Annotated in this window: 110 protein-coding genes, 1 tRNA gene and 1 pseudogene; 31 read left to right on the forward strand and 81 right to left on the reverse strand. The window is 47.4% G+C overall.

Translation table 11 applies throughout. From position 1 onward, the window contains the following. The first annotated feature begins 126 nt into the window (after positions 1–126). Positions 127–507 carry a single-stranded DNA-binding protein gene (locus tag C5O23_RS04045; protein WP_005680031.1) on the forward strand — a complete coding sequence of 127 codons (381 nt, stop codon included), beginning with the start codon at positions 127–129 and terminating at the stop codon, positions 505–507. A 432-nt stretch (positions 508–939) separates the two neighbouring features. Here C5O23_RS04045 and C5O23_RS04050 read toward each other — a convergent pair whose 3' ends face one another. After that, positions 940–1,551, reverse strand: a complete 612-nt coding sequence (locus C5O23_RS04050) for a recombinase family protein (protein ID WP_107031688.1) — start codon at positions 1,549–1,551, stop codon at positions 940–942. Between the two features lie 239 nt (positions 1,552–1,790). Here C5O23_RS04050 and C5O23_RS04060 point away from each other — a divergent pair, with 239 nt between their 5' ends. The 11 genes from C5O23_RS04060 (at position 1,791) to C5O23_RS04120 (ending at position 10,790) form a co-directional block, all read left to right on the forward strand. Further along, positions 1,791–2,840 (forward strand): hypothetical protein, encoded by a 1,050-nt coding sequence (locus tag C5O23_RS04060; protein WP_107031690.1) that lies wholly within the window; start codon positions 1,791–1,793, stop codon positions 2,838–2,840. Positions 2,841–2,867: 27 nt separating this feature from the next. Beyond that, a complete protein-coding gene (locus tag C5O23_RS04065; protein ID WP_174955324.1) occupies positions 2,868–3,314 on the forward strand; it encodes a hypothetical protein in 447 nt (148 codons plus the stop codon). After that, positions 3,311–3,712 carry a hypothetical protein gene (locus C5O23_RS04070; protein WP_107031692.1) on the forward strand — a complete coding sequence of 134 codons (402 nt, stop codon included), beginning with the start codon at positions 3,311–3,313 and terminating at the stop codon, positions 3,710–3,712. Before C5O23_RS04065 ends, C5O23_RS04070 begins: the two co-directional genes overlap by 4 nt. Further along, on the forward strand, positions 3,703–4,293 hold the full coding sequence (locus C5O23_RS04075) for a hypothetical protein (protein ID WP_107031693.1): 591 nt from the start codon (positions 3,703–3,705) through the stop codon (positions 4,291–4,293). The genes C5O23_RS04070 and C5O23_RS04075 overlap by 10 nt, the downstream gene beginning before the upstream one ends. Continuing rightward, a complete protein-coding gene (locus tag C5O23_RS04080; protein WP_107031775.1) occupies positions 4,283–5,128 on the forward strand; it encodes a MarR family transcriptional regulator in 846 nt (281 codons plus the stop codon). The genes C5O23_RS04075 and C5O23_RS04080 overlap by 11 nt, the downstream gene beginning before the upstream one ends. Positions 5,129–5,346: 218 nt before the next feature. Continuing rightward, entirely contained in the window at positions 5,347–6,804 is a 1,458-nt protein-coding gene (gene mobV, locus C5O23_RS04090; RefSeq protein WP_107031695.1) for a MobV family relaxase, read from the forward strand. 54 nt (positions 6,805–6,858) lie between these two features. Then, positions 6,859–8,259, forward strand: a complete 1,401-nt coding sequence (locus C5O23_RS04095; protein WP_107031696.1) for an OmpA family protein — start codon at positions 6,859–6,861, stop codon at positions 8,257–8,259. Between the two features lie 506 nt (positions 8,260–8,765). Then, positions 8,766–9,248 carry a hypothetical protein gene (locus tag C5O23_RS04100; protein WP_107031776.1) on the forward strand — a complete coding sequence of 161 codons (483 nt, stop codon included), beginning with the start codon at positions 8,766–8,768 and terminating at the stop codon, positions 9,246–9,248. A 425-nt stretch (positions 9,249–9,673) separates the two neighbouring features. Continuing rightward, positions 9,674–10,150, forward strand: a complete 477-nt coding sequence (locus tag C5O23_RS04110; RefSeq protein WP_107031697.1) for a hypothetical protein — start codon at positions 9,674–9,676, stop codon at positions 10,148–10,150. Next, positions 10,147–10,401 (forward strand): hypothetical protein, encoded by a 255-nt coding sequence (locus C5O23_RS04115; protein ID WP_107031698.1) that lies wholly within the window; start codon positions 10,147–10,149, stop codon positions 10,399–10,401. The genes C5O23_RS04110 and C5O23_RS04115 overlap by 4 nt, the downstream gene beginning before the upstream one ends. Before the next feature lie 14 nt (positions 10,402–10,415). Next, positions 10,416–10,790, forward strand: coding sequence for a hypothetical protein (locus C5O23_RS04120; protein ID WP_107031699.1), 375 nt, complete (start codon positions 10,416–10,418; stop codon positions 10,788–10,790). Positions 10,791–10,932: 142 nt separating this feature from the next. Here the strand turns inward: C5O23_RS04120 and C5O23_RS04125 are convergent, their stop codons facing one another. Beyond that, positions 10,933–12,219, reverse strand: a complete 1,287-nt coding sequence (locus C5O23_RS04125) for an MATE family efflux transporter (protein WP_107031700.1) — start codon at positions 12,217–12,219, stop codon at positions 10,933–10,935. Between the two features lie 386 nt (positions 12,220–12,605). Between C5O23_RS04125 and C5O23_RS14280 the strand changes: the two genes are divergently transcribed. Continuing rightward, positions 12,606–12,905 (forward strand): hypothetical protein, encoded by a 300-nt coding sequence (locus C5O23_RS14280; RefSeq protein WP_161553550.1) that lies wholly within the window; start codon positions 12,606–12,608, stop codon positions 12,903–12,905. A gap of 301 nt (positions 12,906–13,206) precedes the next feature. On the opposite strand, the gene C5O23_RS04135 is transcribed toward C5O23_RS14280, so the two are convergent. The 5 genes from C5O23_RS04135 to C5O23_RS04155 form a co-directional block, all read right to left on the reverse strand. Beyond that, positions 13,207–13,869, reverse strand: a complete 663-nt coding sequence (locus C5O23_RS04135) for a fluoroquinolone export ABC transporter permease subunit (protein WP_107031701.1) — start codon at positions 13,867–13,869, stop codon at positions 13,207–13,209. Continuing rightward, the gene (locus C5O23_RS04140; protein WP_107031702.1) at positions 13,866–14,714 is read right to left on the reverse strand and encodes an ABC transporter ATP-binding protein; all 849 of its coding nucleotides are present in this window, start codon (positions 14,712–14,714) and stop codon (positions 13,866–13,868) included. Before C5O23_RS04140 ends, C5O23_RS04135 begins: the two co-directional genes overlap by 4 nt. A 123-nt stretch (positions 14,715–14,837) precedes the next feature. Then, a complete protein-coding gene (locus tag C5O23_RS04145) occupies positions 14,838–15,428 on the reverse strand; it encodes a TetR/AcrR family transcriptional regulator (RefSeq protein ID WP_107031703.1) in 591 nt (196 codons plus the stop codon). Between the two features lie 132 nt (positions 15,429–15,560). Beyond that, on the reverse strand, positions 15,561–15,923 hold the full coding sequence (locus tag C5O23_RS04150) for a VOC family protein (RefSeq protein ID WP_107031704.1): 363 nt from the start codon (positions 15,921–15,923) through the stop codon (positions 15,561–15,563). Positions 15,924–16,076: 153 nt separating this feature from the next. Beyond that, positions 16,077–16,850, reverse strand: coding sequence for a class I SAM-dependent methyltransferase (locus tag C5O23_RS04155; protein ID WP_107031777.1), 774 nt, complete (start codon positions 16,848–16,850; stop codon positions 16,077–16,079). A gap of 242 nt (positions 16,851–17,092) precedes the next feature. Between C5O23_RS04155 and C5O23_RS04160 the strand changes: the two are divergent. Further along, positions 17,093–17,308: pseudogene (locus C5O23_RS04160) on the forward strand (hypothetical protein); the annotation flags it as partial. Positions 17,309–17,360: 52 nt separating this feature from the next. Here C5O23_RS04160 and C5O23_RS04165 read toward each other — a convergent pair. The 15 genes from C5O23_RS04165 to C5O23_RS04235 all read right to left on the reverse strand — a co-directional run bounded on the left by C5O23_RS04165 (position 17,361) and on the right by C5O23_RS04235 (position 33,294). Further along, on the reverse strand, positions 17,361–19,049 hold the full coding sequence (locus C5O23_RS04165) for a zincin-like metallopeptidase domain-containing protein (RefSeq protein WP_107031705.1): 1,689 nt from the start codon (positions 19,047–19,049) through the stop codon (positions 17,361–17,363). Between the two features lie 5 nt (positions 19,050–19,054). Further along, entirely contained in the window at positions 19,055–19,663 is a 609-nt protein-coding gene (locus tag C5O23_RS04170; RefSeq protein WP_107031706.1) for a hypothetical protein, read from the reverse strand. A 272-nt stretch (positions 19,664–19,935) separates the two neighbouring features. Continuing rightward, positions 19,936–21,492, reverse strand: a complete 1,557-nt coding sequence (locus C5O23_RS04175) for a glucosaminidase domain-containing protein (RefSeq protein WP_107031707.1) — start codon at positions 21,490–21,492, stop codon at positions 19,936–19,938. Positions 21,493–21,504: 12 nt separating this feature from the next. Continuing rightward, positions 21,505–23,766 (reverse strand): MutS N-terminal domain-containing protein, encoded by a 2,262-nt coding sequence (locus C5O23_RS04180; RefSeq protein ID WP_107031708.1) that lies wholly within the window; start codon positions 23,764–23,766, stop codon positions 21,505–21,507. A gap of 27 nt (positions 23,767–23,793) precedes the next feature. Next, the gene (locus C5O23_RS04185; RefSeq protein WP_107031709.1) at positions 23,794–25,593 is read right to left on the reverse strand and encodes a hypothetical protein; all 1,800 of its coding nucleotides are present in this window, start codon (positions 25,591–25,593) and stop codon (positions 23,794–23,796) included. A gap of 8 nt (positions 25,594–25,601) precedes the next feature. Further along, the gene (locus tag C5O23_RS04190; RefSeq protein WP_107031710.1) at positions 25,602–25,883 is read right to left on the reverse strand and encodes a hypothetical protein; all 282 of its coding nucleotides are present in this window, start codon (positions 25,881–25,883) and stop codon (positions 25,602–25,604) included. Positions 25,884–25,906: 23 nt separating this feature from the next. Then, positions 25,907–26,737 carry a M23 family metallopeptidase gene (locus tag C5O23_RS04195; RefSeq protein ID WP_107031711.1) on the reverse strand — a complete coding sequence of 277 codons (831 nt, stop codon included), beginning with the start codon at positions 26,735–26,737 and terminating at the stop codon, positions 25,907–25,909. A 25-nt stretch (positions 26,738–26,762) separates the two neighbouring features. Then, positions 26,763–27,428 carry a hypothetical protein gene (locus C5O23_RS04200; RefSeq protein ID WP_107031712.1) on the reverse strand — a complete coding sequence of 222 codons (666 nt, stop codon included), beginning with the start codon at positions 27,426–27,428 and terminating at the stop codon, positions 26,763–26,765. Positions 27,429–27,442: 14 nt separating this feature from the next. After that, the gene (locus C5O23_RS04205) at positions 27,443–28,126 is read right to left on the reverse strand and encodes a hypothetical protein (protein ID WP_107031713.1); all 684 of its coding nucleotides are present in this window, start codon (positions 28,124–28,126) and stop codon (positions 27,443–27,445) included. Between the two features lie 14 nt (positions 28,127–28,140). Further along, on the reverse strand, positions 28,141–28,830 hold the full coding sequence (locus C5O23_RS04210; RefSeq protein ID WP_107031714.1) for a hypothetical protein: 690 nt from the start codon (positions 28,828–28,830) through the stop codon (positions 28,141–28,143). Then, the gene (locus tag C5O23_RS04215) at positions 28,811–29,308 is read right to left on the reverse strand and encodes a PH domain-containing protein (RefSeq protein ID WP_107031715.1); all 498 of its coding nucleotides are present in this window, start codon (positions 29,306–29,308) and stop codon (positions 28,811–28,813) included. The genes C5O23_RS04210 and C5O23_RS04215 overlap by 20 nt, the downstream gene beginning before the upstream one ends. After that, on the reverse strand, positions 29,305–30,693 hold the full coding sequence (locus C5O23_RS04220) for a toprim domain-containing protein (RefSeq protein WP_107031716.1): 1,389 nt from the start codon (positions 30,691–30,693) through the stop codon (positions 29,305–29,307). The genes C5O23_RS04215 and C5O23_RS04220 overlap by 4 nt, the downstream gene beginning before the upstream one ends. A gap of 3 nt (positions 30,694–30,696) precedes the next feature. Next, positions 30,697–32,274: a hypothetical protein gene (locus tag C5O23_RS04225; protein ID WP_107031717.1), complete on the reverse strand. Its 1,578-nt coding sequence runs from the start codon at positions 32,272–32,274 to the stop codon at positions 30,697–30,699. Positions 32,275–32,290: 16 nt separating this feature from the next. Beyond that, positions 32,291–32,515, reverse strand: a complete 225-nt coding sequence (locus C5O23_RS04230) for a hypothetical protein (RefSeq protein ID WP_107031718.1) — start codon at positions 32,513–32,515, stop codon at positions 32,291–32,293. Between the two features lie 20 nt (positions 32,516–32,535). Continuing rightward, positions 32,536–33,294, reverse strand: a complete 759-nt coding sequence (locus C5O23_RS04235; RefSeq protein WP_107031719.1) for a DUF4099 domain-containing protein — start codon at positions 33,292–33,294, stop codon at positions 32,536–32,538. A gap of 220 nt (positions 33,295–33,514) precedes the next feature. Between C5O23_RS04235 and C5O23_RS04240 the strand changes: the two genes are divergently transcribed. After that, the gene (locus C5O23_RS04240) at positions 33,515–34,168 is read left to right on the forward strand and encodes a M23 family metallopeptidase (RefSeq protein ID WP_107031720.1); all 654 of its coding nucleotides are present in this window, start codon (positions 33,515–33,517) and stop codon (positions 34,166–34,168) included. Between the two features lie 5 nt (positions 34,169–34,173). Here C5O23_RS04240 and C5O23_RS04245 read toward each other — a convergent pair whose 3' ends face one another. Further along, a complete protein-coding gene (locus C5O23_RS04245; protein ID WP_107031721.1) occupies positions 34,174–35,448 on the reverse strand; it encodes an ATP-binding protein in 1,275 nt (424 codons plus the stop codon). A gap of 284 nt (positions 35,449–35,732) precedes the next feature. Between C5O23_RS04245 and C5O23_RS04250 the strand changes: the two genes are divergently transcribed. The 10 genes from C5O23_RS04250 (at position 35,733) to C5O23_RS04305 (ending at position 42,854) form a co-directional block, all read left to right on the forward strand. Beyond that, a complete protein-coding gene (locus C5O23_RS04250) occupies positions 35,733–35,957 on the forward strand; it encodes a DUF7688 family protein (protein WP_004320520.1) in 225 nt (74 codons plus the stop codon). 47 nt (positions 35,958–36,004) lie between these two features. Continuing rightward, positions 36,005–36,637, forward strand: a complete 633-nt coding sequence (locus C5O23_RS04255) for a hypothetical protein (protein WP_107031722.1) — start codon at positions 36,005–36,007, stop codon at positions 36,635–36,637. 608 nt (positions 36,638–37,245) lie between these two features. Further along, entirely contained in the window at positions 37,246–37,578 is a 333-nt protein-coding gene (locus C5O23_RS04265; RefSeq protein ID WP_107031778.1) for a hypothetical protein, read from the forward strand. Positions 37,579–37,626: 48 nt separating this feature from the next. Further along, positions 37,627–37,989 (forward strand): hypothetical protein, encoded by a 363-nt coding sequence (locus tag C5O23_RS04270; protein WP_004320510.1) that lies wholly within the window; start codon positions 37,627–37,629, stop codon positions 37,987–37,989. 277 nt (positions 37,990–38,266) lie between these two features. Continuing rightward, on the forward strand, positions 38,267–39,022 hold the full coding sequence (locus C5O23_RS04275) for a ParA family protein (protein ID WP_004320508.1): 756 nt from the start codon (positions 38,267–38,269) through the stop codon (positions 39,020–39,022). Positions 39,023–39,029: 7 nt separating this feature from the next. Next, positions 39,030–39,284, forward strand: a complete 255-nt coding sequence (locus C5O23_RS04280; protein WP_107031723.1) for a plasmid partition protein ParG — start codon at positions 39,030–39,032, stop codon at positions 39,282–39,284. A gap of 417 nt (positions 39,285–39,701) precedes the next feature. Continuing rightward, complete coding sequence (locus C5O23_RS04285) at positions 39,702–41,441, forward strand: ParB/RepB/Spo0J family partition protein (RefSeq protein ID WP_162496190.1); 1,740 nt, start codon at positions 39,702–39,704, stop codon at positions 41,439–41,441. A gap of 443 nt (positions 41,442–41,884) precedes the next feature. Beyond that, positions 41,885–42,160, forward strand: a complete 276-nt coding sequence (locus C5O23_RS04295) for a hypothetical protein (RefSeq protein ID WP_005944231.1) — start codon at positions 41,885–41,887, stop codon at positions 42,158–42,160. A 7-nt stretch (positions 42,161–42,167) separates the two neighbouring features. Further along, positions 42,168–42,440, forward strand: coding sequence for a hypothetical protein (locus tag C5O23_RS04300; RefSeq protein WP_107031725.1), 273 nt, complete (start codon positions 42,168–42,170; stop codon positions 42,438–42,440). 33 nt (positions 42,441–42,473) lie between these two features. Further along, the gene (locus C5O23_RS04305; protein WP_004320499.1) at positions 42,474–42,854 is read left to right on the forward strand and encodes a hypothetical protein; all 381 of its coding nucleotides are present in this window, start codon (positions 42,474–42,476) and stop codon (positions 42,852–42,854) included. A 102-nt stretch (positions 42,855–42,956) separates the two neighbouring features. Here C5O23_RS04305 and C5O23_RS14440 read toward each other — a convergent pair whose 3' ends face one another. Then, positions 42,957–43,322, reverse strand: coding sequence for a Fic family protein (locus tag C5O23_RS14440; protein WP_240597656.1), 366 nt, complete (start codon positions 43,320–43,322; stop codon positions 42,957–42,959). Between the two features lie 190 nt (positions 43,323–43,512). Here C5O23_RS14440 and C5O23_RS04320 point away from each other — a divergent pair, with 190 nt between their 5' ends. After that, complete coding sequence (locus C5O23_RS04320) at positions 43,513–44,727, forward strand: PDDEXK nuclease domain-containing protein (RefSeq protein ID WP_107031779.1); 1,215 nt, start codon at positions 43,513–43,515, stop codon at positions 44,725–44,727. Positions 44,728–44,834: 107 nt separating this feature from the next. Here C5O23_RS04320 and C5O23_RS04325 read toward each other — a convergent pair whose 3' ends face one another. The 49 genes from C5O23_RS04325 to C5O23_RS04565 all read right to left on the reverse strand — a co-directional run bounded on the left by C5O23_RS04325 (position 44,835) and on the right by C5O23_RS04565 (position 84,386). After that, positions 44,835–47,021: a type IV secretory system conjugative DNA transfer family protein gene (locus C5O23_RS04325; RefSeq protein WP_107031726.1), complete on the reverse strand. Its 2,187-nt coding sequence runs from the start codon at positions 47,019–47,021 to the stop codon at positions 44,835–44,837. Between the two features lie 28 nt (positions 47,022–47,049). Continuing rightward, positions 47,050–47,706, reverse strand: a complete 657-nt coding sequence (locus C5O23_RS04330) for an Lcl C-terminal domain-containing protein (protein ID WP_004320488.1) — start codon at positions 47,704–47,706, stop codon at positions 47,050–47,052. Positions 47,707–47,731: 25 nt separating this feature from the next. Further along, the gene (locus tag C5O23_RS04335; protein WP_107031727.1) at positions 47,732–48,244 is read right to left on the reverse strand and encodes a hypothetical protein; all 513 of its coding nucleotides are present in this window, start codon (positions 48,242–48,244) and stop codon (positions 47,732–47,734) included. Further along, complete coding sequence (traN, locus tag C5O23_RS04340) at positions 48,241–49,092, reverse strand: conjugative transposon protein TraN (protein WP_107031728.1); 852 nt, start codon at positions 49,090–49,092, stop codon at positions 48,241–48,243. The genes C5O23_RS04335 and traN overlap by 4 nt, the downstream gene beginning before the upstream one ends. 37 nt (positions 49,093–49,129) lie before the next feature. After that, a complete protein-coding gene (locus C5O23_RS04345; protein ID WP_107031729.1) occupies positions 49,130–49,915 on the reverse strand; it encodes a DNA-methyltransferase in 786 nt (261 codons plus the stop codon). An 11-nt stretch (positions 49,916–49,926) separates the two neighbouring features. Beyond that, a complete protein-coding gene (gene traM / locus C5O23_RS04350) occupies positions 49,927–51,078 on the reverse strand; it encodes a conjugative transposon protein TraM (protein ID WP_005680011.1) in 1,152 nt (383 codons plus the stop codon). A gap of 7 nt (positions 51,079–51,085) precedes the next feature. Then, positions 51,086–51,568: a DNA N-6-adenine-methyltransferase gene (locus tag C5O23_RS04355; RefSeq protein WP_008669741.1), complete on the reverse strand. Its 483-nt coding sequence runs from the start codon at positions 51,566–51,568 to the stop codon at positions 51,086–51,088. Between the two features lie 10 nt (positions 51,569–51,578). Next, the gene (locus tag C5O23_RS04360) at positions 51,579–51,959 is read right to left on the reverse strand and encodes a hypothetical protein (RefSeq protein ID WP_004301338.1); all 381 of its coding nucleotides are present in this window, start codon (positions 51,957–51,959) and stop codon (positions 51,579–51,581) included. Positions 51,960–51,971: 12 nt separating this feature from the next. Further along, complete coding sequence (gene traK, locus C5O23_RS04365) at positions 51,972–52,586, reverse strand: conjugative transposon protein TraK (RefSeq protein WP_107031730.1); 615 nt, start codon at positions 52,584–52,586, stop codon at positions 51,972–51,974. Between the two features lie 3 nt (positions 52,587–52,589). After that, positions 52,590–52,985, reverse strand: a complete 396-nt coding sequence (locus C5O23_RS04370) for a hypothetical protein (protein WP_107031731.1) — start codon at positions 52,983–52,985, stop codon at positions 52,590–52,592. A 41-nt stretch (positions 52,986–53,026) separates the two neighbouring features. Further along, positions 53,027–54,160 (reverse strand): membrane protein, encoded by a 1,134-nt coding sequence (locus C5O23_RS04375; protein ID WP_008645383.1) that lies wholly within the window; start codon positions 54,158–54,160, stop codon positions 53,027–53,029. Between the two features lie 12 nt (positions 54,161–54,172). Beyond that, entirely contained in the window at positions 54,173–54,940 is a 768-nt protein-coding gene (locus C5O23_RS04380; protein WP_107031732.1) for a DUF5045 domain-containing protein, read from the reverse strand. 18 nt (positions 54,941–54,958) lie between these two features. Further along, the gene (locus C5O23_RS04385) at positions 54,959–55,684 is read right to left on the reverse strand and encodes a hypothetical protein (protein WP_107031733.1); all 726 of its coding nucleotides are present in this window, start codon (positions 55,682–55,684) and stop codon (positions 54,959–54,961) included. Continuing rightward, positions 55,681–58,227 (reverse strand): GumC domain-containing protein, encoded by a 2,547-nt coding sequence (locus C5O23_RS04390; RefSeq protein WP_107031734.1) that lies wholly within the window; start codon positions 58,225–58,227, stop codon positions 55,681–55,683. The genes C5O23_RS04385 and C5O23_RS04390 overlap by 4 nt, the downstream gene beginning before the upstream one ends. A gap of 11 nt (positions 58,228–58,238) precedes the next feature. Next, a complete protein-coding gene (locus C5O23_RS04395; RefSeq protein ID WP_107031735.1) occupies positions 58,239–60,947 on the reverse strand; it encodes a TraG/VirB4 family ATPase in 2,709 nt (902 codons plus the stop codon). A 111-nt stretch (positions 60,948–61,058) separates the two neighbouring features. After that, positions 61,059–61,355, reverse strand: a complete 297-nt coding sequence (locus C5O23_RS04400; protein WP_004320446.1) for a DUF4133 domain-containing protein — start codon at positions 61,353–61,355, stop codon at positions 61,059–61,061. A gap of 15 nt (positions 61,356–61,370) precedes the next feature. Beyond that, positions 61,371–61,748 (reverse strand): DUF4134 domain-containing protein, encoded by a 378-nt coding sequence (locus tag C5O23_RS04405; RefSeq protein WP_008669756.1) that lies wholly within the window; start codon positions 61,746–61,748, stop codon positions 61,371–61,373. A gap of 54 nt (positions 61,749–61,802) precedes the next feature. Beyond that, on the reverse strand, positions 61,803–62,129 hold the full coding sequence (locus C5O23_RS04410) for a DUF4134 domain-containing protein (RefSeq protein ID WP_107031736.1): 327 nt from the start codon (positions 62,127–62,129) through the stop codon (positions 61,803–61,805). A 1-nt stretch (position 62,130) separates the two neighbouring features. Further along, the gene (locus C5O23_RS04415) at positions 62,131–62,577 is read right to left on the reverse strand and encodes a hypothetical protein (protein ID WP_107031737.1); all 447 of its coding nucleotides are present in this window, start codon (positions 62,575–62,577) and stop codon (positions 62,131–62,133) included. Between the two features lie 243 nt (positions 62,578–62,820). Continuing rightward, positions 62,821–63,708, reverse strand: a complete 888-nt coding sequence (locus C5O23_RS04420) for a toprim domain-containing protein (RefSeq protein WP_107031738.1) — start codon at positions 63,706–63,708, stop codon at positions 62,821–62,823. A gap of 39 nt (positions 63,709–63,747) precedes the next feature. Continuing rightward, complete coding sequence (locus C5O23_RS04425) at positions 63,748–64,848, reverse strand: AAA family ATPase (RefSeq protein WP_107031739.1); 1,101 nt, start codon at positions 64,846–64,848, stop codon at positions 63,748–63,750. Continuing rightward, the gene (locus C5O23_RS04430) at positions 64,826–65,200 is read right to left on the reverse strand and encodes a helix-turn-helix domain-containing protein (RefSeq protein WP_458692840.1); all 375 of its coding nucleotides are present in this window, start codon (positions 65,198–65,200) and stop codon (positions 64,826–64,828) included. The genes C5O23_RS04425 and C5O23_RS04430 overlap by 23 nt, the downstream gene beginning before the upstream one ends. Before the next feature lie 171 nt (positions 65,201–65,371). Next, the gene (locus C5O23_RS04435; RefSeq protein ID WP_107031741.1) at positions 65,372–66,103 is read right to left on the reverse strand and encodes a hypothetical protein; all 732 of its coding nucleotides are present in this window, start codon (positions 66,101–66,103) and stop codon (positions 65,372–65,374) included. A 210-nt stretch (positions 66,104–66,313) separates the two neighbouring features. Further along, positions 66,314–66,733, reverse strand: a complete 420-nt coding sequence (locus C5O23_RS04440; protein WP_107031742.1) for an META domain-containing protein — start codon at positions 66,731–66,733, stop codon at positions 66,314–66,316. Position 66,734: 1 nt separating this feature from the next. After that, complete coding sequence (locus C5O23_RS14515; RefSeq protein WP_107031743.1) at positions 66,735–67,079, reverse strand: DUF3795 domain-containing protein; 345 nt, start codon at positions 67,077–67,079, stop codon at positions 66,735–66,737. After that, on the reverse strand, positions 67,076–67,408 hold the full coding sequence (locus C5O23_RS04450; RefSeq protein WP_107031744.1) for a hypothetical protein: 333 nt from the start codon (positions 67,406–67,408) through the stop codon (positions 67,076–67,078). Before C5O23_RS04450 ends, C5O23_RS14515 begins: the two co-directional genes overlap by 4 nt. A gap of 106 nt (positions 67,409–67,514) precedes the next feature. Then, on the reverse strand, positions 67,515–68,873 hold the full coding sequence (locus C5O23_RS04455; protein ID WP_107031745.1) for a M56 family metallopeptidase: 1,359 nt from the start codon (positions 68,871–68,873) through the stop codon (positions 67,515–67,517). A 2-nt stretch (positions 68,874–68,875) separates the two neighbouring features. Continuing rightward, complete coding sequence (locus C5O23_RS04460) at positions 68,876–69,241, reverse strand: BlaI/MecI/CopY family transcriptional regulator (RefSeq protein WP_107031780.1); 366 nt, start codon at positions 69,239–69,241, stop codon at positions 68,876–68,878. A 181-nt stretch (positions 69,242–69,422) separates the two neighbouring features. Further along, complete coding sequence (locus tag C5O23_RS04465; protein WP_240597659.1) at positions 69,423–70,676, reverse strand: condensation domain-containing protein; 1,254 nt, start codon at positions 70,674–70,676, stop codon at positions 69,423–69,425. A 135-nt stretch (positions 70,677–70,811) separates the two neighbouring features. Continuing rightward, positions 70,812–71,387, reverse strand: coding sequence for a Crp/Fnr family transcriptional regulator (locus C5O23_RS04470; RefSeq protein ID WP_107031747.1), 576 nt, complete (start codon positions 71,385–71,387; stop codon positions 70,812–70,814). Next, positions 71,371–72,222 carry an AraC family transcriptional regulator gene (locus C5O23_RS04475; protein ID WP_107031748.1) on the reverse strand — a complete coding sequence of 284 codons (852 nt, stop codon included), beginning with the start codon at positions 72,220–72,222 and terminating at the stop codon, positions 71,371–71,373. The genes C5O23_RS04470 and C5O23_RS04475 overlap by 17 nt, the downstream gene beginning before the upstream one ends. Before the next feature lie 28 nt (positions 72,223–72,250). Next, positions 72,251–73,600: an MATE family efflux transporter gene (locus C5O23_RS04480; protein WP_107031749.1), complete on the reverse strand. Its 1,350-nt coding sequence runs from the start codon at positions 73,598–73,600 to the stop codon at positions 72,251–72,253. Positions 73,601–73,761: 161 nt separating this feature from the next. After that, entirely contained in the window at positions 73,762–74,127 is a 366-nt protein-coding gene (locus C5O23_RS04485) for a VOC family protein (protein WP_107031750.1), read from the reverse strand. Between the two features lie 92 nt (positions 74,128–74,219). Beyond that, the gene (locus C5O23_RS04490) at positions 74,220–75,026 is read right to left on the reverse strand and encodes a flavodoxin domain-containing protein (RefSeq protein WP_107031751.1); all 807 of its coding nucleotides are present in this window, start codon (positions 75,024–75,026) and stop codon (positions 74,220–74,222) included. Continuing rightward, positions 75,023–75,652, reverse strand: coding sequence for a hypothetical protein (locus C5O23_RS04495; RefSeq protein ID WP_107031752.1), 630 nt, complete (start codon positions 75,650–75,652; stop codon positions 75,023–75,025). Before C5O23_RS04495 ends, C5O23_RS04490 begins: the two co-directional genes overlap by 4 nt. Beyond that, on the reverse strand, positions 75,649–76,251 hold the full coding sequence (locus C5O23_RS04500; RefSeq protein ID WP_107031781.1) for a TetR/AcrR family transcriptional regulator: 603 nt from the start codon (positions 76,249–76,251) through the stop codon (positions 75,649–75,651). The genes C5O23_RS04495 and C5O23_RS04500 overlap by 4 nt, the downstream gene beginning before the upstream one ends. Before the next feature lie 81 nt (positions 76,252–76,332). Then, on the reverse strand, positions 76,333–77,133 hold the full coding sequence (locus C5O23_RS04505) for an AraC family transcriptional regulator (protein WP_107031753.1): 801 nt from the start codon (positions 77,131–77,133) through the stop codon (positions 76,333–76,335). Between the two features lie 67 nt (positions 77,134–77,200). Continuing rightward, the gene (locus C5O23_RS04510) at positions 77,201–77,881 is read right to left on the reverse strand and encodes a zinc ribbon domain-containing protein (RefSeq protein ID WP_107031754.1); all 681 of its coding nucleotides are present in this window, start codon (positions 77,879–77,881) and stop codon (positions 77,201–77,203) included. 25 nt (positions 77,882–77,906) lie between these two features. Further along, a complete protein-coding gene (locus tag C5O23_RS04515) occupies positions 77,907–78,536 on the reverse strand; it encodes a uracil-DNA glycosylase family protein (protein ID WP_240597661.1) in 630 nt (209 codons plus the stop codon). Then, positions 78,508–78,708 (reverse strand): 4-oxalocrotonate tautomerase DmpI, encoded by a 201-nt coding sequence (gene dmpI / locus C5O23_RS04520; RefSeq protein ID WP_107031756.1) that lies wholly within the window; start codon positions 78,706–78,708, stop codon positions 78,508–78,510. Before dmpI ends, C5O23_RS04515 begins: the two co-directional genes overlap by 29 nt. After that, a complete protein-coding gene (locus C5O23_RS04525; protein WP_216651860.1) occupies positions 78,689–79,234 on the reverse strand; it encodes a GNAT family N-acetyltransferase in 546 nt (181 codons plus the stop codon). Before C5O23_RS04525 ends, dmpI begins: the two co-directional genes overlap by 20 nt. A gap of 23 nt (positions 79,235–79,257) precedes the next feature. Further along, complete coding sequence (locus C5O23_RS04530) at positions 79,258–80,010, reverse strand: inositol monophosphatase family protein (protein ID WP_107031758.1); 753 nt, start codon at positions 80,008–80,010, stop codon at positions 79,258–79,260. An 11-nt stretch (positions 80,011–80,021) separates the two neighbouring features. Further along, positions 80,022–80,483, reverse strand: a complete 462-nt coding sequence (locus C5O23_RS04535) for a VOC family protein (RefSeq protein ID WP_107031759.1) — start codon at positions 80,481–80,483, stop codon at positions 80,022–80,024. 2 nt (positions 80,484–80,485) lie between these two features. Then, positions 80,486–80,755 carry a zinc ribbon domain-containing protein gene (locus C5O23_RS04540; protein WP_107031782.1) on the reverse strand — a complete coding sequence of 90 codons (270 nt, stop codon included), beginning with the start codon at positions 80,753–80,755 and terminating at the stop codon, positions 80,486–80,488. 10 nt (positions 80,756–80,765) lie between these two features. Beyond that, positions 80,766–81,434 (reverse strand): phage head-tail adapter protein, encoded by a 669-nt coding sequence (locus C5O23_RS04545; protein WP_107031760.1) that lies wholly within the window; start codon positions 81,432–81,434, stop codon positions 80,766–80,768. 12 nt (positions 81,435–81,446) lie between these two features. After that, positions 81,447–81,818: a BlaI/MecI/CopY family transcriptional regulator gene (locus C5O23_RS04550; protein WP_107031783.1), complete on the reverse strand. Its 372-nt coding sequence runs from the start codon at positions 81,816–81,818 to the stop codon at positions 81,447–81,449. A 295-nt stretch (positions 81,819–82,113) separates the two neighbouring features. Next, positions 82,114–83,247 carry a site-specific integrase gene (locus C5O23_RS04555; protein WP_107031784.1) on the reverse strand — a complete coding sequence of 378 codons (1,134 nt, stop codon included), beginning with the start codon at positions 83,245–83,247 and terminating at the stop codon, positions 82,114–82,116. A gap of 237 nt (positions 83,248–83,484) precedes the next feature. Next, positions 83,485–83,766 (reverse strand): winged helix-turn-helix domain-containing protein, encoded by a 282-nt coding sequence (locus C5O23_RS04560; RefSeq protein WP_107031761.1) that lies wholly within the window; start codon positions 83,764–83,766, stop codon positions 83,485–83,487. Beyond that, entirely contained in the window at positions 83,763–84,386 is a 624-nt protein-coding gene (locus C5O23_RS04565; protein ID WP_107031762.1) for a hypothetical protein, read from the reverse strand. The genes C5O23_RS04560 and C5O23_RS04565 overlap by 4 nt, the downstream gene beginning before the upstream one ends. 426 nt (positions 84,387–84,812) lie before the next feature. Between C5O23_RS04565 and C5O23_RS04570 the strand changes: the two genes are divergently transcribed. After that, a tRNA-Cys gene (locus C5O23_RS04570) sits at positions 84,813–84,883 on the forward strand. Between the two features lie 254 nt (positions 84,884–85,137). Here the strand turns inward: C5O23_RS04570 and C5O23_RS04575 are convergent. Continuing rightward, on the reverse strand, positions 85,138–86,217 hold the full coding sequence (locus C5O23_RS04575; RefSeq protein ID WP_107031763.1) for an alpha/beta hydrolase: 1,080 nt from the start codon (positions 86,215–86,217) through the stop codon (positions 85,138–85,140). Between the two features lie 210 nt (positions 86,218–86,427). Between C5O23_RS04575 and C5O23_RS04580 the strand changes: the two genes are divergently transcribed. Both C5O23_RS04580 and C5O23_RS04585 read left to right on the forward strand, forming a co-directional pair. Further along, positions 86,428–87,933 (forward strand): catalase, encoded by a 1,506-nt coding sequence (locus C5O23_RS04580; RefSeq protein ID WP_107031764.1) that lies wholly within the window; start codon positions 86,428–86,430, stop codon positions 87,931–87,933. A 179-nt stretch (positions 87,934–88,112) separates the two neighbouring features. Then, a complete protein-coding gene (locus tag C5O23_RS04585; protein ID WP_107031785.1) occupies positions 88,113–89,222 on the forward strand; it encodes an alcohol dehydrogenase in 1,110 nt (369 codons plus the stop codon). A 131-nt stretch (positions 89,223–89,353) separates the two neighbouring features. Here C5O23_RS04585 and C5O23_RS04590 read toward each other — a convergent pair whose 3' ends face one another. Then, positions 89,354–89,902 (reverse strand): T9SS type A sorting domain-containing protein, encoded by a 549-nt coding sequence (locus tag C5O23_RS04590; RefSeq protein ID WP_107031765.1) that lies wholly within the window; start codon positions 89,900–89,902, stop codon positions 89,354–89,356. 414 nt (positions 89,903–90,316) lie between these two features. Here C5O23_RS04590 and C5O23_RS04595 point away from each other — a divergent pair, with 414 nt between their 5' ends. Both C5O23_RS04595 and C5O23_RS04605 read left to right on the forward strand, forming a co-directional pair. Further along, positions 90,317–91,036 carry a hypothetical protein gene (locus C5O23_RS04595; protein WP_133166503.1) on the forward strand — a complete coding sequence of 240 codons (720 nt, stop codon included), beginning with the start codon at positions 90,317–90,319 and terminating at the stop codon, positions 91,034–91,036. 525 nt (positions 91,037–91,561) lie between these two features. Continuing rightward, positions 91,562–91,843: an ISAon1 family transposase N-terminal region protein gene (locus tag C5O23_RS04605; RefSeq protein WP_107031768.1), complete on the forward strand. Its 282-nt coding sequence runs from the start codon at positions 91,562–91,564 to the stop codon at positions 91,841–91,843. Positions 91,844–92,028: 185 nt separating this feature from the next. Here the strand turns inward: C5O23_RS04605 and C5O23_RS04610 are convergent, their stop codons facing one another. The 6 genes from C5O23_RS04610 to C5O23_RS04635 are packed head-to-tail and all read right to left on the reverse strand — an operon-like array spanning position 92,029 to position 101,996. Further along, a complete protein-coding gene (locus C5O23_RS04610) occupies positions 92,029–95,190 on the reverse strand; it encodes an efflux RND transporter permease subunit (protein ID WP_107031769.1) in 3,162 nt (1,053 codons plus the stop codon). A gap of 3 nt (positions 95,191–95,193) precedes the next feature. After that, entirely contained in the window at positions 95,194–96,663 is a 1,470-nt protein-coding gene (locus tag C5O23_RS04615) for a TolC family protein (RefSeq protein ID WP_107031770.1), read from the reverse strand. Beyond that, entirely contained in the window at positions 96,650–99,703 is a 3,054-nt protein-coding gene (locus C5O23_RS04620; protein ID WP_107031771.1) for an efflux RND transporter permease subunit, read from the reverse strand. The genes C5O23_RS04615 and C5O23_RS04620 overlap by 14 nt, the downstream gene beginning before the upstream one ends. A 1-nt stretch (position 99,704) precedes the next feature. Next, positions 99,705–100,772 carry an efflux RND transporter periplasmic adaptor subunit gene (locus C5O23_RS04625; RefSeq protein WP_107031772.1) on the reverse strand — a complete coding sequence of 356 codons (1,068 nt, stop codon included), beginning with the start codon at positions 100,770–100,772 and terminating at the stop codon, positions 99,705–99,707. 5 nt (positions 100,773–100,777) lie between these two features. Then, entirely contained in the window at positions 100,778–101,659 is an 882-nt protein-coding gene (locus C5O23_RS04630; protein ID WP_107031773.1) for a S26 family signal peptidase, read from the reverse strand. Between the two features lie 28 nt (positions 101,660–101,687). Beyond that, positions 101,688–101,996, reverse strand: a complete 309-nt coding sequence (locus tag C5O23_RS04635; protein ID WP_107031774.1) for a hypothetical protein — start codon at positions 101,994–101,996, stop codon at positions 101,688–101,690. Positions 101,997–102,174 lie beyond the last annotated feature (178 nt).

Here is a 102,174-nt window from a genome sequence, read left to right on the forward strand (position 1 = left end):
TCTAATTGCAGACGTTGTTGGTCTGTCAGTTGTATAACTTTGATTTTTGCGATAGCGATGTGTCTTTATGTGTTTACACAAAGATACGCAAAAAAATTGATATAAACTAATTTTCAACATCTACTTATGAAAAAGATTGAAAACAATTTCGTAGTAACCGGTTTCGTAGGAAAGGATGCAGAAATCCGTCAGTTCACCAACGCAAGTGTAGCACGTTTCCCTCTGGCAGTAAGCCGACTGGAGAATAATGGCGAGGAATCCAAACGCGTTTCCGCCTTTATGAATTTTGAGGCGTGGCGTAAAAACGAGAACACCGGGTCGTTCGACCAACTGACCAAGGGTACGATGCTGACCGTCGAGGGGTATTTCAAGCCCGAAGAATGGAGCGACCAAAGCGGTGTGAAACACAACCGTATCGTGATGGTCGCCGTCAAGTTCTATCCACCCGTCGAGAAGGAGGAAACTCCTGAAAAGCCGGCCAAACCAGCGAAAAAAGGCAAGAAATAATCCTTGCCTTATCACGACAAAAGCGGCCTTCGGGTCGCTTTTGTTTTACTCATTACGGTGTTGTTGCACCATCTGTACTTTTATACTCTACTTGTTCTCTTTTACCGCATTCAGAAATGCTTTGGCAGGTTTGAATGCAGGGATGTTGTTTTGTCATATTGTTCTTGGGTTTAATGAATACGGTGCAAAATTAACAAATATCCGCTTGTTATAACAATCCAAACTTATTTGTCATCCCGAAAGCTGCTTTTACTGAATCCGCCGAAGACGCCCCTCAAGAGCCTGCCCACTACCAAAAACACCAGCAATAAAATTATAATATCTCCCATAGGTCTTACTTTTTATAGTTATATCCAACTTAAAGATACGAAAAAATAATGAATTAAGCAAGTAATCTACTGATTTTCAATATCCATATTTGATTTATAAGTTCTATTTCCGGATGCCCGGCACGCGTCCCGGTGTTCGGTTAAGCTGAACCTTATATTTATTGAGAATGCTGTACACGGTGCTTTTACTCCGGACACCGCTCTCTTTCCAAATATCACGGATTGAATGCCCATTGTTATACATATCCACGATTTTTTTGTCCCGTTCAGTTTTACTCATACTTTTTTTGGTAATCGGAATACTGATACTCTGCTGCAGGCGTATAATCTTATCTGACGACTTCCGCAAAACAGCCACTTCCTCCGGTAATGCCCCGAACATGGACAATACTTCCGCCGGTGTCGTGTCCGGAAACAATTTGTTGTCGGTGTCAATTTTATCGTGAATGGAGATAATACGCACGACCTTGATGCGGCATAGCTCGATTAATGCCGCCAGTTCCCGCAGTCCCCGGACAGCATTACTGAATTTTGACACCACCAATTCGTCTCCCCTTTCAAGATTCGACATCAGTTGTTTCCATCTCGGTCTGAGCGTCTCGTGTCCGACCGATTCTTCAACCACTTGTACACACCCATACTGGCGCATCCATTCCTTATCCGCATCAAACGCATCGTAGGAATTAGCCTCGAATATATAACCGACTTTTGCCATATCAATATACAATATTCATGATAACAAGTGCAAATATACAAGTTTTATTCGAGTATATGAATCATACTATATTAAAAAACGAAATTCGTACATTTTTCGTGTTTTTATCTTCACTTGTTTTCATTGGTAATCATACTATTAAGTACGATATTAAAAAAATGCACAAAATACGGTTTTTCGGATGCGAAGTATCAAAAATAATATATAGTTTTGCACTAAATAGTACGAAATGATATAGTATGAAAACATTAAAATCGAACTTAAAACAGCCGATAATCTTTGCCAGAATAATTGCCGTTTCGATTGCCATATTCCTATGCGCATCATGCGACAACGGCAATGGCAAACGATTGGCGAAAGCCAAGAATGACCCTGCCGGAACATACAGGGAATACCTGTCTGACATACGCAGGCAGAAAAGACTCTCCATTAAAGAATTGACCGGACACCTCAAGCAATGGCAAACATTGAGGGATTCCGTATTCCTGTATCTCGAATGTGATACGCTTGGCCGGCTTCATTCCACTGTAAAAGAAGAGTGTGAACAGATACATGATTCCATCCGCATGGAATTTTCGCGGATGGTGCTGTCTCAGACACGCACTTATAAGGATATACTGTGGGTAAAAGAACAAATCTCGCCGCATCTTGAAGACAAAGAGTTGCATCGTGTGGCTGAAACAATTCGGCCGTTCTTTGCCTCATTGGATAACCAGCCCGTCAGTCAGAGAAACCGACAACATATTCTTGCCACTTATCAAGCTACCCTTGCTGAAACGATTGATTACGGTATTCATTGTATGGCAGACCTGACGACCTTTATCGAAAAGGAGGATGCTGTGTACCGGGCATTCCTTTCACGTCTGCCTGATTTCGACGGCGAGAATCTTTCCGACATCACGCATGACACGGAACGATGCTGCGCACAGGTATTTCTTGCCGCCGAACGGAACGACATCACCTATCGCAATGCCATGATTTATTTGGCCATGCGCACCAACCGCAGGCTGATTCAGAATGTCCGAACTTGTATCGACGACATCTGCAATAAAAAAGTCAAGACACCGGCACAGGCGCAAGCCTACATCTGGATGCTTCTCCAGCCTTATTCGTCGTTGGACGGTTTCTGCCTGGCGTTGCTTTCAGCCGAAGAAAGAGAGCAACTCGATATGCTTGCCTTGCAGACACCCGACGCTTTCAGAGAGTTGGGCAGGATGCTGCACCCCGGAGACAACCGCTTGGACGAGTTGCCCGGAATGCTGATGGAAGCATTCATACACACGCTGTAAAATATAACAACAGAAAAATATATGAATATGTTACGACATTTTTATAATGACTTCATGGCATTCGTCCCCCTGCAACTTCCGCAGTTGCTCGATGTGACGACGATGGAAGAACCGCTGTTCTACGGCGACTATGTGCTGCTTACATTTCCGTTGCGCACCCCTTACGAACTGGACGAAGTAATGGATATGTTCGAGGACGACATGGAGTTGATCACGCTTTACCACCATATCCCGATGCGGACGGAAAAATTCGGTCATAGCACTTGTGCATACTCGAATCCCGCTTTCGGACAGATGTTCAAGATGAACGCCAAGACGGATGCCGAGGGCAATGTAAACAGCATCCTTGTTACCATCTATGATTCTTTGGAGCAGATGTACGGGGACCTATGCCTCGATTTGGAACTTCACTCCAAAAGCGGGTTCCTGAAATACAAGAAAGACAAGTCCGACGTGCTGATGAATTTCATATGAGAGAAACTTTATACCGACAGATGGTCTATTGCATCAACACCTACCGGACGTGGATAGAGGTTGCCGATGACAATCTCTACAAGGAGCATATCATCTCAAGAACCGACCGCACCGACTACCTCGTTTCCCGTACATTGGTACTGCGTGCCTTCAAGACGAACGGCATACACGCCGAGGGTATGACATGGACTATTCCCGAACACGAACTGGACAAGGCTTTGGCCATCTACCGAAAGCAAGACAGTACATTCAAGCAGCGCATCAAGAAAGCGGCCATGTACTTTTCGCCCAAGGATGCCGAAACCCTTATCCGGCTGGCGACATACGGCATTGTCCAGTTGGAACTCATTGTGCGTCCCACTCCTATACCCGAAAAACCCTATTACTTATGTTACTGAATATCCTGCTACTCATTTTCTGTGCGATACCTTTCGGGGTATCAATATCATTGTACAAGAACAACAAGCGGTTCATGACAACCTTTTACATGGCAATGGCACGAAGCGGCAACGCCCGTAAACTGTATGTGCAAGTATGGCTGATATGCCTGCTTCTTTTCCATTATGTATATGCCTGTGGACATATGGGTGAGTTTGGAATCCTACTCTCTACCGGTGTCTGTACCGCAATGTTCTCGTTCCGACGGACGGACAACTGGTTACGCAGGTTGCTTGACCGCCCCCGTGCATTTGTCACACTCGCATCGGTCGCACTGGTCATCGACTTTGTGCCGCATCTGTACACCTTGGCGATAACCATTGCCTATCTTCTTCTGGCAGCCCTGTTCTATCCCTCCGTTCGGGTCATGTCCGAATGCAAGGATACGGGCACACTTTCCGGATGGGCAAAGCATCCCGGAATGTTGTCAGAATCCTATCACGACAATCATCACGCAAATCTGCCGCATGAAGCGGACAGCGGCAACACTAATATATCCGCACAATATGAATCATTAAAACCGAATGAAAATGAAAAATAACCAAAAGATACCTGTTTCCATATTGGCAGACAGGGAGGTATTCGAATATCTCAAGGAGAAAGGGGATGAACGCAGAACACGCACCGAAGCGTACTGTGACCTGTTGGACAAATCACTGGCAGGTTTCGTTTCTCCGTTTTTAAGAAAGAAGGACTACGTGCTGCAACCCAACCAGTGCCACCTGACCGTATCCGCCCTCGCATCGGAGTGGCATTGGCACAGGGCTACCGTCCGTTCTTTTTTGAGTGCAATGGAGGCATTCGGCTTGCTGACCCGCATCCAGCTTCCCAAAAGCGTGGTCATTACCATGACCGTACAATCCGGTCAGGCAGCACAGCCCCGCAATGCACAGGAGCAGCCGGACTTTGCCGGACAGCTCCGTGAGGTATTGTCCGATTGGGTAATCGGCAAAACGACCGCTGCCGAAACTGGCGTAATATGTGAACAACTCGTAAGTCTGGCAAAGACTGAAATTGCCGACCGTGACGCCGGACACTGTTCGGACACCCATTCCATCACGACCTCCGCACATTCCGGCACTTTGGTCATGGAGCATCGTGAAACAGCCTTGTGCTGCATCGCCCACGCCGCCCTGCAAAAAATCCTGCACAAGTCGAGATTCGATGACAGTTCGCCGCTTGTGGATTTCTTCCGGTTTGACCTCGGTGAAGAATGGGCTGCTTTCATTGAGTCCGCCAAAGACCTCGCCGGGCTGATTCTCGACACCGAGGCATCAGTGACGGACTTCGACATGGACGAAGACCAAGAACGCCTCAAATCGCTTCGCAAACCCTTTTTATCGCTTCTGGCGAAGGCACAGGCGATGGTGGATTGAACCGGGAGTCGAAAACAGATTGTATAACGCGAACAATCCACCTCCATCCCTTAACGGTTATCCTGCCGGTTATAGGAGGCACACGGGCTTGCCCGTCTGCCACGAAACAAAGGGAAGGGGGAGCCTAATACCCCGACCGTCTATCGACCGTCGGGAGGCTGTCCGGGCAAGCAGCAAGCTGGGACAGGAGGGATTGTCCGAAACAACACGAAAAGAGTATGGCAGATCAAAAACAGGTACTTGATGTGAAGGTGTCGAAAGGTATCACCGCAGCCCAGAGCAACGAACATTTGCGCGATCGCAGTGAAAGGGCGGAAAAGTACGCTATGAATAAGGGGAATTACGACCCCACACGCAAACACCTGAACTTCGAGATTGCACCCGGAGGCAAGGTACGTCCCATCGACACGAGCCGCAACATTCCCGAACGGATGGCGGACATATTGAACAGGCGCGGGATTAAAGACCCCAACGAAGGACTGGCAGAACCGAAGTACCGCACGGTGGTGAACTTCATTTTCGGCGGTTCCCGTAAGCGGATGCACGAACTCGCGTTCGGCACGCAGAACGTGGATTTTGATGAAGGTGCGGACAATACCCGTATCAAAAGAATGAGCGATATTGAACGCTGGGCGAAAGATGTCTATTCATTCGTGAGTGGCAAATATGGCGAGCAAAACATCGCCGCATTCATCGTACACCTTGATGAATTGAACCCTCATGTGCATTGTACTTTGTTGCCAATCAAAGACGGCCGCTTTGCGTACAAGGAAATATTCGCCGGAAAGGACAAGTTTGAATACAGCGCAAGGATGAAACAGCTTCATACCGACTTTTTCGCTGAAGTCAATACAAGGTGGGGAATGTCGAGAGGAACAAGCATATCCGAAACAGGCGCACGGCACAGGACTACCGAAGAATACCGCCGTATGCTATCGGAAGAATGTACGACCATCGAGGAAAATATCAGCCGTCATCAAAAAGTTCTGGCTGACCTCCAATCGGACATCCGTCTGGCAGAGCGCAGGGTCAAGGGGCTTACGACAATGGTCGATAACCTTGAGAAGTCGAAAGCCGAAAAAGAGGTCCTGCTATCGGCAGCCGAACAGGATTTGAAAGCGAACAAGGGTGATGCTGAACAATTAGCCGCACAAGTGAAAAGTCTGGAAAAAGAGCTGGCCGGAATCAACAGGCAACTGGCAGACAAGCAGGAGAAGTTACAGACGGCTGACCGGCAGCTTGCCGAGCTGAAAGAGAACATGGATGCCATTAAGGAACGTACCGGGGAACTCAAGGAGGAAGCCTACAAATACTCCCATGATGTACATTCCAAAGTGGACACGTTGCTCAAGGATGTCCTGCTGGAAAATGTGGTCGGCGAGTATAGGAACGTATCGGCACAAATGGACGTGGCGGAACGGCAACTGTTCGACGGCTCGCTCGTCCAGTCCATAGCGGAACAAGGTACGGACGTGATGCACTGCGCGACGATGCTGTTTCTTGGTATGGTCGATGATGCCACCACTTTTGCCGAAACTCGTGGCGGCGGAGGTGGCGGCAGCGACCTGAAATGGGGGCGCGACGAGGACGAGGACAACCGTGCATGGGCACTCCGCTGCATGAGGATGGCGAGCCGCATGATGCGTCCGGCCATTGGCAAAAAACCTAAACGGTAAGTGGCATACGCCTTACTACAAATCAAAAAGTATAACGAATAATATCATTGGAATATGACGAAACAAATCTTTTTTATATTGGCCGTGCTTTGCATGTTGCAGGCACAGGCAAGTGTACGACCCATACAGGTGGATACTGTACAACATACACCGTACTATGATGTCTCGGAGAAACTACAACCGATACAGCCCGTCTATCTTGATGGAGTGGTACTTCCGGCAACTCGGACTGGCAACTGGTTTGTCAGCATTACCGGGGGTACGTCCGCCTTTCTCGGCACACCTCTCGGCTGCGAAGACCTCTTCGGACGCTTGAAACCCTCGTACAGTTTCGCAGTCGGAAAATGGTTCACTCCGTCCGTCGGCGCACGTATCAATTACAGCGGTGTGCAGTTCAAAGATGGCACATTGTCCAATCAGGACTACCATCATATCCATGCGGATCTGCTGTGGAATGTCCTTGGCCGCAGATATGCCCGGCAAGAACAGGTACGCTGGAATCTTGCTCCCTTTGCCGGTGTCGGCCTGTTGCACAATGCCTCTAACGGGAATAATCCCTTTGCTGTTTCGTATGGCGTACAGGGAGAATATCGGATTTCCAAACGAGTAAGTGCCATGTTGGAACTCTCCGGTACGACCACCTTTCAGGACTTCGATGGTTACGGACGCCCGAACCGCCTCGGCGACCACATGGTATCGCTGACCGCCGGTTTCACGTTTCATCTCGGAAAGGTCGGTTGGAAACGCGCGGTTGATGCAACACCTTACATTCGTCAGAATGAGTGGCTCGTGGATTATGCCAATGTCTTGTCCGGAGAAAACAAGCGTTATAAAGACTGGTACGACCGCAACCGACGGACGCTCGCAGAATTGAAGAAAATTCTGGAAATAGAAGGCTTGCTTGACAAGTACGGTCATCTGGTTAATGACGATGAGACCGACCGCCGTCAAGGTTATCCCAGAAATAATTACAGCGGATTGAACTCACTTCGGGCAAGATTGAAAAACCGGCATTGGGATGGAATCTCGCCACTTGATTCTGTAAATATTGTATATGGCAACAACGGAGATGATTCCGAAAAACCGGGCATAATCGTCTCTGAAAGGACGGAACTCATACAAGCCGGAAATTGCATCGGGTCGCCTGTCTATTTCTTTTTCAATCTCAACACGGCGCACCTGACGGATGCTTCCCAAATGCTTAACCTTGATGAACTGGCTCGCGTGGCCAAGAAATACGGATTATCCGTGAAAGTGACCGGCGCGGCCGACAGTTCGACTGGAACTCCCGTGCTTAATGGTTCATTAAGTACATCGAGAGCGGATCATATCGTTGCAGAATTGGAGAAGCGTGGCATACCGATCGAACGCATCGTCAAGGTAAGCAGGGGCGGCATAGCCGACCATGTGCCGGTCGAAGCCAACAGGCATACGAAAGTAGAATTGTTTTTATAAGATGTGAAATAGAGCCTTTTTGTTATAACTGCATTTGTGTTTAACTGATGAAGTCTCCCCGCTGTGAAGCGGAGAGACTTTTTTTGATATTGGACATGGCTGTTCCTCTGTTTTCCCTCTTTTAGTCCCTTAAATACTCCCTGTCCGGGTAATTCACTTATTGCGCATCGGGCATCCTCTTCGGAGAGATTTTATATGCAAAGGTACAGCGTGTGTCCGGTCGTCAAGTACCGCTTTCGCTAACGGTTCCCGGATATTACGGCAGCCTTCCGCAAATCAAAGATGGACTTTCAGCCCCCGTCTCGTAGCAGGGCAAAGCCGGTCGAGCCGAGTTTTGCCCTTACTTTCGGTGGTTGGGTATTCCGTTCCATCCCGTACACTGTTTACTTGCCTTATCCGTCCTTTTTCCCGCTGTCAGTCCTGCATAAAAATCATTCCCCGACGAGAAGCCGAAAGAGCTTCAAGAAAAGGGAAATAAAAAGTTTAACAAATTAAAAATGACAACTATGCACAGCAGGATTTTTCAAATTTCAACGGAGCCGATAGACAAAGAGAACTATCTGAATGAGGACACACTTCAGCAAGGAGACGGGAGCTTCTATGACTATTGTTCAGAAATAGACGAGGAAAACCGTAAAGAGGATATTGCCAATTTGGTCAATTATGCCTTACCCAAAGGAATGTTCGAGCTTATATCCGATGACACCATGCGCTATAATGGTGGAATAGAGCAATGGAAAGAGGAGTATGTCGCCAATATCAAAAAGAGAGCGGATGCTCTTACGGCAGATAATATGTTGGAATGGGGTTCGACCTATTATCTCAAACAGGCAGTGGAAAATCCGTTGGATGTCGCCTATCATTTCTATTTGGATGGCGACGGCTGCCAGTCTTTTGCCGAACAGTCCTTTGCGTTTATGGAGTTTGTTTGTAGGCTTGAACCAGGAACGATACTCTACATCGGAGGAGTTGTTGATTACCACTTCTGATGTTTGTCCGAAACATTGGCAACCATCCGCTTTTGAGGCGGGTGGTTACTCTCTTTTTTGCACAGGCTCACCGGTTACTTTTATAAATATGCTCTGCAGAGCTTCTGCCACCAGTTTCACTGCCGGTATATTCCTGTTTTAAGGGTATAATCCCTTCACAGCCCCGACATACGCCGCAGGTCTGTTTTCGTGTGCAAAGGTACGGTGGATGAACATGGTTCAAGTACCGCTATCGCTACCTGAAATGAAATTTGACGACAACTTTCCGTAATCGAAGATAACGGTATTTCATAAAATTTCATCGCAGGTTCCTTGTCCGTCGTTCTTGTATCCCCCGTTTGGAACGCACATAAAAACAATCCTTTTGGGCGAAGTCAGAAGACTTCAAGAAAAGGGGAATAAAAAAATCACTAAATCAAAAGACAATGAGCAAGTACGATTTCATCAAGCAAGGTAACCTCCTTTATTGGAATACTTCTGACAATGAAAATTCAGAACGAGAATGTAAAATCATTTCCACCCCCGAAAAAGTGGATAGCGACAGTATTATTTTAATCGCAACAGGTTCTTCAGAGATTGAAGTTTTGGCATCGGAACTATCACCTATTGGCTCATCAAGAAGCCACAAAGAGGAATTTTTGCGCTGGAAAAAAGAGCGTGAGGCTGAGGGCATGGAGTTTTTCAACCGTCTTTCCGAAGTCATGGCAACAGACAATGATTTGGCTGTAGGCGATATGGTGGCGTTTACAAACGACTACGGGGTGGTGTTTGGCCCCAAAGAAGTATTAGCTTTCAGAAAGCCTTGGAATGGCGGTAGATGCGTATATATCGACAGTGATGCCTATTGGTTTCCAGACCGTCCCGGACAGCTTACCATCCTAAGCAAAGGAGGTACGGAATGACAACAAACGGCATACTCAAACGACTTGGTGGCAATATTGCCACAGGTCGTTTCAACTGGCGAAAATACTGCACACCGCAATCTTACTTCGGTTGGGAGATTTGCGTTACCCCTCTGCATTGCTCTTACGGACAGATAGGTTACACCGTTCATTTCCCTTATACCAATATACCGGAAGTGGAATACGATTGGGAAATGGGCAAACTGACCATTGACGGCGAGAAGTGGAAAAGTTATTTGCGGAACGAATAATAATAAATATCAATATGGCACAGAATTTTTATACCAAATGGCAGAACGCTATCCTTGCAGATGCAGGAGGCTATGTTTCAAAAGAGTATCGCAGTTTCCAGACAGCATTGGTGCGTGAGATTTCCAAATATGCCGCAGCCGTTGGCGCAAAGGTGGCTTCCAATTCAAAAGGGCATTATGACACCTCCTGCTTCATTGAGCGCAACGGCAAGTTCGTTTACATCAGCCACTCTTCCGGTCTTTCACGAATTGGCAGCGGCGTAAGAATTGAACTCGATTCGTTTCTGATACGGACTGCCCAACACGCAAAAGACTACAGAGGAGGATATAACCAATATTGTGACATGGCAAATTTGCAGTCCATGATGGATGATTTACTGAAAGAATAAAAAATTGAAAACAAGAAAAGATGCGGAGCCGTAAGGTTCCGCATCTTTTTCTTTCCATCCTTACCGGCGCATACCGCTGCCGTATTCTACCTCTTGTAGTTCTGCCCGATACTCTTCCTGTTCGTTCAGCTTCCCATTGCCGCTATCGTTTATATTTCAGATAAATAATAGCTTGTATTCCAAGCAGTATGGCATATAAGTATTCTACCGACCAATAAGCCGCCAGTGGAACACTCCAACGGCTTAGTCCCCATAAACAGGACAGGTAGGCAATCGTAGTTGTCACTTGAAATATGAAGACCGTCCGTGTCGCTCCCGTCCCGGTTACGGCATTCAGATAGACATAGCCGGGCAGGGCAAAGAAGTAATTCAATAGCATGACTGCGAAAGGTAGCCACGCTACTTGTACGATTGTCGGATTGTCCGTGTAAGCCCCGATAATGGGCTGGTGAAAGAGCAAGGCAAGGGCTATCAGCGGAACGCCTGCCGCATACCCCAAACGGATAACCCGGCGACAAAGTGGAAAAACATTTTTCTTTTCACCCGCACCAATCAGATTGCTGACCAACGAACTGGTGACACCCGATAGGGCATTAACAATGACGGAGAACAAGGCGGAAACGCTTCTGACGATATTCGACACCGCCAGCTCCATTTCCCCCAAACGTTCGATAGCCAAGAAGAACAGAAACCAAATGGCTACACTCATAAAGAATTGCAACATGCTCCATACCGAGATAGAAAGGATTTCTTTCAGTACCGTCATATCCATACTCCAATGTAAGCCATACAGATGTCTGTTGATGTGTCGAAACACATAGGCTGTCAGGACGATTAACGAACACAGTTCTGCCAATGACGATGCGATAGCCGCCCCCGATATGCCCATACCGAAACCGAATATCAGAATCCAGTTCATAGGGATATTTACCAGCACGGCAGTAAAAGCCGCCATGTTCAGGGCTTTTGTCTGCGTGATGCCTACCAAAAACGAGCGTAAGGCAAGAAACGGGAAAGAGAAAAACAGTCCCCAAATACGTCCGTCCAAATAACGGATAACAGCGTTATAGACAGCATCCGAAGCAATCAGATGTTTCAAAAGGACAGGAGAAAGAATTTGGGACAACAGGCAAAGAGCCACCGCCAGCGACAACAGGAAAGAAAAGCCTTGAAAGAAAGTCTTCCCCGTTTCCGAATACTGCTGTTCCCCGTTACGGCGGGCAATTACCACTTGCAACCCCAAACTGAACCCGAAGCCGAGCATATAAATCGCCAAGAACCATATTCCGGCAATGGCGGATGCGCCCAGTTCCACATCACCCACATGCCCCAAGAACAAGGCATCGGTAATATTTATCAGTTGTTCAATAAGGATGCTCATCATTACAGGAAAAGCGATGAGCCAAATTTTCTTATAGGTATAATCCATTTGTTCAAACCAATATGATACAATAAGCCATGCCGCTTGAACAGCACAACAATCTTGTAGATTTACAATTAGGGATAATGACAAGGCAGTAATAGACAAACTTAAACGATAAGCCTGTCTATTGCTGAATAGCGTTAATTGAGGGTGCTATTCGCCCGGCGTAGCTATATGCACAACTGCCATTTCATATTGTTGAACAACTATTCTTTTTCTGTTAGAGCTGCAAAGATAGCGTTTTTCCCTGAATTTGTATCTGTAAACTATCAATTAGCAGTTTTAGGAGAAACTATATTTTTGTGCTATACCTATTATATAATATGCAAATCAGCCCCCCGGAAAGAAAGATAGCTGGCAGAATAAACCAATAGTTGTTACTTATCAGAAACTTGGCTATCCAAAAAGAAGGGAGAAATGAAAATACATATTGGGTACTATCTGTAATCACAAAAGGTATGATTAATCCCACCATAACCAAAGCAGATACTTTGGCAAGTGCCATACCTTCCACTTTATTCCCCGCGTATGCTAAAATAATCATAGCAGCCACAACGCTTAGTATTGTAGCCAATATGGATATGATAAATGTAGTCCATAATGACATATCTGATACGGAACAGAAAGAAAGCAGCACGAAAGAAACAATGGCTGCAAATAAAACAGGAATAATCAATCTTGATATAAGATAACCCTTCTTCCCAAGTGGGGTGATTGTGATATACCTGTTGATTTTCATGTCCGTTTCATCCAATACCACCAAGACCGAAGCGAAACAAATCATGTAAGGACACATAATTGCAAGGAATAAATCCAATATCGGATAATATAGACTGAAATCCTTTAGCATCGGATAATGCTGTACAATCAAGGGGAAAACAAACCTGTATATTGCCGCTAATAGCAACGGAATACATATTATTGCAGATAACATACCGTCTGAGAATATGTTTCTGATGAACATTTTGAAGGAAATAATATTCTGATTCATAATTATATCGTCATCATTTTTTTTACTGACAGACAAGAAAAAATATACATCGCAATGCACCAAATGATTATTGCCATTAGAGACATGATACTGATATTTCCAGCCATAAGTTCTATAAGGCTTATACTCGGGTGTAATAGCATAACTCCCGACTTATAGCCCATTGTATAAATTGATATGGGAGCTACGGATATTATCAAAGTGGGAACCATAATCAGCATAAAATTATTCATGGTTGAAATGAAAGCGGAAAGTGATATTCCAACCAGTGTAAATAATGCTGAACCTAACATAATTCCAGTAACAAGGTGTATGTAAGAATGTTCCATGCCAGAGAATAATGCGATTAGCACTCCACTTAGCAAAGAAATCAGCCCGATAGAAATTACCTTTGACAAAATGTATGCGTGTACCGATATAGGCGAAACAGCTAATGCCTGCATTACTTTTTCGCTTTTCTCGAATAATATGATTGCTCCCATAAACATTAATCCAATCAGTACGGGGTCTGAAAATATAAGTGCAGTTGTGCATAGTTCCTTCCACGGCATAGGAAGAATGCGCAATACTGTAATATACACCAATGTAAATAGCGTGTATAGGGCATAAAAACCATATTTGTATTGCTGCCGAATATCGCCAAGTATTAAACCTTTAAGTTTCATAGTAATTTCCTCCCTGTTATTTCTGAGAATATATGGTCTAATGTCGGCTCATTGCTATGTATTGATAACAAGGCATTAGCTTGAATCAGAGATTGCAGCTTTTTGTCTGTACTTATTTTATCAAGTGCGATTGTAGTATTCAATTCTTGTTGATTCTCCAAATATGAATATGTCACTTCATTATAACGCCTTGACATGATAAGATTATGAGGAGTGTCCATAGCTTTAATGTTGCCATCGACAATAAATGCCACACGGTCACAAAGTTCGGTTGCATCGTGCATATTGTGAGTAGTCAGAATAATTGTCACTCCTTTATTTTTAAGCTCACGAATAATGTTTTTCATCACTTGGGAGTTTGAGGGGTCTAAACCTGATGTTGGCTCATCCAAAAATAACACTTTGGGCTGATGAATGATTGACCGGGCAAAGTTTAATCTGGATTTCATACCTTTGGAAAAACCTGCCACTTTCTTGTTGGCATGTTGTGATAGTCCGACCATTTCTAATAATTGTTCGGCAGGAATCAGCTTACAATCATATAAAGAACCAAAGAATTTTAAGTTCTCCAATGCAGTGAATTTCTCATAAAAACTTGGAAATTCAAAATCGACACCAATACTCTCATAGAAATGGTCTGGTCTATTTCTAATTTCATGTTCATTAATAGAAACACTCCCCTTATATTTAGGGAGCATACCTATTAATATTTTTTGAAGAGTGCTTTTCCCTGCTCCAGAAGGCCCTAAGAAGCCAAAGATTTCTCCGCTTCTTACTTGAAAATTCATATTCTCAATAAATGGTAGTTGAGAATAACTAAACGATAAGTTTTTTACTGTAATCATAATTTTTCAATTTTGTATTATATGACTAAATCTGCCTATACAGTCATATCGTAGATTCAAAACATCGCTATGTGGCATATTTGCACATAGTCAGTTGATATTATATAATCTTGTCGTGCTGGATTAGTCTTTAAATAGTTGCTGTACTATCCCCCTAACCATAAACTTGAAAACCTTATTGTAAATATCTGTTCCGATTGTTTTCTCGTTTAGAATAGTCAAGAATGCGGCTCTTAAAGCCCCAGCAAATACCTTTGCGTCAATTGATTTATTTTCTGGAATAAATTTCAGTAGTTCGTTTGCCAACATGACATCATCATCTACGTGTTTTGAAAGTACTTCTTGAGGGAGTTTTCTGCTTAGATATTCCACGTCACAATTCGCAAAGGCAGATACAAAGTATGGCTTGTTGTTGATTAGCAAGTCAGATATAATATCTGTCAATGTATCAACCGTAATATTATCGGTATGCTTATTTATGGCATTCAGAAATTCTTTTTCCAGTTTCTTATGATAGTCTATTATTGTATCGAAAAAAAGAAGTTCTTTTGATGTATAGAACAGATAAAATGCCCCTTTAGAAATATTGGCATATTTAACAAGTTCATCTACAGAAGTTTTGCGTACCCCTTGTTGTTGGATAAATAACAAAGCTCCTTCTTTGAGTTTATCCTTTATAAGCTTTCTTTCGTTGTCATCAAATGCTTTTGCCATATTGTGTGACTATTTAATCATTATTGGTCACTGCAAACATACGCGTTATTTTTGAATTGACAAAGAAATATTGGTTTATTTTTCCCGGAAAGTTACTTCATATCAACTTGCGGTTATATCTTTCGACACAAATTAGTCGGTGTAAAGTCCAATGTGATTGCCCGCAGGGTCAGCAAATACGACAAAATACCCTTTCTCCTCGGCTTGAATTTTAGTCTTGGGAATAACTATGCTACCACCTTGCTTCATTACTTGCCGGATTGACCTATCAATGTCTTCACAGTTAAAGTGAATTAATACACCATGCTCTGAGGGTTTGAAGTTCGGTGCATAAGATATAGCACCTACCGTTTGTCCGTCCTGCACGAAACAAGCCATTTTCTCGTTATTATATTCGGTTACCATAAGTTCAACTCCTAAGATTGTTTGATAGAAATTTACTGATTGGTAGAAGTAGGTAACGGGAATTTCAAAGAATGCGATTAAATTTTTCACGTTCTTTTAGTTGCTATTTTGTCCTGCGCTAAGACAGTGCAAAATTACGATTGGCATAAGGAACTGGATAGAACGAAGGGGACATTTTAGAGGGTGCAACTTCACACGTTGTTGCACCCTCCTTGTTTTTAACTTTCACTGACAGTGAAAGTTTTAGATTTTCTTTCCGATATAAAATACATAACCATAGAAACCTTTATACTTATTGTATAATGCTTCTTCAAGATGTTGAAACTCTATGAGTTTCTTTACGGTTTCATTATGGGGATATTTTTCCAGCATTAGTTTACGGGCCTCAATCAAAGGCTGATAGTAATGTTCCGTCCAGCATTTTTCCGGCAATACAAATGAAGCGACTGGGAGATAGCCAGCCTTCTGCAGTTGTGCGACTTTAACAGGAATTGTATCTATCTCTTGATACTCCTGCATCCAAAAATCGTGTATTTCAGCCGGACGCTCTTCTGTAAACCATGAACTTTCCGAAACAGCAATATACCCATCAGGTTTCAAATAATTACGCCATTCATTTATACCTCTTTCAAAGCCGATATTATAAATAGCACCTTCCGACCATATCAAGTCTAAAGATTCTTTTTCAAAAGGTAGATTGTCCATTGAGCCAACAATCCCCTTCACTCTGTTTTGCAAATTCAGTTTTAAGGCATCATGATTGAACTTATCAATACACCCTGAAAAGAAATCAAGTCCTGTAATAGTTCCTGATACATTTTGTGCCAAAACCATAGTTTGACCTCCCGTTCCACAACCAATGTCTGCAATTTGCGCAGTATCGCTCAGATTATCAATGAAACTTAAAGCCTTTAATGTAACATCAGGACTTCCCGGACCTTGCCTTTTAGTATTAAGAAAAAATTCACAAATTAAATTTACATCGAAACCGTAAATTGTGTTGTTATCGTTATTCATTTTCATTGTATATATTGCGTACAGGGAAAATATGATGATACCTTACCTATACACAGATTAAAATTATAATATAAGCATACGAGAATAGCTCCCGAAAAGAATTATCCGAGAGTAAACATAAAAAGCAATCTACATTAAAAATGCAGATTGCTTACAACACAATATCCGATTGGTTTGTTTTCTTCATGCGAGCAAAGGTAGTGAATTATTTTATGCCATGCAAATTCAGTTTTGAATTTAGTCATTATGATACCTCATGTTTCATCGAGCGCAACGGCAAGTTCGTTTACATCAGCCACTCTTCCACGTTAGCCCGAATGGATAGCGGCGTAAGAATTGAACTCGATTCATTCCTGATTCGCACAGCCCAAGACGCAAAAGACTACAGAGGGGGATATAACCAATATTGCAACATGGAGAATTTGCAGTCCATGATAGACACCTTGTTAGAGGAATGAACAAGAAAAAAGATGCGGAACAGGTTTTGCTCCGCATCTTTCCTTTCCATCCTTACCGGTGCATACCGCCGCCGTATTCTGCCTCTTGTAGCTCTGCCCGATACTCTTCCAGTTCGTTCAGCTTCCCGTTCACGGCTTGCAGGTTGGCATCAAGCCCGACATTGTGGTCGTAAGGAAAACGGTGCTGCGCAACAAGACCGGCATTCGTAGCCTGCCCGACATCAAGCGTATCGGATTCCTTGTTATATTCGACATACAGCACGTCACCGTTCGGCATCTCGAAGGCCGGAATCTTTTGATGCGCCAAAGCGGAGAACTGTTCCACCGCCATCTCCCTGGCAACCTCTTTTATCGTCTCTCCGGCAATATCGACACCGTAACGCCGGATATGGTCTCGGATTTCCTGCTCCGTGAATTTCAACATCACCTCGTAGGTTCCCCCGACACTCCCGTTGTACACGACAGCGAAATTCTCATCCTCGGCAATAAGGCTGTCACCCTTGTTGTTCGTGGCCGATAAATAAGTATGCTGTTCGTTGATGCCATTGCCGTCGTAATACTCCTTGGCAAGCGTCAGCAATCCCTCGTAATCGCCTTTCTCCCGAAGTTCGTCAAGCTGCCTCGTGTCATCCGAAAATTGGAGATACGCAACAGAAGAATAAAATGTCTTCTCCTTTGCTGCCGCTCCGTTTTCCTGCTTCTCGCCGACATTTTGTTCCAGTTCTTGCGCTATCTTATCCACCTTCTGGGTAATCATCGAGGTTGCCCTTTTCACGTCCAGAAGCGTTGTCTTGATGAACTGTGGCGATTCCTTCAGCTCATCAAGCCAACCTTTAAGATACGCGCAACTGTCCTCCTTGATATGCTTGGTCATGCCGTAACGCTGTGCGACCAGTGCGCTGCCTAACTCTGCCACCAGTTCCTCACGGGCATATTCAGGAGAACCGAAAGTAGTCGGCTTGAACCTGTCAAGTACGTTTTCCGCTCCGGTGGAGTGCGTCATCTCGTGGAACAGTGTCCCGTAGAACGATTCTCCCGATTTGAACTGCTCCTTTTCGGGTACGATGATTTCGTTCTTCGTGATGGAATAGTAGGCGTCATTCTGATATTTCGGCGTAATCGGACAAATCCACAGGTTATCCCTTATCATCGTATCGACTGGGGCAAAACTGAAATGCTCGCCCTCCTCGATTGCCGGACGCGAATTTTCTCGCTCCAGTTTTTGCCACAGCTCCGGTCTCGCTTCCTGCAAGTTAGTCTGCGCGACATTGAAGACCCGGAACACCTGCATCTTCGGATAGACATTGTATTGTTCCTTTTCGTCATCGGAGAGTTTCTTGTAATCGTCATACTTGATTTTCTCCTTAGTCTCCTTATGGATACAAGTGAACGTGGTGAGCATGACCGGAAAGGATTTTTCACCACGAAGCACGGAGACACGCGGCAGTTCCTCTCCATCCTTTCCGGGCTTATTGAGCTTCTGAACACAATCGAACGTGCAGAAACGGGGAATCTTGTACCCTTCTTTCTCGCAGTGCAAAAGCAGCATAAAAGCATTCATCCCGTTGTACTCGCGCCCGTGAAGGTTGCGGGGCCACTGTAGCGTACCCTCCGTAAACCAAGGCTTTTTCCAGTCCTTTTGAATGCCCTCGATTTTCTCGATCATCATTTCGGCGAACAGGTCAAGAGCCTTGTCCTCGCTGTTCGGTCCGTCGGCATTCTTCTTTCTGTAACCGGCCATAACCCTTATTGATTATAGTTAGACGAATCCGCCACATATTGCGTCAGTTCCTCCACCTTGCAGGAAAGGTTGATTTTCCCGTTGTGTGCCGACAGGTTCATTTCACCTTTGGCATCCACCTTTACACCTGGCTGCAACCACGCTTCGCGCTCCTTACCGAAACAGAAGAAGCGCACCCGCTGGTACTCGAAGCCGTCATCGACCTTCTCTGCGCTAAACGCCGAGAACACCGTATAAGGCTGGTCTTTCTTATCCCTTTTTTCCTCGATGTTCTGGCCGACCTTACCACGAAACACCAGCTCGCCCTTGACGCAATCCGCATCATCCGTAGCGGCATTGCAGATTTCATCGGCGAACAGGTTGAAATATAGCTTGTCGCCCCGGCGTTTGAGATACATCGTACCCCTCACTTCTACACGGGAGCCGTTCCGATAACCGGCGGCTTCCTCCTGACAGCCCTCCTTGCGGACATCCACCTCGATAGTGTGCCCGCCACCCGTCGCCGGAATCTGTACCCGGAGCGGAAACACCAGAAATTCTTTCTCTTCTTTGTTATTGCGAACCGACGCATCGCGGCCGATAACGCCGCATACCGTAACATTACATTTAATCATCTGTTTTTTGTCTTTAATGATACATGGATCATCCGGACAAGTGATACATGGGTTGATTGATGTTGAACTGTTGTAGGGTGCGGTCAGTCGGGTGCGCGTATCATCGCCCAGACCATCCATCCGGCGATGGCTAATTGCACGCCCACGACAACGAGCGTCCCGATCCACCCCAACAGCAGGTAGCAGAACCGGACGTGCAACGCAAGGAGGGAAACTCCCGCCAGACACTTGCATAGCTGTATCATCACGCATTTTATCATATCGCCATGCCTTTATCTTCGCAGGTTTTCCGTTTGTCCCTGTTGTCGGGACATCCCCTGCTCGAAATTCTGTGAGGCCGCTTCCGACAGGATAACCGTATTCAGTATACCGGTTACACGCATCCGCTTGGCCTCTTCCGTGAGTGTGCCGTTGTTCAATGTGGCAGACAACCGGTTCAACTCGGAGGCGGTCAGCTCCCGTGAGACACGCAGTTCCCCGTTGTCCGCTTTCAGAATGGCCTTGCCGTTCTCGCCGATAGTCAGGTCGCAGTTCTTCATATTCGGCAACAACGGCTTCAGGTCGATGGTACGAAGATCCATCGCGGCGGATATGGCTGCCTTCTGTTCCTCTTCCTCCCGGTTGTCAATCTGTGTGGCTAAAAGCATAAGGGAGGCGAAAGCAGTCATCGCCATCTCCACAATCAGGTCGTTGCATCCCGACATTCCCACACCGCTGTCCTCCGACGAAAGGAGTTTTTTCATCCATCCGTCTGGCGAAAGGTTCTTTTCAGGCACGGTATCTTCCGCCGCCTTGTATTTGACGAGCAGGTCATTTCCGTTGTGCAGCATTTGCAATTTGATATGTCCTTTCTGTGCGATTTCAGCCAGATACGCCGCAGGGTCTATATCCCGTTTCGTCCCGTCGGCATAGATATTCTTCACACCGAAATGCAGATGTTCCCCGGTCGTCCGTGTCCCCGTATTGCCCGATGTGCCAAGCCGTCCGCCTGCCTGTACCGTATCGCCGACCTTGACGGAAATCTCCTTGAGGTGCATATAGGTACATTGTACCTTGCTGCCGTCCGTCCGGGCATATTCCACCGTCAGCGACTTGCCGCCGGGTGTATTCTTGTTCTGGTTTACCGCCACGACCTTGCCGCCGCTCTCCGTAGCCAGTACCGCGTCGGCTTTGCAACGGATATCCACGCCCTTGTGCATCTGTTGCTTTGTGCTGTCCAACGGGTCTTGCCGTGTTCCGAACGGAGAGGTAATGAACAGAAATTCCTCCCGTTCCACCGGGAACGAATACCCCGTTCCATGTTCCGCACTCTCGGAAGTCTGGAGCGGATTGTGTTCCACCCCGAACTGCCGGCCTTGTGCCGCCATCTCCTGCATCACCTGTCTGTCATACTTCTGCAAGCCGTTCTGCTCAATGATTTTCTGCAGGTTCTCGGCATACTTGCCGCCTGTGGCGTAACCGGCTTTCTCAATGCTTTGTGCCCAGCCCTTGTAATCGTCCGGGGAGAGTTTGAAACAACCGGCATAGCGGCTGTTCTCCTTCAAAAAGCGGGAATGATGCTCGTATGAATCACCCACGCTGTCATAGCTGCAGAACTTTTCATTCGGCTTATCATCGGTGTAGATTCCGTATTTGCCGCCTCCGGCAATCCACGAGGGTGTCGCCTTGATGCCGAAATGGTTGTTCTCGTTCCTCGCCAGACGGCTCTGTCCGTTGCTGCTTTCCAGTATGCCTTGCGCCAATGTGACGGAAGCCGGAATGCCATACCTGCGCATCTGTGCCATCGCATAATCCGCGTATTGCAGTGCATATTCCTGATTCTTGCTCATAATCGTCACTCCTTATCTATGAATACCCCTATGTGTTTCCTGCTCGTCCTGCCGTTTATCCTGTAGCTCTATCTCACTGATGGCGACACGCTCACCGGCACGGACAAGTTTGGGCAGATAGCTGTCCAGTTGCGTCCTTGGGAACTCTGCGAAAGTCGAAAATCCATGTTCCGGATATTCCTTGACCGTAATTCCCAGTATTTTTGCTCCCTTTGCCGCATCCTCATTATAAAGCCGGTACACTTCTCCTGCACGAATCAGATACAGGGCGTCGGGATGCTTTTCCTTGAGGTTGTCCCAAAACTGCCGTTTCGGAGACACGTTTTCATCATTCGTCTCTTCCGACCGATTTTCCGCCACCGTCTCATTCTGTTGCCGTACCTGCTCTTCCGTTTTCTGTTCCCCGACGGATTGTCCCTTTTGCAGCACATCGGCAAACAGCGTAGCCGCCAAATGCCGCTTGTAGCCGTCCCGGTCTTCCGCCACCCACATCCGTTGCCACTGCTGTGGAGTGACGCTGCGGGGCTGCAGCTTTTGTCCGTCGATGGTTGCCACACACTGGATTCCATCCTGCCTGGTCTTGAAGATGGCAACACGCTGAATACGGTTCAGGTCAATCTCCGGTGTATCGCTGCCGAACAAATCCACTTTCAGGTCGGGCTTGACCTCCGCCAGTGCATAATACTTGTGCGCCAGCTCCATCCGTACCTTGTCAATGTTGTCCATCGCCTGCTTGAGCGTGGAGAAAAAACGGTTCACATCCTCCTTATCGGGATAGACGCTGTACCCCTCCTTGTTTTCCGGCTTGATATAGAGTGCCCAACGGTTCTTGTCGTCTTGAATCATCTGCACGGCATCGAACCCGACCTCATTCGCCCGTCTGACCGCCTCCGACACGTCCAACGTGGAGAGCTTTTCCAACGTGTAGTTCCTTAACCGGGCCAGTGTCACCATTTTTTCATTGAAATAGCTGTCATCGGGTCTGTAGCCCAATGCACCGTCAGTATTATAGAAACGCACCTGCTCGATACCCTCTTTCTGCAATGCCCGTTCGATACGTCCCTTGTTCATGCCGGGAATCTCGTTGTTCGTCTCGGTCGAAGCTCCTGCCGGCAAAATGACATCTGCCGATTTTGCCTCCCGGTCTATGACGAGGACGATGCTTTTCGCCGCCTTGTCCGGGTGCTGGCGGATTTCATTCGCCACAAAGTAATGCTTGGGCATCTGTTCCTGCATGGTCGTGGTCTGCCGTCTGTTTCGCAGGGTGGCGTACTCAATTTTCTCGCCCCGTTCCGCTTTTCGGATAACATCAAGCGCATTGTTCACGTCGCTTTCGAGAGCGTCCATCATACACGGGTTTTCCTTGAACTCCCGACACCAGTAATCCACCGTCTTCAGGCTTGCATCGGACAGACGCGCGGGCAGTCCCAATTCCAGCATCTTGATACCCGAAGCCAGTTCCACTACCAACCTTTCATATTTTACCGCATCCTCTGACGGAGCCACGCCATTCTTCATGACCATGCCTTCACGGGCAAGCCGCTGTTGATGCCCTGTGGCACTCACGATCTGCCGCAAGGCTTCCTGCACATAATCGTGGTAATGCTCAAAATCCTTTTGACGCGGCATATAGACCGCATCTTTGTCCGTCTCGTAATGAGGAACTCCGCTACCGTCCGAACGCACGGGAACGAGGTTGTCCCGCATCTTCAATAGAAAGTCGTTGAACCGGGTGCGCAACCTGCGGTTGTCCGCCTCGGCATATCCTCTTTCCTGAACATTGCCGTCCTGCTTTACCGCATCCTCGTAAGCCGGCTTGTCAACGTAGGGCAACGTCGTCTGGTCGATATTGAAAAGCGTGCGGATCTCCCGGTTATGGACACCCTTGAACTGTGCCTTATGCTCTTCGTCCAATTGGAGATAGGCGGTGCGGTCGATGGTTTCATTCGGGTTGTTCCGGTTGACATACTTGTTCCAGTTATAGAACAGGAACGGTACGCCCTGCTCATGCTCCCGCACCGCAGCACCCCGTGCCTTGGTTTCACTGTAAAGCGTGAACAGGTTGGTCTTGCATCCGTTATTGTCCGAATGCAAGGCCATAAAGAGGGCATTGAACGGGCTGGCCGAGACCCCTTGCGGATAGAGCCGGGGAAATCCCTTGCCCGATACGTTGAGCCAATGGCCGCCGGCGTTCGATGCCCCGCCCAGTGCGGCAGACAGCAGTTCCGTCTGCTTTTCTTCGGCTTTTTTTTCGATTTGCGACTTTTCTTTCATATCATCATGCTTTTATTGTTCATGGATTTATTGGATGCCCCGTGTGCGCACAATCGTCTCCCGCTGTCCGTCGTCGTAATTCTGCGAGGCGATATGGCGTAACTGGTCGCTCTTGGCAAGCACGGCGTTCGCCAGCGTGTTCAGCGGCAATGCCCCTGCACGGTAAGCCTCCGCGACGGTCGGCGTGAGCTGGATGGTACAAGGCACACGGTCTATCGTGGCGATGAGCGTGCTGCCTTGCAGTACAGGGTTTACGATACGGGAATTGAGCGGTTCGTCGGGATAACGGCGGTACTGGTTTTCCGTATGCACGTCGGCGGACGGCATGGGACGCCCCAACGCCTCGTGTCCAGCCTTGTTCAGCTGGTTCGCGCCGCCCAGACCGACAAGGAGCATCTTCAGCAGCGGGTTACGCACGAACAGACCGGCCACAATACTCGCTATCGGCAACAGGTTGTCCCCAAAGCGCAACGATTGCGTCTTGCCGGTAAAAGCTCCCAGCAGGATGTCGGGCAGCATGGCCATGACATATCCGAGGTTGCCCGTGATATCGCCCAATCCCTCTAATCCCAATGTACCGAGCAATCCGCTCCATCCGTTCGTGTTGGTCTGCACAGCCTCTCTCTCTTGCTTTTCTTCCTCATGTGGAATAACCACCTGCCGTTCCTCTTTCTCCACTTTTTCCCTCTGTTCCATTTCCGGCTGTGTTGATTCCTTTGTGGATTTTATAGCCGTTGCATTCTTATATTTCTCCAAATGCTTCAAATAGGCTTCTTCCTGTCCGGGAGCGACGATGAGCGGCACATCCTTGTACCGTTCGGCACGTTCATTTTTCTTTTCAGGGTGTCCGGGCTTTTCGGACATTTGGAAAGGGGTAAACTTTGGTGCCTGCATCCACTCCAAAAAATTAAAGTTCATCACAGGTGTTTTTTTCTTCAACTGCTCGTTGGCCACCACAATAAGCGCACTATCACCCGTCTGTACTGTTGCAGCCTCCTTACGGAAGTCCGTAAACACGTTCCGTTCGCTACCGAACACTCCTTTGCTGATACATTGCTCCACAGAGAGCTTGGGCGACTTTTCAGGCTCGAAGCGTGAGGCGACTGCCGAGATAGCCACGTCCGCCCCGACAAACTTTGCCAATGTCGCCCACGAACCCGCGCCACCCATCATGACGGCATCCGCCGTTGCGCCCAATACCCGACCCGCACCTTTTTCCCATCCTTTCGGACGGTAGGCCGCTTCGCCCCGTGCCTCGATTTCCTCAGCAAGCGGCGAGCGGTTCAAGGTCTGCGAAAGTCCGAGCAGGCTTGATTCTGCGGCTTTGCGGATGATGTAGTCGGCTGACGATTTCGGCATTCGCTCCTTGACCAGCCGGTCGATCATCAGTTCCTCCACCCGATAGTCCATATAGGCGTAGGCAAGGTCACCGCCCAATTGTTCCGACAGTTCGTTGTACCGTTCACGCCCGATTTCCCGCACGACGGTATCGCGCCATTGCCCGGCCATGTATGCGAGGTCTTGCTGTATCTCCTTGGAGCCGGTAATCTCCGCCTTGCTCATTCCGATGTAGTCCTCCGTCGTCTTCGAGTTCCATTCGCCCGTAACCTTGAGTACCTGGTACGGGTCGCCCATCGGCTGTGCCGCAGACGCCATTGCGCTGAGTATGCCGCCCAATGAGGTGGAATACTCCCTCATTTCCTCGCCCTGCTTCTTCGTGAGGAAAGCCTGCGTTTTCGACATGACGGGAGCGAGATGGCAATGGAAATAATCGCTCACAAGACGTTCTATTTCCGCGAATTGCCGGCTATGTCTGATTCCATCCATGTTGTGTATTATATATTTATCTGTTTCAATAACTGTTCTTTCGTCTGCTCGATGGCGTTGTGGTAAACCTCCATCTGCCGGGGAAAGAACTCTTCCAGCCATGCGTCCTTTTCGATGTTGTCCTGCATGAACCGTATCGCCTCCTCCCGTTCGATTTCGACGGATGTCTCGCCCTCTTCCCGGTTGTTGAACCATGCCTTGGTCCACCAGCGCACACCCGCCCGGTCGGGATAAACCGTGACAAGCCTCGGTATGTCGAAGCTCTGTATGTCGATGTCCAGTTCCGCCAACGGGTCTATGATGCCGCCATAGGTCAGGGCTTCGTCATGGAGTTTTTTTTTATGTCGCTGCTCGCAGTGGAGAGGTACACATCATGCCGCAGGGCGAGGTAATGCAGGAAATCCGCAATAAGGAGGTTCTGCACCTTGCAGGCCAGCGGCATGGCCTTGTGTCCCAGTCCGAGCGGATTGGCCATGCTCGGCATATTCTCGTAGAAATACTCCTTCATCGCGCCCACCGTGAAGATGTGGCGTAGCGACTGCTCCGTATTCCGGGGCAAGGTGTATGCTCCATGCCGCAAATCCTCCATATAGTGCGGCAGGAAGCGCAGCATCAGTTCCTCTATCTCCCTTTTGTCCCGTTCATAATCGGTTTTCAGTTCCATCTCCAAGCCGGATAAATAGTCTGTCTCGTGTCCGCCGGCCTGACGCATTGCCTGTATGTTCCCGTACAGCATCGTCAGGAACTCCAGCGGGTTCAGTTCCTCGCCCTTGAAGCGGACAGTCATGTGCAGTTTGTCACCGCTCAAAGCTACCGTCTGTCCGGCCTTTACACGCTGTCCGAATTGGGCGAAGACATTGGACAGGTTTCCGTATGTCACCTCATACTCCCCGTAGCGGATGGTCTGGCAGATGCCGTGTCCGGAATCGTTGCCCACGCCCGACACAATGCCGCTGGCGAGGGCAGAAAGCATATAGCACCGCACGTTGAAGTCAATGCCGTGATGAAAGAATTTCTCGCCCGTCGCCGGGTCGGTCTGTTCGCCGTAGCCGAGCGACAGCTCCACGTCTTTGCCCTGCTGTTCCTCGAAAGGCATACAATAACCGCTATCGGATTGCAGGATCATTTCTTCTGTATATTTCATGCTGTTTACCTATTGATTCATATTCCTATCTTCTCATCCCTCCGCCATGCGTCTGTTCCTCTGCCGGAAGTTCGGGCGTCCGGGTGCGCTGCACGTTTTCTGTCTCCGGCGTTCGGAAGACACCCGCATTGTTGCCAATGAGCATCATGCCGAGGAATGCGCCGGCAATCTTGCCCAGCCAGCCGAAGCGTCCGAATATGAGGAACGCCGCCGCAACCAGCCCGGCAATACTCAGCCCCGACACGTTGCCGCTGCCGAGGTTACGGAAAAAGTTGCCGAACATATCAAGGCCTCCGCCACCGGAGGCTTGGCGCAAAAAGTTCGACACGCCGTTCAGCTTGTTGTCAATGCCGGTTACCGCACCGCTGACCGAACTGACGGCTTCCCCGGCCTTGCCCGTCAGTTCACGCACCCCGTCCGCTGTCTCCGCGAGGGTATTCGTCGCCGGTTCGCCGATGACCGCATCGCTCACGATACGCACCACGCTTTTGTCGGTGGTCAGCTTCTCCCAACCCACATAACCGACCGCGCCGCCGATGGTCGCCGTCTTGACGGCCTGACCCGCGCCACGCAAGGTCTGCGAAGGGTGCAGCACTGCCTTACCCATACTTTTGCCGGTGGCCGCCGTTGCCGTACCGACACCTTTTGCGGCCTTGCCGCCATATTTCAATAGTGTACTCCAAACGCCCATACGTTGTCTGTTTTTTAAGGTCTTACATTTTTTCCTATCTGCCGCCAGCGTCGCTTGGCAGCTTCCACTATGTCACGTTTGTCGGCCGCCGGACGTGCTCCCTCGTCGATTTCACGCCAGATGTCGCCCATCGTCGTGTACTTCACCGCCTTGGTCAGCCGTTGCAGTTTCTTGTTCATCATCTTGAGTTTCGGACGGATGCCGAAAACGATTTCCATGCGCTCCTTTTCCGTCATTTTGTTGTCCGACAGGCACGCCATGCGGATGTCATTCACAATCTCCACGCTGTTCATGATCAGTTCCCTGTAAATTCGGTTCCGTTGCGTGGAGAGGGCGACGGCCAACGCATGGGAGCTGTTCCGGCTCACCTGTCTGGTAAAGTCACCCATGTTATCCGTCAGCTTCGATATTTCGTGATAGAAACCGTATATCTGCGCCGCGTAGCAGACTATCGACCGGAAAGAGTCCAGATAGCTGTTGAACTCCCGTTGCAGGTCGGTCGTGGCTTTCACTTCCTCTTTCGTCCACAGGTGGCCGGTGGTCTGCAGCAGCATGACTTTCTCCTGATTCTTCAGCTCCTTTTCCGCCTTGTTGGTATAGAGCAGGATCATTCCGGCCAGTACGGGGTCGTTTTGTGCCTGTGCCTTGCCGATACCGATGCACAACAATAAGATGCCTATCCAAATCGTCCGTTTCATTGTCAGTTCCGTTTTTATCGTGCGAGGACGGCAGCCCTGCGCCAACGGGTCATGGCCATCCGAGCCGCCTCCCCGTTGTTGCGGTCGAGCATCCCGGCCGTCACATTGTTCCACACATCATTGAGGGTATAGTACCGCATGCTCAAGTAGAGCAGGTGCAGCTTCCGGCTGAAAGCCGAAAGTTTGTCGTTCAACGCCCACAGGGTCTTGCTGCGTTCCGCTCCCGTGAGCATATTCTCTTTTCCGCCCTTGGCCACTGCGTCATTCAGGAGTGTGAAGACCGATACCAGTTCCGTTGCCGTCTCGATATAGAGGTTGTTCATGCTCATGGAGGCAATGATGCCCTGCGGGTTGTTCCTGATGGCGTTGCCAAGTTTCCCTAACGTGAGAAAGATTCTCACGCCGTCGTTGTAGAGGTGGGTGCAGGCTTTCAGCGACGAAGCGTAGCCGCTTGCCGTCTTGAGATAGCTGTTATATTGCTTCTCCCATTTGTGAATGCGGTTGAACTCGGCGGCGATGCTGTTCTGCAGCATCGCTGTCTTCGTCTGACCGTTTATCTGTTTCTCTATCTGGTCATTGACGACCTCGTTGCCCTCGGCCAACGCCATCCATTCCAAGGGATTGGACGCCGTGATTTGTGCTTTCGCCCAGTGTGGCATCAGGCAGACGGCAAAAATGACCAGACTAATGATTCGTGATTTCATATATTCCCTTTTTTCGTTTGTTATACTCGACCCGTTCCCGGATAAGCGTTACCACATCGAAGTTGTGTCTGATACCTACCAAATCAAGCCGGGGCGTATTCCTGTCCATCGAGAAGATGCGTACCGTCTTCAATCCGCAAAGCTGCTGCATGAGGCTTTGGTGTTCCACAAAGTCCACGATACGGTATTGTTCCATGTAGTCCGTCTTCCGGGACAGCACCCCATGCCTGCTGATAAGCTGCTCGCTGCCGATGTGGTAGCGTGTCCGGCGCAGATAGATGAAACGGTACAGCAATGCCAAAGAAAGCAATGCGGCGACCGGTACGGCAAGAGCTGTCAGAGGCAGTCCCTCCATGCCACCGTACACCCATGCCGCACAGCACAATACGATTGCGGGCAACTCGTCGATAACGAATTGTCCGGCGTGCGGTCGCAGCACGATACTTTGGAAATGTCCTGTGGGTGCATCGGTCATCATCGGCGAAAGTGTGTTTGTTGTTCCTCTTCCGGTGACTGTTCTCTCGCCTGTGTCTCATCGACCGTCTCTTCCTGTTTCTGCCCGGCCAAAAGCTGTTCGTTCCAGTCCTTGTTGGGATAGGTAGGCTGTTCACGGACAAAAGAGGCGTCATTCGCCTTGTCCAAACCGAGGAACTCCCGCAATCCTTCACGGAACTCCTTGTAATGTCCGTTCATGATATCCGTCTGTTCCCGTATGTCGTCCGGATGGCACAGGCCGCTCGAACGCATCGACATGGCTTCTTCCCACGCGGATTCATATTTCCCGTAGCTCGACCGCAAAGCGTCGGGCAGCAGGTCTATGTCACCTTCATCGAGGTTTTTGCCATCAGAGACGGAATCTAAATAAGGCTTCCGCTCCGGTGTCTCCTCGATGGTGGAACGGACAGCCCGGTACATCTCCTGTTGCAGGTTCTTGGCAAACTCGATTCCCGCAAGGTCGGTATCGAAACAGATGTGTTGCTTGGCAGGAAGCGTGAGCGTAAGGACACCCCGCATCTGTTCCACCGTCGGGTTGCCGCCGGTAGATATGAAGACCGCTTTCCGCAAATCCTTGTCGTTTGCCTGATGAAGCTGGTAATAGGCCATCGCGTCGTAGGCACTCTCGAACCAGTAGATATGCCTGGCTTCGGTAAGCGTAGTTTTGGCTGGGCTGGCAATCCATAGCCCTTGGCTCGAATTGCTCCCTTCCGCCTTCCCTTTATAACTGCCGCTGCCATCCATGCGAGGGCGGCCTCGCTCTTCCAGTCCGACAACCTGTCCCGTATCTTTCGGAACGGTCAGCGGAAAGGCGAGGTTGGTGTATTTTATGCCGTTCTCACGGTGTTTCGTCGCCAGACAGAAGTTCCGGTGAAAGGCATACTGCGTGTAAAGGTCGATGCCCCGATGCTTGAAGAACGGATAGAACTTCTTTTGTGTCGCCCGATCCTGCGGATTGAAGTGGTGAATGTCGTAATCCGCCATGTCAAACGGCTTCACATCCCGTTTAGGCTGGATAATCCGGATGTCCCGGTCAGCGACGGGATGGTTCAGCAACCGGTTACAGACAAGGTTTACCAGTCGGTCGGGAGACACGCCTGCACGGTATTCCGCAAAAAAATGCGGATGCTCCTTGATAAAGGAAATGATGTTATACGACTTCTGCTGTTGCGGTTTGAAACAGCATTTCCCTTGCTGCGTGACAATGAACTTGTCGTTGCGGATGCGCCGCCCCTCGCTGTCCAACCGGACATACGAGGGATAACGCAGGCCGTCGCGCCGGTTCAGGTGATAGCCCGCGTCAATAAGCACGTCCTGAATGTTCAGCCTGCGCAGAAAATCGTCGTAAGTCAGTTCGCCCTCTCTCATGGTTTACCTCCCCATTCTCATATCATTGATTTCACGGTTCATCTCTGCCTCGAAACAACGGATGGCCACATCCCTCGGCGTATCGACACCCGGCTTGAAGTACGGGCGTGGCGGACCGCCGAAACGCTCGCCGTAGAACTCCGGGGCTTGGCAGTGATGGTGGATGCCGTGCGCGACACCCGCCGCGACTACCGTACCTGCGGTGAGGGCGGCAAAGATTTTCGTACCGAGCCCCCGTTGTGCTTCCGGGCGTGTCTTCATGTCCACTTCGCTGAAAATCTTGGAAAAGAGCTTCATCCGGTGATAGTCATCCACAGCAAGGAACTTGTCGTAGTCCCGTTGGGTTATCTCATGGCTGATAGCCTGACCGTCGATAACGGCGGTCATCCTGTATTTCCCCTCGGTTTGTGCCGGTTGAACGGCTATCTGGCTCACTTCAACTTCCCGCCCGTGCTTCTCTTCCCGATACCATCCCTTGTTTTCATTCAGAAACTGGAGGTCACGCCCGTCAACAGCCGCACCGACATAGCCCTGCACGGATTCCTCTTGCTGTTGCAGCGAGGTTTCCACCGGCATGAAAGCCTCCTGCTCCTGCCGTTGGCGTTGTTCCAAATCCTGCTGTACTTCGGGATGCAGACCGATAGCGATGCGTTGATCGCTGTTGAGAGCCTCCATCGTCATTTTGTCGGAAAAGTCAGCTCCGATAATGCCGTTCAGCAGTTCCAGGCGTTTTTCTACGGGTTGTTCCTCGATGGGTGCGGCAACCAGTGTCCTCACTTCCTCTTCCGTCAGGTCATAGACCATATCGGCTTGGACGCTTTCCGACTGCACGGTCAGCGTCCGCCTGTCCGCGTCCACGACAAGACCGTGCGAGGCAAGGCACTCCGCCCATTTCTCGTTGGAAAAATAGACCGGAGAGGCTATAAGCTCCTTGTACGGCCGTGCCGGTTCCCCGCTGCGCGGACGACTGACCATCGGCGTGATGACCGCCTGCAAGTCCTGCAGAACGTCCCGTTGCTGTACTGGTTGCGCCTGTTGATGCCCCTTGTAATAGAATCCGTAACCGCCCGATTGCAACTCGCCGGGCTTCATGCGCCCGTCGGGACGTTCGGGTACGATGGACGGCCCCGGAAAGAACAGTTGGCCGCCGACCCTGCGCAGGTGGAAGCCCCACTGGTTGCGTGGCGTCCAGCCGAGGAACGGCGGGGGCATTCCCATCCGTCCCATGCGACCGTACTCGCCGATGCCGATGCGGTAGCCATGCAGCCCCATAGCCACACGCCCGTTGGCATTTCGGGCATGGACGAAGTTCTTGGGCATATAGAAGTCTTTGCCCACGATGCTCGTGAGCACGTTGTAGGCTTTCTTGTTGGCCGTATTGGTTCCCCAGTCCGTGAGTGCCAACATCTGACGTTCGCTTATCGGATAGACCAGCAGCGGAGAATCATGCCCCTGCACAATCAGCCGATACCCTGAACCATCAAGCGCAATATGGGCTTGCAGGCCGTTACGCATCAGCATATTGCGCATTTCGGGCTGCAAGTCCATCTGCCGGGGATTGGTATTCGTTCGTATCGCCATAGTCGGATTGTTTTCGTTATGCGTCGCCGCGTTCCATTGCCACCTCTAACTCTTCGTCCTTGAAGCGGACAAACTCGGCAGCGGATTCGTTGCCGACAGCAAGCCCCTTTTCCTCGCAGTAACGGGCGTATTCCTCCTGCCAGTCGGCGGAGAAATGATTGACGTAATCGAGCCAGCCGTATTCGCCGCTCTGCATCTTCCCGACAAGCACCTCTTCGGGATAATATTCGTTTTGTGCCATAATCTACGGATTGATTGTTTTTACTTGTGAAGGGCTGCCGCACGGTTGCGCTCGCCGCTCTTCTTCTGTTCGTTCCACAACTCTTCGGTATAGTCCTCTTCCGAAACGTAGTCAAGGTTGCCGTCATCGTCCATGACCCAGCAACCGTAGCACCCGAAGGTGTATTTGTCCCACTCGCGCTTGGGCTGGTTGCGCCATTGCTGCGCGTCGCCCGAACAGATGCGGATGCCGGTCTTGGCATGAAGGTCTATGCCCACCGTGGCAGGCTCGCCGTCCACAACGACTGTCAGCGGCTCGCCGTGCTGCATCCCGTTTACCTCCACCGCACCGAGACGCATGACCTCGGCCAGCACTTTCAGGTTGCGTGCGATGATGGGCGTGGGGACATACATCACCTGTTTCGTCTCGGCATCAATCTGCACGAAAGCCTTGCTGCTCCGGCCGTCCGCCATTTCCACGTCGGCGACAATCGTCTTGCCGTCGAGCAACTGTTTCTGTTGCACTTCGTCATACCGTTCCAGCGGAGAGGATTTCAGTGCCGGATAGAAGACCACATCCACCTGACCGTTGTCCATGCGGATAAAGGCAAAGCGGCTACGGCTCTCTATTTGCCCGCCATGCTCGTCCGTGACACGCACGGGAAGCACGGGAGAATGCCGACCATTGCAGATGTCGTCCAACACACGCATCGGCAAATCCTCGATCATCTCCCGTGTGAGACCGAATCGTTCCAGTGCCGGAAAAGGTAATTCATCAAATTCAATCTGAACTTTTTTCATACTATATTCATATTATAAAATTGTACTATACAAAGATAGAGACATCTTATTATGACGGACAAAAAATACAGCTATATAAATGGTTGTAATATGCTGTTTTTATCTTCATTAGTACGATTGTTCAATTCAAATCGTACTAATAGACGCAAAATATCAAACCAATACAAGAAATGACGGCTGTTTGTTTCCGACATGAAAACTCCCGTTATAACTTTGCCGAATGAGAAAAATTTTACTGATAGCAATATCGGGTATTTCATTCTGCACGATGCCCGTTCAGGCGCAGTTCAACACGATTGCCAAGACACCAGAAAGATACAAGGTAGAAGCCTTGCAGGAGGGTATGAAAAAGCAGGAGCCGACACCCGAAAGCATGGCTCCTGCACAGGAGGCTTCAACAAAACCTGCCGATGAAAGTAAGAAGTTGTGGATTGACCGTTATCTCAGCGTGTCTTATCCATTGCAGCGCATCAGAATTACATCGCCATACGGCTACCGGAAAGACCCGTTTACCGGGAAGAGGAAGTTTCACGGTGGTATCGACCTGCACGCACGAGGCGAGCAGGTATTGGCCATGATGGAGGGGGTAGTCGTCAAAGTGGGACAGGACAAGACGTCCGGCAAGTATGTGACCCTGCGGCACGGAAATTACACCGTCAGCTATTGCCACCTTTCACGGGTGCTGACCGCCAAGGGTACGGTAGTCCGTCCCCGCGATGCCGTCGGTATTACCGGCTCGACCGGACGAAGTACAGGCGAGCATCTGCATATCACCTGTAAGCTAAATGGCAAGAATATCAATCCCTCGGTTCTCTTCGATTACATCAAATCCATGCAGCAGGAGTGTGTGTCGGCATTAGCTGGACTGTTATAGGGCTGTTAAGCCAACACCTCGTCCAGGTGACTGTAATTCAGAAGTTTGATTTCTCCGGCAGTATTTTCGAGTGCACCCGCATAGGCCACCGCCTTACCCAGTATGGTTTCTTTGACCCAGCCGTCCATCTGTTTCAACGCCTTCTCGAAGTCCGCATGGTAGGTCATCGCCGACTTGATTTCAATACCGTATAGCCCCGAATGTTTTTTCAACAGCAAATCGACCTCGTTCTGGTTCGAATCCCTGTAAAAATAGAGGTTGCTTTCCTTGCCTTGGTTATACCGCCGCTTCAAGGCTTCCGTTACGATGAAGTTCTCGAACAACGCCCCACGCATCTTGTCCCGTGCGAGCTGTTCCGGCGATTCGATGCCGAGCAGGTGACAGGCAAGCCCTGTATCCGTAAAATAGAGCTTGGGAGTTTTAGTCAGCCGTTTGCGTGTGTTCTCGAAATAGGGAGGTAGCAGGAAGACAATATAGGATGCCTGTAAGACGGACAGCCATGCCGTAACGGTATGTGAACTGACACCGATTTCGTTGGCCAATTCAGAGGCTTTGAACAGCGAACCGATACGTCCGGCGCAAAGCCGGATAAACGTATGGAACTGCATCATGTCCTTAATTTGCAGCAGATCCCGCACGTCTTTGTCCAAATATGTTTTCATGTACGCCGGATAGAGAAATTTGGGTATGTTACGACCCGAATAAATGGCAGGGTAAAACCCGTTAAACAGCAGGTTGTCAAGTGGTGTATCAGCAGCCTGTTCCCGTATTTCGGAGTATGACAGGGGGAGCAACTCGAAAACAGCGGTACGTCCTGCCAACGACTGCGTAACCTTTTTCAGCATGGCAAACTGCGAACTGCCCGAAAGGATAAACCGCCGGTCGGCATCATCGTCCACCATACCCTGAATATACGACAGCAGGTTCGGGGCGTTGTGTACCTCGTCGAGAATCATGCCCTCCGTGTGCTGGTTCAGAAAAGCGACCGGGTCGTTTTCGGCGAAACTCCGTACATCGAGGTTTTCCAACGAGTAATACGGCAGGTGTGAGAACAAGTTGCGGAGCAGCGTCGTCTTTCCGGACTGGCGAGGTCCTGTTATCGTGATGACCGAAAAATAGCGGTAAGCCTCTTCTATCACGGCGGATAGCTCCCTGTGGATATATTTTGCCTCCATACTGTTTATGCAATTTTGAAATACAACTGCAAAATTACATAAAATACGATGCGCCGCAAATTTTTCAGGGTATTTTCTCACATCCCAAGCCGTTTTTTTTATCATATACGACTCTTCTTTTTTACGAAATCCTTGCTTTTACCGGCAGGTCATTCTTTACTCTTTTCGTCGGCGAATGTAGGACGAAGCGCATAATCGCCAAGCCGCATTGCATTCGGATGACGAAAACAGACTGTTGCACGGTCGGTTTTCTATCCGGGTTTGGCTTATGATGCCACAACTTCATCCTCTGGCTGCCTCAAAAAGCTGAAAACAAACCTGCACGGCAAACGAAAGCAGGGAAAAATAAAAATCAGCATGATAGTTCAACCAATTAAAAGTAAACAAGTATGGTAGAAGAAATTAGACAAGACGACAAAGTGATATTGTCGAGCGAAGACGGTTTTTCCGTCCCTATGATTTTCAACAACCTTTGTGGAAAGAATTTCATTGGCAAAGAATACAAGGACTATATCAGGCATATAGCCTTTGAGGAAATGGGACTTAAGCCGGGCATCGTGTCCCATTATCGGGACGGTGTTCTATATAAGAACGGCACAATCCCGGAACTTTGAACAGGTAAACCAAAATAGGAACAGTAAAAATCAAAATTTATACAAATATGGAAACAACAACTATTCATCCGGCAGAAGCCTATCTCCGAAACGAGCAGAATCCCACCTCTTTATATGTAAGGATTGAAGGACAACGTAGGCGATTATTCATCAACCGCAATGAAAACGTCATCGGCATTATTGCGCCAAGAAAACGAAAAAGCGGGTACATCTTCACGGATTGGGTAAGCATTGAGAAGATATACTATCCGTCATCCTCTCCCGAAGATGCAGCGGACATAGAAAAGAAACAGGTCTTGAAATACCAGAAACTTGCCCGACTTGCCACGCATACGAATGATTGGCTTCGCAAAATCGCTAATGCCGATTTGGATAAATCCCTCTACGAGAACCGCATCACGACCGGCACACGCATCGACGGCAAGTGTATCGGACTTGCCACCATCGAGAAGTATTGCGGCAGTTGGGATATGGCTCGTTTCAGAACGGCACTGAAGCAAGGCGAAAAGTTTTCCACCGGACGCTTCGACTTTTGCGGCTATGACGGTACGTTATGGTGCGAACCACGCGAAAACGGCGATATGGCGGCTGGATTCAGCAAAGAGTTCCGGAATTGCGGCAACGGCTACTATTATCTGCTTATCAACGATGAATACATGATAGGCTATGACATAGACTGAGTTATATGCAGGGTAAGGACAGACCGTATCGGGCAAAGTCTCGGTACGGTTTGTTGTTCCGATCAACTGACGGCCTTTTATAAAAATCCTTTCTTCCTCTTATAGCCTTATATCCTGCGGTCAGTTTGCCATAAGCCGCTTCACGCATTTGTGTGACACGTTACATAAAGTGCGTGAAGCCCCTTTTGCAAAAGGACGGACACGGACAGACTTGGCATTACAGGGGGCGGGATGAATCCTGCCCTCCGCAGTTCCAAGACCGTCCATCGGGAAGTCCGTCCCGGCTGACCGCATTGCCCTTTTATCCATAGTCTTTCCTTTTCTAAAAGATTTCCATTAAACCCAAGTCCGCTGCCGTGCGACCTACGGGAAAGAATTTTCCGCAAAGGTAACCGGCCGCTCCAATCTTGCCAAGGCCGGCGTGCCGCCGCGAGTGACACGTAAAAATCTTCCTCTCCGTCTGTCGAGCGTATTTTTTCGGATCAGCCTTGCCCAATTGTCTCTTGCCACCTTCTGAAAGCAGAAAAATCTTCCCGGCGGTCGCAAACAGACCGAACAAAGGGAAATAAGAATCTTGATTCATGAGTATTACAAAAACAATAATAAGTATGGAAATATTGAAAATCGTAATTCCCAAGTGGAATATAGCGGAAATTACTGGCTATGACCCGATGACAACCTTTTGGCAGGACTTCTCTATAGCAGACAAGTTCGGGAATGAAGCCATAGCTGACACATACAGAAGGGTTAAGGCAGAATGGAAAGATAACTACAAGCACTGGACAGAGCTGTGCCTTGTGCTTAATCACAAAATTTGGCAATGGCACGAGCGGGACAACCAGAAAGCCACGCTCTATGACCGCCTTTGGAAAGAAGCAGACGGAATGACCGCCGAATGGCCAGACGAGCAGCAGGAGTATTACTTTCAAATAACGGATTAAAGCAATCGTTGGGAAGGTGTGAAATCTCCCCACTATAAACTCAAAACTATGACCGCTCAAGAAAAGATACAAAAAGTAACGGAAATATCCCAAAGCAAAGGCTGGAGCATAAGTGTGGATGACAAAAATAAATCAAATATTCAGTTCGACTTCCAACGCTATACCAACTATGGGCAGGATTTTAATTTCAGTGCCGAAATGAAATGCGAGGACATTGATACCCTCATTGCTGACATGGAACAATATTTCGAGGGTTTTGACCCGGATTACGAAGCCTATCTATGGATTGGAAATGATGGGCACGGTAAAAATGGCGCACCTTACCACATCAAGGACATTGTATCGGATATGGAGGAAGCGGAAAAACAAATACACGACTTGTTGGAAGCACTTGAGACAGAATTTATCTAATGCGCATGATGATTTATAAGACTAATTCCAAAAGGAGCTTATTTTACTGTTATACAACCGATACTAAATGTAGTATATACTAAGGTTAGTAAAGTAGGATATTAGGAAATATCCCATCAGAAATGATAGAATGCACTACATTTAGTCAATCAGTATTTTAGTATAGTAGTAGATACTATAATACTAAAATATACAAAAGTAGTAAAATAGTATGCACTAATAATAGTAAATACTAAAAATAGTATTATCTTTGTATCAGATATAAAGACACGAAATTATGACAAAAATAATCGCAGTTTTGAACCACAAGGGCGGTGTCGGAAAGACAACTACCACCATCAATCTTGCTGCCGCATTGCAGCAGAAGAAAAAGCGTGTACTGCTCATCGACATGGACGGTCAGGCAAACCTCACGGAATCCTGCGGTCTCTCCATCGAAGAGGAACGGACGGTGTACGGAGCGATGAAAGGCGAATATACCTTACCGGTATTCGAGTTGGAAAACGGTCTTTCCGTTGTACCGTCCTGCCTCGATTTGTCGGCGACAGAATCCGAGCTTATCAACGAGCCGGGGCGGGAATTAATACTAAAAGGGCTGATTGCAAAATTGCTTGAAACCCGTAAATTCGACTATATCCTGATTGACTGTCCGCCCTCGCTGGGTTTGCTGACGCTCAACGCCCTCACATCGGCGGATTTCCTGATTATCCCGGTACAGGCGCAGTTCCTCGCCATGCGCGGAATGGCAAAGATTACAAATGTGGTCGGGATTGTCAAGGAACGTTTGAACCCAAACCTAAATATCGGCGGCATTGTCATCACCCAGTTTGACAAGCGCAAGACGCTCAACAAAAGTGTGGCGGAACTAATCAGCGAATCGTTCTGCGACAAGGTATTCAAGACCGTCATCCGGGACAATGTATCATTGGCCGAAGCTCCGATAAAAGGCATGAATATCTTTGAGTATAACAAGAACAGCAACGGGGCAAAGGACTACATGGAGTTGGCAAAGGAAGTGTTGAAATTAAAGTAAAAACGATATGGGCAAAAGTGATTCATTGAAAAGCGGCATGAGAAGCGGACTGGACGGCTTGCTGTCATCTACCGGGAAGTCCACGCAAAAGAAAGAGCCTGCACCGGTCAAAACGGGAAAAGAGCCTGCCGTGCATTGCAATTTTGTTATCGACAAGAGTATTCATATCCGGATGAAATACCTCGCTATCGAGAAGAATATGTCGCTCAGGAATATTGTGAACGAGGCGATGAAAGAATATCTGGAGAAGCACGAGAAATAACCGGGGCGGCAATCCTCCCAATCGACTTTTATACCATACCGCTATCTTATGGCTCACGTCCACAAGGTAGCGGTTTTCCCGTTTATATCCCCTGCAGTTCTCTTGTTCTATTGCAAGGCTGCATTTCCCCATTCTATCGATTCCTCTTATCGCTCGTCCGGCTTCATTCCTGCCATCGCCGGTTGGTTTTCCAGACGCAAATTTGGACTGCCGCGCTTGATTTCACCGCTTTGAAGTGCATTTCTCGTAAAATTCTTCCTTTCCGTGAAAGAGTAATTTTCCGGAAAAAGCGTTGAAAATAGCTTGTTCGTCAGTCCCTTGAAGCATCTGTAAATCCCAAGCGGTTCAGGCAGAAAAAAGAACCGAAAAGAGGGATAAAAAAGAAAATCAATTCAATGACAATTAAATTTTATGATTATGGCAACAACAGCAGTTCAAGCAGTAGAGAAGAACATCACATCGGTAGCATTGGCAGACATTCAGCCGAGCAATTACAACCCTCGTAAGAATTTTGACGAGACAAGCCTTGCGGAGCTTGCCGAGAGCATCCGTCGGCAGGGAGTGCTTCAGCCTATCGGAGTGCGCCCCATTGAGGACAACCGCTTCGAGATTGTATTTGGAGAACGGAGATACCGAGCCTCCCTCATGGCTGAATTGACGGAAATTCCGGCTATCGTCATGGAAATTTCAGACGAGACAGCCGAGGAAATGGCGATTACCGAGAACCTGCAACGCAAGGATGTTACACCCATTGAGGAAGCAAATGCTTATCAAAAGCTCATAGACAGCGGTCGCCACGATGTGCAATCCTTGACCGTGCAGTTCGGCAAGACCGAGGCATATATTCGTACACGCCTCAAATTCGTGTCCTTAATACCTGAAATCGCCTTGTTGTTGGAGCAGGACGAGCTTACAATCAGTGTGGCAACGGAAATCTGCCGTTATGGGGAAGATATACAGCACGACATCTACGACAAGCATTTGAGAGAGGGTTTGACGTTTAATAGTTGGCGAGGAATGAAAGCCTCCGAGGTAGCAAAAAACATCGAACGAAGCTATACGACTGACCTCAATCGTTATTCGTTTGACAAGACCCTATGCCTTTCGTGTCCCCACAACACCAATAACATGATGTTATTCTGCGAGGGAGGTTGCGGTAATTGTGCCAACCGTTCCTGCCTTGATGAAATGCAAACGTCATATCTTATGGAGAAAGCCGTACAAATCATGGGACAGCGACCTCTCGCTTTACTTTGCCGAGGATCTTACGGTAGCAATGAAAAAGTAGTTGAATGCCTTGTCGCATCGGGTTTTGAGGTCGAAAACCTATCAATGCGTCCTAACGACTATCCCGAAGAACCCGAAGCTCCCCAAGTAGAGGATTACGAAAATACCGAGGAATATGCGGAAGCATATAAAGAGTATGAAAAAGAGCTGTCGGATTATAACGAAGAATGCGAGGAAGTGAACCGCAGGGGCGAAGCAGGAGAAATCACGTTGTATGTGACGATTGAGCGCAACGATGTATCGCTATGTTATGTAGAAAATACCGAAATGCAAACGGAGGCAGGAGAGACCCAAGAAACGGTTGTTTCCCCGATTGAGAAATTGGAGAAGCAGGACAAGCGCAACAAGGAGATTGCCCTTGAAAAGACCGTAGAAGACACCAAAAAGCAGATTCTGGAAGTTGATATGACGGAAACCAAATTTGGTGCGGACGAGGATAAGATGATTTATTTCTTCATGCTGTCCTCACTCCGAAAAGAACATTTCGAGGCGGTAGGCATTGAGGATAAAGGCTCCTATTACTACCTTACGAACGAGGACAAAATGCGCATCATCGAGAACCTTACCGCCAAGCAGAAAGCCGTTATCCGCAGGGACTTCTTGATAGCCAACTTCAAGGACGCATTTGGTAGCAACGCCATCGCCACCCTTTTGCTTGATTTTGCCAAAAAACATATGCCCGACCGATTGGCAGACATCCAAAACGGATATAACGAGATTTACGAGAAGCGACACCATCGTATTGAGGAAAAGAAAGCCGTTTTGCTCGTGCAGGAACAAGCCAAACAGGAGGAAGCGGAACAGCCCGAAGAACCGCAACCCGAAGCGGAGACACAGACCGAACCGCAAACGGAAGAAATAGCTGCTTGACAAATGTTATCATAACGGATAGGGGGACGGAGAAATCCGCCCTCTATTTATTTTTGTATGCCCTCGGATAAAGAAGCCCCAAATACCTCTTTTAACTTTCTGACGAACCCGTCACCACCCGCCCGTTCTCCATTCATAGCTTCCGTTCCATTTCTTTTTTACCATTTTCAACTTCCCTTTTATAGCGTTTCCCCGGCTTCATTCCCTGTCAGCCCCGGTTTGGTTTTATCAGATGCAAAGGTCGGCCGTCGCGCTTGATCCGGCGGCTTGAAATGTATTTCCTGCAAATTCTTCCTTTCCCTGAAAGAGTAATTGGCAGGAAAAGCCTTCCGTATGAAGCTGTACCGACAGCCGTGTACCGCATCCATAAAATCCCAAAGCGGTTCCGACAGAAAGGAATCGAACGAAGGGAAAATAAAAACAAATCATTAAAATTTAAGATTATGGACAACATCAAGGAAAGCAAGGAGTACCAACTCGCCAAAGACTGGGAAAGAGCAGTGAACGATTACGGCTTCAATCCCAAACGGTTTGCAGCCGCTATCCCCGAAATGCACCCCACGCTGCAGCAAAGCCTTTACAGGTTGGTAAAGGAGTGTATCGTGGTCATGGCAGACGAGACACGCAACTACGACGACCGCAACCGTGCATCGCACGAGGAAGCGAAGTGCATCATGGAATACCTCAAGGCTCACGGAAAACACATCCCATTAAGATAACAGATGTATGAAAACGAAAGAATTACAATTTGACGGCAATACCTACATCTGCCGTATCGTGAAATCCAACGAAGGTGAAGAACTCATTATCGGTTCTACCGCTCTGCTCGATGCACTTCATCCGGGCAGTTTCGAGGACGAGAACGAAGGCTTTGCAAGTAAGGAAGCCGAACAAATATATGACGAGGTTTTCTTTTTCGCCGATACGAAGACCCTCAAATTACCGGACGGCGAACTCATCACGGAATTAAAAGAGGATAACCCCGAATGGTTCAACTAACATAAATCAATAATCATATTAAAAATCAAAGTTATGGATAAAGAGTATGTAATGCACATCGCACAGACCATCAAAGAACAATTACTGTCATTTACCCCCATACCCGTCTTTATGTCGTGGGGAGTCAGCGAATTTGTCGCTACGGTATTCCAAGAATTACCGGCACTGCGGCTGAAAGTAAACGGACGGTTACACGCCGGATATGTCGTTATCGCTCTCAACGGCTCTGATTACTACGAGGTCTATCTACTGAAAGAAGATGATAGCAATGCAAAGTGTGTCAATGAAGAAGTCTGCTTCGACGAACTGGGCGATGTTATCGACCGGGCTATCGAAAGCGGTACAGACAAGGAGGAATACGATAAATTCTGCGACCGGCAACTTGCCGAACTTTTAAGCGGTACACGAGCTTAAATAAGCGAACTACCATATAAATAACACTGCCCCCATTTTCACGCGGGCAGTGTTATTTGTATGAGGTTGGATGCGTCCAAGCCGCAATATCCTATTATAAACTTACTTTTGAAATTCTTGTTCCACTTTTACCGTTACATACATCTGGTTACGGCTTGTGGGATTGTCCGGCTCCGTCATTTCCAATACCCCTGCACCAATCATCGGATTGATATAGACCTCCATAAGATTTTCCCTATCTTTCAATCCTAAATGTTGCAAAATATCAGATAGGGATTGCGGCTCAACACAGAACTCCAAGATTTGCTCTTTTCTCAAATCCTGCTTGCGAGGTTTTCTTGTCGGGTTTTCTTGTCGGGTTTTCATCCCTAACTGCAAGGTCAGCACAACATAGTCCGGACGTGTTTCCTCGGCTACAGTAGGAAGCGGCCAACCCAAAGACTGCCAACCGCTCACAATCTTATCCACACCGCTACCGGCTTTCTCGGCACGCCCCAGACACATGAACATCTAAGTGAGTAGATTGGCAGCAAAGCGAGTGCAGGAAACCGGAACGCTAAAAATACCGAATAAGACCCACACGGCACTATAATATGTTGGCATTCTGCCCTGTATATCCCGTATTTTTCGTACCTTTGCGGCACAAAAACGTATGTATATGGAACAACAAGTTATCCCATCGGATTATACACAATATGCAGAGGCAGTAGAGATAATCAAACATGCCATCGAACGCTGCCGGTATAGAAGTGCGGCTGCGGTCAACAAAGAAACTCTCTCGTTGTATTTTGGAGTGGGGAAATTCGTGTCTGAAAATTCCCGCATCGGCTGTTGGGGTACTAAAGCATTGCCTACCATATCAAAGCTCCTTCAACGGGAGTTGCCCGGTCTGCACGGCTTTTCTGAATCGGGGTTGAAACGGATGCGCTCATTCTATGAGGAATGGAGGACGTTTTTAATTCGTCCAACAGTGTTGGGCGAATTGGAAAACCATTCGTCGGAAAAGGGTACGGCTTTAATTCATCCAACAGCGTTGGGCGAATTGGATATTGACGAGCATCTACTGCTGCAACTTATCGGGCAACCGGTCAATACCGAATTTACCTGGGACGATTTTGTCAAGATTAGCTTTTCACATCATATTGAAATCCTGACTCGTTCAAAAGACATCGCAGAACGATTGTTCTATATCCATTGTGCCGCTCAAAATGCGTGGTCGCTATCCTCTCTCAAAAATTACTTGAAAGAAGACATCTATTCAAATCGCGGATCTTTGCCGAGCAACTTCCTTCAAGTGCTGCCCGAAGCCATTTATGCCGTAAAAGCGACATTGGCGTTCAAGGATGAGTATATGCTCGAAATGGTTAATCTGGAGAATGTGGGAGAACGCGAACAGGACTGGAACGAAAAGGTCATCGAAAACCAAATCGTAACCAATATCAAGCAGTTCATTCTCCGTTTTGGAAACGACTTCACTTTTATCGACAGTCAGCATCGCCTGATAGTTGCCGGAGAAGAAATGTTTGCTGACCTTGTATTCTTCAACAGAGAACTGAATGCCAGCGTAATCGTGGAATTGAAACGGGGCAAGTTCCGCCCGAATTATCTCGGACAGCTTAGCGGTTATCTGACTGTATATGATATGACCGACAAGAAACCGCACGAGAACCCTTCAATCGGTATTGTCCTATGTCAGGATGCCAACCGCCAGTTTGTCGAAATCATGGTGCGCGACTATGATAAGCCTATGGGCGTGGCGACATACCGCACAGCCCAAGAAATGCCGGAAAATTTGCGCAAGACTCTACCGGACATCGACAAATTACAAAATCTGCTGTCGGAAAACGATTCCAAATCGGAAACTATCAGATAATTCATTTACGTCCGTAAAACCGGCTTTATGCCCACAAGATTTTGGGTAACTGAAATTGAATATAAAAATCCCTGCAATAATTTCGTGGTTATTGCAGGGATTTTGACTTATTTCGCCCCACGCTTGTTCAGTACATCCGCTATCATGTCTTTTACATCCTGTCCGACTTGTATGAAATTTTTATACAAGATGCGTTCCCGTTCCTCCCTCGACTTGAAAGTGTAGAACTTCGGTAGCGGTACATAGGCCGCTTCCTCCGCTTTTATCTCCCTCATATCGAAATCCGTCTTGCAGAAGAACTTTGTAGTCTTGAACTCTTCCGACTCCTGAATGTTCATCGAGCCTCCCGTACCGGTTTTCGTCTTCACGAAATCACGTGCCGTCTGTCCGCAAATCCATCCCGTCGCCATATCCGAAATTTTCGAGGCGGGTACAAGACTGTCCATGTTCTCATTGAGATTGATACTCGTTTTGTCCCGGTCGATCGTCACGCCCTTTTTGACCTGTACCACCTTGCCGAAAATGTCATTCGACAACCATTCCAGTGTCTCTTTTGCGCGAGCTGAACCGCTTACCACGTTGCCCACTGTCGTGATGATTTTTTGCATTCCCACTTTTCCGTAGTCAGCCTCCAACTGCGGCAACTCCTGAAAACCCAGCGTTACGCTTACCTTGTTGCTTCTCGCCGTACCTATCAGTCGGTCTATCTTGTGGAAATACAGTGTCGGTAGCTCATCCACGATGATGCTGACCGGAATATTTTTCCCCTGCCCGGTGTTCACACGGGTAACGAGACGGTTCAATATCAGAGCGTTCAACGCTCCGATGATACTTTCCATTTCCGGATCGTTGGCTATCAGCAGATAACTGGGTGACTTGGGGTCACTAACTTTCAGGTCGAAATCGTCCCCATCCTTGTGGAATATCCAGTAAGATTCCTTTGTAGCCAAACGGCTGGTATAGACACGCAGCGTACCTATCATACCTTCCAACTGTTCCATCGCCTTGTTTTTGAAGGCCGTCTGGAACGGGCCGAGCAACGGCGCGACCTCGTTGTCCGTCTCAAGTACCTCAAAAATAGTCTGGTAGCTCTCATTGAGAAATGAAAGGATATGCGGCATATCCGAGTATTTTCCAAGCCAATAGGCAGGTTCCACGATGCTGCCACCCTCACGGTCACGAACGACACCCGTCGGCTTCCAGAACTTCGTCTGCGGATCTTGCCGTTTCTCCGCATACAGTTTCTTTCCGTTTGCATCGTAGGGTTCCCGCTCGTAGTTCACGAAAAAGTAGATACAGGCGGCAAGAAAGTTCACGGCAGAAGTCTGAAAGAACTGGTCACTGCCTCCGCCTCCCTCTTTCTTGCCTTTCTGCAGGGATTCCAACAGGGTTTCCGCCGTTTCGCTCGCCGCCGCAAGATTATTGATGTACTTTGCCTGAATGGGGTTCACCCGTTTGCTGTACTCCACATCCACGAAGTTGATGATGTTGAACTTGCATCCTTTTGGCACTTTGCCGAGCTTCTGGTTTTTCTTGTAATGATAGTAAAGTTTAGTGGCAAGTGTCGGAAATTTGTAGTCATAGACCACCATCGCAAAGCCCTTGGCACTATGTTGGCGGATGAACGGTTCTATGATACTGAACGTCTTACCGCTACCTGGAGTTCCAACCACCCATGTTCCTCTGAAACAGTTGCTTATCGACACCCATCCCTTGCGAAATTTACCTTTGTAATAGTACCGCATCGGTATATTCACGCTATACTGGTTCTCAACCTTCTCTTCGCTCTGCTCGAAACTTTCATTCTCGAAGTTAAACCGGTCTTTACCCAGTCCCTCCTTGATGAACTTCGAGATGTTATCCAATGCGATATGCACCAATATCACACCGACCAGCGTAGCCGCCATATAGAAGATGATGTTCAGCGGCAAGGTGTAGAGCCTCGTTTCCATCGTATGATGGTACAGCCACACGGAGAACACAATCAAGAACAATCCGCAGATAAGTGGATATAACACTTGCCTGCGTGCGTCAAACTCCAAGTGTTTTTTGTTGCGTGTGCCGATACAAGTGATGCAGATGAGTAGGAAGGTCGCTATCTTACTATACACGAGGTTGCCGTCGTTATAGATCATCCATCGCTTGATGCGCCCGTGTATATCAATCAATATGCCGCCCCAGTGGTCGAGCATGGCAGGGTCTATGGCATACTCGAAGAACTCCATCAGCACGGAGATATAGATGACTGCACGGAATATCTTGTAAAATCCTTGTAGTTCCTTGCTTTCTTCCATTGTCTTTGTCCTTTCCCTCTTTTCGTTCCTACCTGTTCAGTGTGATAATCGGCCGCACCTTGTGCGCCTGTGTCTTCGGGGTCTCCTGCATCGCACCGCTTCCTGTCGAGTAAAGCCACGCTTTCGCCGTTTCCTGTCCGGTTACCTCCGTCGATGTCCAGTACCAGCAGTCGTTTTCATCCAACGGCAGCGGATGGCCGCCACACCGTTCGATGACAGGATTGACGGTTTCCCGGACGGCATACAGCAGCCGCATCTGTGCCACCGACGGGATATAGGCACTCTGTCCGTACCGCCACAGGTCAAAGACCGCTTCCGCCATAGGCGAAGCCGTCTCCCGTGTGTCGTACAGTGCAAAGGTGTTCATGTTCCCGTCCAAAGCCTCGATGTCGGCCGACGTCCCTTGTGCGACACCGAGGCTGTCGGCAAAAGCTGCCGGAGCAATGTCCCACAGGTAAACCGCATAGCCGTTCCCTTCCGTACCTTCACGGTGTTCGGTATCGAAGACAACCGCTATTGCCCGTTTTCCCGACTGTTCATACTGTACGTAGGATAAAGCCGTACCGTCCTCGCAGAGAATATGTCCCGGACGTACCGCCGTATCAGGTACGTCGATATGGGCGTCACAGGCAGCGCACAATACCGCCGTCACTGCCATTGCAAACCATTGAATCTTTCGTATCATGTTATTTTCGTTTTTTGTTTTTCCTTTATTTTATCGGCAGTTTCACCCCCAGCACGATACCTGTCCGCAGCAAATCCGCCCCTTTTATCATCATGTCACTCTTTACCTGCCAGAACAGTGTGCATCCCGACCGCAGCACATAATTGTGTTCGTAACCCACATGGATTCCGGCAAGAAACTTGTTCGTGTCGCTTCCTGCCGAAGCTCCGATACGCAAGTTGCCGTAATGGTTGCGTCCACGCACCACACAAGGTTTGTACGCCACACCGAAACCGTAAGTGCGATAGTTGCGCCAGAAGGATTCCGGGCAGACATGGCCGCACGAGCCGCATTCCGCCCATTTCAGGTAGCCGTTGGCAAAGAACTCCCACGCATGGCGGTAGTTCATTTCATGCTCGTAAGCAAGCGTTACGTCCATGCCGTTCTCATACAGCAACCCCACGCCAAGCGAGAGGCGGCCGCTGTTGCGCTGCGCACTTGCATTCATGAAGACGCACATGCAGGCAAGCATCAGTATTATCGTCTTTTTCATCGTCATTCCTCCTCCAATAAAGCGGTGTTAAATGAATCGGCCGACAGCACATCCTCGTAGTCAATGTTCAGGCTGATATTGCGCCCGCTGATTTGTTGTTCCGTCATTTCGATGGTCAGCAGCTTGTCGTTCGGAAAGGTCATCTTTTTCACGACAATCACGTTCCGGTAGCCGTGCTTGAACGTCTTGCCGTGTTCCAATACCAGGGCAGGCGTCAGTTCGATGGTCTGCGCGTTGGTTGCCTTCGAAAGTTTCTTGTCCGACAGTTTCACCCGTATCTCGTCAATGTCGAAACGGATGTTCGTTTTGTTCTCGATGGAAAAGTCGATGAAGAAATAGTCGCCCACCGAGTAAATATTGTTTAGGCGCATTTCCATTCGGTGCGCCTTGGTCGCCACGTTGCGGATTTTCGCGGGCGAGTTCCACACCCGTCTTGCAAAACGCACCATGTCGGCTGTGGACATCGAGACCGTAGGATTGTTGTAGGCATCCCGTTCCTGTAGCTGAATTTCCTTGTCTGCCACCGCCTCGCTTATCCGCGTGGTGTAGATGAGTGCATACTGCGTGCGATAGCGTTCCGTTACGATGGTGACGATGGCCAGCACTTCACCGTCCTCGTGTCCCGTCTCTTTGGGCTTCAACCGGATGATGTTCTCAATGGGTTGGTCGCCCGCCACCTTGTCTGTGGAAATATCCACGAAGCGGACCGGTTCCGTGGCTGTGATGACGGTCGTTACCTGTTCATTGACAGTCAGCCGTTCCATCTCTTCGTATGTACGCTGAGCCTGTGCGTTACGTGTGGCAAAAAGTCCTGCCGCCAGAAGAAATGCAGTTACAATTATTTTCTTGTTCATATCGTTTCTGTTGATATTGTTTATTTCTTTATTTCCCTTATTTCGCTTTCTTTAATCCATGACCACGTTCCAGTTCCTCCCGAATCCGTCGTCCTGCAATTTCGCAATACGTCGGTTCAATCTCGAATCCGATGTAATGCCGCCCCGTACGGATGGCGGCAATGGCGGTCGTACCCGAACCGATGCAGTTGTCCAGCACCACATTGCCCTCGTTGGTATAGGTACGTATCAGGTACTCTATCAAGGCTACCGGCTTCTGTGTCGGATGATAGAATGCTCCTGTCTTGTGTTCCTTGGGTATGGAAATGACAGAGGTCGGGTACTTGTCTTCGGCAACACGCACCGGAGCCAGTTTCATTTCACCGTAACAGCGGTTCGTGAAACCGTCCGTCTTGCGGCGTCCATGATTCCTCCGTTCCAGTGGACACGGCGTCATTTGAGGATGATATACCGGCTGACGGTCGTAGAACACGATGATGTCCTCATGCTGGCGTAGCGGCATCCGGTTGGCATTCAGGTGACCCGTTACCCGGTCTTTCCGCCACACGAGGTTATACCGCCACATCCGGGGTTGCGAGAGCATGAGTTGCGCCGAGAAAATGCCCTGCGCAAAGAGGATAACGGGGCTTCCCGGCTTGGTGATCCTGCGGTACTGTTTCCACAACGCTTCGAGCGGTATCTGCCTGTCCCAGTGTGCCGCCTTGTTGCTACGGTTCAACACGCCGTAAGGCAAATCCGCTATCACGGCATCGACACTGCCGTTCGCCATGAGCTTCATACCCTCGATACAGTCCATATTATATATGTTGTCAATCTCTATCATGGCTTCCGTTTTTACTGTTTCTCACGTCCGTTCACCAGATAGACGAAAGTGCCGTATTTCAGCTTTACCTTATTTTTTTTGATAGCTTTGCCGATGGCATTGCTCGTTTTCTGATAGGCATTCGTAGCGGCTTGCATTCCCCATTGCGAGAGACTGTTGCCGTAACTGCCGGTATTCATGTTCAGATTCCCCGACACCGCACCGCTTGCCACATCCTTGCTCGTTTCCCGGAACTGGCTGTTCGGTACATAAAGTCCTTCCATGCCGTCCGTGTCGTAAAGGGACAGGCTGACCTTCACCAGTTCGTCCTCGATGAGAATGCTGGTGATGTTCCCCTTCACACGCCCCGACGAGAAGCCGCTCATGGTGGCATACAGATACGACCCTCGTTTGACCACGCACTCGTTGATCTCCACGTCGTCGAGCAGACGCAACCGCACACGCGAGCCGTCCACCGCCTTGATGTCCTCGTCGATAATGGCCTTTATCAGTTTCGGTTCACGGGCATTGACCGCAAGCGTATTGAAGTAATCCGAAGCCGTCTTTACCTTGCGTACCACTTCGCTGGGCGGTTCGTTCTCTGACGGCGCTTTTACCGAACGGCTCTCTTCCTCTATTTTTCCCTTGACCTCTATGGTTGCCGTCGGGGGTTGCGCCGATGCGGTACTGTCCGTATCGGTCGCTGGTAATACCTCATTGCGTCCTCTCAACCTTGCTTCGGCAAGGGCTTTCTCCAGTTCCGCGAGAGCTTCTTGCTCGCGTGTCTTGGCATCGGCAATTTGCGCTGCCGCAGCCTTTTCCTGCTGTTGCTCATCGAGCAAGGCGATGTCGTCCACCGTGTATTGCGATTCATATTCTTCCTTGTTGTCATCGGGTTCATCTCGTTCTATGTTATCCACTGCGGAGTAATCCTGTATCTTACCCCATGATTTGGCCATGTTCTCGTACTTGCTGCCTATGCCGTCACCGCCTTTAAGCCGGGCATCCGGCAAATCGGGGTTCAAAAACTCCGTTGTCTGCAGCGTCTTGTCCGGAATCTCCGCCGTTTCGGTATGAAACAGGTCGAAGATGAAGTACGATGCAACCAGAAGCGGGATATACAGGACAGCCGGAAGCATATACTTCGGCTCCCTGAAATTGATTTTATCAAATATCTTCATCATACATCTTTTAATTGAGTTGTACATACTTGCCTTCAATGCTGCAGTTTTTCAGCACTTCTGCGTTTTCCACTCCGAATGCGATCAGGATGCTGCCGCAACCGGGAGAATCGCCGCGTGTTCCGTCCGGGCGGTAAAACCGGATGCGGTGGCGCAGGAATTTCATGCCCGTCGCTTTCTCGAAAATGACGTCCTGAAACATTTTGGAATCGCAACGGTTGAACAACAGCGCGATGCCGTTGCCGTGTTCCGCCAGCTTTCGGACAAACTGTTCGATAAGGGGACGCGAGTACGGAGGATTGAGCCATACACGCCCTTCCCATTTCAGGGACAATCCGTCCATGTTCCGGTCATACATGACTTCGGCGGTCGGCCACAACGGACGGACAGGGGCGCAAGGGTCAAGGTCGAACCTGCCTAACGCTTTCAACACCTCCTTCGGGGTGTACCATTCGTCCGACGAGCGGACTGATTTTTCAAATCGTGTATTCATAAGCACTCCTTTATTGCGGTTCATATTTCTTGTTCTCGTTCCGATTTTCCCTTATTTCACCCCCTTGCAGCCTCTTGTGTCTTTCCCGTAGCACCGAATCCTGCATTTCCGTCGCCGTGCGTGTCGGCCGGCTGTTGCGGTATGCCATTGTAATGCGATAGATGTTCCAAGTGAACCCTCCGATAGCGAAACCAAAGACGATGACCAGAAAAAGTATCCGGTGTGCGTTGGCGAATCCCTGCACCTTGGCGGCAGCCTTGTCAATGCGTGTCGCTTGGGCGAACTTTCGTCCGGCGGACACCTCCCGCTCGTAACGGTCTTTGTATTTCGGATCGTTCTTGTCCGGCATCTTTTCACCGAAGAGCATCCGCCTGAATCCCTTGATATTCATAAACTCCATTGTTTAGTAGTTGATCTTCGTTTTCTGTTCGATGTCCTTGTTCAGCAGGGTTCGCCAGTTCACGATAAGCAATCCGTGCGGGTTGTTTTCTGTTCGGGGCACACGCTTGAGTTGCCCCGCCGTGACCAGTTCCCGCATGAGGATGTTGCTCCGCCGCTCAATGCGTTGCCGTCCGTAGTAAGTGAACTCCATCTTCTCCTTGTTGAAAGCCACGCTGTCGCAATAGATGGAGAACACCGAACTCGTACCCAAAATGTTGGAGTAGAAACCCTTTTCCTTGAGCGTGTTGTATTGTGCCAACCCCGTCTCATCCACCAGATACATCGCTTTTTCCATCGTATAGCGGATGTATTTGTCATCCGGCGGTAACGTGAAAAAATAATGGTGGAACATTTCCACATGGCTTTTGGCTTCCACGTCAAGCGTTTCGTCTATTGTCGTGCGGTTCACGAGGATAGGCACGTTGCCGTCCAGCACATACACCTTCTTCTGCGCATCCGAGACCATCGTCCGGGCTGTCCAGATACTTGACAAGCTGATGATGACACATCCCACGAGAAAAGCGGTACAGATGATGCCCACCAGTCTTATTTTGTTTTCCAAATTCTTGATGACCATCGGTTATTCCCTTTTACCGTTCAACATCTGTACATATTCCGTGTGCAGCATGGGTATGACCGCATCCAGAAGTTCCGTCAAAAGATTCTCGAACTCCGCCGAGAATATCTCCACGTAATAGCCCTGCATCTCCACGTGGACAAGCACCCACCAGATTCCTCTTTTGCGCTTACCTGCGTTCCGCTGCAGCAGGGCAAGACGCAGCTTGTACGTCAGGTACGTCACCAAGGGGGCGATGTACCGGTCGTCGTACTCGAAGGCTTCGTCCAGTTCTTCATACTGCGGGTCGATGCGGTGGTTTTCCGCCACCTCGCAAACCTCTTTTCTCGCTCGTTCCTGCGCAAAGGACATGAATTTCTCATCCTTGCACCAACTTTTGATTTTCTCTTGCAATTTCATGTTATTATGATTTTTATTGGGTTTATATTATCTTTTGCGGATTATCTCATGATGCCGCCCAACCCTCCGGTTGCCGTCATCTTCGCCTGCTGTGCCACGCCCTCGCCGAAGTTTCGGGTAGAGAATGCCGTGTCGCCCTCCGGTATCATCCATGCCGCCAAGTCCGGAACAAGGTTCAGGCACTTGAGGGCTACAATCGAAGCCGCCATCAGGTAGCCTGCCGAGAAGAACGAGTTTTGCAGGTAGGCAGCCATCGTCTGCTCGCTGGCGGTTATCGCCGTCAGGTTCTCGATTTGGATGCACAATACAATGTCAAAGAGCAGCAGCACATAGAAGCCCACGAAGTAGAGCATCGCCCCGTAGAAATGCACCGTCAGATAGCGTGTCAGCCACTTCGCCCAAGCACCTTCCCATTTCGGCAGGATGCTGAACGCCCACTGTATCGGTCCGAAAATCGTCAGCATTCCCAACAGGATTTGTTGGCAGTAAATCGTTGCCCACCAACCGATTCGGAACACCACGAGGGCAATCAACATGATGATTTTGTCTATCCCCACGATGACTCCTGCCGTCAAAGACGTGAACCACAACTTCGCCGCATCCTTTTCCATGCTCGTCACTTCGTCCACGCCGGTCTGCTCCATTGTCGCCTCTATCAGATTGGGATCGGATGTGCCCGTGTGGGCGACATCCGCCTGCGCCTGCAGGTTCGTGTACATCGTGTCACGCACATGGATGAGCTGTTGAACTTCCTCGAACCTGTCCGATATCTGTGAAGCTTCAGCTTCGTACAAGTCATGGGTGTACGACCCGATGCAATTCGGGATGTAGGACAGAAAGTCCAGAAAACACCAGTTGTTCCGGCTCCCCGCCATACCCGTGTCCGCAGGCGGATACCACCAGCAGATGATAATCGACACGGCAAGCGGCCTAAACAGCTTCATAACGTCCAACGGCTCGTGCTTTACCATCATCTTGTAGGCGATACCTGCCGCCATGACGATGGAGAACAGTGCCGCGAGTGCCATGCACATCTGCAATATCCACCAAAAAGGACCCTGCGCACCGGTAAAAGTCGCGTCCGTCAGAAACTCGTTGGTCTGAAAGATGACATCATCTATTTCCTCCTCCAACAGGTTGATGCCGAAATCCGAAAGTATATCTCCGTTTGCCATAGCCCTGTCTTTTTATTTCCCTCTGTTTACACTCTCGTTGTCATCTTCGCCGTTTCCGTTGCCGCCCGATTGCGAGCCACACACCGCAAGGCGTGATTCCTGCCACCGGCTCATGGCATTGCGGACAATGCCGCCCTTATGCAGGGTACGGTTGTCCGTTGCGTTCAGCAGTGTGCTTGTTGCCGTTGCGTTCTGACGCTTGGCGAGGTAGCTCACTAAAATCTCGTTCTGCCGTGCCACATCCTCGTAGATGCGCAGATACTCCTTCTTTCGCTGGGCGTTTGGCATATAGGCGTCTTTCGTGGCGTTGATGGCGCACTGATAGACGTGGTAGTATTCCGTCCACCGTTCCTTGTCGGCCGGAGTACCGCCGGACAGGAGAATACGGTCGATGTTGCGCCGGAACCGTTCCATCTGTCTGCTGACCTTATCGCCCTCGGCAAGCCACGCGATGTCCACCTGCCGGTCGGCAACGTTCAACGCCTCGACCTTCGCCCGCTTGACCAAAGCCGAATCAATGGCTTCCGCTTCGTCCACCTGGTTGTAGAGATTGATACCGGCAAGTGTGCGGAACGAGAGCTTGTTTTTGGCCGCCGCCGACTTCTTGTATTTGTTGTGCAGCACGGAATAATAGAGGTCGGGCGAGAGTGCGCCCGTACCGGTTTCCATGACCGTTACCTGATTCTGTTTCGGCGAATCATGGTTGTACGTTACATACTGTGCGTGTACGGCTGTCGTTACGGTGACCGCCACTGCCATGAGTAATAGTTTTCTGTTCATATTCTTCTCTTTTTGTCGTTAATAATCCAGTCTTCCGGCTCCGCGCCAACGCCCGAAGGCGTCATCGAGAATCTCCCGCATGGTGCGGGAGCGATATACCTTTGCTTTCCAATAGCCGATGCGCACTTGAATGTACCGCCATGTCTCGAAATAGGCCCGGTTCAGATGCCGCTCGATGTTGTCCAATGAGCGGTTGATGGCCTCCAACACCATCAGCAGGTCGGAGGTCGAGCAGGCGGCCGCTCCGGTGGCATACAGCACGAGGTCGCTCACGGACTTGTAGAGCTGTTCCCCCTCACGGGCAATCGCCCTCAGCCCCCTCGCATTGATGGAGATAATCAGGGTATCTGCGGATTCGATGCGTCCACGTTTCAAGATCTTCGCATTGAAATCCTCCAACAACGATTTATAGTCGCCGATACGGTCGCTGACCGATGTATAGGTATTCTTGACGTTCAGCACCGTGCGCAACGACTGGTACATGACGTCGATGGCATCGAACGCACGGGTGTATTTGTCAAGGTCAATATTCAACTCTTTATAGTCCCCAACTTCTTTACAGCTGTACTCGTGCAACAGCTTGTTGCTGTACTCCAAGGTGCTACGAGCCAACAGCAGGCTGCGCTGCTTCTTGTGGTCGTTGATGTAGGCTTCGACGGAGACTATATCGAAAGTCCACTGCGCCTTGGCGATACCGGGCAGCAGGGCGAACAGCACGACGGCAATCTGTATGGTACGTTTCATGGCCGTACCTCCTTTCTGCTATTCCTGCTGTTGCCGCTCCGAAGCGTCCGTGCATTCTCCACCCAGCGGTCATGGCATTCCTCCACGAGTGTCAGCCTACGGCCTTCGTCCGTGTCCAGTCCGGGCAGCACATCCTTCATCACGTCAAGGATGCTCCGCTTGTAGTGCATCATCTTTTCCAGCGATACCAAGTCGGCATATATCTTGGTGATTCTGCTGTCCACCTCTCGCGCTATCTCAAGGCGGTCGCTTGACCACAGCAGATGGTACACGTCGCCTGATGGTGTTTCTTCCGTCGGTGCGCTGCGGGCGTATTCCGTCGTGATTTTACAGGACGGATGTTCACGGGCGATTTCGGCTATCCGGTCGTTTACCAGTTTAGCCTTTTCCGCATCCGAAAGTCCCGGATCAAGGGTCAGCACGTCAGCGACGTGTGTGTCCGTATATTCCGAAGTGAGTTCCCACTTGATTTGGATAATGGTACGGTGTATTTTTATGCCGAGAAAATATTTCGGCTTGCGGGCAATGGAGACCGTAGCCCTGAATGTGATGATACCGTTGATATTCGGCATGGTCGCCTTGCGTACATACGAGTAGCCGTTCCATGCTCCGCCGTCCTGCCAAGTAAGACCGTATGCCGCCTTGCAGTCCTGCATGATGGCAGGGATGCGGTAATAGTCATCCGTCGCCACGCTGTTGTCGTCTGCGGCATCCGACTTTGCTTGGGCATAGTCGGACTGTTTCTTCTTCCACTCCGCGAGTTCGCCTTTCAGACGGTCTATCCGTGTCTTGTTCGCGTTGTACTGCTGCCGGTACGTCGTCGCATCCTCAATGCTCGCCGTACTGATTTTCTTCAGCAGGACAGCGTTCTCGTTTTCCAATGCCCCGATTTGCGCTTCAATATTGGCCGCTTGGCTGTTCGCCTCGTTCAATAGCGCGTCCAGTTCCGAAAGGTCGAGGTCGTTTTCCGTCACCGAGGTCTGCATGGCGCACTCCTTGGTGTGGGCATTCAACGAGCTGCCGCACTTGCGGCACTTGTACTGTGTCGAGCCTTGTCCGAGCGTAACCCCGTCGGAACAGGTCACGCTGATGGTCACGCTCTCGCATCCCTTCAATTTGGCTGCGTCCGTTGCTTGGTAATAGTTTCGCGCACCGGAAGATATATAATAGGTGTAGCCGTCCTCGTTCTCGTTGAACTCCGCAAGCCGGACATTCAGTTGCGCCCGAAACGTGTTCAAGTCCATCGAGTAGGAATCGAAGACTTCCTCATAGACGACCTCTTCTTTGTTCCAGTTTTTGCTCACATGGATTTCGTATGCGTATGCCTTTTTGGTCTGCTTGTTTTTCTTGCTGATGATATAGGCACTCATCCAATAGTTGATGCTGTAGCTGAACCCGTCGTTCTGGTTGTTCAACTGCTGCACGCGGTTTCTTGACCAACCGGCATATCCTTCCGAGTTGGCAAGTACCTGTTCCCGTTGCGAGGCATCAGGATAGAAATTCGGGTCGCTCGTGTTGAACCGCACCCATGCGCCCCCGTTCAGGATGCTGTTGTCGTCCGTCGGAGGATAGTAGTCGCACAGCGATACGCTCCCTTGGTCACGCCGGGCAATGTACCACCGCTGCGTGTAATAGTTCCCCATCGCTTCGTCCAGGTAGTCGGTCATCCATGCCGTGAGGTTGTAGTTGCTGAAGTTGAACAGACCGGCCACGTTGTCCGGACCACCCACCATGTCAATCAGCAAGCCGCCGATGTCATGTTCCGCCTGCTCGAATAGACTCCCGTAGTGTTCATACAGGTTGCCGATTTCTTCAACCTTTCCACCCAGCAGGTCATGGAACGAGCTGCTTTGCAACAGGGCGTCACCAAGATTGGCAATGCCTGCCGTTGCAAGGCCGACCCCCATGTTATAAAGGTTGTCGAGGTCGCTTTTCAGGTTCTCGTGGGTGAAGTTGCCCGGTATGCGGGCGAAGTTGTCCATCATCCGCTGCCAGTCGATGTTTCCCGTTTCGGAGAGTTTCAGCAAGGGGGCAATTTCCGGATTGATTTCGAGAAAGGCGATGTCCGAAAAGGTCAGCGTGCTGTTGGTCACCACGCTCTCGAACTGCATACACAGACTTTTGGTATCATCGCAGACTTTCATCAGGTAACTGCCCCAATAGATAGCCGTTTGCGGCGAATGGAGCATCTGCTTCGCCACCACCCATATCTTGGGCATGATTTTCTCCGCCACCATCCGGTAGATGCGCCGGTAGTAGTAGTTTTCCGTACGGCTGTTCCAGATGCCGAGGTCGCTCAGGGCTTTATGCTCCAAGAACTTGGCCGCGAATATCCCGGCGGTAGCGACCTCCGCTGCCGTGTAGTGCTTGAGGACGTCATCGACCTGCTCCCGGTAGTACCCTTCGGCGACCGCTTCCGTACCGAAGGCGGCCACCATCGCCGCAACGGTACGGGTGTCGTAGTTCACGCTGTAATACTGGGCGTGAACCGTCTGGCAGAGTGTGACCGAGGCGATGGTCAGGATAAGGAGTAGTCGTTTCATGGCTGCAATGTTTATTTGGATTCATGCACGGGACGGAGGTTGAGCACACGCCCCGTCTCGTTTACTTTTTGTGCAAAAGGCAGGGACTTCCCGATACCGCTGGCATCCCAGTCCCGGCAATATGCCTCGATAGCTTCCTGATGGCTGCACCGAAGTTCCTTCTTGTAAAGCTTCAGTGCCTCCTTTTCCGCCCGTTCGGTCGTGTAGGTCATGTAGCACTCGTGCGGCTCTTCCACGCCGTACACGCCGCTGGTCGTCCCCCGACGGATAAACACTTCGCGGAAGAAGCTGCGCCCATCCTTGTTCTCCAAGCGGTTGATGGTAAATATCTTCTTGCAATCCACCTCGGTCAGACCAAGAATCTTTCGGATTTCGTCAAAGCGTTCCTTGAACTTGCTCTGGTCAAGCAGCATCACCACGTCCGAGTTGTTGATGATGGCCTCCTTCACGATTTCGCTGCCGATGATGTCCTGTATCTCCTGCGTCACCACGCCGACAGAAGCCCAAAACTTACGGGCGGTCTTGTACATGAACTTGATGTATTCCGCCATGAGCGGGCTGGCAATGGCCTTCCACGCCTCTTCGATGACAAGGACTTTACGGTTCTTCTTGATGCGCATTTTCTGCAGGAACACGTCCATGATAATCAGTGTGACAATGGGAAACAGTTTCTTGTTTTCCTTGATTGCATCCACTTCAAAGACGATGAATGTCTCGTCAAACAGTGCCGAATCCACATTCTCATTGAGAATCTTCTCATACGCGCCTCCCTTGTAGAACGGCTGCAGCATGGTCGAATAGGTCGAGTAGCTGATTGTCGTGATGTCATTTTCGGTGCAGATCTGCTCCAGACGGTCGAATGAGTAGTCAAAGAATGAGTTGAAGTTCAGTTCCGACACTTTGAGAGCCGCCCGCCGTGCCTCAAGCACCTCTATCTGTTTGCGCACCATCTCATCCACCTCTCTGGGTGGTTTGTTTGGGTTCTTTCGGCTGGCCGCCGCAAACAGGTTTTTCAGCAGTACCTCCCGTTGCTCGTCGGTGTATCTTGTAAATCCGTTGAAATAGGCATCATAGTAGTCTATGATTATCTGCTCGACAATGCGGAACTCGATTTCGGGAATCTGGCTGTCCGACCCTTTCCAAATCATCAGGATAAGGTTCTTGAGGAAGTCTATCTTCTCGATATTGTATTCCTCCCGGTTGATGCGAAACGGATTCATCGTAATAGGCCGTTCCTCGGTATAGGAGATATACTTGCCGCCCAGATACTCGCACAGTCCCTCGTATGAGTTCCCCGTATCGACCATCACCACATCCGTTCCCTGCTCATGGAGCTGGCGCACGACCGAGTTCATATGAAAACTCTTGCCGCTGCCCGAAGGCCCCAAACAGAAAAAATTGGAATTATCAGTCAGTTTATTCTTTCCCTCTTTTCCCGTGATGTCGATAGCCACCGGCACGCCCTGACGGTCGGTGTAGTAAATCTTCAGCGGCGTTTCCTCGCTGTGCAGCACACGCTCCTTGTACATCAGGCACATCGCCGCATCGGAAAGGGTCAGGAAACGGTCGTATTCCTCATTGAGCGTGTAGCAGTTGCCCGGAAACGAACCGACGAACAGTTCCAGTTGGTTGTATGCCCGCTTGCTGATATGGATACCCATACGCCCGAAAGCGTTTTCCAAGTGGTTCGTACACTTTTGCAGGTCTGCACCGGCAGACACGGCCACCACCATGTTGAAGTGTGTATATACCAGTTGCTTGCTCTCACGGGCGATGACTTCCTGCACACGCTTGATGTCCTCGACCGCCATCTGGTTGTTCGGATTGGGAATGCTCGCGTGGCGGTTCTTCTTTTTGTCGAGCAGCGACAGCTCACGCTTCTGGTTGGGCAGGAAGATGATTTGGTTATAGACCACTGTCTCGGCGTTCGGGATGCTGTCCACCACCGACACCAAATCGACGGGCATTTCCGTGTTGTTGACCTCGATATTCGTGTACGGACGTATCATCGAGGGCAGTGCGGCGCAGTCCACATCCACAAGGCTGTACACCTTGCAGCGTTTGTCGCCCATCGACACGGTTTCATCGTCCGCCTTGAAGTTCGTCATCGACACGGTGCGGTCTTTGAAGTTCATGGCGAAGTAACGATCGACGTACTCGCTCGCTTCGGCTTTGTTCAGGAATCTGGCCTGTACGCCGCCGTCACGTAACTGGTCGTGCACTTTACGGATTTTCACAAGGAAGTCGCGCCACTTTTTGCTATCGAACGAGAACAGACGGCTTTTCTTCGCCTCTTGCGTGATGGTCAGGTAGCAAAGGCTGTCCGTGTAAGGACGTCCCTTGAAATAACGAAAATAGGATGAAGACAGGAACTCCTGACCGTCAGTCGGTTCGCTCGCAAACTGTTTCCTGACGAAGATGTCCTGCTTGTGGATGGCGTACCCTTCGCCCAACGTCTGCGCAAGGGCGGTGAACAAGTGTGTGAAGTCGTAGTAACTGTCAATGTCCGCCGAATATTTCTGTACCGGATTCTCTATCTTAAGTACGGCGGAATATTCGCCGGTCTTGGTGTACAGCACACCCACACCGTCCGTTTCCTCCGCCGAGAAATAGATGTCCTGAAAGATTCGCTTGCGCTTGCCGCCCGTACCGAACGCATAGACCGACAAGGCCATACCCGCGCACAAAGCGACAAAACATAAAATGATGTATAGGGTCATTTCGATATACGTGTAATTAAATAGGGGCAGGTTCGCCTTGCTTCAAGACAAACCCACCCGCGTTCAACAATCAATAAAGCCATGCACATTGCCGTGATGGTTTTTCTTTCGTCAGATCTTGCGCGAGTGGGCATACACATACACACCCGGAACGACCTTCTTGCTATGCAGTCCTTTCCGCTGTTTGAGGAGGATGAGCACGATACCGGCCGATACGACGGCTGCCAGCACGACAAGCCCGGCAATGAAACCGAGCAGGCAGTAGGCGGCGACAAAGCCGACAATGGCTCCGCACGTCGTCACCGCCGCCCAATATATATACCGGCCTTGGATGCCCAAAAACTCAAGAGGCCGTTGCAGTCCCTTGAACAGCGGGTAGTCCGGATAGCGTTCGTCCTTGCCTTTCATACTTATCCTTGATGTTTAAGCGGCAATACCGAAGAACAGAGGCAACGCCTTGGCCGCCGCAATGAGGAAGATACAGGCTCCCACGACCATCATGATCTTCTTCTTGACGTCCTGCTCCTCGTTGTTCATGGCGATATATACCGAGATTGCACCCACGATGGCCACAACGCCGGCAATGGCGTAGCACAATTTCACCATAATAGGCACATACTTGGCAATCTCCTCCGCGACAGTGGATAATGCGCTCGTACCGGCGGAATAGTCGCCTGCGGAGTTCTGCGCTTTCGCCACCATGCCGGACAGCAGCATGAAAGAGAACATCATTACTTTGGTGGGGATTCTGTTGACGAATCCGAATGCCTTGCGGCACAGTTGTTTGGTTTTCTGAAACATACGTTTACTTTTTTAGTGAATACTTTATTTGTCTGCGACCTGATACAAGTAAGGTTATATGCGGTAGCCGAAGAAAGCCGGGAAAACATAGAATGCCCCGATCAGGAACAGGCACGCACCTACAAGCGTCATTATCGACTTGGTGATGCCGTCCTCGCCCGTGTTCATCTTGATGTATATCTGACAGACGGACACGATGACGTAAACTCCGGCGATAGCGCAACAGATATACTGGACATAGAGCATCATCGTCACCACGAAGTCGTGCATCGTGGCCAACGCGTCCGCTCCCCAGCTATAGTTCACGCTGCCGCTTTTGGCAAAAGTCGTGTAGGGGAACGGGAGGCACAGCGCACATAGAATCTTTTTAGCTTTCGACATCTCACAACCGGTCTTGAATTGGGTTCCACTTTATTTCCGGTCGGTTGTCTAACCGTCCCTTGGAAATCATAGCCTTGTACATCTCCTCCGACGTGCGTGCGTCCGACAGGTAAGGCGTGGTATCTTCCATCTGTTCCTCCGCCTCGGCCTTCAGGCGTTCCAGCTTCTCCTGCGCCGTTCCCTGTTTGTCCTTGACGTCCTCCTCAGGGGATGTTTCGGAAGAGGTAGCCGTACTTTCCGTATCGTAGTTCTCGCTACCGATACTGAAGCCGGTCTCGCTTTCCGTGACAGCCACACTCTCTTCCTCGTCCGGTGCGCCGAGGTCGAAAACCTCCTCGTCCGGTTTGTCCGTTCCCTTTTTCCCGTAGAGATCATGCGCTATGATGACGGCGTAGTAAATGATGTAGGCAACCGTCAGGACAATGGCAAAAATGAAATATGAGTTCATGTATTTAGTATGAATATTAAAATTTGTATTAGTATGATTTTGCAAAGAAACGCACGAAATATAAAACCATAAAATAATTGAGCATTAAACATCTATTTCGTTAATGAGATTTGTGTAAGTTTCAAAAATCGAACTATTAAATCGTACTATATTGCAGTCTCCATGGAGGGAAATGGAGAAATCGGGGCATAAAAAAAGCCCTCGTGGTGGAGAGCTTTAGGTGGCAAAAGAGAACATTGAATATCAGCGTTTCTTTCCGCGCAGGTAGTCGTTCAGGTCTTTGTATTCCGCATAGTGGCAGGATTCATCGCTGACACGTCCGCCATACATCCCGGCAATGGTCTCTGTGGTTCTCTGCCCGGCAAGGTCATTGTCGAGATAACAGTGAATGTCCGAATACTCCTGTAAACGTGCCAGCGTCTTTTTCAAATTGTTTACCGAGTTCATCACGAGGTAGTCGCATGGTATGGCAAGACAGACCGTCCGGTCGCCTGCCAGTTTCAGTGTCATATAAGAAAGAAAATCCATGAATCCCTCGAAGACACAGACGTTTTCCTGTGTCTCTTCTGTTAGATGTCTTATCAATGAGATGTCCTTGTTGTTCAGGCATCCCTTGTAATAGGCGTTGCGCACCTCGTAACCGCCTGAGATATTGCCGAATGCGAGAGCAAAGTAATGATGGCCTCGCAGTTCGTAATGCACCTCCTTGCAATACATACGGCTGATGTCCGAATCTATAAGCCGGGATTGGAGGTAAGAGAACAGGGCGTGATGACGGAGTGGAATCACAATCACGTCTTTCATTTCAGCCTCCACCGGTCGGGGAGGAGCGGTCGGCATACGGGTTCTCGGTAGTGATGCGCCATTTACAAGCCTCTCGATATACGCCAATGCCTCGCTTACGCTGTCCGTCCGGCAAATGTATTTTACCAGTTCCACCAGGTCGCCGCCGGTCGCCTCACCGAAATCGTACCATTCATTGATTCGGTCATTTACCTTGAACGACGGGGTACGCTCGTTCCGTAACGGTGAGAAGTACCAGTATTGTTCCGACTTTATATGCTGTGCATGGTGGCCGAGCTGTGCCAGAAAATCCACGATACGCACTTGTTTTGCTTCTGCTATGGTCATTTTTCTTTCAGTTATATCCGAGACAGATTTGCCGCAGTCTCATTCTTCATCGAAAAGCATGACCTCGGTAGGTGTCATGTCATTATAAAATAGCTTATCCCGCTTGATAATAAGTTTAAGATTGTCGGTCAGGTATTGCAGCAACTTTACCATGACACTTCGACCCCGTTTGAACCCGATAGCGGCATAGGAAGCCATGAGAGCTTCCAATACATTCTCGAATCCTTTGATGGGCTTGTCTCCAAAAGCGGCGGCAAGGGCTTCCCGGTGCTGCTCTATGGATAAGTCCATGAAACTCATCCGGGATTTATGTTTGATTTCCCCGTTGAACGAATGGTTTTCAGCCATGACAGGCAATCCGTTGTCATCAACGGTAAAAGCAAAGGGCTTGAACTCTTTTTCGCGGATATGCAATGCGTGGACCTCGCTGATGTTTGGGTTGTCATTGCTTTTGCTGATGACCAATACGGTTTCCGCCTTATTGCTCATCTCCGTGCCGATATGCCCCCGTACATTGTTGTCCCCTTTGTTAAGATGGAGCACACAATGGATATGCAGATCATACAGGGAAGACCACTCCATCATCTTGTTGATGACTTCCACCGATTCACCGGCATTATTGATGTCGAGCATCAGGTCGCGGATGCCGTCGATGATGACCAGACCGTAGCCTTTGTTCTGACGTAGGGCATAGTCAATGACTTCAATACGTACCGCCGGAGTATATTCTCTTAGACAAATGAAGTCGAGGTTCTCGTTATCGGTTTTCGTGGGCAGTCCTGCCAGTCGTAAGATGCGTTCCAAGACCGTATGACAGTGAAAACGGCTTTGTTCCGTATCAACGTACAAGATTCTGCGCTTTCCTTCGGGCAGATGCGCCCGGTAATTCAATACCTGTCGCCCTGCCAACGATGCGGCGACAAGTGCCGAGACATTGAATGTCTTTTTCGACTTGGCCTTACCGGTCGAAGCACTGAAATTGCCAAGCGTGGCTATCGTTGAATTGTCTATCCAGATGATTTGCGGGGGCGTTTCGTAGGTATCGGTCGCCCTGATCTGGGAAGCGGCAAGAATATCCAGCAACTTATGTTCCTCAAGTCCTGCACCTGTGTTATAATCAGTCCTTCTTTCGTTTTCCATAGCGTCTTTGTTTTAAGAATGGTTGTGTCGTTGCAGTTTCGGTCGCCATGCGTATGGCATCGTCTGCAGTCGGTTCATGGTTCTGTAAAAGCCATTCATCCAGTTCTTCCTTGGCAAAGTAAATCATTTTGCCACGCGGCTTGTAATGCGGAATCTCTTTGTTCGCCGTGAGTTTGTACAGCATACTGTCGGAAACCCCGATATACATACAGGCATCCTGAAACGTAAAGACCCGTTTTGTCGAATAAATGCTTTTCTCCAACAAATCCATCCGTTCCAAGATATTTTCAACCGGTTCCAGCTTTTTAAGAACCGATTCAAGGGCGGTGATCCGTTCGCTCATCCGCTCCATGAAAGTTAGTCTGTTCGGCATATGTTTTTAATTAAAGTTTGACAATAGGATTGTGCCTCCGTTATCGACGTGCTGATAACGGAGGACAAAGGTATGATATGCCGATAAAGGAGTGAGAATTATCGGCGTGATACTATGCAAGTATCATTCTAACTCTCACTCTTTTATCTTTCACATGGTGGATTTATTCACACTTTCTTTCAACTGGCTGATGGCTCGTCTGATACTGTAGATGACCGCTGTCTTGTTGTTTCTGACAGCGGAGAGTGCCGATGAAAGATTGGAAGCGGTAATGAACCGTGTGCCGTCCTTGGATTGCAGGAACCGCCCTTTGTCCAGAACAGACTGCCAGCGGGATTGGATGAAGGAATTTTCGAGAAGTGCATCGAAAAGGATAACTACATGACGGAGGTTGTTCACTCGGATATGAAAGCCTTCTTTACAGGAAAAGAGAGCTTCCATATCCTCGATGCAAACCTCTGAAACGCAAAACAGATGATAAGTATTGGCACAAGACACAATACCTGTCATCTGTTCTTGGGTGAAATTGCAGCCGAAAGAAAGCGGCGGGGCTTTTGTCTCCCCATCGGCACGATGCTTGACTGGTGGCGGCAACGGTTCCGACCGATTATAGTGCCACCGCAGCTCCATGCACTTCTCAAAGGAAAAGTCGGCGGCAACAAAAAGAGACTGGATAAGATGAGCACATTCGGTCAGAAGCCCTTTGGCGATGTGGATGTTCATCTCGTGGCAATTTCGGCAAACCACACTATTGCAGTTTATGTAACGGTGGCTGTTGATGAAGTCATCCACATAGCGGCTATACCGCTTGCCATCTGCAATTACATCCTGAAGATAGAGTTCTCTCGCTTCGGAGAGTAACTCAAATAATTCTTCTGCCACATCCTGTTCAGTAGCAAAGTGGGTTAGGTGTTGCTTCCCTTCAAAAAAAGAGAAGACTTTTTACTTTGTTCTTTCATGTTAATTTACTTGTTTATGATTACTATATTAAAAAAGCGTAGTGAACCATTATTTTTACGATTGAAAATAAAACCATGTCGTATAATCGAATGACGACGTATCAACACTGATGGCTATATTAGGATACATCAATTATTTTGTAAGTTTCATCAATATATGACTGTCTGCGTCTTTCAGAAACAAGACAGAATCATTCTTGATCTCAAAAGCTTTTATTACGGGAAGAATGTGCTTCACACTTTCTTCCATAAGTATATCTTCACAAGCCTTTTCCGTAAATGTTGTTTCCGAGAATGTCAATTTACTACCATTAACGGTATATCTACTGGACCCCAAATTGCAGCCGGTATTGCAGGTTATGATTCCTTGATTACCAAATTCAAGTGAATAATCACCCCCATCTGCGACTTGTGAAAGACCTATTGGACAAGAAGTAGCGATACATTTATACTCTATAATCCGCCATTTGCCATAGAGTTCAAAACAGGAATGCTTATCGCAGGAGAACAGCATTATAGATAATGACAAAATTATCAAATACACTAATTTCATATTATTTGCGTTTTATGGTTTGACATTTTCTTATGCTCATTTCTTTTGCATACGCAATCTCTCCATGTGCCCTTATATAGCTAATACATGCCGGACGGTCAGAATTGAAGAGCAACGCAAACACTTTGCTTATAAAGTTGGAATAGATTTTACATTCTCTTACGTCACGCTCACATTCGGCACAGGTATGATAACCTTTGCTTATGCAACATTGGCGGATTTTACACCACGATGCTTTCTCGTTATTCTTGCATCCGGGACATTTTCCGGACAAGAATTTGCGACAAGCACCACAGTATAAACCACAAGCAGCGATGCTATCAGAAGTCGCTATTATCTGTTTCATACAAACCACGATGCACTGAAATGCTTGATTACCGCTATGAGCAACCCTAAAACAACCGCATTGACAAGCACAATCGGAACAGCTTTCTTTTCGTTCTTGGCAATCATAACCACCATAGGCAGAGCCATTAAGACTGATACAATCGGACCAGATAAAAAGTTGCTGACATTCAACTGTGGAAGTGTGGTGTTGAATATAATGAAAGTTACCACCACATACTGGACGAAAGCAGACCAACAGTTTGCCTTATCCATTTTTTTGAGAAACATCGGGAGTGCATCAACGGCTCCGATAACTACTCCGACAAAGATTGTAAATACTAATTCCATTGTTATTATATTTTATGATACAGGAGATGTCGCATTTTATGTAATGCGACATACTCCTGCATCAGATTAAGATCCAATTGTACTATTGGTATTTATTTCCTTGAACTTATTTACCGTTGGAAGACCAATATTCATTGCAGATATAGTAATTAAACTCCAAAGTGTAGCTCGATTCTGCGGGCAGACCCTTATTGAGTCCAGGGTGGAATTGTGGAAGCATACGCGCCACACGAAGGGCTTCGCCATCAAGTGTCTTTCCGGAGCTTTTCACTATTTTGGCATCTTTCACCATTCCGTCTTTAGCAATAGTGAGTTGCACAACTGCATCCATGTTAAGAACACCGTCTTTATAGGCAGTTTCAGGGAATTTTATGTTTTTGTTGATGAAAGCTCTCAATTTGTCCTTGCCGCCGGGAAAGTTAGGCGCGGTTTCAGTCTTGATGAACTGAAGGGTTCCGGGTGCATCAGCCTTTTCGGTTACCACAACATCTGAGTTTCTTTCCGTGATTTGGATTGATTCATCAGATTTTTCCGTAACTTTGTAGTGGATATTGTCCACCGGTGTAGCGGAAGACGCATCGTTAATCACTGCTGACACCGCGGGGGTTGTCAGACCTGCTACTGCAAGTGCCAATGCTGGCACCATGACAAAAGCACGCACACGGGCTATGCCTGTCGGTTTGCTTGATAACATCATAGTTATACGTTTTTTAAGTGAACTGTGATTCAGACAGTTGGAAAGAGTTGCGAACCTTGCTCCAACTGTCTTTTTTATTAAAAACATTTGATATTCCTCTCGTTTAATACCTGAAGCGAGCACACGGCTGTCAGCTTCATATTCGTGGAGGGTATGAAGTTCATTGCGTAAAAGCCATATTGCAGGACAATACCATGTTATGATAATAGCAGCTTGTATCATCAATAGATCAATCCAATGGTGACATTCCACATGTGCTTTCTCATGCCGAACTATCATTGCACCATATTCATACCAGTCTTTTCGTGGCATCATTATGTATCCGCCCCACGCAAAAGGAGCAACGCTATTATGTCGATGCAATACGATATGATTTCCATCACTTTTGATATGTTCTCCCTGTATAATGAAAAGCAATAATCGCACTAACGATACTAAGAAATAGATAATCATCGCACCAATTCCAATCAAATACAACGTGACAATATAATTCCAGACGGGCATTATATGTTCCGTTACAGTCTGAGTTACATTTACAATTTCAGTAGTATTTAGATCTAATACTATATTCTTAGAATCTATATCAACTATGCGTTCGGGTTTAAGAATAAAAGGAGGCAAAATAAAGGCTATGATTATGCTCAACAAGAGAAATATCCTGTTGAAGCGAAAACATCCCGCATTGGCAATAGTACATTTATATACCACCCACACCACAGTTAATAGTGTGCTTGCCAAAAGGGAATATGCCAATAAACTGCCTGTCATAGCTATTTATTTTTGCGATTAGTAATTTGTGCAATGAGTTCCTTTGCGTCTTCATCACTGCAATATTCATTGTTAATAAGGAAATTTACAACATTATGTATAGAATTATCAAAATATCTCCTTATAACATTGCGCAGATTGTGACCGCAATACTCATTACGTTGTATTATTGGAATATATACAAATCCATTATTTTCAGCCCGATGTTCAAGATACCCCTTTTGTTCAAGGAACTTTACAAAGGTTGCAACCGTGGTCCGACTTGGACGCGGCTCATCATGAAGTTCAACAACCTCCCTGACAGAAAGTGCACCTCTGTCCCAGAAGTAGTTCATCACATATTCCTCTCGTTCTGTTAATGGTTTCATATCAATATTCATTTTTATTAGTGGTCTAAATAAATTAGACGTATTGATAACGCAAAAATAGTCTAAATATTTTAGACAACAAAATAATTTCAGTCGAAAATGCTGTGATTTTTCCAAAAAGCGAATTGCGTGCGACTATTAAGTCACTGATGAACAAGCTACCAATATTAGACTCAAGGTCTTATTTAGGCCTTAAAAGTAGAGCCAACATATTTGATTTTAGATCATTCACAATTTCAGAAGATATTATTTTTCGGTCATAACTATATCCAATTTGCATAGTGCCATTTAATGTGGCAACTCCAAGAACAATGTAACTGCCCGGAGCTTTGGGCGCAAAGAATACCAAATCACGAATGCTATAAGAACCTATCTGAGTATCAAAGTTCAATCGTCCCAGGTTAGATACAGCCGTAGATGAAGGATTGTCAATTGAAAACATTGAAGCAACCTTTTTCGCGACTTTATCATCACACTCCCCATAAGCAGCAAAATACATCGCATCAATAAGTAAAGGATTCATAGATGCATAGGCATTTAGTATAAGCCATTGCGCTCTGGTTGAATCCATTTTAGATTTGATTTTCTTCTTTATATGAATAGCATTTTGCCAAAAGTCTTTTTTAGGATTATACTTATATGCAATTGTAATGGCCGAAGCAAAATTGCCTAAGCTGCTGTCTGCTGAAAACGAAAGTTGTTTCCGTATATCTATCGGAATCCCGACTACCATTTTTTTGTTATTGATGAATGTTTCTTGCATAGCTCCAATAAATGCCGTAACAATTGCATCATTTATTGTTATGCCGTGTATTTTACAAGCATTGTACAAAGAGTTCATATCAACTTTGTTTATGGTTGAGTACGACAAAGCAATATCTGTTAACTGATGGTACTTATTGAACATCTCCCGGTATTCCGCTTCACCAAAACGTTGCTGCTGACCTTTAGACCACTTTGAATTTAGTGAACGCAGAAGCAATTTTACAGGAAAAGAAAGTTTAGCTTTTTGTGGAAAATCACTTTGTTTTGAGATGAGCTGTTGTTCTTTTAAGGGCAAATTATTTCCAGCATAAACAAACACTACATCCCTCAATAATCTTGCAATAGCGTTACCGTCACCTAATAGATGATGACATACAGCCAGAATATCAAAACCAGTCTCAGTGTAGAATACAAAAAAACGTATGAGTGGACCTGTTTCGCAATTAAAAGGCTTTTTATTCTCGGACTCGGCAATTTCCAGCCATTGATTTGAATGTTCACTTTTAATAAAATGCAATTCGAGCTGATGAACAGTGTTTTCCTGATAAAATGCCTCTCCCTCATTATTCATGCAAATGGATGAATAAAGTAGCGAGTGAACGCTTCTTAATTTAAGCAATGTATTTTTAAAACGTAATTCATCCAAGTGACCGTCAACGCTTAGTTTCATCAGAACCGTAAGTGACGGATTACGCAGAAGGTGACGTTCCGTAAATATTCGAATATTAGTTTGCATGCTCTTTATCTTGATTAATCCTGCAAAGGTAAAGAGACCGAAACTATCAATTCTTGACTTATGTCAATCCTATGGATTTTTATCTAACTTTTTTCTTATTCTACTTAGCGTTTCGGGAGAAATGCCCAAAGTGGATGCGATGTGTTTTAAGGGAATCTCTTTTTCTATGTCTGGATAATCGTTTAATAATTCAATGTATCTTTCCTCAGCGGTATCGAAATACAGTGCTAAAGCAATATTACGCCAACCAAACATAGAACGCTCCGCAATGGTCGTCCTTAACTTTTGCGTATCTATATTCGTGTCGAATAATTCCATCATCTGTTCGTAATTAAACAAAACAATCTCATAATCCTCCATTGCTTGAATACAAAGTTCAGCATTTGTTCTTTTCAAGAACGAATGGTAATCTCCGATAAACGGAAAAGATTTATTGAACCAAAGGGTACGTTCATTACCTTCTTTGTCTATTTTGTAATATCTAAATTTCCCGGAATCTACATATCCCATGTATCTGACCGGACAGCCCTGCATCTGAAAATGTTCACCTTTCTTGATTTGGATGTTTTTCAGACGCTTGGTGTATTCGAGCACATCTGCATTGTTTATATTCAAACTACATAGAAGATTAATTAATCCGTTCATATACTTTATCTTTTCTGTTTATTTCTATACATTCAAAATGTAGCACTTCTACTTTTTCCTTCATAGGGAGTGTAAGAAATGCCTTAGGAGTATGACCAGAAAACCTTTTTACCTCTCTATATAAATGAGAAGCATCATAATATCCCGCTTGGATAGCAACAAACAAAAGATTATTGAATGAAGTATTAGGTTTCAAAAGATGTATAGCATTCCAAAACTGAACAATTCGACTATATTCTTTTGGGGAATAACCTGTATAAAACTTAAACTTGCGCTCAAATTGTCTTAGGCATAAGCATACTTCTGTTGCCAATTCCTTAATCGAAACAATTCCTTTCTGTCTGCGAATCAAGGAAACAACATGAGATATTTGCTTTTCTGTGCCCATGCTGTTTTTGTACAGTTGTCTAACCAATTCATGTTCAATACAACCAATCGGATTTTGATTTTCAGAGAGTTGATATATAAAAGATTGACTAAACAGAGCAGGGAACTCGTGACTGTCTAATCCTTGATTCATAAATTGGGAAAGTGGGATCTTTATGAATCGAGAAAGTCCGCACGGCTGAAAACGTACCCCTATAATATGAATGAAGTTTTTCTGAGTGACCAATTCCGTAAATGTATTCATTGGACCGAAAAAATAGGAATGATACGGTCTCATTATCAGGTCACTACTGGTGCAGTCTGTGGCATTCCCCACGTTGAAAACAAAGTCGGAACAACCATGAGGTGGAATGTTGAATTTCATTCCACTTCTTGTTTCTCCTTTATATTCCCAATAGCGATCTATAAAAGGAGCTAATAAGCTACATGGCGAATATTCTTTATACATATTACAAATGTCGGTATAAACTATGATTCTAAGGAATATTAGTGATTATTTTTTTGCCTTGACTGTTAATTCCGATAAACCAATGATGAATATGATAGATAGAAAGTATAAACACACTCAAAAAGTAAATATGTTCCGATGTCCACAATAGTGGAACACTTGAACTAAAATGACTAATTATTCCCACATACGCTATGTATATAGATAAAGACATAAATGCTATCAATAGAGATGCCTTAGCATGGCCTATTCCAGAGACTGCACTAAAAAATACGAATGTAGGTACAGCTATCAAGTAAGAGGTGAGCATAACCTTTAATGTAGGTATCGCATCAAACACCAATGCAGTATTGTCACTATAAATCCGTAAAATAGATTCTGGGAAAAGAGCGAACAGCACTATTATTGGCAAAATAATCATGTAACATAAAAGCATTACTTTTTTGCATACATATAGGAAAGGGCTGCTTTTATCTTCTCCTATGAGATTCCCAACTAATGAACTGACAACAGATGCAGATGCTTGTACGAAAAGAAAAAGGAAAGACGAAATGTTTCTAACAACATTAGTAATCGCCAGTGACCTTTCCCCGAAATGCTCTATTGTGATAAAAAAAACGAACCAACTGCCAAATACTAACCCATTTTGCAGCATCATCAAAACAGAAACAGAGAGTATCTTTTTTAATACTCTACAATCTATGGCAAATCGCCATTTGACTCTATATTTGCACGTGCTTGCATTCTTTTGGGTATATATCATGAAATAAATTGCTGCGACAGCTTCGGAAATGACAGATGCAATGGCTGCTCCGGAAATTCCTAATGCTGGAAAACCTAATGCTCCAAATATTAAGATATAATTTAGAATAACATTGACTGCTACCATCGTTATGGAATTGAGCATTAGTGCAGATGTGTGTATTATTCCGATATAAAAGGCTCTAAACATGATAATTGTAAAAGAAAACAAGAAACCATAGATTCTCCAGTCAAGATAGAGCATAACTGTTTGGAATACGGATTCAGAATCTATAATCGACCTTAATATAATAGGCGAAATTATAGAAGTAATCAATATTATCATTATCGCTAACATTAACAAAAAAAGTGTTCCTTGAGAAAGAATTTTCCCTGCTTCCTTATACTGCCTGTTTCCATTATATTGAGCTATCAAGATTTGAGTTCCGATGCTGAACCCAAATCCAATCATATATATAATCAGGTAATAAGTGCTGGCGATAGCCGATGCCGCCAATTCGGTTTCTCCAACCCTACCTAAATAAGCTGTATCAGTAAAACCTATCAAGTATTCCATTAATAAACTAACAAATACAGGTAAGCTGGTTTTATAAATTGATATATAGGAAATATTCATACTAACTTCATTTATCCGGCAAAGTTACTTCACTTGACCTATATTAAATTGTATAAAAACGACATTGCTGCTTTTTACATGACATCTTACAATACAGCATTTTTCAATAGTTGGGATAACCCAATGGCGATCCCAACTAAAATGACCCGATTTACAATGACTTACTTATCGCCGTAAAGTCCGATGCGGTTGCCGACAGGATCTGCAATGATGGCGAAATAGCCCCAGCCATCCACTTGAATCTTGGTCTTGGGAGTGACGAGTGTTGCGTCGTTGTCAATCGCCGTTTTCACATCGGCATCCAAGTCCTTTGCTTTGAGATATACCAGTACGCCTCCTTCGGACGGTCCAAAACCGGGGAACGAAGGCGCGGATGAGATAGAACACACGCTTTTTCCGTCTTTCATTAGACACGCCATTCTCTCGTCGCCGAATTGCGACACCTCCAGCTCCTCACCAAAGAGTGCCTGATAAAATGCCACCGACTTGTCGAAGTCATTGGTGGGAATTTCAAAAAATGCAATCATACTTATTGTTATTTTATTAGTACGCTGCAAAGTTACAGCGACACGACAGCCTATGATAGTAAAAACCGGACATTCTATTCCTTGGGTACATTTTAATGCCCTTTATCGTCTGAATTATAACTTTTCTGCAACTTGTCACTAAAAGATTCTCTGAATGCAATCCGTAATCCGTTCAGGAAAGACTCGTTGATGTATATTGATGAAGTCGGACATTTGTCAGCGCATAACCGGCATTGGATACAGTTTAGTTCATCCGTTGGCAATACTTTATCCGTTTTTGTGAAGATGTGCATCGGGCATACTTTGACACATTTTCCACAATTCACGCATGAGGAGGCATTGAGAAACACTACCTTGTCACCGAAAACCAAATCGGCCACATTATGGCGTATCGGGATGCCGTCCGAATACCCGATAACCGGATTTCTGTGAACGGAAGCCAATGGGTGCAGTTTCCAGTGGAGTCCTTTTGCAAACAGCCGTGCCTTGAACATATCCAGCTCATTCGGTCTGGCTTTATTGTATCCATTCATCAGCACCCAAGGGCCTGTACGGTCAAAACCACGGCAAGAAAACTCACCGGCTATAATTCCGCCTTTTCTTTCGATGATTTTCTTCAGGGGTTTATGATATGCCCCCAAGAATGGACGGCAGCGGGTGGAAAATATGAAAACATTTTTCCTATCAAGATTTTGCTGCGAAACAAATCTTTGAAGCCGGATATCGTGAGCTGCAAAGTTTATTGCGGAGCCGAAGCCAATCAAATCGTATCCCGACAGGTCTATTGTCGGAGTGTTGTCCACTGATACCAGTTCGGCGGACAGTGCGTCAGCCATACTTTGTGCAATCTTCAGCGTATTGCCTTTGTATGACGAGCGATATAATATTATCGTTCTCATCTTGAAATGGATATTTTTGTTTCGGGGGTTCCGGGACCACCATTCACACCCTTGTAGCCAACAAACATCAAGGTAGTAGTATCAAAATAATAGTCACAGCTCCAGAAAACTGACATGAAACCGGTTAGACAGACTTCGATTTTGACGGTGTTCCTACCGTCTAATTTCTCAACACCCTTCTTGGTAGCCGACATGGTGTAGAGCTTGATGTTGTCAGGGCGAAAACACTCGTATTCCAACGAATTACCATTTTTTAAGGTCAGCCCCGCATTGTATGCGATATTTTGATACCACGGTTTGCCGTTGCTTTTAACTGTCTTAGAGATTGGTTTGCCGTTGAACTTACCCGATATAGAATATTTGCCGTTTTTTAAGCTGACAGTTAAGTTAGTATTTGAAACAGGGTTGATTATTTTCCAACTTTCGGTCTTATACGCATTGTCCAAAATATACTCATGCCTTTCGTTGCCTTGAACTGTATTCAGATATATCTTCCCGTCTTTGTGTTCCTCCGACCATTTGACAGACGTTTTTGTCTTGCCGCAAGTAGAAATGTAATTCCTTTCCTGCGCCATAACAAAGACTGCAAGAAACAGCGTCAGTGCTATTACGATTATATGCTTCATAGCTTGCTGTCGTCAAAGATGAAATCAACATACTTGGAAATCATTGCTTCCATTCTGCTCCACGCTTCCGGCCGGCTGAAATCTATGCCGTTCAGTTTGGGGTACTGTCTTGTGAAAAGTACAATGTAATTGATTGCGGATATGATTATGGCAACGGACATATCGTTGTCGTTACCTATATCCAGACTTTTGTTTAATTCTTCCTGCAATTTATAGCCGATGCGTTCCCTTTCTTCGAGGATTCCCTTGAACGATGAATGACCGGATAATTCCCATACCAGAAGTTGCTGCATGAGAACATTCTCTTTCAGATAATGAAGTTGCCGGAAAAGCACGTCTTTGACAATCTGCCTTATATCCCACTTTTCGGACTGTTTGATGGAATCTATAAACTCCGAATAGGCAAATGAATAATAGTCGTGCCGTTTTGCCCATTCGACGAGCAGACCATCCAATCCGCCAAAATAGCGATAAATCAAAACTTTATCGCATCCGGCTTGACTGGCGATGCGGTTTACCCCGATTTTGGTAAATCCGTCATTCTCTATGATATGGCTCACTGCATCAAGCAGCCTTTTCTCTGTTTCTTTCAATTTTATTTTGGTTAATGTCACTAAATGGTGACAAAATTATAAAAATAATCGGTGACAACCAAATCGAAATCTATATCAGTGTAATTTTCAGAACGTAAAATAGTCGGAAACAGGAGCGCAACGGGATATGTACTCCTTTGGGGTGTAACCGGTGAATAGCCTAAATTCCTTTATCATGTGTGATTGGTCCGTATAACCACATTCGTATGATAGCTGGGCAAAACCGATTTTCGGATTATGCTGTAATATGGATAAGGTGCGTTGCAATCTGATGATGCGCAGGAAATCCTTTGGGGTAGTCCCGATATGTTCTGAAAAGACACGGCAAAATTGCTTTTCACTCAGGCACGCTATGTCAGCAAGTCCCTTGATGTTTGTCTGGACAGAATTGCTTATGTGACGCACCACGTTGGAAAGCCTCGGTATATTGTAGCTATTCCCCAGTAGTGCGCGGTTTAATAGGAAATTTTCAATTAAAGTAACGGCTTTTTCAAGATTGTCGGCATCACCCATTTTCCCTGCCAAATCCTGCAACTCAATGTCCTCCATATCATATATGGAAATGTTCCTATTGCAAAACAGACTGACGGGGATATGAAAAAACATCTTTGCCGTGTGTGGTTGAAACACAGTCACTATCATTTCGATGTTTCCCGTGGAAATGACATCTGTAAAGCTGGTTTCTTGTCCGCTTATAAAACAGCGTGGCTGTAAGTCATTCTGACTTACAACTTTCAGTCTTTCACCACAATGAAATACAAGCGACATACACCCCGTCGGCAAAGTGCGCTGCGACACCATGCCGGGTGAACTATCCTGCAATACCCAATAATACCGCACAAACGGTTTCAGCGCAGGAGAGGGATGTATGATCTTGAATGTTTGCATCCTGCAAAATTATAACAGGGCTATTTATTCCGATAGTAAAAAATGGACATTAAAGCCTACGGAATATTTATATTTTCTCGTGCGCAAAATCGCCATCAATATATATGGTTGCGTCCTCGCCTACAAACTTGATTAGAGTATAGTTCGGATCGGTAGCACCTCCGGGGAAATGATTTATCAGCCACTCCTGCCACATCTCTTTTCGGATTTTATCATCGCTGACAATTTCCGCTATGCCACGCAGAGCGACACTATCACCATAAAAATAATAGCTTACTCCTGCTTTGGAATTAGTCTTGAGGTCATTTATTTTCACGGATGCGGCATCAGTTGCCATCCAAATCTCGTTACACCCGTTGGTTTTAATTTTCTTAATTGGTACAGGGCGTGGAAAACCATCCTCATTTATAGTGGCAAGTGTGACCTCATTGCATTGCGCAAGTAAGTTGACAGCTTTTTCTACAAGGCTTCTTTTGTCTTTTTCTTTCCAGCGTTTAAGCGTTGGGAAAATCTTACGCATTTGTGCCTTTGCCTGTTCCGGAGTGAGATCCCAACCTGTTTCTTTGTTTATCTGGTCAGTAAACTGCACACAAAATTCAATCATCTGGCTCATATTGAAGTCTTGGAGAAATACTCCATCCTTGTAACAATAGCCACAATAATCCTCACTTATGTTGCAGTCAGCATTAGTTCCGGGGTTAGCAGGATTAAGAGGCATCCCGCAACTCTGACAAATTTTTTGTTCCATATATCAATTTATTAAAACATTTTTACTACTTCATTATCAACTGGTACATTAAGGAAATATCTTCAGAAGCCATTTCAAACTTAGTTTTCTCTATGAGTATGTTTTGCCCCGTCATTATATAGGAGGGGAGGATGCGAATACTGTTATATGAAATCTCGGTATTGCGTAATTTGTATGTGGAAATGCTTGGAACAGCGTTCTTCTTGGTCGCCTTCTTGCTAATCAAGTTAAAGGCTTTCTTTGCCACATCCCCCATCAGCATTATAACCTTGACGTTGGGAAACAATGCAAGCTCTCTTTCCAGATATGGCAGACTCTCCTCTATACTTTCCTTTGAAACGGCATATTCGGTTTTGGGTATTTTAACAGCATTGGTAATATAAATCCCCTTGTTGAGAATATCCTGCACAGAATCTACCTCTATCCCTGCTTTTCGGAACAACTGTATTGTCGTTGACATATACGCAGCGTCTTGCTTCCCATAGAAGTCATCTTCCGAATGTGACGGGACAACCTCATTTATCATAATTGCACGTATCGCTTCGGGGATAACCTCCACGTTATTAAAACGTAAATCAGTTTTACCCGTAGAGAAGTGTTCCAGTTCTTTTTGAATATTCATAATCCTAACCTTTATAGTTCTGCTTGATTTCATTGATTGATTTGCCGCCAATGCCGAAATTCTCATCAGACAACTCCTTGATTGTGACAGTGAAGAACTGAGCAGGAATATGTGTTATTTCGGAAGCTGTTGCTGTGAGCCGTTCAATCAACTCTTTCTTTTGCTCTGCGGTCAATCTACCGCTTTCAATGGATATGTATGGCATTGTAATTTTCTTTCGTTAATTTATAGAAATGCTCAGTTCGTATATCTCCAAGCGGAGACGTAATATCTTGATTTGTGTGATGATAAATGAATCCGCATTTTTCACATACACGCCTCGATTTGTCATTCCCTTCATAATATCCGCACCAAACGGCATTAAGTTTCAGCTCATCAAAACTTCTGTGAAGCAATGCCATGACTGCTTCCGGGATGAGACCTTGCCCCCAGAAAGGTTTGCCAATCCAATAACCTATTTCTCCCTCTTCCATACCCATTTCCGCACTATGCAATCCGTTGGAAAACATAATGCCACAACTGCCGACAGGCTTACCTGTTGATTTCAAAACCACAGCGTAAGTTTCCGGAGCAGTGAACACCGTTCTTATAATCTCAAGGCTTTCATCAACCGATGAATGAGGATTCCAACCTGCAATCGGTCCGATGTCTGGGTCACTCGCATATTTGAACAGTTCTTCTGCTTCGCTTTCGCTCCAAGGTCTCAGTATCAATCTTTCTGTTTCAACCATAATTAAATTTGATTATATTTCCCTTATAAAAGATTGAATAATTCTTTATGTACTTGTCCATTGCTTCCAATAACAGAATTTCCCTGAGCCGGGTCAAGCGCATTCCCGTTCCAATCAGTCACTTTTCCTCCGGCCTCTTGTATCAAAAGCATTCCTGCCGCATAATCCCACGGATTCAAATATATCTCGAAATATCCGCCTTGTCTGCCGCAGGCTGTATATGCCAACTCCAAAGCGGCAGAGCCAAGTCTTCGGACATCTTGGGAATTTTCGTAAACTTTCAGAAATCGGGCAAAGTTTTCTATCGCCAACTCTCTTTTCGCTGTACCGATGCCTATAATGGTTTCCGATAGTTTTGTGGCAGAGGAAACGTGTATGGGCTTGCCGTTCAAGAAACTTCCTTCTCCCTTGACAGCAGAAAAAAGTTCATCGTGAAATGGATCATAGACAATGCCCATTACTATCTCTTTCTGACTACAAAGAGCTAACGACACCACACTATGCTGATAGTCGTGCATGAGGTTGGTAGTGCCATCAACAGGGTCAAGAATCCAGTAGCTGTCTGTATCCATACGCTGTAAGCCGGTTTCCTCTCCGAGAAACTGTATGTCCGGTGCAAGTGTATATAATGCCTTCTTCAAGAAATCCTGAACGGCGACATCCACTTGAGTAACGTAATCGGCTACTCCTTTTTCTTTCACATGGGCTGCCATTTCCCTGTTTGTGATTATTCCCTTAGTCTCTTTAACCAAGCTGATTATACGTTGTATATCCATCTTTATAGGGTTTAATTCAATAGTTTTTGCAAGTCATCGATAGAAACATCCATTCTCTTGGAAACTTCTTCCAAAGTCATTCCATTAGAAATGAATCTCTCTATGACCATTTTCATTTCCTCACCGACTTCTATGAGATGTCCATCCAAATCGTAAAAGCGGATTACTCGTTGTCCCCAATCATGCTCAACGACTTCGTCTAAGAATGCGATTGACGGATTGCCTTTCAGCTTTTGCAAAAAGCCGTCAAAATCATATTCCTCAAAGGCTATTTCAACATTGTTTGACTTTTTATGGACTTTTTCTTTTGGTACGCCAATAAGCCAATCGAAATCCTGCTGTAAAGCCAGACCGCAGGAGAACAGGATATTTCGTCCATAATCCTGACAGACTTCCAACCCGAATATGCTTTCGTAGAAACTTCGGGCTTTGCTTATATCTGACACGGATAAAACCGTACAACAATATCTCATATTTATTTTTTCCAGCGTTTGAGGTTGGGATAGAATTGACGCATCATCTCTTTAGCCTGTTCCACGGTCATATTTTCTCCGGACCACTTGTTTATATCATCAGTGAACCGGGCGCAATGCTCAATCATCTGCTCCATTGTAAAGTCCTGCGTGAACCGGCCATTCATGTAACAATAGTTGCAGTAATCATCATTGCGGCTGCCATCGGCATTTATTCCCTTATCGTTGTCAGTTAATGGCATACCGCAACTTTGACAAAATTTTTGTTCCATATTCATATATTTAGTTGTTTGATATTCCTTTTAATGCGCATTTAATTTTCCAACTCGCATAAATATGAGCCAACCAATGTTCGGAGAACGGCATCATTATAAGACCTCGGATATTTTCACCACACCAGTAATCTATCAACCACCGGGCATTTTCAGAGTCGCTCACAACATGAAGTGATTTGAGGTTTTCCCTATCTTCATCAGTCATTCTGCGTTCCAAATCGCAAAAAGAAAGCTTTTTCAACAATAGGTTGGTATTGTCTTTTACAGATTCAGCATATTCATATAGCGCATCTAAATTCAATGTTTTAGAGAAATCTGATATTTCCTGTTTTTCAAGCTCGTTACCAGTCGTGATAATTGGAGAGCCAATTGATCTTTTATAATCCCCTGAAAAGAATATCTGATCGTCCTTGTTGATTAAAGTATGGATAACAATATCCTCGATACGGAATATATGCCAGATGGAATAGGCAATTGTCTTGCTGTGAAAACCGTCCTCTTCAATGAATGGGATAGCATTGAAATCAGCACGGCATAATTCCACTTTGAACTGCACTAAGATATCGAATAACTGGGTACGCAAAGACAATAAGTTTTCAATTCCCAAATGAAATGTGGTTTCATTGGAAATTTCTTCCTTAATCTTATGGCATTGCTCTAATAAATTATTACCCATACCTTTTCAATCTTATTGTTGGCGATTTCCTTCAATTACCTGATTTATCAACTCCCGAACTTCATCATCCGACATTTTCCTATCTCTTACAAGAGTGCTTATCACACCACGAATAGAGTTATTAAAATATCTCTGTACGACATTCTTCAGGTTGTTGCCACAATACTCATCCCGTTCTATGAGTGGGTAGTATATGAAACCGTTGTTCCCTGCCGGCTTATGCCCTAAAAAGCCTTTCTCGACAAGAAACTTCACAAATGTAGATATGGCTGTCCGGCTTGGACGAGGTTCGGGATAAGTGGCTATAATCTCCTTAACGGTAGCTTCGCCCTTCTCCCAAAACTTGTTCATCACCTCTTCTTCACGCTTAGTAAGTTGTTCCATCATCAAATGAAATTTAGTATATGCAAAGTTAGTCTAAATAAATTAGTCAACCAAGCACTTTGAGAATAATTATATAACATATTATTCCAACCTCGTATTTCAAGCCGTTGGTGGATATTTATCAGTTGGGCTAAATTTCCCTGTTTAGCATTTCTTGCAATAAATGCCTCCAACGACAAGTTTACTTTGGTTTTTCCCTTATAGGCACCCGGATTAAAGTAAACCTAATTCTATTTGCAATCCGATTATATGTAGATGTAAAAACAATCCTACTTTATACTTCGATTTGCATGGGTCAATCAAACAATCCGTTTACCAGATTGACCGCATCATCCTTCTTCTGATTGATGATTTTGGCGTATACCTGCGTCATCTTCACATCGGCATGGCCGAGCAATTTCGAGGTTGTATAGAGGTCTGCTCCAAGGGTCAGCATCATCGTGGCAAAAGTGTGCCGGGCGGTGTGAAATGTAAATCGCTTGTCGATTCCCGCAGCTTTTGCCCAAGGTTTGATAAGCAGGTTCATCATTGACGGGCTTGGTAAATCGAACACATGGTCGTCTGCTGTCTTTTCTCCTCGTTCCGGCATCCACTTCAAGGCTTCGGGAGAAAGCGGTAGATAAATCGGTTCTTTGGTCTTCTGCATGGACACTGCCAACCGATATTGTCCTCTATCGACGAAGACGTCTTTCCACTTCAATCCGACAATATCGCTCACACGCAATCCGCAGAAGCAGGAGAACAAATAAGCGGACTTTACAGCCTCATTATTCATCGGAGTGGTAATCAATGCCCGCACTTCCTCGATAGTCATATATGACCGTTTACTCTCCGGCAGGCGAATCTTATCCGAATTATTGATTTTGGTAAACGGATTGACCTTGATAATCTCCGCACGAACGGCTGCATTCAAAGCTCCGTTCAGGATGCGGTAGTAGGTGTGGAGTGTAAAGTTCGATACACGCTTCCCTTTGGGACGATATTCCGTCATCAGATAATCGAGGTAATCCTGACAGAATGCCTTGTCTATCCGATCCATTGTCATCCGCTCTCCTGCATAATCTTTCAAGATGCGAATAGTAACTGAGATTTGGTTTCCGTCTTTCTTCCCACGTTTTGCCTGATTCTCTTTATACGTATTCATCCAATCGAGCAAGAACACCTTTTCCCTGTTCTCGATGCCAGCTTCCCCATTCGTCAATTCAATGATGCGTTTCGACTTGATGGCATTGGCTGCGTCCATCGTAACCTGATTTCGTTTCCGGGCATTATTATCAGTTTCCGGGATGATATACATTTTGAGGTACTCGTATGTTCGCTTTCCGTCGCGGTATATATCCAGATACAGACTCTTACTTCCGTCACTCAGCGGTTTCATCCGAAGACGGATTGGTTCTTTGACCTTCGTCGGTTTCTTTACTCGTGGCATAAGCAATTCCTTTTTTTCGTTATTTCTGTTGCAAAGGTAGAAATAATAATCCAAAACAAGGAACAAATAAGAAACAAAAATGTACCGAATAAGAGCCAAACAACCGAAAACAATGAAAGCAACTGAAAAGAAATGCACACTTATAAATAGCTATAAAACAGCACATTTATTTTCATTTGTTTGGTTGTTGTTTTCATTTTAGATATGTATTCTATAAATCTGGTAAATTCCGTCTGTCTACAAATTAAGGTAAGACTTCAGCGCATCGACATATTCCTCAAAGGCGTTTCGCCCGGCGGGTGTGACTGAGCAGATGGTACGTGGCCGTTTGCCGGCCATGCCTTTCTCTACAGAGATATAGCCTGCCGATAAAAGTTTGTCGAGCTGCACACTGAGGTTTCCGGCAGTGGATTCGGTTTTCTCTTTTAGATAAACGAAATCAGCTTCCTCTACATTCATCAGAATGGACATTATGGCAAGCCGGAGTTGCGAATGTAGAAGCGGATTCAGCTCTTTCATCCCTTTTTCGCTTTATGATTAATTATATGACCGGGAACAATCATCATCACAACCCAAAAGAGAATGAAGAGGGGCATGAACCAGTTGGCTAAAAGAGGAATCTTACCGGTCACACAACATACCAAAACCATTCCGATAGCCAAGCCGACAATTCCGCCCCATGTAAGGGATTTCTCTTTAACGATAAGGCCTTGTGCAATCTCAGCAAAGGGAGCGGCAATAAGTGTATAGACAGTCATTGCAGTCCAGCATTTGATACCGCCAATGAGTGAGAATCCGAGGCAAATAAAGGTTAAGACGATTTCGGACACCCCGAATATCGACCATAGATGAGAGGTGATTTTGTCGGAATAAGTCACTGCACCATCAGTTCGTTTTTCACGACGCGCCATTATAGAAGTTAACGGCATACCGATTACGGGAATGGCAAACCACAGCCAGTTCCATACATTTTGCTGTGTGGCTGCGAGCAGTATCCATACCGATATTGAAGTAAATACCGCAAGGTATCCCCACATAAGCAGGATGTTACCGCTGCCGAGGTAGCGGGCTTTGGTGCGAGCTATCATCGAAGTAATCACTTCGAGGCTCTCTTTTTCAGTTAGTTTTTTATCTTCCATTTTACAGGTTTTTGAGGGTTAACTTTAGGTTTATTTTATAAACCATTTTCTTTTGAAAAAAGAGCGGTCGCGCGATTCCGCTCTCTATTCGGATGTAAAGTTAATAAGGTTTATAATATAAACCAAATTTTAAATACATTTTTTTTAATCTGAGACGGCGGAGCAAGTGCAGGACAAAATGATGATGATCCGCCATCAATAGACACCTCCCTGCCAAATCCATTCGAAAACATTCCGGTTGCCAAACTCTTCACCATTCACACACAACCAATATACACCTTGTTTCACCATCAAACGCTATCAGGCCAAGGTTCGATCAATATTAAAATGTGACTAAAATTTAACGTATCCATTAAAAAACCTTCTGAAAAATTTGGAGGGATCGGAATAAAGTACTACCTTTGCACCCGTAATCCACCACACAATGGTTCCTTGGCCGAGTGGTTAGGCGCCGGTCTGCAAAACCGTTTACAGCAGTTCGAATCTGCTAGGAACCTCTCAAAACCCGACTTCAAGTCGGGTTTTTCATTTATAGTCCATATTATGAGTCTGGGATTTCGGGTCAGCGGATTTTTCCGGTGGGCGGAAGGGAGATGTCAAGAGTATAGTGTTATCTTGGCGCATGGTAAAAAAAGATCAAGGGTAGCAGTCAGGAAAAAATAGAAGATAAACACCCTATGATCAGTGTTTACCTCCTACTCGATTATGAGGGGCGTTTCCTGATTTTAGAAGAACGCCATATTCACACACGTTATTCAGCAGGCATCCGCTTGCTGAAGAATTGCGCTATGCGATCCATCGGAATCTTATCAAGATTGTCATAGAGGTCACAATGACTGGCTCCATCCACTATAAGCAACTCCTTGTTATCGCCGCAGAGCAGTTTGAATGTATCTTCTCCGAAATAGCGCGAATGAGCTTTCTCTCCATGCAGAATCATCACGGCATTCTCCAGTTCGCCGGCATATTCAAAAAATCTGAAGTTCATCAGCGGCAGTATGGATGTCACATTCCATCCATCGGTTGAATTTCCGGAACGCGGATGATAGCCACGCGGTGTCTTGTAATATGCATGATAGTCTTTCACAAACTGCGGAACATCTGCGGGCAGAGGGTCCACCACCCCACCGGCACGCTTATAGGAACCGTTGCGATAGTCCTCTGTGCGCTGTGCCGCAAGTGATGCGCGGGCGGCGTTACGTTTCTCAGCCGAATTGTCGGTATCGAAATATCCGTTGGCTGCAACGCGAGTCATGTCATACATTGTCGATGCGACCGTGGCCTTGATACGCGGATCGTTGATGGCCGTCTGGATGGCTATACCGCCCCATCCGCAGATGCCGAGAACTCCGATCCGTGAAGAATCGACATCCGGCTGCACCGACAGGAAGTCAACCGCCGCTGAGAAATCTTCGGTATTTATGTCAGGCGAAGCCACACGCCGCGGGCTACCGCCGCTTTCGCCTGTAAATGCAGGGTCAAAGGCAATTGTGATGAATCCGCGTCCTGCAAGCTGCTGGGCATATAGTCCGCTCGACTGTTCCTTGACAGCTCCAAACGGGCCGCTAACGGCTATTGCAGGAAGCTTTCCGGCAGCATCTTTCGGAGTGTACATGTCAGCTGCAAGCGTGATGCCATAGCGGTTGACGAATGTAACCTTCCGGTGATCTACTTTATCGCTTTTCGGGAATACCTTGTCCCACTCTTGTGTGAGCGCCAGTTGCTCCACCGGAGCAACTGACATGTCTGTGTTCGGATTTTCCATTACCTGAGAATTTGCTGTCAGTACACTGAATAAGATGAGATAAGCTGTTTTTTTCATTTTCTTCATGTGCTGTTGGTTTAACAATCTGTTTGTCAAGTGCAAAATTAGTATGGTAAGAAGTCTTTGCAAAACCCCGAAATGCGGTAATAATTACCACTTTTCACGATTTTTCCATTTCTTTATGTCCTGAGCCAGCAAACCATTTGGGACGCCCGATCGTTTAAGCAAATGTTTAAGAACCCCTTTTACTGACCTTTAACCCCTCATTGTGATTGTATGGACAAGAAAAGACTCACCGCTGAAAACGGGCGCCCGATCGCCGACAACCAGAATGTCCAGACCGCAGGTCTGCGAGGCCCCGTCACAGCTCAAAATCCCTGGTATCTTGAAAAAATAGCCCATTTTGACCGAGAAGTCATACCGGAAAGGCGTATGCATGCCAAAGGTTCAGGCGCCTTCGGCACTTTCACCGTCACCAACGACATTACAGAATTCACCCGCGCGTCTATTTTTTCAGAAATAGGCAAACAGACACCTTGCCTTGTAAGATTTTCCACTGTAGCCGGAGAACGCGGAGCCGCTGATGCGGAGCGCGATATCCGTGGATTCGCCATGAAATTCTACACCGATGAAGGCAACTGGGATCTTGTCGGCAACAACACTCCGGTGTTTTTCCTGCGCGATCCTCTGAAGTTTCCTGACCTGAACCATGCCATCAAGCGTGACCCGCGTAACGGGATGCGCAATCCGACGGCTAACTGGGACTTCTGGACTCTCCTGCCGGAAGCCCTTCATCAGGTCACAATAACAATGTCGCCACGCGGCATTCCGGCTTCATTCCGCCACATGCACGGATTCGGGAGCCACACCTATAGTTTCATCAACAAGGACAACAAGCGCATATGGGTAAAATTCCACTTCCGCACCCTTCAGGGCATAAAAAATCTGACCGACCAGGAGGCCGAGGCCATCATTGCCAAAGACCGCGAGTCGAATCAGAGAGATCTGTTCGAGGCCATTGAGCGCGGCGAATTCCCACGCTGGAAACTCCAGATACAACTGATGACGGAAGAGGAGGCAAAAAAGTACCACATCAACCCGTTTGATCTGACCAAAGTGTGGTATCACAAAGACTTCCCACTGCACGACGTTGGAATTCTCGAACTGAACCGCAACCCTGAAAACTTTTTCGCCGAGATCGAGCAGGCGGCCTTCAATCCCGCCAATATAGTTGATGGCATAGGTTTTTCGCCTGACAAAATGCTTCAGGGACGCCTTTTCTCATATGGCGATGCTCAACGCTACCGCCTCGGAGTCAACAACAATCTCATTCCGGTCAATCAGCCGAAGTGTCCGGTGCACGCCTATCATCGCGATGGACAGATGCGCACCGACGGCAACTATGGATCGACTATCGCATACGAACCCAACAGCTTCGGGGAATGGCATGACAATCCGGTAATTAAAGAACCGCCGCTGGAACTCCAGGGGGAAGCCTATGATTATGACGAACGGGAATATGACGATGACTATTACACTCAGCCCGGCAAACTATGGCGGCTGATGTCAGACACCGACAAGCTTGCCACCTGCCAGAACACCGCGGCGCAGATGGAAGGAGTGCCGCTATTCATAAAGCAGCGCCACACACGCGCGTGTCATAATGCCGATCCTGAATATGGCAGGATGCTTGCCGAAGCACTCGGCATAGACCTAGCCGAGGCACTCACAGCCGAAGATCCTGCCCATCCGTTGTGGGACAAGCGGAAGACCAATAAATAGGAGAGATTCTACTCTAATCCGCATACATCCATAAATTCTGAATCCGGGGCATGAGACAGAGGCCTTGCCGATGATTCATGGCCCGGTTTCAATTTTTATTTTTAACTTTGCGGTTACTGTCACATCTGTCAGCCGGCAGTCCGGAAACAGAAGAAAACAATTCATCCAAAACCGAAAAAATGAAAGCGCTCACATATATTTCAAAAGGGAGATTCGAACTTACCGAGAAACAGATGCCTCAGATCACTGATCCGAAAGATGCGATAGTGAAAGTGACACTGTCAAGCATCTGTTCATCGGATCTGCATATCCTGCATGGATCCGTACCCCAGGCAAAGCCCGGCATAACCGTAGGCCATGAGATGGTAGGCATAGTGGAGTCGGTAGGACCGGAAGTAAGTTCTGTCAGACCGGGCGACCGGGTTGCGGTCAATGTAGAGACCTTCTGCGGGGAGTGTTTCTTCTGCCGTAGAGGCTGGGTCAACAACTGCGAGGATCCAAATGGAGGCTGGGCTCTGGGATGCAGGATCGATGGCGGACAGACTGAATATGTCAGAGTCCCGTTTGCCGACAATTGTCTCACACCAATACCCGCAGGCGTTTCCGACGAGCAGGCTCTCTTCACCGGTGACATACTTGCTACGGGTTACTGGGCGGCCGAGATTACAGAAATTTCAGAATGCGACACAGTGCTGATCATCGGGGCCGGCCCGACAGGCCTCTGCACCCTGCAATGCGTCAGCCTCTATAACCCACGCCATATAATTGTATGCGAGACAGATGACGCGCGTCGTGATTTTGTCAGGAAACATCATCCGGAGGTGTTTGTCACTGATCCGGCCCGATGTCTTGAGGATGTCAGCAGGCTGACCGAATCAAGAGGAGCAGACCGGGTGATCGAAGTGGCCGGAACGGATACATCTTTTGAAATGGCCTGGAGGGCAGCGCGCCCCAACGCCATTGTGACCATAGTGGCTCTATATGACAAGCCTCAGATATTGCCTCTCCCCGATATGTATGGCAAAAATCTCACGTTCAAGACCGGAGGCGTAGACGGCTGTAAATGCGACAAAATTCTCCGTCTGATCGCCGAAGGTAAAATCGACACTACACCACTCATCACTCACCGCTATCCGCTGAGCAGAATACGCGAGGCCTATTCGTTATTCGAACAACGCCGCGAAAACGTCATCAAAATAGCCGTTTATCCTGACTCCGACGGATGTACGGTCGAGCCTGATGACATTGACGAACTTGAGCAACTCGGTCTTGACAGTTGCGGAGACTAAGCTATCACATCTATCAGCGCAGCTTCCTAAAAAAATTGCGGTGCGCGGCATTTGAAATCTGCCATGCACCGACGAACGAAATATTGCCTGCAATCTTATTTACCTTAATTATTATTTAACAAGCCGGCTAATTATCTGATCGCAACTTTGCGGACTACAGTCTGCGTCTCACCATATGCCTTTACTATATAAAGCCCCGGAGCTACGCGAACACAATCAGCAGCATCGGCAACTTTCATCCCGGCCATATTGTAGACCTCGATCCGGCTCACGCCGTCAGCAGAAATCATCCGGTCGGAAGTGTGGATTCTGACTCCGTTGTCAGAGACAATTGATTCTATACCTGTAGTTGTGTCTTCAAGTTCGCTTTCTATATATGCCTTTACTTTTTTCCCGATTGCAGCGCTTGTAGCAGCCGTAAACTCCCCGGCAGAATCATAACCGTGTTTTGAGATGGATGTAACACCTATATAATTGAATGTGGCAGTCGCATCATTGCCAAGGACACCCTGAGCCGCGCCGGCATTATCTGCAGAGTGGTTGAGTCTGATGCCAAGATAAGAGAAGCCCCACGCATCCTGATCGTCATACTTGAACGATTTGTTGTTTGCAAACGAGGATGGGAGTTCAAATTCTTCACTCCAGTCAGGAGTGGCTGTAGGGCTTAGAGGGTGTTTCATAGCAATAGTTAAAATTCGAGCGAAAGATTTGAGATGGATATGGCTCTGAATTGAAGGAGCATAGCGAGCTATGTGACTGAGATGAAGAGCCATAGACGCTCAAAGCTTTCGGAGGCGATTGTATTGTCTTTTTGTAAATATAGTATTCCATTTGTGAAAAATTTTGAGTTACCTGAGCCTTGGTGTCTCTTTTGCTAAATTGTTGAAGCTCGTCAGTCGCATAGCTCGCTATGCTTCTTCCTCCCTTCCAACAATTTATCTAAAAGATACACCACTCAGATTTTAACTCTTGTTATGAAACACCTTCTTACATTCTCATTGGCGAGACTTGGGAGATAGCGCCAATAATAAGCCTCGGTATCAGTAGCCTGATTATTGGTAGCATATCGGCCGGCATTTGAATTCTGGCTGGTTATGAAATACGGAGTAATGATATTGTCGTCAGAAACTACAGGGCCAAATTCCGACCGTTTTAACCGCTATCTGCGAAGTTTTTTGTGGATTGACGATATCATACTTGTCATTGACGATCTTGCAAGCCATGAAGAAGGCTCCTATCAGTGGCTGTGGCATCCTATCGGCACAACTGTCAAAAAAGGGGTTGATCTTGACATCAGAAACGGGAAAGCTCATGTAGTGCTCCGCCAGCTCTACCCCGAAACTTTGGCTCCGTCAGATTTCATCCATGATTATCCCTCCAATATGACATGGGAAATCCACAATGCTCCCGGAGAGGACAATAAAGGCGATCAGCCATACTATTCATTCCATCTGCCCAAACGCCATGACCGGGTGAAAGGGGTGACCGCACTCATCCTTGATCCGGAGAGCCAGCCAGAGATCGAACGCCGCAAGGGTGACGGTTGGATCGGAGTCAGAATCAAGTCACACGGTAAAATTACAGATGTCTATATCAACCAGCTTGCCGACGGACGGATTATGCACATGAATTCATGGATCAATCCGGACGGATGGAATACCGATGCCTATATCACAGCGCTGACATATTCTGATGACAAACAAGCACTCCAGCACAGACCGTCACGCCATATCATCATTTATGGCAGCCGCCTCCGGCATGGAAACAGTGATCCGCTTTACTCTGAGTTGAAAAAAAACAATAAAATATGGTAACGGACCGGCATTATCAGCGGGTGACTTATATGTCATTGAGAGCCATCGGATTCATATCCTTGCAAAATTTTATGGATGGAAAAATTTAGCGGATTTCTGAAAATTCCATTTGGAAAATCAAACGAAATAATATAACTTTGTGTTGTAAAATTGAAGAGAGCTAAAAAATCCCACGCCGGAGCACGATTGGGAAACTCATCAATTATTCTTGAAATACCGAGACAAGCTTAGTCGCCCGATGGCGGGCCTCATCCCCTTTCGGGGAGGCGTAATTGCCCGGAGGATTACAAAGGTCGGCGAGCACTCAAATCCTGTCATTCGGAGTTTCATCATCTTCCTCCGGCGTGGTTCTTATAAGGTCGGCTTCGCTCACAATCCGAGCGAAGCCGGCTGTTTTTCTATGCGGATACGCCCAGATGAAACGGCCTTACAGAATTTTTCTAACGGGTTTGAAAGTGATTCCGGGTCAGCGGATTTTTCCGGTGGGCGGAAGGGGATGTCGGAGCATAGTGTTATCTTGGCAAAATGAAACCAGACCAACTACTCAGATCCATCCTCCCCGAAGTCCTGATAGACAACTTCGACATTGACCGCTTTGAAAAAAGCGAGAGCCGTTTCGACATTTGGCTTGATGAGAAGAATGAACAACTTAGCGAAGACAAGTACAATAAAAACATAATCTGCTACGGTTTTGGTGATTACCGAACCATACAGGATTATCCCATAAGGGGGCGTGCCACATACCTGCATGTGCGGAAGCGCAAGTGGCTTGACTGGAGACAGTTTGCTGGAAAGAATGAGCAATGATTGTCATATATAAGCATTTGCCATATATTTAGAGGTCGTTTAAAAACAATAGTTAAAATCTGAGCGAAAGTTTTGAGGTGGATATGACTCCTTCCTCATTTGCAACAATTTATCTAAAAGATAAACCACTCAGTTTTTAACTATTGGTTTTAAACGACCTCTTATATCCCGTTCCCCGATATTTATTAATTCCGTGGGCGCATATCTCTCCGGATTACCAGGATCGGAAGTATTAACAAAATAGCAAGTATTGAGACTGCCAGGCCTCCCATTGTACCTATGGCAAGCGGAAACCAGAAAGATTCTTTACTCTCGCCGATTATAAAAGGTATGAATCCGAGGATGGTCGACATGACAGTCAGCAGTATGGGAACTATCTTGACGCGGAAAGCACGCAGATAGGTTTTCAATGGTGCCATTTGCGGATATCCGGCTTGCAATGAATTGTATTCATTGAGAATATATATCGCAGCGTTAACGGTGATGCCTGCAAGCAGTATGAAGGACGCGAAGCCTCCCTGATCAAAGTTAAGTTTGAACAGATAGAACGAGGCGAAAACTCCGATGAATGACACCGGTATGATGAAAATGATGGCAAATGGCTGTCGCAGTGAATTAAACAGTATCGAGGTTGTGAAGAATATTATGCCCATGACGAGCAACAGCAGCAAGTAATTCCCGCTTTCATCTTTGGTTTTCCACTGGCGCTGCTCTCTTTCGGCTTTATATCCCACCGGCATGAGGGCATTGATTATCTCAAGGTCGCGGTCGAGCACTTTATCGCCCTGCATGTTGGAACCTATATATTCATATTGAAGACACATCACATATTCCTGGTTTTTCTTGACAATGTCCTGCGGGGCCTGACGTTTTTCTATCGAGCCTATATCTGACAGTTTGAATGTGCGCCCTCTGACGGTAAAAGGCTGACGCATGAGGGTGAAAATATCGTAGGCATCCGACTGGATGGAATAGAGATTTATACGCTGCGATGTGCGGTCTACAACAATCTGACCGCAGTTGATCTCCCGACCGAATGTCGGCTTGATTGCCGAGAATAGCTGTGTGGCTGTGATGCCGTATTTAGCCATGCGGTCCCTCTCAAAAACCAGGTGAAACTCCGTATAGTCATCCTTCCAGTTAGAGAACTCGGATGCCACCGCCACTTCCTTGATGCGACGGTGGGTCAGCAGTGTGTCACGCATACGGTAGGCCCAGTCAGAGAGTTCGTCATAATTGTAGCCTGTCATCTTCACGCGGTAGCTTCCGGCCGTCTCTCTGACATCGTTGCTGAACCCTTGGTCTTCAAGACCATATACGCTCCATGAACCGCCACCGAGTGTAAGAGCCTTGGATATGACCTCGCCCTTCAGTTTGTAAGGGAATCCGTCATGCTGATGCCCCTCATTGAACATCACCGAAATGGATGCACGACGGGCACTTGACACGGAAGTCTGAAACTGGCGTATTTCCTTAAACCCGCACAAATAGGCCTCCATCTGCCTTACAAGTGCGTCCATCTGCCGGAGTGTAGCTCCGTTGGGCAGAGTGGCGTTGATATGCAGAACCGGCTCACTATTGTCGCGGTCCCAATAGGAACCGTTGTAGACTTTTTCGACAAACAGTCGCAGAGTGCCACCGAGTGCAATGTCGGTCACCGGTCTGATTTTCTCCCGATATGTCGGGCTTCCGAATATGGAATTATATTTCTCTGTCCAGTATCCCTCACCTTCGATTTTATCCGGGAGCATGAACACCGGCAATCCGAAAGAGAGTATCACAATAACAATCATGGCGACCCTGAACCGCAGCATAAACCGAACTATGCTGGCATAAAGACGTGAAAGGCTCAGAGAGACCCGATGGCGCAGACTGCGGAATTTTACGTTCTTGCCATTCACCCTTTGCAGGCCAAGCCTCTCCACAAGTGCTGGCACAAGCAGCAGTGCCACCGCGAGCGAGACGGAGAGATTGATGATGACCACTGTGACAAAATCCTCCAGACTTAGGCGTGTTTTCTCGTCCATGAAATAGACCACCGACAATGCGCCGATTGTGGTAATTGTAGCGGCAAGAATGGCGGTGAAAGCCCGCAGGTTACGCCGGCGCGTGTAGTGATCGGCCATTACAATGAGATTGTCGATGACGAGATTGAGTGAAATTGTGATTCCTGCGAGTGTATAGAGCTGGATTTCGATGTGGGCGAGATAATAGAACACTGCCGCCACGGCAAGATTGATTGTCAGGCCTATGGTTATCATCAGCACATAGCGAAAATTGAGAGTGACAAGGCCAACGAACAGCAGGAGTATCAGCACTGTGAGTCCTGTGCGGAAATATATCTTATCGAGCTCGCCGCGAATGCTTTCGGTTGCGTCATATGACAGGTCAATCATATAGCCCTCAGGCATTACAGTCTCAAATCGGCTGACGGCTGTCCTGATTTCTTCAGCCAGCGTAAGCTGATTGGCATCCTCCCCGGATGTAATATTTACATAGATGGAGTTAAGCCCGTTGATGCGGAAATGACTTTTAGGTGCCGCCTCGGTGTGGATGACACTCACAAGTTTATCAAGAGTGACCGATAAGCCGCTGTTCAGTCTGACGGAAATTTCCGATGGGATAAATGAGCCGGCCGTGCCATCGGTATGCAGCGATAGGCGGATGTATTCAGATTTGTCACCGTCATCGGCTATGACAGGTGCCATGCCAAGAAATTCGCTGGTATAATGCTCGCGTATGGCCTGACGCAGATCGGACGGCGTAAGGCCGAGCGATGACAGCCTGTCTATATCGTAATGCAGCTGCCACTCCATAGGCTGCGCACCGTTGAGTTCTACCTTATATACTCCGGGGATACGGGCAAGGAGCGGTTTGAGATTTTCTTCTCCATAAGTCTGGATTTCTGACGGATTGGCCAGAGCGTTGAGACGGTAGACCATGAATGGCCTGGAGCTCTCCTTCTCAACCGCGCGGGCCGATATGGATGGGTAGCTGACACCCTCGGGCAGTTCGCTCCATATCTGCCTGACGAGTGTCGAGACCTCAAAACGCACCATCTCGATGTCGGCATGCTTGTCAAGGTCGATTGACACGCGGCCGCCCCCGTTGGATGATTTTGAGCTGATGCCTTTCACTCCACTGACACGCGCGAGCACTGATTCGATGCGTGAAGTGACCTCGGCCTCGATGGTTCTGGCCGAACTGCCCTGCATCGAGAAACTGACTGTGAGTGACGGCAGATTGCGCGAAGGAGCGAGTTTGACCGGAAGGAACGGCACAAGCGCGCATCCCACCAGCGACAGGACGATAAAAATGACTATTATGGAAAACGATCGTGAGGCCATCTGTCAGTTTTTCAGCTCAAATTTCTCTGAGAGCGGCATGTCAAGTTCAAAGTCGTGTAGCGTCAGACGCCGGATTTTGTAATGGCTTAACCAATAGTTCTGGAGGGCGGCTATATAATTTTTGGCTGCTTCCTGCCGGCGGTTGAGCGAGAGGGTTATACTGTTTATATCCGCCTTGCCTATTATGAACCGTTGCCGGGTCTGGGTGTATGCGGTCTCGGCAAGATCGAGGGCTTCAGATGCCGATGCGATCAGACGCTGACGCACTTCATAGTCGGAGACGGTCATGATAAGGTCTTCCTCCACACTGAGTTCATCCTGACGGGCGGCGATACGCGACACATTCAGATTGTTGCGGGCCATGTTGACCTTTCCCTTTCTCACCCCCCAGTCAATAAGCGGCACTGAGATGGACACTGACACAAGATCCTGGCGAAGCGGCGAGCGGTAGGCGCCTGAAAAATCATCAGCCACCTGGTTGAAACCAACCGAGGCGTTGACTGAGACGTTAAACCGAGACTCAACCTTGGCCCTGTTAAACTCCCTCTCACCCTCAAGTATGGTCTGGCGGTGGCCAAGCAACGTAGGGTTATTCTTTTTGGCCATTGCAAGAGCCAGATCCAACGGAATTGCTGTGGTAAGCGGACGGCCAGGCATCTTAAGTTCTATTTCGGTATTCTTATCCATGCCGAGGAACGAAGCGAGCGAAAACGATGCCCTTTTGAGCGCTATACGGCAGTTTTCAAGAGTATTGCGGGCATTAACCTTGTCGAGTTCGAGAGTGAGCAGGTCGGCACGGGAGATGGCCGCGATTTTAAAACGCCGCTCGCCGATAACGTAGAGTGTGTCGCATGAGGCCACATTCTCTTCGGCAAGACGATATTCAGCCTGAGCAAGTGCGAGGGCGAAAAAATAGGAAACAGCCTGCTCGCTGACAGATTCCATGTTGTAGATCAGTTCCTTTTTTGCTTTCTCATAGCGCAGAGGTTCTATTTTGCGCTCCCACTTGAAAGCATTAAATCCGAGCAGGTCCTGACGGTAACCTATACGCACGGGCACAGACGAATACTGAGTATATTTGTTCTGCCCGAAGTTGCGCATGTATTCGAGGTCGGTCTCAAGATATAATGAGCCCCCAAGAAGATCAAAGTTCTGAGTCACCTCCAGTCCGGCCGAAGCACTGAACATCTGCTGCTGACGGAATATGTCGATATTCTGCTCCGAGTCATAGCGCTGGGTCATGTAGCGGTAATATCTTGCCGGTGTAGCCGTAAGCGACAGACTCGGAAGTCTGTTGGCCTTGAAGCTGACATACTGCCAATAGCTGGCCTGATACATATTACGGTATCTGAACGCCATGAGAGAGGAGTCATTGGCAAGCTCGATTGTCTTTTCAAGTGTTAATGTCATTGCCGAGGCAGTGACAGGCATAAGCAATGCGATTATGGGCAGGAATATCTTACTTATTTTCATGTTTGCGATAGATTAGCCAGTAAAACAACGGGATAACGAAGATGCTGACGATGGTGCCGACCACCATCGATCCTATCATAGCTATGGCGAGTGGCCGCTGGAGCTCAGAGCCCATATCGGACGTAAAAAGCACGGGGAGCATGGCGAAGACGGTGGTCAAGGAGGTCATGATTATGGCGCGCAGACGGCGTCGGCCCGCTGTATGTATTGCCTCTGACAGAGGCATACCCCCCTTGCGCAGTTCGTTGATGGCATCGAGTTTGAGGATTGAATCGTTGACTACGATACCACACGTCACAATTATACCTATGGCCGACATGAGATTGAGTGTCTGTCCGAAAATCATGAGGGCAAGCAGTGCGAAAAATGTGTCGACCGGAATTTCAAGCAACACTATGAGTGGCTGGAGGAAACTCTCGAACTGTGCACAGAGAATGAAATACATTAGCATGACTGACACAAGGAGTATCACCGTCAGTTCTCTCATCATGCGGGCATTACTGAAAAAACCGCCGGCAAACTCAACTTCATGAGAGCCGTCAGCAGCTACTGTCTCGCGTATGGTCTCGATGACTTTCGCTTCACGACCGGGGACTTCAAGACCTATAGGCACATATTCGCCGGCCACGCCGGCCGTAATGGTCTTGAGATCGCGGCTGTGACCGACCGTCACGAGCGAGCGAAGTGGAATCTCAGTACGGACACCATTTTTATCGGCACGCGATCTGACGAAAGCGTTGCCAAGTATCTCGCCGACACTCTGTTCACGCCCTGATATTTCTATCGGAGTATATTCCTGATAGGAGCGGAGTGTCGACACTGTGTTGCCCTTGAATGCGGTGCGCAACGCACGCTGCACCTCGGAGTAGTCGACATTGTAGATAGCGAGAAGCGTACGATCGACCGATATGTCAATCTGCCGGCGTAACGGAACCGGTGACAGGCTCTCACCAGTTGCCTCCCCTATGCGTCCGCACAGTGATGCAAGACTGTCAATCTCGCCGGCATCTTTATTCCGGTTGCTGATTCTCGCTTCGATGTCAGCCTCGTCTGACGAAAAGATTTTTTCAAAGATATTGCCAGTTTTATGGAATGAAACTGTCGCAGACGGATATTTGTCTCTGATACGGTCGGCAATACGATTTTGAAGCGGTGATATATCTTCAGGTCCGGAGGTTTTGAAATAAAGCTCGGCTTCAGATGTTGAAAGGTCGAAGTCGGATGACAGCATGTAATCCTGCATGCCGATATAGGCTGAACTTTCGACTGACGCAGAATCCGAGAGAGCCTCGACCCGGCTGCGGTTTGTGTCAAGATTGATATTCTCGTTCCAGTCGATGCGGACGATTGTCTCGTTGCTGTCTATCTCAGGCATGCGCTCCTGACGCATAAGCATGAACATTACGACGCATAGCGGGACTGTGAGCAAAGTCGAGGCGATGAACGTCCATTTATGCCGGAAACAGAAATCCATCCCGCGGTCATAAAGACTGATAAAAGACTGATGAGAGGCTGGGGACTGATTCTGATTTGAATCTGCTGATTTGCCCTCTTTTATCCCCGATTTCTTATTTTCAAAAAGATAATACAGCACCGGGAGCAATGTGATCCCGACAATATAACTTGCAGCAAGACCGGCTGTGATCGAGAATGCCTGGTCAGAGAATATCGCTCCGGCGATACCGCTCATGAATATCAGCGGGACAAACACGGCTACAGTTGTAAGCGATGATGACAGCATGGGCGTTATCATCTCGTTGGTGCCTTTGACGCAGGCATTCATAAGCCCGTTGCCGCGATGACGGAACTGGGTGATGTTTTCAGTGACTATGACGGAGTTGTCAATCATCATGCCGACGGCAAGAATCAGTCCGGCCATAGAGATGATATTGATTGACACGTTAAAGAGATAGAAGAGCAGGAATGTAAGAATTACTCCGACTATTATACTCAATCCGATGATGAATGACGATCGCGCACTGCGCATGAAGATGAGACACACCACAAACACGAGCAAAAGGCCCAATATGAGGTTCTGCTCAAGATTGGAGATGGTGAAGTCAAGCAGCTCGGTCTGGCTTCGGGTTTTGGAGAACTCTATTTCGGGATAGCGGTCTGAGAAATATTTTATGGTCGAGTCGAGAGCCTTGTTCATTGCATCCATGCTCTCCTCACCGTGCTTGATTATGGCAAGAGTCACAGCCCGTTTGCTGTTATGCAGTGAATAGCCGGAAGGCACACGGTTGGTCAGACTGACTTCTGCAAAATCGCCCAATTCCATAATCTTCCCGCCCTTAAGGAGCTTGATCCGCTCCACATCCCCGACAGAACGCAGAAGATTGGTGACTGTGATGTTATATTCATAGTACCCGTCGCGCACGGACATTGAACCGGGCTCGACATTGTTGGCGGTGAGAGCGGATTCAAGATCTTCGACGGTCACACCGGCTTGTGTCATACGGTCTAAATCAGGGGTGACCCGCAGAACTTTTCCAGGCACACCCGTTATGTCTACCATTGCAATCTCCGGCTGCTGTTCAAGACGGCGTCTGACAATGTTTTCGGCAATTCCTGACATGTCAAGAAATGACATTCTGCCGTTTTCGTCTCGCAGGGTCATTTGCAGATACAAGACCGGTATGTCGGTAGCGCTCGCTTTGACAGCCTTTGGTCGTGTAACGGTCTTGGGTAAGGAGTTCATTGCCGCGTCAATCTTTTCATTGACTTCTATAAAGGCGAGGTCGGTGTTGACACCATAGTCCATTGTCAGCGAGATTATCGCCGAACCGTCGCGGGTCTCGCTCTTGATTTCGCCAAGTCCGCCGACCTGCATGAGCTGACGGCGCAAGGGTGTGACAACGGTATTTTCGAGTTCGCGCGCCGAGACATTGTCACCCGTGACCTGCACGGTAATGTGAGGGATATCTATGTCAGGCAACAGCGAGACGGGAAGTGTTGTGTATGTCACACATCCGAGTATCACCATAGCAAGAAACGCCATGATGACAGCTATGCGATGATTCAGGAGATAACGGACCATGTCATTTCTCAATTATCCTGACCGGAGATTCGTGGGCGAGGTTGACGTTACCGGATGTTATGACTTTCATGCCCGGCGTGAGACCATCGGTGACGGTGTATTCGCTGAGATTCTCAAGGCCGGTGGTGATATAGTTCCACATTGCTTTATTGCCATCAAGGGTAAACACGACCTGACGGCCTGAGCGGAGTACCACGGCGCTCTTGGGTATGACCAGAGCCTTGTCGACTGCGCGTTTCACGCTTATACGGACGTTCATGCCGTCAATCAGTCCGCCTCCGCCATCGACCGATGCCCAGACTTTGACCATGCCGTTGTCATCAACCATCGGGTTGATTTCAGTGACATGTCCGGTGCGCGAGTCTGTGGTCGAAAACGGAGTCACAGCGATTTTATCACCCGGCCGAACCATCGGCAGTTCGCTTTCCAGTACAGAAAATTCGGCCTCCATGCCGCTGTCGTTGATAATCCTGCACAACGGTTCGGTGGATGACGACATGTTGTGGGGAGTGGCGGTGAGATTGGCGATGACGCCACTGACCGGAGCATGGAGGGTGGCATCTTCAAGATCCTTGCGAGTTGCCGCGAGGTTAAGTTCGGCCTGCTGGAGACCGCTGCGCAGACGGGCGAGTCTCATAACGTCATCAGGCACTTTTTCAAGCCGATCCGGGTCGTAGCCCTGGCCGATGAGCACATCCTGCATCTCAAGCGTGGCTGAGGCAACGGCACTCTGCTCCTTCTCAAGCTGGTTGTCGAGTTTGTAGGTGTCAAGTGTGGCTATGCGTTGCCCTTTGGTGACCCTCTGTCCATTACGCACATATATGGAAGCGATGAGTCCGGGTGAACGGAAATTCACATCAACTTTCTCACGAGCTGAAATACGTCCGTTGCTCACGATCTCATGATTGAACACTGTAGATTGTAGATCCATGACGGTGACTTCAGCTATATGGTCGGTCTCAGCCGTGGCTACACCGATCTCATCTGCATTATGTTTTTTATCCGTTTCTGGAGATGAACATGATGCGAGGAGGACCGACAAAATGAGTATGGCAGGGATATATTTCATGGTATTCAATGTTTATTGATAGCTTTGAACATACGGTTAAGAACATGTGATTTCCAGCGGATTCCGGCAGTGCCGACTATAAATTTCTCAGGCACAAGCCCAAAATAGCGCGAGTCTTTAGAGTCGATTACGTGGTCTCCGGCTGCGAAGCAGTAATTTTCTGTAAAGATATAACTTTTTATCGGCTTATCATTAATAAATGCCGCAGAATCTTGCCACTTTAATTTGGATTTCGTTTCCCATTCGATATACCGTCGGTAGAGTAGCCAGCTTTTATAATCCAACTCTACAGACTGCCCCTTGCCCGGAATCAGGAACGGCCCCATGTCTCTTACCGTCCAGCCAACCGCTGAATCACGGGGGCAGCATCGCATCCAGGAGGGCCATGTGTGCGGATCAGGATTTTCACGGGTGAACTCACGAACATATAGTCGCAAGGCCTCCTGCTCCGAGGCTACACCAAGAGTGTCGCGGCATCCTCTGACATGGTAGAAGCAATTGCGGATTTCCAGAGTGTCGCCTGCCACAGCAACGGCCCGCTTGCAATAATATGTAGCGAGGTTCATGGCAATGCTGTCGCGCTTACGGTCAGAGTCAAGATATGGGTAGTTGAATACTATGATATCGCCTCGCTCCAACTGACCGTAACCCGGAAGACGCCTTATCTCGTAAGGCTTCCCCTTGATGGCATCGAAAATATTAAAAATCCGCGCACCCATTTTCCACTTGTTCACCAACCCACTCTCATCGGGCAACAATGTCGGCGACATTGAGCCCGAAGGAGTGTGGAATGAACAGGCTGTGGTTATCTGAATCAGCCAGTAAAGCCCTACCCCGATCACCGCGACCATGAGCATGTACATGATGAACTTGCTTAATCCAAGCATATATAATCTGTGTTTCTGTGTCTTTCAATCATTGAGATACACCCTCTAAGATATCCTTTAAATCATATTTTTTAAATATGTCGTTTTTAAAATTTAATGTATATAGTGTATGATTCCGGAAGTCTATGTCAAAAGAAGTAGCCAGTTCAGGAAGTTTTATGTCCAATAAGGGCATACCGTCCCAATTAAAGAACCATAGTTCAGATTTTTCACCATTAATCTTATTGATGACGAAAAACTTCTCATAACCGTTTACGCCACTGTAAATCAGCTCTTTATTCTCAGCTGTTTCGTTGTCGATATATCGTTTATAACTATCTATCTTACCTTCAGGCATGACTGTCACTGAAAAGTTATCATCAAGAGAATATATGTTAAATTGTGGATATAAGTAGATGTTGAAAATTAGTTTATATCAATTTTTTTGCGTATCTTTGTGTAAACACATAAAGACACATCGCTATCGCAAAAATCAAAGTTATACAACTGACAGACCAACAACGTCTGCAATTAGA

The organism is Duncaniella muris (assembly GCF_003024805.1).
Lineage (GTDB): Bacteria > Bacteroidota > Bacteroidia > Bacteroidales > Muribaculaceae > Duncaniella > Duncaniella muris.

Excerpts from the sequence above, each read along its gene's own strand:
- traK (WP_107031730.1), bottom strand. The coding sequence starts at position 52,586 with ATGGTCATCAAGAATTTGGAAAACAAAATAAGACTGGTGGGCATCATC.
- C5O23_RS04615 (WP_107031770.1), bottom strand. The coding sequence starts at position 96,663 with ATGAAAATAAGTAAGATATTCCTGCCCATAATCGCATTGCTTATGCCT.
- C5O23_RS04250 (WP_004320520.1), top strand. The coding sequence starts at position 35,733 with ATGGTAGAAGAAATTAGACAAGACGACAAAGTGATATTGTCGAGCGAA.
- C5O23_RS04070 (WP_107031692.1), top strand. The coding sequence starts at position 3,311 with ATGAGAGAAACTTTATACCGACAGATGGTCTATTGCATCAACACCTAC.
- C5O23_RS04575 (WP_107031763.1), bottom strand. The coding sequence starts at position 86,217 with ATGAAGAAAATGAAAAAAACAGCTTATCTCATCTTATTCAGTGTACTG.
- C5O23_RS04625 (WP_107031772.1), bottom strand. The coding sequence starts at position 100,772 with ATGAAATATATCCCTGCCATACTCATTTTGTCGGTCCTCCTCGCATCA.
- C5O23_RS04080 (WP_107031775.1), top strand. The coding sequence starts at position 4,283 with ATGAAAAATAACCAAAAGATACCTGTTTCCATATTGGCAGACAGGGAG.
- C5O23_RS04060 (WP_107031690.1), top strand. The coding sequence starts at position 1,791 with ATGAAAACATTAAAATCGAACTTAAAACAGCCGATAATCTTTGCCAGA.
- C5O23_RS04210 (WP_107031714.1), bottom strand. The coding sequence starts at position 28,830 with ATGAAATCACGAATCATTAGTCTGGTCATTTTTGCCGTCTGCCTGATG.
- C5O23_RS04505 (WP_107031753.1), bottom strand. The coding sequence starts at position 77,133 with ATGCAAACATTCAAGATCATACATCCCTCTCCTGCGCTGAAACCGTTT.
- C5O23_RS04255 (WP_107031722.1), top strand. The coding sequence starts at position 36,005 with ATGGAAACAACAACTATTCATCCGGCAGAAGCCTATCTCCGAAACGAG.
- C5O23_RS04400 (WP_004320446.1), bottom strand. The coding sequence starts at position 61,355 with ATGAAAGGCAAGGACGAACGCTATCCGGACTACCCGCTGTTCAAGGGA.
- C5O23_RS04200 (WP_107031712.1), bottom strand. The coding sequence starts at position 27,428 with ATGGGCGTTTGGAGTACACTATTGAAATATGGCGGCAAGGCCGCAAAA.
- C5O23_RS04155 (WP_107031777.1), bottom strand. The coding sequence starts at position 16,850 with ATGAATAACGATAACAACACAATTTACGGTTTCGATGTAAATTTAATT.
- C5O23_RS04145 (WP_107031703.1), bottom strand. The coding sequence starts at position 15,428 with ATGGCAAAAGCATTTGATGACAACGAAAGAAAGCTTATAAAGGATAAA.
- C5O23_RS14515 (WP_107031743.1), bottom strand. The coding sequence starts at position 67,079 with ATGAAACAGATAATAGCGACTTCTGATAGCATCGCTGCTTGTGGTTTA.
- C5O23_RS04320 (WP_107031779.1), top strand. The coding sequence starts at position 43,513 with ATGGAACAACAAGTTATCCCATCGGATTATACACAATATGCAGAGGCA.
- C5O23_RS04215 (WP_107031715.1), bottom strand. The coding sequence starts at position 29,308 with ATGATGACCGATGCACCCACAGGACATTTCCAAAGTATCGTGCTGCGA.
- C5O23_RS04605 (WP_107031768.1), top strand. The coding sequence starts at position 91,562 with ATGAAACCAGACCAACTACTCAGATCCATCCTCCCCGAAGTCCTGATA.
- C5O23_RS04395 (WP_107031735.1), bottom strand. The coding sequence starts at position 60,947 with ATGACCCTATACATCATTTTATGTTTTGTCGCTTTGTGCGCGGGTATG.
- C5O23_RS04265 (WP_107031778.1), top strand. The coding sequence starts at position 37,246 with ATGGAAATATTGAAAATCGTAATTCCCAAGTGGAATATAGCGGAAATT.
- C5O23_RS04635 (WP_107031774.1), bottom strand. The coding sequence starts at position 101,996 with ATGCCTGAAGGTAAGATAGATAGTTATAAACGATATATCGACAACGAA.
- traN (WP_107031728.1), bottom strand. The coding sequence starts at position 49,092 with ATGAACAAGAAAATAATTGTAACTGCATTTCTTCTGGCGGCAGGACTT.
- C5O23_RS04330 (WP_004320488.1), bottom strand. The coding sequence starts at position 47,706 with ATGATACGAAAGATTCAATGGTTTGCAATGGCAGTGACGGCGGTATTG.
- C5O23_RS04280 (WP_107031723.1), top strand. The coding sequence starts at position 39,030 with ATGGGCAAAAGTGATTCATTGAAAAGCGGCATGAGAAGCGGACTGGAC.
- C5O23_RS04580 (WP_107031764.1), top strand. The coding sequence starts at position 86,428 with ATGGACAAGAAAAGACTCACCGCTGAAAACGGGCGCCCGATCGCCGAC.
- C5O23_RS04515 (WP_240597661.1), bottom strand. The coding sequence starts at position 78,536 with ATGAAATCAAGCAGAACTATAAAGGTTAGGATTATGAATATTCAAAAA.
- C5O23_RS04390 (WP_107031734.1), bottom strand. The coding sequence starts at position 58,227 with ATGAAACGACTACTCCTTATCCTGACCATCGCCTCGGTCACACTCTGC.
- C5O23_RS04115 (WP_107031698.1), top strand. The coding sequence starts at position 10,147 with ATGACAACAAACGGCATACTCAAACGACTTGGTGGCAATATTGCCACA.
- C5O23_RS04185 (WP_107031709.1), bottom strand. The coding sequence starts at position 25,593 with ATGGATGGAATCAGACATAGCCGGCAATTCGCGGAAATAGAACGTCTT.
- C5O23_RS04360 (WP_004301338.1), bottom strand. The coding sequence starts at position 51,959 with ATGAATATCAAGGGATTCAGGCGGATGCTCTTCGGTGAAAAGATGCCG.
- C5O23_RS04175 (WP_107031707.1), bottom strand. The coding sequence starts at position 21,492 with ATGAGCAAGAATCAGGAATATGCACTGCAATACGCGGATTATGCGATG.
- C5O23_RS04380 (WP_107031732.1), bottom strand. The coding sequence starts at position 54,940 with ATGAACAGAAAACTATTACTCATGGCAGTGGCGGTCACCGTAACGACA.
- C5O23_RS04430 (WP_458692840.1), bottom strand. The coding sequence starts at position 65,200 with ATGGAGCGGATGAGCGAACGGATCACCGCCCTTGAATCGGTTCTTAAA.
- C5O23_RS04455 (WP_107031745.1), bottom strand. The coding sequence starts at position 68,873 with ATGACAGGCAGTTTATTGGCATATTCCCTTTTGGCAAGCACACTATTA.
- C5O23_RS04610 (WP_107031769.1), bottom strand. The coding sequence starts at position 95,190 with ATGGCCTCACGATCGTTTTCCATAATAGTCATTTTTATCGTCCTGTCG.
- C5O23_RS04480 (WP_107031749.1), bottom strand. The coding sequence starts at position 73,600 with ATGAATATTTCCTATATATCAATTTATAAAACCAGCTTACCTGTATTT.
- C5O23_RS04510 (WP_107031754.1), bottom strand. The coding sequence starts at position 77,881 with ATGGAACAAAAAATTTGTCAGAGTTGCGGGATGCCTCTTAATCCTGCT.
- C5O23_RS04270 (WP_004320510.1), top strand. The coding sequence starts at position 37,627 with ATGACCGCTCAAGAAAAGATACAAAAAGTAACGGAAATATCCCAAAGC.
- C5O23_RS04305 (WP_004320499.1), top strand. The coding sequence starts at position 42,474 with ATGGATAAAGAGTATGTAATGCACATCGCACAGACCATCAAAGAACAA.
- C5O23_RS04565 (WP_107031762.1), bottom strand. The coding sequence starts at position 84,386 with ATGGAAGATAAAAAACTAACTGAAAAAGAGAGCCTCGAAGTGATTACT.
- C5O23_RS04550 (WP_107031783.1), bottom strand. The coding sequence starts at position 81,818 with ATGGAACAACTTACTAAGCGTGAAGAAGAGGTGATGAACAAGTTTTGG.
- C5O23_RS04425 (WP_107031739.1), bottom strand. The coding sequence starts at position 64,848 with ATGGAAAACGAAAGAAGGACTGATTATAACACAGGTGCAGGACTTGAG.
- C5O23_RS04245 (WP_107031721.1), bottom strand. The coding sequence starts at position 35,448 with ATGATAAAAAAAACGGCTTGGGATGTGAGAAAATACCCTGAAAAATTT.
- C5O23_RS04555 (WP_107031784.1), bottom strand. The coding sequence starts at position 83,247 with ATGCCACGAGTAAAGAAACCGACGAAGGTCAAAGAACCAATCCGTCTT.
- C5O23_RS04110 (WP_107031697.1), top strand. The coding sequence starts at position 9,674 with ATGAGCAAGTACGATTTCATCAAGCAAGGTAACCTCCTTTATTGGAAT.
- C5O23_RS04470 (WP_107031747.1), bottom strand. The coding sequence starts at position 71,387 with ATGAACGGATTAATTAATCTTCTATGTAGTTTGAATATAAACAATGCA.
- C5O23_RS04225 (WP_107031717.1), bottom strand. The coding sequence starts at position 32,274 with ATGGCGATACGAACGAATACCAATCCCCGGCAGATGGACTTGCAGCCC.
- C5O23_RS04440 (WP_107031742.1), bottom strand. The coding sequence starts at position 66,733 with ATGAAATTAGTGTATTTGATAATTTTGTCATTATCTATAATGCTGTTC.
- C5O23_RS04140 (WP_107031702.1), bottom strand. The coding sequence starts at position 14,714 with ATGATTACAGTAAAAAACTTATCGTTTAGTTATTCTCAACTACCATTT.
- C5O23_RS04295 (WP_005944231.1), top strand. The coding sequence starts at position 41,885 with ATGGACAACATCAAGGAAAGCAAGGAGTACCAACTCGCCAAAGACTGG.
- C5O23_RS04235 (WP_107031719.1), bottom strand. The coding sequence starts at position 33,294 with ATGAAAAAAGTTCAGATTGAATTTGATGAATTACCTTTTCCGGCACTG.
- mobV (WP_107031695.1), top strand. The coding sequence starts at position 5,347 with ATGGCAGATCAAAAACAGGTACTTGATGTGAAGGTGTCGAAAGGTATC.
- C5O23_RS04230 (WP_107031718.1), bottom strand. The coding sequence starts at position 32,515 with ATGGCACAAAACGAATATTATCCCGAAGAGGTGCTTGTCGGGAAGATG.
- C5O23_RS04410 (WP_107031736.1), bottom strand. The coding sequence starts at position 62,129 with ATGTCGAAAGCTAAAAAGATTCTATGTGCGCTGTGCCTCCCGTTCCCC.
- C5O23_RS04325 (WP_107031726.1), bottom strand. The coding sequence starts at position 47,021 with ATGGAAGAAAGCAAGGAACTACAAGGATTTTACAAGATATTCCGTGCA.
- C5O23_RS04525 (WP_216651860.1), bottom strand. The coding sequence starts at position 79,234 with ATGGTTGAAACAGAAAGATTGATACTGAGACCTTGGAGCGAAAGCGAA.
- C5O23_RS04450 (WP_107031744.1), bottom strand. The coding sequence starts at position 67,408 with ATGGAATTAGTATTTACAATCTTTGTCGGAGTAGTTATCGGAGCCGTT.
- C5O23_RS04095 (WP_107031696.1), top strand. The coding sequence starts at position 6,859 with ATGACGAAACAAATCTTTTTTATATTGGCCGTGCTTTGCATGTTGCAG.
- C5O23_RS04475 (WP_107031748.1), bottom strand. The coding sequence starts at position 72,222 with ATGTATAAAGAATATTCGCCATGTAGCTTATTAGCTCCTTTTATAGAT.
- C5O23_RS04370 (WP_107031731.1), bottom strand. The coding sequence starts at position 52,985 with ATGAAATTGCAAGAGAAAATCAAAAGTTGGTGCAAGGATGAGAAATTC.
- C5O23_RS04540 (WP_107031782.1), bottom strand. The coding sequence starts at position 80,755 with ATGGAACAAAAATTTTGTCAAAGTTGCGGTATGCCATTAACTGACAAC.
- C5O23_RS04120 (WP_107031699.1), top strand. The coding sequence starts at position 10,416 with ATGGCACAGAATTTTTATACCAAATGGCAGAACGCTATCCTTGCAGAT.
- traM (WP_005680011.1), bottom strand. The coding sequence starts at position 51,078 with ATGATGAAGATATTTGATAAAATCAATTTCAGGGAGCCGAAGTATATG.
- C5O23_RS04590 (WP_107031765.1), bottom strand. The coding sequence starts at position 89,902 with ATGAAACACCCTCTAAGCCCTACAGCCACTCCTGACTGGAGTGAAGAA.
- C5O23_RS04405 (WP_008669756.1), bottom strand. The coding sequence starts at position 61,748 with ATGTTTCAGAAAACCAAACAACTGTGCCGCAAGGCATTCGGATTCGTC.
- C5O23_RS04375 (WP_008645383.1), bottom strand. The coding sequence starts at position 54,160 with ATGGCAAACGGAGATATACTTTCGGATTTCGGCATCAACCTGTTGGAG.
- C5O23_RS04630 (WP_107031773.1), bottom strand. The coding sequence starts at position 101,659 with ATGCTTGGATTAAGCAAGTTCATCATGTACATGCTCATGGTCGCGGTG.
- C5O23_RS04180 (WP_107031708.1), bottom strand. The coding sequence starts at position 23,766 with ATGAAAGAAAAGTCGCAAATCGAAAAAAAAGCCGAAGAAAAGCAGACG.
- C5O23_RS04385 (WP_107031733.1), bottom strand. The coding sequence starts at position 55,684 with ATGAAACGTACCATACAGATTGCCGTCGTGCTGTTCGCCCTGCTGCCC.
- C5O23_RS04490 (WP_107031751.1), bottom strand. The coding sequence starts at position 75,026 with ATGAGAACGATAATATTATATCGCTCGTCATACAAAGGCAATACGCTG.
- C5O23_RS04170 (WP_107031706.1), bottom strand. The coding sequence starts at position 19,663 with ATGATTAAATGTAATGTTACGGTATGCGGCGTTATCGGCCGCGATGCG.
- C5O23_RS04205 (WP_107031713.1), bottom strand. The coding sequence starts at position 28,126 with ATGAAACGGACGATTTGGATAGGCATCTTATTGTTGTGCATCGGTATC.
- C5O23_RS04545 (WP_107031760.1), bottom strand. The coding sequence starts at position 81,434 with ATGGGTAATAATTTATTAGAGCAATGCCATAAGATTAAGGAAGAAATT.
- C5O23_RS04345 (WP_107031729.1), bottom strand. The coding sequence starts at position 49,915 with ATGATAGAGATTGACAACATATATAATATGGACTGTATCGAGGGTATG.
- C5O23_RS04460 (WP_107031780.1), bottom strand. The coding sequence starts at position 69,241 with ATGAAACCATTAACAGAACGAGAGGAATATGTGATGAACTACTTCTGG.
- C5O23_RS04285 (WP_162496190.1), top strand. The coding sequence starts at position 39,702 with ATGGCAACAACAGCAGTTCAAGCAGTAGAGAAGAACATCACATCGGTA.
- dmpI (WP_107031756.1), bottom strand. The coding sequence starts at position 78,708 with ATGCCATACATATCCATTGAAAGCGGTAGATTGACCGCAGAGCAAAAG.
- C5O23_RS04075 (WP_107031693.1), top strand. The coding sequence starts at position 3,703 with ATGTTACTGAATATCCTGCTACTCATTTTCTGTGCGATACCTTTCGGG.
- C5O23_RS04125 (WP_107031700.1), bottom strand. The coding sequence starts at position 12,219 with ATGGATTATACCTATAAGAAAATTTGGCTCATCGCTTTTCCTGTAATG.
- C5O23_RS04220 (WP_107031716.1), bottom strand. The coding sequence starts at position 30,693 with ATGAGAGAGGGCGAACTGACTTACGACGATTTTCTGCGCAGGCTGAAC.
- C5O23_RS04165 (WP_107031705.1), bottom strand. The coding sequence starts at position 19,049 with ATGGCCGGTTACAGAAAGAAGAATGCCGACGGACCGAACAGCGAGGAC.
- C5O23_RS04275 (WP_004320508.1), top strand. The coding sequence starts at position 38,267 with ATGACAAAAATAATCGCAGTTTTGAACCACAAGGGCGGTGTCGGAAAG.
- C5O23_RS04100 (WP_107031776.1), top strand. The coding sequence starts at position 8,766 with ATGCACAGCAGGATTTTTCAAATTTCAACGGAGCCGATAGACAAAGAG.
- C5O23_RS04240 (WP_107031720.1), top strand. The coding sequence starts at position 33,515 with ATGAGAAAAATTTTACTGATAGCAATATCGGGTATTTCATTCTGCACG.
- C5O23_RS04065 (WP_174955324.1), top strand. The coding sequence starts at position 2,868 with ATGTTACGACATTTTTATAATGACTTCATGGCATTCGTCCCCCTGCAA.
- C5O23_RS04300 (WP_107031725.1), top strand. The coding sequence starts at position 42,168 with ATGAAAACGAAAGAATTACAATTTGACGGCAATACCTACATCTGCCGT.
- C5O23_RS04495 (WP_107031752.1), bottom strand. The coding sequence starts at position 75,652 with ATGAAGCATATAATCGTAATAGCACTGACGCTGTTTCTTGCAGTCTTT.
- C5O23_RS04535 (WP_107031759.1), bottom strand. The coding sequence starts at position 80,483 with ATGAGATATTGTTGTACGGTTTTATCCGTGTCAGATATAAGCAAAGCC.
- C5O23_RS04045 (WP_005680031.1), top strand. The coding sequence starts at position 127 with ATGAAAAAGATTGAAAACAATTTCGTAGTAACCGGTTTCGTAGGAAAG.
- C5O23_RS04465 (WP_240597659.1), bottom strand. The coding sequence starts at position 70,676 with ATGAAACTAAGCGTTGACGGTCACTTGGATGAATTACGTTTTAAAAAT.
- C5O23_RS04620 (WP_107031771.1), bottom strand. The coding sequence starts at position 99,703 with ATGGTCCGTTATCTCCTGAATCATCGCATAGCTGTCATCATGGCGTTT.
- C5O23_RS04195 (WP_107031711.1), bottom strand. The coding sequence starts at position 26,737 with ATGAAATATACAGAAGAAATGATCCTGCAATCCGATAGCGGTTATTGT.
- C5O23_RS04595 (WP_133166503.1), top strand. The coding sequence starts at position 90,317 with ATGAAATACGGAGTAATGATATTGTCGTCAGAAACTACAGGGCCAAAT.
- C5O23_RS04530 (WP_107031758.1), bottom strand. The coding sequence starts at position 80,010 with ATGGATATACAACGTATAATCAGCTTGGTTAAAGAGACTAAGGGAATA.
- C5O23_RS04355 (WP_008669741.1), bottom strand. The coding sequence starts at position 51,568 with ATGAATACACGATTTGAAAAATCAGTCCGCTCGTCGGACGAATGGTAC.
- C5O23_RS04135 (WP_107031701.1), bottom strand. The coding sequence starts at position 13,869 with ATGAAACTTAAAGGTTTAATACTTGGCGATATTCGGCAGCAATACAAA.
- C5O23_RS04415 (WP_107031737.1), bottom strand. The coding sequence starts at position 62,577 with ATGAACTCATATTTCATTTTTGCCATTGTCCTGACGGTTGCCTACATC.
- C5O23_RS04420 (WP_107031738.1), bottom strand. The coding sequence starts at position 63,708 with ATGACCATAGCAGAAGCAAAACAAGTGCGTATCGTGGATTTTCTGGCA.
- C5O23_RS04585 (WP_107031785.1), top strand. The coding sequence starts at position 88,113 with ATGAAAGCGCTCACATATATTTCAAAAGGGAGATTCGAACTTACCGAG.
- C5O23_RS04335 (WP_107031727.1), bottom strand. The coding sequence starts at position 48,244 with ATGACGATGAAAAAGACGATAATACTGATGCTTGCCTGCATGTGCGTC.
- C5O23_RS04560 (WP_107031761.1), bottom strand. The coding sequence starts at position 83,766 with ATGAAAGAGCTGAATCCGCTTCTACATTCGCAACTCCGGCTTGCCATA.
- C5O23_RS04485 (WP_107031750.1), bottom strand. The coding sequence starts at position 74,127 with ATGATTGCATTTTTTGAAATTCCCACCAATGACTTCGACAAGTCGGTG.
- C5O23_RS04050 (WP_107031688.1), bottom strand. The coding sequence starts at position 1,551 with ATGGCAAAAGTCGGTTATATATTCGAGGCTAATTCCTACGATGCGTTT.